105 protein-coding genes, 1 tRNA gene, 3 pseudogenes and 1 riboswitch (2 of these 110 only partly in view) are annotated in these 115343 nt (G+C 57.2%); of the genes and pseudogenes, 46 read left to right on the forward strand and 63 right to left on the reverse strand.

The genetic code is table 11. The features are described from left to right. Both N8E88_RS30465 and N8E88_RS30470 read left to right on the forward strand, forming a co-directional pair. Positions 1–271 carry the final stretch of a uracil-DNA glycosylase gene (locus tag N8E88_RS30465; RefSeq protein ID WP_262293788.1) on the forward strand. It extends 557 nt beyond the left edge of the window, so the window shows 271 of its 828 coding nt (coding positions 558–828); its start codon lies off the left edge, out of view; the stop codon is at positions 269–271. A 93-nt stretch (positions 272–364) separates the two neighbouring features. Beyond that, entirely contained in the window at positions 365–1612 is a 1248-nt protein-coding gene (locus tag N8E88_RS30470) for an MFS transporter (RefSeq protein WP_262293789.1), read from the forward strand. Between the two features lie 2 nt (positions 1613–1614). Here N8E88_RS30470 and N8E88_RS30475 read toward each other — a convergent pair whose 3' ends face one another. Next, the gene (locus N8E88_RS30475) at positions 1615–2529 is read right to left on the reverse strand and encodes a DMT family transporter (RefSeq protein ID WP_262295688.1); all 915 of its coding nucleotides are present in this window, start codon (positions 2527–2529) and stop codon (positions 1615–1617) included. Between the two features lie 265 nt (positions 2530–2794). Between N8E88_RS30475 and pepN the strand changes: the two genes are divergently transcribed. The 3 genes from pepN to N8E88_RS30490 all read left to right on the forward strand — a co-directional run bounded on the left by pepN (position 2795) and on the right by N8E88_RS30490 (position 8854). Continuing rightward, on the forward strand, positions 2795–5440 hold the full coding sequence (gene pepN / locus N8E88_RS30480) for an aminopeptidase N (protein ID WP_262293790.1): 2646 nt from the start codon (positions 2795–2797) through the stop codon (positions 5438–5440). A gap of 252 nt (positions 5441–5692) precedes the next feature. After that, on the forward strand, positions 5693–8011 hold the full coding sequence (locus tag N8E88_RS30485; protein WP_262293791.1) for a PAS domain-containing sensor histidine kinase: 2319 nt from the start codon (positions 5693–5695) through the stop codon (positions 8009–8011). Between the two features lie 312 nt (positions 8012–8323). Then, positions 8324–8854: a cupin domain-containing protein gene (locus N8E88_RS30490; protein ID WP_262293792.1), complete on the forward strand. Its 531-nt coding sequence runs from the start codon at positions 8324–8326 to the stop codon at positions 8852–8854. 40 nt (positions 8855–8894) lie between these two features. Here the strand turns inward: N8E88_RS30490 and N8E88_RS30495 are convergent, their stop codons facing one another. From N8E88_RS30495 to N8E88_RS30520, 6 genes are all read right to left on the reverse strand, one after another. Further along, positions 8895–11855 carry a bifunctional [glutamine synthetase] adenylyltransferase/[glutamine synthetase]-adenylyl-L-tyrosine phosphorylase gene (locus N8E88_RS30495; protein ID WP_262293793.1) on the reverse strand — a complete coding sequence of 987 codons (2961 nt, stop codon included), beginning with the start codon at positions 11853–11855 and terminating at the stop codon, positions 8895–8897. Next, positions 11852–13252, reverse strand: coding sequence for a sensor histidine kinase (locus N8E88_RS30500; protein ID WP_262293794.1), 1401 nt, complete (start codon positions 13250–13252; stop codon positions 11852–11854). Before N8E88_RS30500 ends, N8E88_RS30495 begins: the two co-directional genes overlap by 4 nt. After that, the gene (locus N8E88_RS30505) at positions 13249–13938 is read right to left on the reverse strand and encodes a response regulator transcription factor (RefSeq protein ID WP_262293795.1); all 690 of its coding nucleotides are present in this window, start codon (positions 13936–13938) and stop codon (positions 13249–13251) included. The genes N8E88_RS30500 and N8E88_RS30505 overlap by 4 nt, the downstream gene beginning before the upstream one ends. A 159-nt stretch (positions 13939–14097) precedes the next feature. After that, complete coding sequence (locus N8E88_RS30510) at positions 14098–15639, reverse strand: Do family serine endopeptidase (protein ID WP_262293796.1); 1542 nt, start codon at positions 15637–15639, stop codon at positions 14098–14100. A gap of 136 nt (positions 15640–15775) precedes the next feature. After that, positions 15776–16234: an invasion associated locus B family protein gene (locus N8E88_RS30515; protein WP_262293797.1), complete on the reverse strand. Its 459-nt coding sequence runs from the start codon at positions 16232–16234 to the stop codon at positions 15776–15778. After that, entirely contained in the window at positions 16231–17712 is a 1482-nt protein-coding gene (locus N8E88_RS30520) for a hypothetical protein (RefSeq protein ID WP_262293798.1), read from the reverse strand. The genes N8E88_RS30515 and N8E88_RS30520 overlap by 4 nt, the downstream gene beginning before the upstream one ends. A gap of 479 nt (positions 17713–18191) precedes the next feature. On the opposite strand from N8E88_RS30520, the gene N8E88_RS30525 reads away from it, so the two are divergent. Continuing rightward, positions 18192–19079, forward strand: a complete 888-nt coding sequence (locus N8E88_RS30525) for an MBL fold metallo-hydrolase (RefSeq protein WP_262293799.1) — start codon at positions 18192–18194, stop codon at positions 19077–19079. 84 nt (positions 19080–19163) lie between these two features. Here N8E88_RS30525 and N8E88_RS30530 read toward each other — a convergent pair whose 3' ends face one another. The 14 genes and pseudogenes from N8E88_RS30530 to N8E88_RS30595 all read right to left on the reverse strand — a co-directional run bounded on the left by N8E88_RS30530 (position 19164) and on the right by N8E88_RS30595 (position 31316). Continuing rightward, positions 19164–19640, reverse strand: coding sequence for a cytochrome c-type biogenesis protein (locus tag N8E88_RS30530; RefSeq protein ID WP_315975280.1), 477 nt, complete (start codon positions 19638–19640; stop codon positions 19164–19166). Further along, positions 19637–21632 (reverse strand): annotated as a pseudogene (locus tag N8E88_RS30535) (heme lyase CcmF/NrfE family subunit). Before N8E88_RS30535 ends, N8E88_RS30530 begins: the two are co-directional and overlap by 4 nt. Beyond that, positions 21629–22072 (reverse strand): cytochrome c maturation protein CcmE, encoded by a 444-nt coding sequence (ccmE, locus tag N8E88_RS30540; protein ID WP_262293800.1) that lies wholly within the window; start codon positions 22070–22072, stop codon positions 21629–21631. Before ccmE ends, N8E88_RS30535 begins: the two are co-directional and overlap by 4 nt. Then, complete coding sequence (gene ccmI / locus N8E88_RS30545) at positions 22072–23241, reverse strand: c-type cytochrome biogenesis protein CcmI (RefSeq protein WP_262293801.1); 1170 nt, start codon at positions 23239–23241, stop codon at positions 22072–22074. Before ccmI ends, ccmE begins: the two co-directional genes overlap by 1 nt. 83 nt (positions 23242–23324) lie before the next feature. Next, the gene (locus tag N8E88_RS30550; protein WP_262293802.1) at positions 23325–23975 is read right to left on the reverse strand and encodes a hypothetical protein; all 651 of its coding nucleotides are present in this window, start codon (positions 23973–23975) and stop codon (positions 23325–23327) included. A 3-nt stretch (positions 23976–23978) separates the two neighbouring features. Then, positions 23979–24986, reverse strand: coding sequence for a hypothetical protein (locus N8E88_RS30555; protein WP_262293803.1), 1008 nt, complete (start codon positions 24984–24986; stop codon positions 23979–23981). A 185-nt stretch (positions 24987–25171) separates the two neighbouring features. Then, complete coding sequence (locus tag N8E88_RS30560; RefSeq protein ID WP_262295690.1) at positions 25172–25606, reverse strand: RT0821/Lpp0805 family surface protein; 435 nt, start codon at positions 25604–25606, stop codon at positions 25172–25174. A gap of 74 nt (positions 25607–25680) precedes the next feature. Then, on the reverse strand, positions 25681–26982 hold the full coding sequence (locus tag N8E88_RS30565; protein WP_262295691.1) for an ATP-binding protein: 1302 nt from the start codon (positions 26980–26982) through the stop codon (positions 25681–25683). Positions 26983–27244: 262 nt separating this feature from the next. Then, complete coding sequence (locus N8E88_RS30570) at positions 27245–27913, reverse strand: response regulator transcription factor (protein WP_262293804.1); 669 nt, start codon at positions 27911–27913, stop codon at positions 27245–27247. A gap of 34 nt (positions 27914–27947) precedes the next feature. Next, positions 27948–28199, reverse strand: a complete 252-nt coding sequence (locus tag N8E88_RS30575; RefSeq protein WP_262295692.1) for a hypothetical protein — start codon at positions 28197–28199, stop codon at positions 27948–27950. A gap of 93 nt (positions 28200–28292) precedes the next feature. After that, positions 28293–28511 carry a hypothetical protein gene (locus tag N8E88_RS30580; RefSeq protein WP_262293805.1) on the reverse strand — a complete coding sequence of 73 codons (219 nt, stop codon included), beginning with the start codon at positions 28509–28511 and terminating at the stop codon, positions 28293–28295. A gap of 178 nt (positions 28512–28689) precedes the next feature. Next, positions 28690–29955 (reverse strand): DNA-packaging protein, encoded by a 1266-nt coding sequence (locus tag N8E88_RS30585; protein ID WP_262295693.1) that lies wholly within the window; start codon positions 29953–29955, stop codon positions 28690–28692. Beyond that, positions 29915–30451: a hypothetical protein gene (locus N8E88_RS30590; RefSeq protein ID WP_262293806.1), complete on the reverse strand. Its 537-nt coding sequence runs from the start codon at positions 30449–30451 to the stop codon at positions 29915–29917. The genes N8E88_RS30585 and N8E88_RS30590 overlap by 41 nt, the downstream gene beginning before the upstream one ends. 232 nt (positions 30452–30683) lie before the next feature. Then, positions 30684–31316: a LysE family translocator gene (locus N8E88_RS30595; protein ID WP_262293807.1), complete on the reverse strand. Its 633-nt coding sequence runs from the start codon at positions 31314–31316 to the stop codon at positions 30684–30686. A gap of 267 nt (positions 31317–31583) precedes the next feature. Between N8E88_RS30595 and N8E88_RS30600 the strand changes: the two genes are divergently transcribed. From N8E88_RS30600 to N8E88_RS30620, 5 genes are all read left to right on the forward strand, one after another. Beyond that, positions 31584–33731, forward strand: a complete 2148-nt coding sequence (locus tag N8E88_RS30600) for a transglycosylase domain-containing protein (protein ID WP_262293808.1) — start codon at positions 31584–31586, stop codon at positions 33729–33731. A 45-nt stretch (positions 33732–33776) separates the two neighbouring features. Further along, positions 33777–34061 (forward strand): type II toxin-antitoxin system RelE/ParE family toxin, encoded by a 285-nt coding sequence (locus tag N8E88_RS30605; protein WP_262293809.1) that lies wholly within the window; start codon positions 33777–33779, stop codon positions 34059–34061. Positions 34062–34073: 12 nt separating this feature from the next. Next, the gene (locus N8E88_RS30610) at positions 34074–34358 is read left to right on the forward strand and encodes a HigA family addiction module antitoxin (protein WP_262293810.1); all 285 of its coding nucleotides are present in this window, start codon (positions 34074–34076) and stop codon (positions 34356–34358) included. Positions 34359–34463: 105 nt separating this feature from the next. Then, on the forward strand, positions 34464–35048 hold the full coding sequence (locus N8E88_RS30615; RefSeq protein ID WP_262293811.1) for a DUF1214 domain-containing protein: 585 nt from the start codon (positions 34464–34466) through the stop codon (positions 35046–35048). Further along, positions 35041–35586, forward strand: a complete 546-nt coding sequence (locus N8E88_RS30620) for a DUF1254 domain-containing protein (RefSeq protein WP_262293812.1) — start codon at positions 35041–35043, stop codon at positions 35584–35586. The genes N8E88_RS30615 and N8E88_RS30620 overlap by 8 nt, the downstream gene beginning before the upstream one ends. Positions 35587–35623: 37 nt before the next feature. Here the strand turns inward: N8E88_RS30620 and N8E88_RS30625 are convergent, their stop codons facing one another. Next, positions 35624–35815: a hypothetical protein gene (locus N8E88_RS30625; protein WP_262293813.1), complete on the reverse strand. Its 192-nt coding sequence runs from the start codon at positions 35813–35815 to the stop codon at positions 35624–35626. A 330-nt stretch (positions 35816–36145) separates the two neighbouring features. Between N8E88_RS30625 and N8E88_RS30630 the strand changes: the two genes are divergently transcribed. After that, positions 36146–37105, forward strand: coding sequence for a DUF2336 domain-containing protein (locus N8E88_RS30630; RefSeq protein ID WP_262293814.1), 960 nt, complete (start codon positions 36146–36148; stop codon positions 37103–37105). Positions 37106–37280: 175 nt separating this feature from the next. Here N8E88_RS30630 and N8E88_RS30635 read toward each other — a convergent pair whose 3' ends face one another. From N8E88_RS30635 to N8E88_RS30655, 5 genes are all read right to left on the reverse strand, one after another. Next, the gene (locus N8E88_RS30635; RefSeq protein ID WP_262293815.1) at positions 37281–37628 is read right to left on the reverse strand and encodes a DUF1491 family protein; all 348 of its coding nucleotides are present in this window, start codon (positions 37626–37628) and stop codon (positions 37281–37283) included. A gap of 141 nt (positions 37629–37769) precedes the next feature. After that, a complete protein-coding gene (locus tag N8E88_RS30640) occupies positions 37770–38642 on the reverse strand; it encodes a peptidoglycan-binding domain-containing protein (RefSeq protein WP_262293816.1) in 873 nt (290 codons plus the stop codon). Further along, positions 38617–40428, reverse strand: a complete 1812-nt coding sequence (locus N8E88_RS30645) for a sensor histidine kinase (protein ID WP_262293817.1) — start codon at positions 40426–40428, stop codon at positions 38617–38619. The genes N8E88_RS30640 and N8E88_RS30645 overlap by 26 nt, the downstream gene beginning before the upstream one ends. Positions 40429–40763: 335 nt before the next feature. Further along, a complete protein-coding gene (locus tag N8E88_RS30650; protein ID WP_262293818.1) occupies positions 40764–41090 on the reverse strand; it encodes a MocE family 2Fe-2S type ferredoxin in 327 nt (108 codons plus the stop codon). A 20-nt stretch (positions 41091–41110) separates the two neighbouring features. Further along, complete coding sequence (locus tag N8E88_RS30655; protein WP_262293819.1) at positions 41111–42169, reverse strand: fatty acid desaturase; 1059 nt, start codon at positions 42167–42169, stop codon at positions 41111–41113. Positions 42170–42298: 129 nt separating this feature from the next. Between N8E88_RS30655 and N8E88_RS30660 the strand changes: the two genes are divergently transcribed. After that, positions 42299–43330 carry a LacI family DNA-binding transcriptional regulator gene (locus N8E88_RS30660; RefSeq protein WP_262293820.1) on the forward strand — a complete coding sequence of 344 codons (1032 nt, stop codon included), beginning with the start codon at positions 42299–42301 and terminating at the stop codon, positions 43328–43330. A 94-nt stretch (positions 43331–43424) separates the two neighbouring features. Here N8E88_RS30660 and N8E88_RS30665 read toward each other — a convergent pair whose 3' ends face one another. Then, positions 43425–44435: a methyltransferase gene (locus N8E88_RS30665; protein ID WP_262293821.1), complete on the reverse strand. Its 1011-nt coding sequence runs from the start codon at positions 44433–44435 to the stop codon at positions 43425–43427. Positions 44436–44941: 506 nt separating this feature from the next. Here N8E88_RS30665 and N8E88_RS30670 point away from each other — a divergent pair. Further along, on the forward strand, positions 44942–45400 hold the full coding sequence (locus tag N8E88_RS30670) for a DUF5330 domain-containing protein (RefSeq protein ID WP_262293822.1): 459 nt from the start codon (positions 44942–44944) through the stop codon (positions 45398–45400). Between the two features lie 72 nt (positions 45401–45472). Further along, complete coding sequence (locus N8E88_RS30675) at positions 45473–45913, forward strand: SufE family protein (RefSeq protein ID WP_224505514.1); 441 nt, start codon at positions 45473–45475, stop codon at positions 45911–45913. A 44-nt stretch (positions 45914–45957) separates the two neighbouring features. Here N8E88_RS30675 and N8E88_RS30680 read toward each other — a convergent pair whose 3' ends face one another. The 3 genes from N8E88_RS30680 to N8E88_RS30690 are packed head-to-tail and all read right to left on the reverse strand — an operon-like array spanning position 45958 to position 47452. Then, positions 45958–46149 (reverse strand): type II toxin-antitoxin system VapB family antitoxin, encoded by a 192-nt coding sequence (locus N8E88_RS30680; protein WP_262293823.1) that lies wholly within the window; start codon positions 46147–46149, stop codon positions 45958–45960. A gap of 59 nt (positions 46150–46208) precedes the next feature. Then, positions 46209–47000, reverse strand: a complete 792-nt coding sequence (locus tag N8E88_RS30685; protein WP_262293824.1) for a DUF6456 domain-containing protein — start codon at positions 46998–47000, stop codon at positions 46209–46211. Next, positions 46997–47452: a helix-turn-helix domain-containing protein gene (locus N8E88_RS30690; protein WP_262293825.1), complete on the reverse strand. Its 456-nt coding sequence runs from the start codon at positions 47450–47452 to the stop codon at positions 46997–46999. The genes N8E88_RS30685 and N8E88_RS30690 overlap by 4 nt, the downstream gene beginning before the upstream one ends. A 195-nt stretch (positions 47453–47647) precedes the next feature. Here N8E88_RS30690 and N8E88_RS30695 point away from each other — a divergent pair, with 195 nt between their 5' ends. Further along, a complete protein-coding gene (locus tag N8E88_RS30695; RefSeq protein WP_262293826.1) occupies positions 47648–47950 on the forward strand; it encodes a cytoplasmic protein in 303 nt (100 codons plus the stop codon). Between the two features lie 155 nt (positions 47951–48105). Here N8E88_RS30695 and N8E88_RS30700 read toward each other — a convergent pair whose 3' ends face one another. Then, positions 48106–48543: a Ros/MucR family transcriptional regulator gene (locus N8E88_RS30700; protein ID WP_112527519.1), complete on the reverse strand. Its 438-nt coding sequence runs from the start codon at positions 48541–48543 to the stop codon at positions 48106–48108. A gap of 396 nt (positions 48544–48939) precedes the next feature. Between N8E88_RS30700 and msrB the strand changes: the two genes are divergently transcribed. Together msrB and N8E88_RS30710 are read left to right on the forward strand one after the other, a co-directional pair. After that, the gene (msrB, locus tag N8E88_RS30705; RefSeq protein WP_262293827.1) at positions 48940–49344 is read left to right on the forward strand and encodes a peptide-methionine (R)-S-oxide reductase MsrB; all 405 of its coding nucleotides are present in this window, start codon (positions 48940–48942) and stop codon (positions 49342–49344) included. Between the two features lie 91 nt (positions 49345–49435). After that, entirely contained in the window at positions 49436–51553 is a 2118-nt protein-coding gene (locus N8E88_RS30710; protein ID WP_262293828.1) for a S9 family peptidase, read from the forward strand. 6 nt (positions 51554–51559) lie between these two features. Here N8E88_RS30710 and N8E88_RS30715 read toward each other — a convergent pair whose 3' ends face one another. Next, complete coding sequence (locus tag N8E88_RS30715) at positions 51560–52978, reverse strand: amidase (protein ID WP_262293829.1); 1419 nt, start codon at positions 52976–52978, stop codon at positions 51560–51562. A gap of 331 nt (positions 52979–53309) precedes the next feature. Further along, the gene (locus tag N8E88_RS30720; RefSeq protein WP_262295729.1) at positions 53310–53525 is read right to left on the reverse strand and encodes a hypothetical protein; all 216 of its coding nucleotides are present in this window, start codon (positions 53523–53525) and stop codon (positions 53310–53312) included. A gap of 280 nt (positions 53526–53805) precedes the next feature. Here N8E88_RS30720 and N8E88_RS30730 point away from each other — a divergent pair, with 280 nt between their 5' ends. Then, the gene (locus N8E88_RS30730) at positions 53806–54144 is read left to right on the forward strand and encodes a metallophosphoesterase (RefSeq protein ID WP_262293830.1); all 339 of its coding nucleotides are present in this window, start codon (positions 53806–53808) and stop codon (positions 54142–54144) included. 172 nt (positions 54145–54316) lie between these two features. Here N8E88_RS30730 and N8E88_RS30735 read toward each other — a convergent pair whose 3' ends face one another. After that, positions 54317–55030: a L,D-transpeptidase gene (locus tag N8E88_RS30735; RefSeq protein WP_262295695.1), complete on the reverse strand. Its 714-nt coding sequence runs from the start codon at positions 55028–55030 to the stop codon at positions 54317–54319. Positions 55031–55585: 555 nt separating this feature from the next. Here N8E88_RS30735 and N8E88_RS30740 point away from each other — a divergent pair. Both N8E88_RS30740 and N8E88_RS30745 read left to right on the forward strand, forming a co-directional pair. Then, positions 55586–56464: a branched-chain amino acid aminotransferase gene (locus N8E88_RS30740; RefSeq protein ID WP_114433095.1), complete on the forward strand. Its 879-nt coding sequence runs from the start codon at positions 55586–55588 to the stop codon at positions 56462–56464. A 166-nt stretch (positions 56465–56630) separates the two neighbouring features. Beyond that, complete coding sequence (locus N8E88_RS30745; protein WP_262293831.1) at positions 56631–57230, forward strand: superoxide dismutase; 600 nt, start codon at positions 56631–56633, stop codon at positions 57228–57230. 76 nt (positions 57231–57306) lie between these two features. Here the strand turns inward: N8E88_RS30745 and N8E88_RS30750 are convergent, their stop codons facing one another. After that, positions 57307–57576 (reverse strand): BrnA antitoxin family protein, encoded by a 270-nt coding sequence (locus tag N8E88_RS30750; protein WP_262293832.1) that lies wholly within the window; start codon positions 57574–57576, stop codon positions 57307–57309. After that, positions 57527–57784, reverse strand: coding sequence for a BrnT family toxin (locus N8E88_RS30755; protein ID WP_262295696.1), 258 nt, complete (start codon positions 57782–57784; stop codon positions 57527–57529). Before N8E88_RS30755 ends, N8E88_RS30750 begins: the two co-directional genes overlap by 50 nt. 266 nt (positions 57785–58050) lie before the next feature. Between N8E88_RS30755 and N8E88_RS30760 the strand changes: the two genes are divergently transcribed. Beyond that, a complete protein-coding gene (locus tag N8E88_RS30760) occupies positions 58051–58893 on the forward strand; it encodes a hypothetical protein (protein ID WP_262293833.1) in 843 nt (280 codons plus the stop codon). 109 nt (positions 58894–59002) lie between these two features. Here the strand turns inward: N8E88_RS30760 and N8E88_RS30765 are convergent, their stop codons facing one another. From N8E88_RS30765 to N8E88_RS30775, 3 genes are all read right to left on the reverse strand, one after another. Continuing rightward, complete coding sequence (locus N8E88_RS30765; RefSeq protein WP_262293834.1) at positions 59003–60037, reverse strand: ATP-binding protein; 1035 nt, start codon at positions 60035–60037, stop codon at positions 59003–59005. Between the two features lie 203 nt (positions 60038–60240). Continuing rightward, complete coding sequence (locus tag N8E88_RS30770) at positions 60241–60783, reverse strand: hypothetical protein (RefSeq protein WP_262293835.1); 543 nt, start codon at positions 60781–60783, stop codon at positions 60241–60243. Positions 60784–60895: 112 nt separating this feature from the next. Continuing rightward, a complete protein-coding gene (locus tag N8E88_RS30775) occupies positions 60896–61540 on the reverse strand; it encodes a response regulator (RefSeq protein ID WP_262293836.1) in 645 nt (214 codons plus the stop codon). Between the two features lie 560 nt (positions 61541–62100). On the opposite strand from N8E88_RS30775, the gene N8E88_RS30780 reads away from it, so the two are divergent. The 7 genes from N8E88_RS30780 (at position 62101) to xth (ending at position 67035) form a co-directional block, all read left to right on the forward strand. Continuing rightward, complete coding sequence (locus N8E88_RS30780) at positions 62101–62379, forward strand: hypothetical protein (RefSeq protein ID WP_262293837.1); 279 nt, start codon at positions 62101–62103, stop codon at positions 62377–62379. A 307-nt stretch (positions 62380–62686) separates the two neighbouring features. Continuing rightward, positions 62687–62890 carry a hypothetical protein gene (locus tag N8E88_RS30785; RefSeq protein ID WP_262293838.1) on the forward strand — a complete coding sequence of 68 codons (204 nt, stop codon included), beginning with the start codon at positions 62687–62689 and terminating at the stop codon, positions 62888–62890. Between the two features lie 259 nt (positions 62891–63149). Continuing rightward, entirely contained in the window at positions 63150–63503 is a 354-nt protein-coding gene (locus tag N8E88_RS30790) for a hypothetical protein (protein WP_262293839.1), read from the forward strand. Positions 63504–63673: 170 nt separating this feature from the next. Beyond that, the gene (locus N8E88_RS30795; protein ID WP_262293840.1) at positions 63674–64120 is read left to right on the forward strand and encodes a c-type cytochrome; all 447 of its coding nucleotides are present in this window, start codon (positions 63674–63676) and stop codon (positions 64118–64120) included. A 7-nt stretch (positions 64121–64127) separates the two neighbouring features. Then, positions 64128–65054 (forward strand): cytochrome c, encoded by a 927-nt coding sequence (locus N8E88_RS30800; protein WP_262293841.1) that lies wholly within the window; start codon positions 64128–64130, stop codon positions 65052–65054. Positions 65055–65186: 132 nt separating this feature from the next. Continuing rightward, positions 65187–66155: an aliphatic sulfonate ABC transporter substrate-binding protein gene (locus N8E88_RS30805; RefSeq protein ID WP_262293842.1), complete on the forward strand. Its 969-nt coding sequence runs from the start codon at positions 65187–65189 to the stop codon at positions 66153–66155. A 109-nt stretch (positions 66156–66264) separates the two neighbouring features. Beyond that, positions 66265–67035: an exodeoxyribonuclease III gene (gene xth / locus N8E88_RS30810; protein ID WP_262293843.1), complete on the forward strand. Its 771-nt coding sequence runs from the start codon at positions 66265–66267 to the stop codon at positions 67033–67035. 7 nt (positions 67036–67042) lie between these two features. On the opposite strand, the gene N8E88_RS30815 is transcribed toward xth, so the two are convergent. Together N8E88_RS30815 and N8E88_RS30820 are read right to left on the reverse strand one after the other, a co-directional pair. After that, positions 67043–70870, reverse strand: coding sequence for an autotransporter domain-containing protein (locus N8E88_RS30815; RefSeq protein ID WP_262293844.1), 3828 nt, complete (start codon positions 70868–70870; stop codon positions 67043–67045). A gap of 186 nt (positions 70871–71056) precedes the next feature. Further along, positions 71057–72586, reverse strand: coding sequence for a helicase HerA-like C-terminal domain-containing protein (locus tag N8E88_RS30820; RefSeq protein WP_262293845.1), 1530 nt, complete (start codon positions 72584–72586; stop codon positions 71057–71059). A 472-nt stretch (positions 72587–73058) separates the two neighbouring features. On the opposite strand from N8E88_RS30820, the gene N8E88_RS30825 reads away from it, so the two are divergent. After that, positions 73059–73424 (forward strand): DUF2267 domain-containing protein, encoded by a 366-nt coding sequence (locus tag N8E88_RS30825; protein ID WP_262293846.1) that lies wholly within the window; start codon positions 73059–73061, stop codon positions 73422–73424. 120 nt (positions 73425–73544) lie between these two features. Continuing rightward, positions 73545–73811: a hypothetical protein gene (locus N8E88_RS30830; RefSeq protein WP_262293847.1), complete on the forward strand. Its 267-nt coding sequence runs from the start codon at positions 73545–73547 to the stop codon at positions 73809–73811. A 9-nt stretch (positions 73812–73820) separates the two neighbouring features. Here N8E88_RS30830 and N8E88_RS30835 read toward each other — a convergent pair whose 3' ends face one another. Further along, complete coding sequence (locus tag N8E88_RS30835; protein WP_262293848.1) at positions 73821–74585, reverse strand: SDR family oxidoreductase; 765 nt, start codon at positions 74583–74585, stop codon at positions 73821–73823. Positions 74586–74772: 187 nt separating this feature from the next. Between N8E88_RS30835 and N8E88_RS30840 the strand changes: the two are divergent. The 5 genes and pseudogenes from N8E88_RS30840 to N8E88_RS30860 all read left to right on the forward strand — a co-directional run bounded on the left by N8E88_RS30840 (position 74773) and on the right by N8E88_RS30860 (position 80140). Further along, a pseudogene (locus tag N8E88_RS30840) lies at positions 74773–76216 on the forward strand (methylmalonyl-CoA mutase family protein). Between the two features lies 1 nt (position 76217). Beyond that, the gene (scpA, locus tag N8E88_RS30845) at positions 76218–78350 is read left to right on the forward strand and encodes a methylmalonyl-CoA mutase (protein ID WP_262293849.1); all 2133 of its coding nucleotides are present in this window, start codon (positions 76218–76220) and stop codon (positions 78348–78350) included. 1 nt (position 78351) lies between these two features. Next, positions 78352–79344, forward strand: coding sequence for a magnesium transporter CorA family protein (locus N8E88_RS30850; protein WP_262293850.1), 993 nt, complete (start codon positions 78352–78354; stop codon positions 79342–79344). Between the two features lie 188 nt (positions 79345–79532). Beyond that, on the forward strand, positions 79533–79763 hold the full coding sequence (locus tag N8E88_RS30855) for an AbrB/MazE/SpoVT family DNA-binding domain-containing protein (protein WP_262295697.1): 231 nt from the start codon (positions 79533–79535) through the stop codon (positions 79761–79763). Next, the gene (locus tag N8E88_RS30860; RefSeq protein WP_262293851.1) at positions 79760–80140 is read left to right on the forward strand and encodes a type II toxin-antitoxin system death-on-curing family toxin; all 381 of its coding nucleotides are present in this window, start codon (positions 79760–79762) and stop codon (positions 80138–80140) included. The genes N8E88_RS30855 and N8E88_RS30860 overlap by 4 nt, the downstream gene beginning before the upstream one ends. 54 nt (positions 80141–80194) lie before the next feature. Here the strand turns inward: N8E88_RS30860 and greA are convergent, their stop codons facing one another. Then, positions 80195–80668, reverse strand: coding sequence for a transcription elongation factor GreA (greA, locus tag N8E88_RS30865; RefSeq protein ID WP_262293852.1), 474 nt, complete (start codon positions 80666–80668; stop codon positions 80195–80197). Positions 80669–80749: 81 nt separating this feature from the next. Between greA and N8E88_RS30870 the strand changes: the two genes are divergently transcribed. Further along, a complete protein-coding gene (locus N8E88_RS30870; protein WP_262293853.1) occupies positions 80750–82093 on the forward strand; it encodes a TIGR03808 family TAT-translocated repetitive protein in 1344 nt (447 codons plus the stop codon). Here N8E88_RS30870 and N8E88_RS30875 read toward each other — a convergent pair. From N8E88_RS30875 to N8E88_RS30890, 4 genes are all read right to left on the reverse strand, one after another. After that, the gene (locus N8E88_RS30875; protein WP_262293854.1) at positions 82086–83105 is read right to left on the reverse strand and encodes an asparaginase; all 1020 of its coding nucleotides are present in this window, start codon (positions 83103–83105) and stop codon (positions 82086–82088) included. The two genes, N8E88_RS30870 and N8E88_RS30875, sit on opposite strands and share 8 nt — an antisense overlap. Next, positions 83102–83461 carry a type II toxin-antitoxin system PemK/MazF family toxin gene (locus N8E88_RS30880; protein WP_262293855.1) on the reverse strand — a complete coding sequence of 120 codons (360 nt, stop codon included), beginning with the start codon at positions 83459–83461 and terminating at the stop codon, positions 83102–83104. Before N8E88_RS30880 ends, N8E88_RS30875 begins: the two co-directional genes overlap by 4 nt. After that, a complete protein-coding gene (locus N8E88_RS30885; RefSeq protein WP_262293856.1) occupies positions 83448–83690 on the reverse strand; it encodes an antitoxin MazE family protein in 243 nt (80 codons plus the stop codon). The genes N8E88_RS30880 and N8E88_RS30885 overlap by 14 nt, the downstream gene beginning before the upstream one ends. A 61-nt stretch (positions 83691–83751) precedes the next feature. Then, a complete protein-coding gene (locus N8E88_RS30890) occupies positions 83752–84918 on the reverse strand; it encodes an acetyl-CoA acetyltransferase (protein ID WP_262293857.1) in 1167 nt (388 codons plus the stop codon). A gap of 195 nt (positions 84919–85113) precedes the next feature. Here N8E88_RS30890 and betC point away from each other — a divergent pair, with 195 nt between their 5' ends. The 3 genes from betC to betB all read left to right on the forward strand — a co-directional run bounded on the left by betC (position 85114) and on the right by betB (position 89966). After that, a complete protein-coding gene (gene betC, locus N8E88_RS30895) occupies positions 85114–86634 on the forward strand; it encodes a choline-sulfatase (protein WP_262293858.1) in 1521 nt (506 codons plus the stop codon). Positions 86635–86648: 14 nt separating this feature from the next. Continuing rightward, positions 86649–88298, forward strand: coding sequence for a choline dehydrogenase (betA, locus tag N8E88_RS30900; protein WP_262295698.1), 1650 nt, complete (start codon positions 86649–86651; stop codon positions 88296–88298). Positions 88299–88502: 204 nt separating this feature from the next. Further along, positions 88503–89966 carry a betaine-aldehyde dehydrogenase gene (betB, locus tag N8E88_RS30905; RefSeq protein ID WP_262293859.1) on the forward strand — a complete coding sequence of 488 codons (1464 nt, stop codon included), beginning with the start codon at positions 88503–88505 and terminating at the stop codon, positions 89964–89966. 150 nt (positions 89967–90116) lie between these two features. Here betB and N8E88_RS30910 read toward each other — a convergent pair whose 3' ends face one another. Continuing rightward, positions 90117–92369 carry an AGE family epimerase/isomerase gene (locus tag N8E88_RS30910; RefSeq protein WP_262293860.1) on the reverse strand — a complete coding sequence of 751 codons (2253 nt, stop codon included), beginning with the start codon at positions 92367–92369 and terminating at the stop codon, positions 90117–90119. Between the two features lie 189 nt (positions 92370–92558). Between N8E88_RS30910 and N8E88_RS30915 the strand changes: the two genes are divergently transcribed. Beyond that, positions 92559–92635, forward strand: a tRNA-Pro gene (locus N8E88_RS30915). A 108-nt stretch (positions 92636–92743) separates the two neighbouring features. Here the strand turns inward: N8E88_RS30915 and N8E88_RS30920 are convergent. Genes N8E88_RS30920 through N8E88_RS30935 form a run of 4 tightly spaced genes read right to left on the reverse strand, consistent with a single transcriptional unit; the run spans position 92744 to position 96112 of the window. Next, complete coding sequence (locus N8E88_RS30920) at positions 92744–93526, reverse strand: ABC transporter ATP-binding protein (protein ID WP_262293861.1); 783 nt, start codon at positions 93524–93526, stop codon at positions 92744–92746. Further along, a complete protein-coding gene (locus tag N8E88_RS30925) occupies positions 93523–94323 on the reverse strand; it encodes an ABC transporter ATP-binding protein (protein ID WP_262293862.1) in 801 nt (266 codons plus the stop codon). The genes N8E88_RS30920 and N8E88_RS30925 overlap by 4 nt, the downstream gene beginning before the upstream one ends. Then, a complete protein-coding gene (locus N8E88_RS30930) occupies positions 94320–95120 on the reverse strand; it encodes an ABC transporter permease (RefSeq protein WP_262293863.1) in 801 nt (266 codons plus the stop codon). Before N8E88_RS30930 ends, N8E88_RS30925 begins: the two co-directional genes overlap by 4 nt. A gap of 14 nt (positions 95121–95134) precedes the next feature. After that, a complete protein-coding gene (locus tag N8E88_RS30935) occupies positions 95135–96112 on the reverse strand; it encodes an ABC transporter permease (RefSeq protein ID WP_262293864.1) in 978 nt (325 codons plus the stop codon). Positions 96113–96215: 103 nt separating this feature from the next. Between N8E88_RS30935 and N8E88_RS30940 the strand changes: the two genes are divergently transcribed. Further along, entirely contained in the window at positions 96216–96458 is a 243-nt protein-coding gene (locus N8E88_RS30940) for a type II toxin-antitoxin system Phd/YefM family antitoxin (RefSeq protein WP_262295699.1), read from the forward strand. Continuing rightward, a complete protein-coding gene (locus N8E88_RS30945; protein WP_262293865.1) occupies positions 96458–96892 on the forward strand; it encodes a PIN domain-containing protein in 435 nt (144 codons plus the stop codon). The genes N8E88_RS30940 and N8E88_RS30945 overlap by 1 nt, the downstream gene beginning before the upstream one ends. 7 nt (positions 96893–96899) lie before the next feature. Here N8E88_RS30945 and N8E88_RS30950 read toward each other — a convergent pair whose 3' ends face one another. The 6 genes and pseudogenes from N8E88_RS30950 to N8E88_RS30970 all read right to left on the reverse strand — a co-directional run bounded on the left by N8E88_RS30950 (position 96900) and on the right by N8E88_RS30970 (position 106868). Further along, positions 96900–98516, reverse strand: a complete 1617-nt coding sequence (locus N8E88_RS30950) for an ABC transporter substrate-binding protein (protein ID WP_262293866.1) — start codon at positions 98514–98516, stop codon at positions 96900–96902. 13 nt (positions 98517–98529) lie between these two features. Continuing rightward, positions 98530–99657 (reverse strand): pyridoxamine--pyruvate transaminase, encoded by a 1128-nt coding sequence (gene ppaT, locus N8E88_RS30955; RefSeq protein WP_262293867.1) that lies wholly within the window; start codon positions 99655–99657, stop codon positions 98530–98532. A 210-nt stretch (positions 99658–99867) separates the two neighbouring features. After that, positions 99868–100746 carry a transglutaminase family protein gene (locus N8E88_RS30960; protein WP_262293868.1) on the reverse strand — a complete coding sequence of 293 codons (879 nt, stop codon included), beginning with the start codon at positions 100744–100746 and terminating at the stop codon, positions 99868–99870. Between the two features lie 14 nt (positions 100747–100760). Further along, positions 100761–103157 carry a circularly permuted type 2 ATP-grasp protein gene (locus N8E88_RS30965; protein WP_262293869.1) on the reverse strand — a complete coding sequence of 799 codons (2397 nt, stop codon included), beginning with the start codon at positions 103155–103157 and terminating at the stop codon, positions 100761–100763. Between the two features lie 210 nt (positions 103158–103367). Continuing rightward, positions 103368–103523 (reverse strand): addiction module protein, encoded by a 156-nt coding sequence (locus N8E88_RS31930; RefSeq protein ID WP_410010710.1) that lies wholly within the window; start codon positions 103521–103523, stop codon positions 103368–103370. 5 nt (positions 103524–103528) lie between these two features. Continuing rightward, a pseudogene (locus N8E88_RS30970) lies at positions 103529–106868 on the reverse strand (DUF2126 domain-containing protein). Positions 106869–107407: 539 nt separating this feature from the next. Next, a riboswitch (cobalamin riboswitch) is annotated at positions 107408–107622 on the forward strand. Between the two features lie 273 nt (positions 107623–107895). Here N8E88_RS30970 and N8E88_RS30975 point away from each other — a divergent pair. The 3 genes from N8E88_RS30975 to N8E88_RS30985 are packed head-to-tail and all read left to right on the forward strand — an operon-like array spanning position 107896 to position 110657. Next, entirely contained in the window at positions 107896–108696 is an 801-nt protein-coding gene (locus tag N8E88_RS30975) for an ABC transporter ATP-binding protein (RefSeq protein ID WP_262293870.1), read from the forward strand. After that, positions 108696–109643 (forward strand): ABC transporter substrate-binding protein, encoded by a 948-nt coding sequence (locus N8E88_RS30980; protein ID WP_262293871.1) that lies wholly within the window; start codon positions 108696–108698, stop codon positions 109641–109643. Before N8E88_RS30975 ends, N8E88_RS30980 begins: the two co-directional genes overlap by 1 nt. Positions 109644–109682: 39 nt before the next feature. Further along, on the forward strand, positions 109683–110657 hold the full coding sequence (locus N8E88_RS30985) for a FecCD family ABC transporter permease (RefSeq protein WP_262295700.1): 975 nt from the start codon (positions 109683–109685) through the stop codon (positions 110655–110657). Here the strand turns inward: N8E88_RS30985 and cysQ are convergent. The 4 genes from cysQ to N8E88_RS31005 all read right to left on the reverse strand — a co-directional run. Then, complete coding sequence (gene cysQ, locus N8E88_RS30990; protein ID WP_262293872.1) at positions 110654–111457, reverse strand: 3'(2'),5'-bisphosphate nucleotidase CysQ; 804 nt, start codon at positions 111455–111457, stop codon at positions 110654–110656. The genes N8E88_RS30985 and cysQ overlap by 4 nt on opposite strands. A gap of 216 nt (positions 111458–111673) precedes the next feature. Further along, the gene (cysN, locus tag N8E88_RS30995; RefSeq protein WP_262293873.1) at positions 111674–113623 is read right to left on the reverse strand and encodes a bifunctional sulfate adenylyltransferase/adenylyl-sulfate kinase NodQ; all 1950 of its coding nucleotides are present in this window, start codon (positions 113621–113623) and stop codon (positions 111674–111676) included. Continuing rightward, entirely contained in the window at positions 113623–114528 is a 906-nt protein-coding gene (cysD, locus tag N8E88_RS31000) for a sulfate adenylyltransferase subunit CysD (RefSeq protein WP_262293874.1), read from the reverse strand. The genes cysN and cysD overlap by 1 nt, the downstream gene beginning before the upstream one ends. Before the next feature lie 581 nt (positions 114529–115109). After that, a protein-coding gene (locus N8E88_RS31005) for an RbsD/FucU family protein (RefSeq protein ID WP_262293875.1) crosses the window boundary here: on the reverse strand, positions 115110–115343 show its 3' portion. 225 nt of this gene lie beyond the right edge of the window; 234 of the gene's 459 nt are visible here — the last part of the coding sequence; the start codon falls outside the window, past its right edge; it ends in the stop codon at positions 115110–115112.

Consider the following 115343-nt stretch of genomic DNA (forward strand, 5'->3'; position numbering starts at 1 on the left):
CCGGCCATTCTTCGAGCGCCAGATTGAACTCACCAATCCAAGGCTCCTCGTCGCGCTTGGTGGCCCGGCCGCCAAAGCGCTTACCAATGCGACGGAAGGTATTTTGCGCCTGCGCGGAAACTGGAAAGCGCATCTGACCGCGTCCGGCGTCCAGATACCGGTAATGCCGACACTGCATCCTGCTTATCTTTTGCGAAATCCTGCCCAAAAGCGCTTCGCCTGGCGCGATTTCGTCAGCGTTAAAATGCGGTTGCGCGCGTTGACCGACTAGATTGGCGCAAAACTGGAACGGCCGTGTCGTTATTTCAGGCTCGCGGGCCCGTCCAAGCCTGTAGTTTCGGAAACTGAAACGCAGGATACATATATGTTTCGCCAGCTCTTGCCGATCGCGGCATTATTGACCAGCACGTTTCTGATGCTGACAGCAGGGGGCCTGGCGGGAATCCTGCTCCCCTTGCGCGCGGGCATGGAAGGCTGGTCGCCAACCACCGTGGGCTGGCTTGGAACCGGCTACGCACTGGCATTCACCGGCGGCTGCATCATCGTTCCGCGTCTCGTGCGGCGCGTCGGTCATGTGCGTGTTTTTGCCGTGCTCTTGACGCTCCTCAGCATGTCGATGCTGATGCACGGTCTGATCATCGATCCCTGGGCCTGGACGCTGTTTCGGGCGCTGGCAGGTTTCTCGCTGGCGGGAAGTTACATGGTGATCGAAAGCTGGCTGAACGAGCGCGTCACCAATTCGACACGCGGCATGGTGTTTTCGATCTACATGATCGTTTCCATGCTCGGACTTCTCGTTGGCCAGTATATTTTGCCGTTCGGCGATCCCGCAACACAGGCTTTGTTCATGATCGGGGCGTTGATTTATGCTGGCGCTCTGGTGCCCACAGGTCTTTCAAATGCACAATCTCCACGTCCGCTGACGCAGGTATCGCTGGACCTTCCCGGACTTTACCGGAAGTCACCTGCTGCGTTGATTGGCTCGCTGCTTGCGGGGATCATCGCCGGCGCATGGAACTTTCTCGCGGCGATTTATGGCCGCGAGATCGGGCTGTCTACTTTCGGCATTGCGACGATGATCGCGAGTTCGATGATCGGTGGAGCAATTTTCCAATATCCCATTGGCCGCATGTCGGATTTCGTCGACAGGCGCTATGTGATGGTCGTGGCCGGGATCGGAGGTGTCGCGATATCGCTGACGATGATCATGGTCCAGCCCACCACGCCGTGGGTGGTCTACACTTTGATGTTTGTTTTCGGGACAGTGCTGTTTCCGATCTATTCGCTCAATGTGGCGCATGCCAACGACTTCGCCGAGCCCAGTGAGTTCGTCAAGATTTCCAGTGGCCTGCTCATAGTTTATGGCGTCGGCAGCATGATCGGCCCGCAGATCGCCGGGCGGTTGATGGACCTGAATGGCCCCTCGGGTTTCTTTGTCACGATGGCAATCAGCTATGCGGCCTATGGCTCCTATGCGTTCTGGCGCAGCCTTCGACGTGCGTCGCAAGCTCCTTCAGAGCGTCCCGATTTCGCCATTCGCCCGCATGACCGGCCGCAGACGCCGGAGACTTTCCAGTTGCACCCGCTGAGCGAGGCGGCCCAGGAAGAGTAGGGTCATCCCTGCGGCGTCGAGACCTTGCGAGCGCGAGCCCGGGCGAGGCCGAGCCGATGCTCGCGATATATGATGAAGATGCCAGCGCTGATGACTATTGCTGCCCCGGTAATCATCTCCGCTGTAGGGATGTCACCGAAGAGCAGATAGCCGAGGGCGAGGCCCAGCAACATGGACGTATATTCGAATGGAGCGATCGCCGACATGTCGGCGTGGCGGTAGCTTTCGGTCAGCAGAATTTGCGCGACGCCGCCTGCAATTCCAGCGAGAATCAGACATGTCGCTTGAAAGGCAGTCGGCCAGACCCAGCCGAACGGAAGGCTGACCAGCGCAATAACGCTCGAGGCGATGGAAAAGTAAACAACGATGGTAGGCGTGCGCTCCGTCTGCACCAGCTTGCGCACGAGCAGCATGGCGATAGCAGCAAGTCCTGCACCGCCCAATGTCGCCAACGCGCCGACAGCCTGATCCGCACCAAACTCTGTTTCCCCGGTAAAGAACGACATGCGCGGCCAAAGGATGATGACGACGCCGACGAGACCGAAGCACACTGCCGACCAGCGATAGAGCCGCACGGTTTCGCGCAGGAAAATTGCACTGCAGACGACGGTCAGCAGCGGCGTTGCATAACTGATTGCGATAGACTCGGGCAAAGGAAGCTTGGTCAGACCATAAAAGCTGAGACTCATGGCGCTGACGCCGACGAAGCCGCGCCAGAAATGGCCGAAGGGCTCGCTGGTTTTGAACGCCACAGCCATCTGCCCCTGCCATGCAATGAAGGCAATGACCGGAAAAATCGCGAAGAAGGAGCGGAAGAATACCAGCTGACCAGCAGGAATACCGTCCGATGCTTTCAAGAGGCTCGACATGCAGACGAACACGCAGACTGAAGCGACCTTGAGACCAATTCCCAGCATGACATTGGTGCTGCGCGCACGATCTGCGACAAGTGGTTCACCATCTCGCGGGTGAACGATAGTGGACACGACTGGAATTCCTCGAGGAGAGAGTTGTTGAAGCAGCGGTATGGAATTGTAAACTGATATATCTTTAGGATGGTTTAAGCGGCCACACCAGTGGGCAATCATTCACGTTGCGTTTGTGAACCAAACAAATCGGCATTTGTTGTGCCCCACAAGAAAGATCGATAGGGTCCCCGCCATCAATAAGGACAGTTAGACGATGCGTACCGATACCGGCCAGGTTTTTCATCTGGAAGATTACAAGCCCACCGATTTTCTCATTCCCGAAACCCACCTCGATTTCAGCCTCCATCCCGAGCGCACAATCGTCAAATCCACACTGCAGATCGAGCGCAGGGAGGGTGTGGCCGCCGACGCTCCTCTCATTCTGGACGGCGATGACCTGAAGCTGGTCGATATCCGCCTCGACGGCGCCGTTCTTGGCGACAACGCCTACATAGCGACGCCAGATCGTCTCGAAATTCGCGGCTTGCCGGAAAATGGCGTTTTCACGCTCGAAATAACCACGGAGATCGATCCGACCACCAATCGGCAATTGACCGGTCTGTATCGCTCGAGCGACGTTTATTGCACCCAGTGCGAGGCGGAAGGTTTTCGCCGCATCACCTATTTCCTCGACCGGCCCGACATGCTCTCTGTCTACACGGTGCGTATCGAAGCCGAACGCAACGAAGCACCATTGCTACTGTCGAATGGTAACCCCAAAGATAAGGGCAAACTTACCAACGGCCGGCATTTTGCCGTCTGGCACGACCCGCATCCGAAGCCAGCCTATCTGTTCGCGCTCGTCGCCGGCGATCTTGGTGTGATCACTGATACCTTCACAACCGCTTCGGGACGTCATGTCGATCTCGGCATCTATGTCGAGCACGGCAAGGAGCCCCGCGCGCTTTATGCCATGGATGCGCTGAAGCGTTCAATGAAATGGGACGAGGATGTCTTCGGCCGTGAATATGATCTCGACGTGTTCAATGTTGTCGCGGTCTCGGATTTCAACATGGGCGCTATGGAAAACAAGGGGCTCAACGTCTTTAACGACAAGTACGTGCTGGCCGATCCAGACACCGCGACCGATACGGACTACGCAGGGATCGAAGCGGTGATCGCTCACGAATATTTCCACAATTGGACAGGAAACAGAATCACTTGTCGCGACTGGTTCCAGCTTTGCCTGAAGGAAGGGCTGACCGTTTACCGCGACCATGAGTTTTCCGCCGACATGCGTTCGCGCGCCGTCAAACGCATCGCCGAAGTCAAAGGCCTCAAGGCGCATCAGTTCCCGGAGGATGCAGGGCCCCTCGCCCATCCGGTGCGTCCGCGCCAGTTTCGCGAGATCAACAATTTCTACACCTCGACCGTCTACGAGAAAGGTTCGGAGGTGGTGCGCATGATCCGTACCATTCTCGGGCCGGAACTCTTCCGCAAGGGCATGGACCTCTATTTCGAGCGCCATGATGGCGACGCCGCGACCATCGAGGATTTCATCAAGGTCTTCGAGGATGCGTCGGGCGAAGATCTCAGCCAGTTTGCGCTCTGGTACGACCAGGCCGGGACGCCCAATCTCGCCATCACCTACGACTATGATCAGGCAACCAAGACCTTCGAGATCGAGATCGAGCAGTCGCTGAAGCCGACACCGGGCCAAACTTCGAAAAAGCCGATGCACATCCCCGTGCAGTTTGCGCTGCTCGGTGCAAAAGGTCGTGAGCTTAAGCCGCGCTCGGCGAAGGGCGGTCTGGTCAAGGACGACGTCATTCATTTGCGCAAGCGCAAGGAGCGCTTCAGCTTTTCCGGTATCCCGGAACGGCCGGTCCCTTCACTGCTACGCGGCTTTTCGGCACCGGTGACGCTTACGAGCGAATTGACGCGGACAGATCTCGCTTTCCTCGCCCGCAACGACGGCGACGAGGTAACGCGCTGGCAAGCCCTTACCCAACTGCTCAATGCCAAGCTGACGAGCAATGCCAAACGCGTCCGCGGCGGCAAGCCAGCCACGATCGAGAACTCGTCGATCAAACTCCTCGGCGAGATCGCCTTTAACGTAACGCTGGACGAGGCATTTCGGGCGTTATGCCTCAGTATACCGTCCGAAAGCGACATTGCGCGTGAACTTGGTGCGAATATTGACCCGGATGCTATTCTTGGCAGCCGTGATGCATTGATCAGCGCCGTAGCCGAAGCACATGCCGGGAAGTTCGCGCAAGCTTATGCCGAGCTCGCGCAGGTGGGCTCGTTCAAGCCGGACGCGGCCGGAGCAGGCCGCAGAGCGCTGCGCAACGTGCTGCTCGATTATCTGAGCGTCGCCGAGGGTAGTTCGAAGCGGGCTGCGGCGCAGTTCAAGAATGCCGACAATATGACAGATCGGGCGGCTGCGCTTGGTGTGCTCGTCCAGCGCTTTGGCGACAGCGATGCGACAAACCATGCGCTGCAGGCCTTCGAGGCACGTTTCGGCAATGATCCGCTGGTCATGGACAAATGGTTCGTGGTGCAGGCGATGCAGCCGGGAGATGGAGCGCTGGACAAGGTGCGCGAGTTGATGACCCACCAACTGTTCTCGCTCGACAATCCCAATCGCACCCGGGCCTTGATCGGCGCGTTTTCCAGCGGCAATCAGACGGGCTTCAATCGCGCCGACGGTGCGGGCTACAAGTTTTTTGCCGAGACAATCCTGACCATCGACAAAAAGAACCCGCAGCTTGCCGCGCGGCTTCTGACGGCGATGCGCTCGTGGCGATCGTTCGAACCAGTGCGGCGCGAACATGCGCGTGAATCGCTGGCGACCATCGCTAGAGAGACGGGACTTTCGGCCGATGTGCGGGATATCGTCGAGCGAACGCTGGCCTGAGACGCCCGTCCGGAGGTTATCCACTGCCCTGTTTATTCATCATCCTCGGGCATCGCCCGAGGGTATCTTGAGTCATTTCAAGGAGTTATGACTCGTCGTTTGATTGTAGTTTTGGCCCGCCATAAGTATTGATAAATATTTAACAAAGGGACTAGACACGCAGAATCAGTTTTGATTCACTACAGGTGCTTCGGATGTGCGGCGTGCCGAAGCAAATCACTGATTACAAAGGTAAAATGAGGGGGCCAGTCGATGGCAAATGCGGACGCGTATCGCGCGCCGACGGGGAAGAATTATGCCAAAAGCCGGAACGATGCGCGGGGGCGCAACCGGCTTTCGGGTCACATAAAACTTCTCGCCGATCCCGCCTATGGCAAGCTGCTTGCCGCCGAGCCCTATCTGCGCCGCGCGATTCCACCGCTCATCATCGTCTTCCTGCTCGCACTTGCTCTCGCGCGCTCCATGTCACTTCTCGGCTGGCGTGACGACACGGAGCGCACAGCCCGCGCAGCCTTGTCCATGGCAGCAACCCATGTGGCGAGCGTCATCGACAATCGCATGAATGGCGGCCAAAAACTGAGCGCGGGCGACCTGCAGAACATCATCGGGGAAATCCGCGCAAACGATCTGATCCCATCGGGCATGTGGTTCGCAATCGCGAATGATGAAGCGAACATCGTCGTCTCATCTGATGGTGGTGATTATTGGCGCAACAAGAATCTCGAGCGCTTCGTCACCGAAGGGCAACCGCTTTTCCTCTTTGGAGACCGGGCCGGTGCAATGCCGGTAAAAGTTGAAGGCACACCTGCCCTCGCCGCTTTCAGCCGTTCGGGCAACGGCGCCTATTCAGTCTTTGTCATGCACCCTGTAGAGGCCGTCTTCGCCGACTGGCGTCGTGTCGTCTCGATCAACGTCACGATGTTCGCCGGCACGGCAACGATCATGCTTATCGTTCTCTATGCCTATTTCAGCCAGGCGGCTCGCGCGCAGGATGCCGATGAGCTTTACCAGCACACGCAAGCACGAGTGGACACGGCACTGGCGCGCGGCCGCTGCGGGCTGTGGGACTGGGACATGGCGCGCGGTCGCGTGTACTGGTCGCGCTCCATGTATGAGATGCTCGGCTACGAGGCCTACGACGCCATTCTTTCCCTCGGCGATATATCGTCGATTATCCATCCGGACGATGACAAGCTCTACAGTCTTGCGGCGCAGGTGGCAGCCGGCGAAACAAGCCAATTAGACCGCGTTTTCCGCATGCGCCATGCCGAAGGTCATTGGGTATGGATGCGGGTGCGTGCGCAGGTTGCAGATGCAAATGTCGGCGATCTGCATCTCGTCGGCGTCGCCGTCGATGTCAGCGAACAGCACCGTTTCGTTCAGGCGACAGCACAGGCCGATCAGCGCATCCGTGAGGCGATCGAAAGCATCTCGGAGACCTTCGTTCTATGGGATGCCGACAACCGCCTGGTCATGTCGAACAGCAAATTCAACGAATACTCAGGGCTCGCCAATGAGTGCCTGCTGCCAGGTATCGGTCGCGAGGAACTCGAGCCACGTATCCGCGCTGTCGCCCTGGAAAAGCGCATGGCCAATGAACACGGTCGCAACGGCGCGCTGACGTTCGAGCGGCAGCTGGCCGATGGCCGTTGGCTACAGGTCAATGAGCGGCGCACGCAGGATGGAGGCCTCGTGTCGGTGGGTACCGATATCACCCAGTTGAAAGTGCACGAAGAACGATTGGTCGACAGTGAGCGCCGCTTGATGGCGACAATTCATGACCTGAGCCTTGCGCGCAAATCCGAGATCGAACGTACGCTGGAGCTTACCGAACTCAACAGCAAATATGCGGTAGAGAAGGAACGCGCCGAGGCGGCCAACCGGGCGAAATCAGAATTTCTCGCCAACATGTCACATGAATTGCGCACGCCGCTCAATGCCATCATCGGCTTTTCGGAAATCATGCATTCTGGAACGTTTGGCGCGCTCGGCTCCGACCGCTACGTGGAATATGTCCACGACATCCATACCAGCGGCAACTACCTTTTGAACGTCATCAACGACATACTTGACATGTCGAAGATCGAGGCCGGGCATTTCTCGCTGGATCGCGAGGAGATCGATCTTTGCCCGCTGATCCGCGAGACCGTGCGCGTCGTGTCGCTGCAGGCACAGGAAAAGGACGTGAAGGTCGATACCAGGATCGCGGAAAGCGTTACACTCAATGCCGACCGCCGTGCGATAAAACAGATATTGATCAATCTGTTGTCGAATGCAGTGAAGTTCACCGATACGGGCGGGCGTATCTCTGTTCGCGCGCGGAAAGTATCGGGTGCGCTTGTCTTCACTATCGAGGATACTGGCTGCGGTATTCCCAAAGAAGCGCTGAAGAAAATCGGGCAGCCCTTCGAACAGGTTGAAAATCAATTTACAAAATCCCATGCAGGTTCTGGATTGGGCCTCGCCATTTCTCGTTCGTTGACCCAGCTACATGGTGGAGCATTGAAGATACGCTCGACAGAAGGAGTTGGTACTATTGTCTCCGTACGGATACCGACAAAAACACTGTAATTTTAATACGAGCCTAAAATATTATTGAATTTTAACTATGAAATGACTAGTAAATACTGTATAGTTTTCCTTTATGTCTCGGGGAGAACTGTCATGTTGAAGAAATTCTCATGCCTTCTGCTGTTGACTTGTGCTGCTGCCATACCACCGCCAGCCTCTTTGAAAGCACAGCAGGTTGCGCCAACGAATGTTACCGAAGGAACTTGTGACGTAGAGGTGCCCATCTCGGGCGATTGGGACGTGTGGTAGGAGATCACCGCTGTAAAAGGGAACGGTCTGTTTCCGACCCATGTTCATGATGGTATCGAGTGCGTGACCACGATCAAGGGCACCGGATTCTGGTGGATAGCGGAAAAAGGCGGTACCACCACGAAAGTTCCGACAAACCAAACTCTGTTGGTGCCCGATCTTACCGTCCATACAGGTGGAAACACGGATGGCGGCGAGATGCACTATCTCTCGACCCATGTCATGCGAGCCGGCGCGCCTTTCCGCGATATCTGCACCGCCTTGGGCGCTCCAACAAGTATGATCGTCAACGTCGCTGCATCAAATCCGTTCAAGGTGATATTTCGAAATCAGAAGGTGACCGAACGCCCCTTCAAGGTGAAGCAGGACATCAAGACCCTGCCCTCGGGAGCCAGCGACACAGTTTTGAACGAAAACGGCCCATCCTACATTGCGGCGATTGAAGGTCCGTTGACGCTGAAGTCTAGCGGAGACACGCGGACGCTGCAGCCCGGCGAAGGCTTTCTGCTTGCCGCAGGTGTGACTGAAATGGTCGGCAACGCCGGCGAGGCTCCGGCGAGAATGGCTGTTCTGCAGATCACCGAGTTGGAGTAGTAGCGTCGGCCACCATATGCCCGTCCGAATCTGCACTGAACTATGATTTTTGCACGCTCCTTAGCAGGCCATCGAACGTCTTTCGCACCGTTTGTGCGGTCTCCGCCAGCTGGCTTTCGACACGTGCCATATCGGGCAGGTCGCAGGCGCGGCATAACAATTCGGATAGACCGGGCGGAAAATCCTCGCGCTTCACGTCGCCGTTGAGGCACAGGCGAATGATCTGGGTGATGCCGGTATAGAGATGAGCCGCTTCGACGAGGTTGTCGGTCACGGCCGGATCTGCGAAGTTCGGTTTCAACTTCTCCAGGACCTCTGCCGTGGGTTGCGCATTCGCTGGCCCGTCAACATTTCCCGTCAGCACGGCAAACTGGGCAATGAACTCGATATCGATGATACCGCCGGAAACGAGCTTCAAATCCCACGCATCGCTCGGCGGCTTCTCCGCCTCGATCATCGCGCGCATTTCCACGACATCCTTGGCGATCTTTGCCGGATCGCGTGGCATGACCAGTATCTCGCTGACATCCTCTTCAATTTCGGCAAACAACGTCTCATCGCCGGCAACCGGCCGCGCGCGGGTCAACGCCATATGCTCCCAGGTCCAAGCGTCGTTTAGCTGGTACTTGCGAAAGGCGTCGATGTGTGTCGCAACCGGCCCCTTGTTGCCGGATGGGCGCAGGCGGAAGTCGACCTCGTAGAGCACGCCTTCCGACGTCGGCGCAGACAGTGCCGCAATCAGTCGCTGGGTCAGTCGCATGTAATATTGCGAGGGCGCGAGCCGCTTCTCCCCATCCGACTCCTCGGCGTTCTCATCATGGTCATAGAGCAGGATGAGATCGACATCGGACCCTGCCGTCAGTTCCCGGCTGCCGAGCTTCCCCATGCCGAGAATGGCAATGCGCCCGCCGCTGATCCTGCCATGTTTGCTGGCAAATTCGTCGATGACGGCCTTAAGGGCCCGATCGATGACGAGATCGGCCAGATGCGAGAAGGCCTTGCCGGCCCGTCCGCCGCTGATCGCGCCGGTCAACAGCCGGATACCGATGAGAAAGCGATGTTCGGCCGCAAAAATGCGCAGGCGATCAAGTATGTCTTCGTAAACTTTGCAGGGACCGAGAAAGCTCTCCAGCCGTTCGGCCAAGTAGGCGCGTGTCGGCACATCGGCGAAGATCGCGGGATCGAGCATGCCGTCGAAAATATGTGGCTTGCGGGTTATGATGTCGGCGAGCCGCGGCGCAGCGCCCATTATCAGCACCAACAGGTCAAGCAGGCGCGGATTGGATTGCAACAGGCTGAACAACTGGATGCCCGCCGGCAGGCCCTTGATCATACCGTCGAAACGCATCAGGGCCTCGTCGGCGCGGCTGGTCGCGCCGAAGGCCTTCAGCAGCACCGGCGTCAACTCGGTCAGGCGCTCGCGTGCCTCCGCCGATTGCGTCGCGCGATAGCGGCCAAAATGCCATGTGCGGATGACGCGGCAGATATCGCTTGGCCGCTCGAAGCCAAATTTCTCCAGCGTTTTCAACGTATCGGGATCATCGACGTCACCGGTGAAAACGAGGTTGCCCGCCTCGGCCGTCAGGTCCTGTGCCTGTTCGAACAGGGCGGCGTAATGGGTTTCGACTGTCTTCAGGGCTGTTCGAAAATCTTCTGCAAAGGTCACGCCATCCTTGTAACCCATCATGAGGGCCACCCGTAGAAAGTTCTCGTCGTCCTCCGGCAGCATGTGTGTTTGTTCATCCGTAATCATCTGGATACGGTGCTCGACATCACGGAGGAAGCTATATTTCTGTGCCAGCGTGTCGCGTGCCTCCTCGCTGATCCAGCCAAGACCATGCAGCGCACCCAACATATCGACAGTGCGCGAACCGCGCAGTTGCGGAAAGCGGCCTCCGGCGATCAATTGCTGGGTCTGAACGAAGAACTCGATCTCGCGGATGCCGCCGCGCCCGAGCTTCACATTGTGACCGCGCACGGCGATCTCGCCGTGACCCTTGTGCGCATGGATCTGCCGCTTGATCGAATGGACGTCGGCAATCGCTGCATAGTCGAGATATTTGCGCCAGACGTACGGCGCAAGCTCTGCCACGAATCGCTTTCCCGCCTCAATGTCTCCGGCTACCGGCCGGGCCTTTATCATGGCAGCGCGTTCCCAGTTCTGCCCGCGGCCTTCATAATAGTTGAGCGCGGCAACAACCGGGATGGCGAGCGGTGTTGAACCCGGATCGGGCCGCAGCCGCAGATCGGTGCGAAAGACATAGCCGTCGGCGGTGCGGTCCTGCATGATGCGCACCAGACGGCGCGCCAGGCGGGAAAACGTCTCGACGCATTCGTAGGGATCGGTAATCGCCGGGCTCTGTTCATCGATGAAGACGATCAAGTCGATATCCGAGGAATAATTCAGCTCGAAAGCGCCAAATTTCCCCATCGCCAGAATGATCCAGCCGGAGTCGTTGTCCGGATGCTTTAGATCAGGAAGTTTGAGCTTGCCCGCATCATGCGCATCGCGCAGCAGAAACCGCACGGCGGCGTCAAGACATTCTTCGGCCAGCCGCGATAACCAGAATGTCGACTCGGACGTCGTAAACTGACCGGACAGGTCGCCCAATGCGATGAGCAAATGGCCCTTGAGCTTTGCTTGTCGAAGCGCGGTCATCAGGCCGGCTTCAGTGACATCGTCGCCCTCGCTCGTTGCCGCAATTTCCAGCATCAGCGCTTCAAGGCGTTTGGTCAGAGACATTTCGAAAAGTGGTTCGATAATTTGCGGGCGACGCAACAGAATGGCGCGCAGATAGGGGGAGAGGTCGAGGATTGCTGCAACAAAGGCAGCAGCAGGCTTGTTGGATGTCAATGTACCGACGCCGGCACATTCCTTTTCGGCCGCGCGCGCGAGAAGGTCATGGAGCAAAGCTTCGGCATTCTGCTTGTCTAATGGTTCCAGTTCACGCAAGACCTGCGCAAAGAAAGGTGCGTCAGCGCCTCGCGCTCCGGAAGTCATGCATTCTCCTCTCCCACCGGAAAAACGAGGACGGCCCGCAGCCCCGGCGCATTGTCAGTCAACTCCAATGAACCACCGTGCAATTTCATGACGGCCTTGGCAAGACTGAGACCCAGCCCGGATCCCGGTTGCGAGCGGCTTTCCTCCAGACGCACAAAGCGTTCTGTGGCCCGAGCCACCTGATCAACAGGGATTCCTGGACCATTGTCGGCAACGATGACCTTGAGCTTGTCGTCGTGCTTTTCCACCGACAGCGTTACTTCAACCGGATTATCGCTGACGCTCGCATATTTTATGGCGTTGTCGACGAGATTGGAAATGGTCTGGCCGATCAGCTCGCGGTTCGCATTGACAGGCGTTTCGTCGATTGGTCCGAGTGCAAACTTGACGCCCGCCTCCTCGGCCGACGGCTCGTATAACTCGAAAACGTCTTCGACAATTGTCGATAGCGCAATCGGCTCCATCGTCTCGGTCGAATAGCCAGATTCGAGGCGCGAGATCATCAGAATTGCATTGAAGGTACGGATCAGCTGATCGGAATCGCTGATCATGCCTTCCATAGCGGCACGATAAGCCTTCGTCGTCTTGGCGCCTGAAAGCGCCGATTCAGCGCGATTGTGCATACGCGTCAGCGGCGTCTTCAGATCGTGAGCGATGTTGTCGGAAACGTGCCTGACGCCTTCGTTCAATTCCTGAATGCGCGCTAGCATCCCGTTGAGATTTTCCGACAAGCGGTCGAACTCATCTCCGGATCCGCTCACGGGAAGCCGTCCCGCCAGATCGCCGCCCATGATGCGCTGCGAAGCGACCGATACCTCGTCAATACGCTGTAGCGCCCGCCGCCCGACGAAGAACCATATCAGAAATGCACCGACACCCATGATGCCGAGAGCGGCCATGAGCGCGCGGCGCACGACGAGCCGGACCTGTTCCGGTTCGCCCAGATCGCGGCCCACCATGACCCTGATGCCATTCGGCATGACGATCACCCGGGCAATGGCGGTGTGGACCTGCGGATCGCTACTCTCATTGTAGCGTTCATAGGTAATGGGGCGCTCTATCCAGCCCTCTGTCTGCAGAACGCCGACCTCGATGCTCTGGACATTGCCGGCGACTATGCGCCCTGCGGGGTCCGTTACGAGATAGAGGTAAGCGCCCGGCTGACGTCCGCGGCGATCGATTGTTCGCACGAGGCCGACAATACCGCCCCGTTGGTAGACCTGACCGATACTCTCGATTTCTTCGTTGATGGCCGTCTCGGTCTGCGTCGTCAAAAGCTTGACGGAAGAACTGGTGATATAGAACACCAGCACCAGCGCACAGATCGTGAATAGTATGAGATACAGCGCTGACAGCCGCACGGCTGTCATTTTCATCATGGCACGAAAACGGCTCATGCATTGGTTCCGGCAGTCGCCTTCAGCATATAGCCGGCTCCACGTACCGTGTGCAGAAGGGGCGTCTCGAAGCCCTTTTCGATCTTGCCGCGCAAGCGCGAGACATGCACATCGATGACGTTGGTCTGTGGATCGAAATGATAATCCCAAACATGCTCCAGCAGCATAGTTCGCGTGACGACCTGTCCGGAATGGCGCATCAGATATTCGAGCAGACGGAATTCCCGCGGCTGGAGGATGATGACCTGACCTGCCCGTTTGGCGGTATGCGACAGGCGGTCGAGTTCGAGATCGCCGACGCGATAGACAGTTTCCGCCTCTTTCGGGCTCGATCGCCTTTGCAGGACTTCGATGCGGGCCAACAGCTCCGAAAAGGCGTAAGGCTTGGTAAGGTAATCGTCGCCGCCCGCCCTGAGGCCGGTGACACGATCATCGACCTGACCGAGAGCAGAGAGGATCAGCGCCGGCGTATCATTGCCTTGGGCACGCAGAGCCGCGACCACGGATAGGCCGTCGCGGCGCGGCAGCATGCGGTCGACGACCAGGGCATCGTAAGTTCCCTGCTCCGCCAGTGTATAGCCGGTTTCGCCATCGCCAGCGATATCCGCCGAATGCCCCGCCTCGGCGAAGGCCTTCTCCAGATAACGGGCCGCTTCGCGGTCATCTTCGATCACAAGAATCTTCATGGCAGTACATTAAGCCGGTTTTGGTGAATGAGTGAAGTATCGCACATCGCTGAAAGAAAAAGCGGGCGGCAGAGTTATCGAAGGATCTGCCGCCCTGTTGTGCTTTGGCGCTGACGGGGTGGGGGATGCAGCGCCGCCGCAACCCTTATCTCGTGTGGATCAACCCTGGTTGATAGGCAGAGCCACAAACCGCGACTGGTCGTTGGTCTGCACCTGGAGAAGAACGGCCTTACGCCCGGTCTTCGATGCATCTGCAATCGCAGTTTCAATTTCCGCACCGGTCTTCACCGGCTTGTTGTTGACCGAGACAATGATATCACCCGTCGTGATACCCTTGTCGGCAGCATCGCCCTGGCGGTCGATATCCGTCACCACAACGCCCTTGCCATCATCGGATGGCATGACAGTCAGGCCATAATCGTCGAGAGCCGAAGGCTTCGGCTGTTCTTCCTGCTGCGGCGCAGCGTTGGCCTGCTGATCGTCCTGCGGGTATGGCTTGATCGCGACGTTGATCGACTTGGCCTCGCCCTTGCGCCAGATAGTGAGCTCGGCATCCTTGCCGGCGGCGATTGCCGCGATCTTCTTTGCGAGATCACGCGGATCGGCGACCTTGTCACCATTGACTGCGGTGATCACGTCGCCAGCGGTGACACCGGCTTTGGCTGCAGGACCATCGGCCTGCGGCTCGGCAACAAGGGCACCTTTTTCTTCAGAAAGGCCAAGAGATTCAGCGATTTCCTTGCTGACGGGCTGTATCTGGACACCGATCCAACCACGCGAAACCGAGCCGGTCTTGATCAGCTGATCGACAACATTCTTGGCGGTCGTCGCCGGGATGGCAAACGCAATACCAACACTGCCCCCCGAAGGCGAGAAGATCGCCGTATTGATGCCGACAACTTCACCATTCAAATTGAAAGCCGGGCCGCCGGAATTGCCGCGGTTGACGGCAGCGTCGATCTGCAGGAAGTCGTCATAAGGACCTGCGCCGATATCGCGGCCGCGGGCCGAGACGATACCAGCCGTCACAGTGCCGCCAAGGCCGAATGGATTACCAACAGCAACGACCCACTGTCCGACGCGGATCTGGTTGTCGTCACCGAAGGTTACATAGGTGAATTTGCGCTTGTCATCGACTTTGAGAACGGCAAGATCGGTACGCTTGTCCTTGCCAATCAGCTTGGCATCGAGCTCGGTGCCGTCATTGAGGACGACAGTATATGCCGAGCCATCTTCAACCACGTGATTGTTGGTGACGAGATAGCCGTCTTCAGAGATGAAGAAACCAGAACCCTGTGCGGTCGGGCGAATGCGGTCCGGGCGGTTTTGCTCGCGCTGCGACTTACGCTGTTCCATGCCGCGTTTGCCCTGCTGGCCCTGTTGGCCCTGGCCAAACTCAAAGAAGAAACGCTTCATGGGATTGTCGTCGGGAAGCTGGTCCATCCCGGGAAAGCCCGTGCCGTCATCAGCTGTGTCATGGATGGCGCTCTTGACACGAACGCTGACGACGGCGGGGCTGACCTTTTCGACAACATCAGCGAAGCCGGGCTGCTGGGGAGCATCTACACGTACAGCCTCAGCCTGCGCAGGGACAATGGCGCTAAGCGGTCCGGTCGCCAAAAGGCCCCCGACGAGAGCTGAGGACAACAGGGCCGCGGCAATGCCGGTGCGGTAAACAGAGGACTTACGAATGTTCGGCATGAATGTATCTCCTTGGACATCTGATCGACTTTGATCGTCTTGTAATTCCAGTGATACAGATAGGAAGGTTACGTCGCTATTTCCGCATTATGACAAATTTGTAAGGTTCTGCGGAAGCTGGGACAGCGTCGCTCGATCATTTTATGGCGGCAAGCGCTGCGGATAGGCCTTTCAAAGGCGCCTCGAAGACAAGCGTCGTTTCTCCGGTGTCGCTGTAGGATACCTGCACGTTTGCCTCTTTAGCGATTTGCTCGCGCAAGACGGGACCGACCGGTAAATACGCCACGCAAACATTGGCGTCGCAAGCATTCGTAGCGATGATGACCGGTTCTTTTCGTGTAGAGAAGCTCAGGTTTATGGGCTTCTCAGCGCCAAGCCCTGGCCGCGCGCGCAAAATCATCATTGGTTTGCCGCCCCGGGTGGCCGCCAGCGACCAGGAGAAGGCGACCTGCCCTTCGCCGTCCAGAATTGTCTGGGTGATATTGCAAATCTTTTTCTTGGCCTTGAGGTTTTCATCGCACCGCAGTTCCCAGTTTTCGAAGGGCTGGATCGTGCGGCGATAGCGACCGAGTTCTGCTCCCTGTGGAACGCTCACCTCGGACGGCTTGATGCTGTAACCGGAATTGGAAAGCTCCTGTCCGGCCGCGGGTGCAGGTCTGTAATCCGATTATTGCCACTCACCGCCTTGGACGTTGCATCCGCATGGCTGGCGGTGAACGCTTTTTTGCTTTCGTCCCAGATCAGCGCATCACTACCCAATGCATTGAGCCGATCGGTGACATTGTCGGTTTTCGCGTTGACGATCCTGACACTGTTGTCGAGCCCGCCGAGCGCGTCACCGACATTGTCGTGATCCTTGCTGCCCAATGTTCGGTCCGGATTGATGACGGTGATTTTGTAGGTTGGGCCAGTAAATATGCCGTCTGCATTCCAACCCGCTCCGCCACCGAAAGCAGCTGCTATACCGAATATCTGCGAGCCGTTGATTGCTTCCCTGGAGGTGGCATTGACTGCACCATTGCCCAAATTGCTGATCACCGTGCCGTTTGCCCCGGCACCGGCGAGCTTGACCTTGCCGTAATCGACAACTTCGCCTGCATCGAGCTCACCATTGCCGTTCTTGTCATCCCAGACATATTTCACGGCCACATCGCCAAGGTTTTTCACCGCCTCCGTTCCGGCATCCGCCAGACCTTTCAACTGACCGACATTGACCGCATCGGTATCCTCCGTACCCGCCTTGCCGATGCTGACCTGGCTATAGGCCTGATCGCCTGCAAAATTGTATTGGGCCCCATTGATCGTCACGTTTGCCGTCGAAACAGCGGTGGCGCCGGTGACCGACTTGAAGCCGAGCGCCACACCGCCAAGCATATGTACTTCCGCATTGGCACCGATGGCCGCCGCTCCGAACATATTGTCTTCTGCAAGCGCCCTGTACCCAATGGCAATCGTGTCCTGTTCGAGAGCCTTTGTCCCCGCGCCAATGGCTATCGCGCGCAGATCCGCATCTGGTATGTCCGTCTCCATACTGGACCCCGCTGCCGCTATGTAACCTGCCTGTGAATCACGGCCGATCGCGATATTGTCGCCCGATGTGCTTTGTGCGCCATTGCCCACTGCAATCGCGTCCTTGCCTGCAGCCTTGGTTTTCTGATTGCCAATAGCCATGGAATTCAAGATCTGACCCCTGAACATGGCTGGATTGTTCAGCCCGATAAAACCGCCATTGACATAGAGCTCGCCACCAAGCGAGAGCGAGTTGGAGGAGTTTGAGACAGGATTATAGAATAATACATGGTCTGTTTGCGAACTCTTCGTTGCCGGTGAGCAATCAGCACTATTCGATCTCAGCAAGGTAGAAGGCACCACTGCAACCATGCTGATTATTATGCAACTCGAGGTAGAGCCTGGATTGATGAATATCCCATCGCCTGAACCAGCTGCATTGGCTTGCTGCGTCGGCCCAATGCTCAATGCCAGTGCGGCAGCCGCGGCAAAACCGGGCATTCCAAGAGCGTTTCTGCGCTTCAGACCAAGCACACGGCATGCCGCGCGCAGGATCGCTATCATGCGCCGCCGCTCCGAACGGTTGCGTCTTTCCCTATCAACATTTGCTGATGGCTCCCATCTTGACTTGGGAGACGAATTGATTTCCAGTATAAATTGTCTCATTATCAATCTCTCTAAAATATATTATACGCGTAAGTTGTGCGCGCGAATGGTGTATTTTGATAATATACCGCAACCTTAAGGCGTAAATATCGCTTATTATGCTTTTATGCATACTATGATCTGCATGTAACCTGAACAGCTGTATCGATTCCCAATATAATACTTATATTTATGTTTCGATCAGATATAGCAAGCTGATATATGATGCAATGGAAATAATTAGTTTACACGCGTAATTTTTGTGTTTTCCAATGGCATTGATCCGTTGTTGCACCTATCTATATATTTTAAGTTGAATTCTTCATATTGGAGGTTGAATTCTTTGCCTGTCACCGGGACGTTTGATTCGTTGTTTTTACCATTTGGAGTTCATCATCATGCCGCCTCTCGGATCGACTCTACGTGTCCACCGGCCCCTGCCGGGGATCCTCGCCTTCTATGACGGCCGAATGGACGGGGTGCGAGCATACTCGGACGAACCAAACTGGCTTGACGACGGTGCCTATTCGCTGGGAGTTTGTACCTACGCGATCGTGTCCGGCGGAGAAGCGTTGGTCTACGACACCAGCATTTCGCTTCCCCACGCGAGGATTGTCCGCAAGACGCTAGAAGATGCCGGGGCCAGGAATATCCGGGTCGTGCTCAGCCACTGGCACGTCGATCACGTAGCCGGGAACGAAGTCTTTGCTGACTGCGAGATCATCGCCAATGGATTGACCGCGCAGGCAATGCACAGCAACCGCGACAGGCTAGAAAATGACAACCCACCAATCAAACCGCTCATCATGCCGAATAGCACCTTTGAGACAGAACTGAGCTTGAAGGTCGGCGATATGGATGTGGAACTGCGTCACGTCGACATTCACAGTCATGACGGGACGATGCTGATCCTGCCCCAGCGCAAGCTGATGCTGGCCGGCGATGCGCTGGAAGAGCCTATCACCTATGTCGCCGAGCCGAAACGGCTGGAACATCATTTGCGTGATCTGGAACGCATGGCGACGTGGGATATCGAGAAGATCCTGCCCAATCATGGTGCGGAAAACATGATCGTCGCGGGCGGTTACGGGGCGGAATTGATTACGGCCACACGCAATTATGTAACCAAGCTATTACGCTTACCCCACGAACCGGAACTGGCGGAACAAGACCTCAGAACCTTTGCCGCGGAAGATTTCGCCGCGGGCGCGATCAGCTACTACGCGGCCTACGAATCGGTTCACGCGCGCAATGTCAGTGTGGTCTTGAGCCGTCAGGACGACTGACCTCACGCCCTCGCGGCACTACTGCATCATTATGTGCTGAAGGACCGCGTGCTAATGCGCATGTTGCCCGCGAAAGGCTGACGATCAATCGCCTGGTGCAACGAATAGCTTCTTCAGCTGCTTCTTCTCGCTGTCGGAAAGCGGCGCCGTTTCCACAGAACTCGTGCGCCGCCGGCGGATCGACAGGATGATCGCAACGCCGCCAGCAAGCAGAACTACGATCGGGAAACCCCAAAGCAACAGCGTGCTTATCTGCAAGCGCGGCCTGAGCAGGACAAACTCGCCGTAGCGCGCGACGAGGAACTCCAGTACCTGCTCGTCCGTATCGCCGGCCACCAGCCTTTCGCGAACCAGGACACGTAGATCGCGAGCGAGATCGGCATTGGAATCATCGATGGATTCGTTCTGGCACACCATGCAGCGCAATTCAGCGGAGATGGTACGTGCGCGCTTTTCGAGCACAGGATTGGACAGCATTTCGTCCGGCGACAGAGCTTGCGCGCCGGTAGCAGCAAAGCAGAGTGCCAAGCCAAGTGCCAGAGTTGCAAACAGCGGCCTCATGAGATGGCTCGTGCCGGTCGCGGCTTGGCCTTGCCCATAGACTTGGCAGGTGCGCCGATTCTGCAGACGCCGGTCGAGCAGGGACATACCGCCGCCAATCATCATCACCACGCCGCCAAGCCAGATCAGCGTCACCAGCGGTTTCCACCAGATCCTGACCACGATGCCGCCATCCTTGGCTGCATCGCCGAGCGAAACATAAAGTTGGCTGAACGTGAATGTCTTGATGCCCGCCTCGGTCGTCTGCATCTTGCGAACGGGGAAGAAACGCTTGGCCGAAACAAGATCGGTCACCGGCTGTCCCTCGTCGTTCAGGATCGTGAACTTGCCCTGGTCCTCGGTGTAGTTCGAACCTTTGACAGCATCGACGCGATCGAAACGCAGCGTGTATCCACCAGCCCGAATGCCATCGCCCGGCTTCATCACCAATACGCTTTCGGTTGCAAAGGTCGTCGTGGCAACGATGCCAAGAAGCGTGATGCCAAGTCCGAAATGCGCAAAGGCGGTGCCAAATACCGAGCGCGGCAGGCCCGTGATACGCTGTGCCATCCCACGAAGTGAGGTCTTGCCGATGCCGGCCTTGAGCGACAGATCAGTCACTGCGCCGAGCATCAGCCAAACAGCGAGGCCGATGCCGAAGGCGGCGAGCACGCCGGAAGCCGAGGTCTTGTAGAGCACGACCGCGACAACGAGCAGCGCCACGAAAAATGCCGTCATCAACCGCTGCGCTACGGCGAGGATATCGCCGCGTTTCCACGCCAGCAGCGGCCCGAACGGGACGGCTGCAAGCAACGGGATCATCAATGGGCCAAATGTCAGATTAAAGAACGGTGCGCCGACGGAGATCTTCTCGCCGGTCAGCGATTCCAGCAGTAGAGGATAGAGCGTGCCGATCAGTACGGTAGCGGCGGCGGTGGTCAGAAACAGGTTGTTAAAGACCAGCGCGCCCTCGCGCGAAATAGGTTGAAACAGCCCACCAGGCGCCAGCGTCTGCGCCCGCCAGGCGAAGAGCGCCAGCGATCCGCCAATGAACAGCACGAGAATCGCCAGGATGAACAGGCCACGGCCCGGATCGGTGGCGAATGTATGCACTGAAGTCAGCACGCCCGAGCGAACGAGAAATGTACCAAGCAGCGACAGCGAAAAAGTCAGGATGGCAAGGAGAACGGTCCAGATTTTCAGCGCCGATCGCTTTTCCATGACCAACGCCGAATGCAGCAATGCCGTACCGGCGAGCCATGGCATGAACGACGCATTTTCGACGGGATCCCAGAACCACCAGCCGCCCCAGCCGAGTTCGTAATAAGCCCAGTAGGAGCCCATGGCGATGCCGCCGGTCAGGAATATCCAGGCAGTCAGTGTCCAGGGACGCACCCAGCGTGCCCAGGCCGCATCGATGCGACCGTCTATCAGAGCTGCAACTGCAAAGGAGAAGCAGACCGAGAACCCTACATAACCGAGATAGAGCATGGGCGGGTGTATCGCGAGGCCGATATCCTGGAGGATCGGGTTCAAATCCTGGCCTTCGACGGGCGCCGGATTGAGCCGCGCGAACGGATTGGACGTGCCAACGATGAACAGCAGGAAAGCGCTGCCGATCCAGGCTTGCACGCCGAGGACGTTGGCTTTTAGCGTTGGCGGCAGATTATTGCCAAAGAAGGCGACGAGCGCCGTGAAGAAACTAAGGATCAAAACCCAAAGCAGCATCGAGCCTTCGTGATTGCCCCACACGCCCGTGAACTTGTAGAGCAGCGGCTTTTGCGAGTGTGAGTTTTCAAAGACGTTCTGCACGGAAAAATCGGAGAGAACGTGCGCGGAGGTCAGTGCCACAAAAGACAGTGCAATCAGGGCAAACACAGTGAACGAAGCCGGCACCGCAACAGCCATCATGCGGTCGTCGTTGCGGCGTGCGCCAAGCACCGGCAGGACAGCCTGGATAATCGAAAGCGCCAGTGCCAGCACCAAAGCGAAATGTCCGAGTTCGACGGTCACTGCTGGCTCCCTCCCTGCCAGACGCCCTTGGCTTTCAGGCTGTCGGCAACTTCCTTCGGCATATAATTCTCATCGTGTTTGGCGAGCACGCTGTCGGCAACAAACGCGCCACCGGGCATAAACTTGCCTTCGATCACGACGCCCTGATCTTCACGGAAAAGATCCGGCAGAATACCATCATAGGTTACGGGAACGCTTTTGACATGGTCAGTGACGGAAAAACTGATCCTCGTGCCATCGCCGCGCACGACGCTGCCCTTTTCAACCAGCCCGCCGAGGCGGAAGCGCGACTCCGATTCGACATCGGATGCCTGAATGTCGGACGGCATGCGAAAGAATGCGATCTTCTGCTGCAGCGCGAACAGCACCAGTGCCGCTGCAACCGCCAGGACGAACAATCCTCCCCCGATCACCGAAAGCCGCTTCTGTTTGCGCGTCATCAATTGTTCTCCGGTTGGTCCGGTTCGTCGGCAAGGCCAAGCTCGTTGGCCACCGCATCGAGCCGCGCAAGCTTGTCTGCACTCAGCACCTTTCTCGCCCGGCCCAGCGCTTCCAATGCGTCATTGGGCCGGTTGAGAACCACATAGGATCGGACAAGCCGCTCCCAGCCTTCGACATCATCAGGCGATTGTTTCAATTTTTCGGCAAGGTTCGCAACCATGCCCTCGATCATCGCGGCGCGGTCCTGGTTGTTCATGCCTGCAGCGGCCTCAACCTGCGAGGCATCCGGACCGGTTTTCTCGACATCGCTGACATCCGGCGCATCACCGGCGATCTCATGATCGAGCCTAGTCAAGGCAGCCTGCGCCTGATCGCGCCATGGAACATCCGCAGGAGCCTCCGCCAGCAGCTTGCGGATCAGGTCTCGCGCCTCAGGCAGGCGGCCCTGCTGCATCCAGCCATCAATGATATAAAACTGCGGCCGCATGTCTTTTGGATCAAGCGTCATTGCGCGCTTGAAGGCTTCTTCCGCGCGGGCGGTGACCTTGCCACCAGTCTCCGCAGTCAAGGCTTGACCCAGACCGAGTTGCCGGCCCGCACTGTCACCATTCAACCTTATGGAGTTCTGATACGCGGCAACAGCGTCTCCGGGCCGTCCCATTCGCAAATAGATGGGCGCGAGCACTTCCCAGCCCTGCCCGTCATCGGGATTGAGCGCGAGATGCGCTTCTGCACGTGCAATCAATTCGGCTGGGGTACTCTGATCCGCCGGCTTTGCAAGCCGTTCCGCCAGTGGCTGGGCTGGCAAATCCGGAGAACCGAGCTTGGTGTAAATACCCCACGAAATCAATGGAATGGCAAGAACAGTTGCGAGCGTGAGCCATTCGCGAGTTGCGCTTTTCGTTGGCCGGACAATTGCCTTGTCGTCTTCCACGGCCTTGGCCGATTTGAGAAGACGGCGGCCGATTTCGGCGCGTGCCTGTTCGCTGCTGGCAGGGTCGATCAGACCGCGCTTTTCATCGGCATCAAGTTCGCGCAGCTGATCGCGATAGACCTCGACATCGTATTGATTGTCCGACACGGGCGATTGAACGCGTCGCGTCAATGGCAAAAGCACAAGCAGCGTCGCAACTACAGTCAGAACAGCAGCGGAAATCCAGAAAACCATGGCTGAGACATACCCCCACCCCCGCGTAAAATCCAAATGGATTTAAATTGATAGGGCAATTCGCCGCAAAAGGTTGCAGGCTTTCATAGCTCCAGCGGGAACGGCGTAGACTCCCAGATATGTTCCATTCCGAGAGCTCTGGCCGCCGCGGCTTCCAACCGGTGTAGAGTTTTCGCGATATACACACGATCCCCAGCCCCTAGAGCAGTATGAAATTCAGGAAAAAATTTGACAAGGCGTTGATCAAACCAATATTCCACTGGCCACATTTGCAAGGCTGCATCAAAATCACCATGGGCTGCTGCCAGCATCATGTTGGGAAATTTGAGGCGCTCGAAGGCACCGAAAAAGACCTTCGATTTCCCATTCTCATAGGTCTTGTAATCATCGAGGGAAGCAATCGAACGCAACCGATGTAAAACATTTGCTTCGATATGCGCTCTCATGGCCTCTACGGTGTCGGGCTTGGTCACATCCCAAGTGCCAACGGATTGGTCATAGAGCCGTTCTGAGTTCCATCCCCAAAATCCGTACTGGCGCACGGGTTCGAGCGCCAGCATATCTGTGACGACCTCTGGTACGAAGGCCACTTTGTCGATACTCCGGTCGACGAATACGCCGCGTGTTACATGGTAAATTGGTTTAACAAGAAGAAAGCGCCCAATTAGGGCCAAATCGGAATGCCGATCTAATAGTGGCTTTAACGCCTGCCTGACCTGAACAATCGTAGTCATATTTCAACGTTCATCCGGATTAACTTCCACAACAACAATATCTTCAATATGCGGATAATGCTTATGTGCCGTGTTTCGCAATTCTTGAGCCCGCGGAACGCTGATGCCTGCTTTTCCCGTCTTGAAATCATAAATGCAAACGCGACTATTCGTTTCGGGACCCAAAAGGTCAATACGAATAGTGTTTTTCAAGGCGTACTTGCCGAAGTTATCAATGCTCTCTTCCGCTGCAACCTCCTCCGCAAATTTCAAATATGATCGTTCGGTGCGCAGAATGCTTGGATATTTTGCGTTGGCGAGATTCTTCAAATTGGTATGTGCAGCTGTGCCAAACAACCACGGCGTCTCGTAGTTAGACCTTGGCTCCGCCAGGTTGACTGCCTCGTTCGCAAGCGACTGGACGATGCCAATTTCCGGGCAATACTTTTTAACCTCATTCTTCGTCAACAGTTCGACAGTCGCCTTGGCCTTCGTACCTGGCTGAAGTTGATCGTCCTTATCCCAATCTTTTGGACGACAGAGCAGGACCGGCTTGAGGCTCGGATCCCGCTGATTGGAGAGCCGGTTATATTCGGCAATGGCATCTTCTGCGGGTAACAGCCCGGTGGAACGTCCTCCCTCACGCAAACGGTGAGGTGCAAGCAGGATGCCAGAACCCATTCCTCCGCCGGCTATGCCGCCGCTTCCACCGCCACCCAAGGCCATGGGGGATGAAAGCGGGTCTTCACGACGCATGTATACCGGCTGCACCAAGCCTGAGGATCCACCACTCTCACCGGTCCACTGCCCGCCGTCTGGATTTCCCGCTGAAACACGGGGCTGGTCGGGATGGAAATTCGCCTTGCGTCCGAGAAAATAGGAATCGACGATATCCAGGAAATCCTCGTTCATCCTGATCTCGGCCTTGATCAGGGCCAGCATTGCGGCATCCGGTTGATGGGTGTGAAGTCTCATTTTCGCAGCAAGGATCCGCTGTTTGGCTGATATTCTCAGCAACATTTCTTGTGACATGAAATACCCTCGTTCTGTGAAAAAATTCCTATTGAAAATTAATTTTGTGGTTCACGGGACATGCCGCGGGATGATCACAAGCTGAAATGAAATAGCCTATCCAGAGCAGGTAACTGTTATCCTCGAGGGTTGCTCGCGGCTGACTCCGTCCGATTAAAAAGAGATTGCCTTGGGGCGCCGAGATTTTACGTCAAAGGCGTCCAGCTGCCGTCCTCGTTCCTGCAAGCAGTACCGCGCGCTGATTGCGGTGTACCATCAATGCGCACCGTATGCGTGTATTGGCGGCAATTTTGCGAGCCGACCTGATAAGGCTGCGCTGCAACGACTTCGCCGGTGCGGCTGCCGCTGCTGTTTTTCCATTCGACCGTCTTGCCGGCAGGCGAATATTCCAGCGCCTGATATTCGGCTTGCAGGGCCCGCTTGCGATCCGATGCGTCCAGAGATGGGTTGTTTCCGATCAAACCATTGCCGAGCGCTGCGAGAACCCCCGTTGTAGCCGATTTCGAGCCACCCGTCAGCTTGCTCAGCGTACTTCCGCTATTGCTCTTGGGCGCCGACGTCGTGGAACATCCGGCTAGAACAACGACGGCAAGCAGGGAAATGACTATATGGAATTTCATCATCAGTCCGTTTTAAGGGTATCCTGTATACTGGTCTTTTATGGCCTGATTAGTCGCTCGCTTGCAAGCTCGATTCAGGCAGCCGCAACCGGAAGTGTCAGACGTGCCGCCAAACCACCAAGATCAGGGCTCCGCTCAAGCCGCAGCGTACCGCCATATTCGCGAACTGTGTCGTGTACGATCGACAGACCGAGACCTGTCCCCGGCTTGCTTTCATCCAGGCGCTTGCCGCGTGTCAGCGCGTCCTTGATCTGCCTTGGCGCAAGACCATCCCCATCATCTTCGACGCTGATTTCAAGTCCGCTATCCACCTTCGCGAGTGTAAGCCTGATAACACTGCGACCCCATTTTCCCGCATTTTCCAGAAGGTTGCCGACAACTTCTTCGAGATCTTCCTGCTCACCGGCAAAAATCGCATCGTCCATGTAGTTGTTGAACTGAACATCCATCGATGGATTGAGCTTCATGGTGACGCGCACCAGGCGGGTGAGGATCGGGGTGACCGGCGCGCGAAACACCACGCTGTCGCGCTGCGCGGCGATGCGCGCGCGCTGGAGATAGTGCTGCACCTGAACCTGCATTGCCTCGCTCTGTTCGGCGATAATTCGCCCTTCACTCCCGCCGATCGTCCGGCTCTCATTTACCAGGACGGAGAGCGGTGTTTTGAGCGAGTGCGCCAGGTTGCCGACCTGCGTGCGCGATCGTTCCATGATGCGACGATTATTGTCGATCAGCGCGTTCATCTCGCGCGCGAGCGGCGCGATCTCGTCGGGCAGACGTTCATCCAGCCGCGAAACCTTGCCTTCCCGGATATCGGCGAGGGAACGGCGAACACGATCGAGCGGTCGCAGACCGAACAGGATCACGGCCGCGTTGATCAGCGTGCCGCCAAGAGCAAATATACCAAGGTAAAAATAAAGCGTGTTACGGAAATGAGCAATTTCGCCCTCGACCTCGCTCAGATTTCCCATAACCCTGAATCGGGCAACGCGATTTTCCGCGTCGAGAACAACTTCGGTTTCGACAACGGAAAGCTGCTGGCCGTTGGGACCCGGTTCTATATAAGAGCGTTGAAACGACGTATCGAAGGGAACATTGAGTGTCGAGGGCGAGTCTATCTCCCTGTCACCCAGCGAGACCGATTTGAGCGAACCCTTCAGATTGTCTGCGACCGGTTCGACCGACCAGTACCAGCCGGAAAGCGGGCTCGAATAGCGCACCTCCCCCGGATCTGGACGTCCAGCAAGCGTGCCGTCATTGACGCTGACCGAAGCGATCACGCTGAAGAGATGGGCGGAAAGCAGCTGTTTGAAGCTCTGGAGGCGCGATTCGCCGTAAATCGTCGAAATGATGGTGGCGATGGCAACGAAGGAGATGATGGTCCATAGCGTCGAGAGCATGATGACGCGCAGCGACAGGGAACGCAGGCTCGGAAGATAGCTGGTCAGCGGGATTATCAAACGTTGTCCTGCCCCGTTGTTGAGGTATTTGGCGGCCTTGGAGCCGTTCGGAAAATCGCTGCAGCGAGGCAGATGACGAGGTTTTCGAGAACCGGAGCGCAGCGTACTTGAAGTACGTGAGCACCGGAAGCACAGAAAAGCACGTCAGATGACCGCCGCAGTAGAGTTTCAAACGGCTCTACGATTTGCCCTGCGACTTGATTCTGTATCCCATCCCGCGGATCGTCTCGATAAGATCCATACCCATTTTCTTGCGCAAGCGGCCAACAAACACTTCGATCGTGTTGGAATCCCGATCAAAATCCTGATCGTACAAGTGCTCGACCAGCTCCGTTCGGGAAACCACCTCGTCCATGTGATGCATGAGATAGGATAATAGCCGGAACTCGTGCGAAGTGAGCTTCAGTGCAGTACCGTTGACTGTCGCCTTCGATGTCTTGGTGTCGAGCCGCAGTGGGCCGCAGGTGATTTCCGACGAAGCATGACCCGCAGCGCGCCGGATGAGGGCTCGCAGACGCGCCAGAACTTCCTCGATATGAAATGGCTTGGCGACATAGTCGTCGGCACCCGCATCGATACCGGCGACCTTGTCGCTCCAGCGGTCACGAGCGGTGAGCAGCAACACGGGCATCACGCGCCCGTCCCGGCGCCATTTTTCAAGGATGGTCAGTCCATCCATTTGCGGCAGGCCTATATCGAGGACCACGGCGTCATAGGGTTCCGTGTCACCAAGAAAGTGGCCCTCCTCGCCATCGGAAGCCTTGTCGACCACATAACCGGCATCGGTCAAAGCTTCGACAAGCTGGCGATTAAGATCACGATCATCTTCGACGACGAGTATTCTCATGCAGTATTTCCCTTGCCGGCGTGGATCAGGCGAATCAGCTTGCTGGTACGGCGACTTCCACACGGCGCGGACGTTCGCCATCCTTGCCGGGGATCAGCACCACCACGACGCAGACTTCCTTGCCGTTCTGCACAACCGAGGTGGCCCGCGCAAGTGTCCCGCCTTGCGAATCGGCCACCCGTTGCCCCACAGAGGAGCAATCTGCAGCAAAGGCGGTGCCGGCGTTGAGGACGCCAGCGACCGAGATCAGGCCCGCAAGGGGCAGGGAGATAAAGAGGTGTTTCATCATGGCGTCATTATTATCGGTTGCTGTCTGAACGATGCATGAACGTTTGGTAATGTGACTATCAGGATTGCCACAAGTTCACGCCTTTTAACACTATATTTCTTTACGTGTTATGAGCGTCTTAGCGCTGACTCGGCCAAAAAGTGCAACAATCCCACTCAAGGCGGTCACAAATTGCACGATTGTATCGGTAAATGCCTCTTGGTCGATGCCCTCGGTGGAGAGGTGAAAGAAGCTTGAACAGGATAGCAGGATCGTCACGATGGACGCCCAGACGGTCTTCGACAGATACCACGCTTTTTCAGTGCTCATCGTAAATTCCTTTTTTCAAATGGGGTGAACAGGAGTCTGTCAGGATTCATGTCAGGGCGAGGCGAAAGTGATGGTTTCGAGCACCGGAGGGTAGCGTACATTTGGTACGTGAGCACCGGAGCGCAGAAAACGCCATTTGCAGACCGCCATGGCGTGAATCTCGACAGACCGCAGAAAATCAATTGACCTGTAATTTAATGCGGGCAGCCCGCCCTGGCCCGACTACGGTCGAAATCATCGCAACACTGAAGTCGATTTCGGCCATCAGGATGCCAAGATCGCTGAGAGCCCAGACCAGCGCGTCCACCCGATCCGGCGAGCGGCCGTTCGACAAGCCATTATGCGCGAAGTCGCACATTTCATCCTCCAGCAGGGGAAAGCGCGCCGCATGGCGCACCCTGCCCTGTTCGTAGAGTGCCGCGATCGGCTCGGCCCGCAGCGCCTTGCCGCGATTGGCCCGCACCGAACGCACGGGAACGCTATCGTCCTCCGCTGCGATCACCGCGGCCACCATATCGCCGCCCTGATTGACCTCGGCAATGATCAAATCGGCCTCCAGCCTGTGAAACAGCGCAATCGCCCGTCTCGCCCATTCATGCGGCTTGGCCGGTGCGAAACTCTCGTCAGCGAGCACCCAGGCCATGCCATTCTCGTCGAGGCCCGCCGCCACGATACCGCAAGCATCGGATTTCTTCGTCGCGCTGGCCGGAGGATCGATCGCAACGACGATCCGCTTCAGCTCCGGCACGTCTGACGAGAACACGTTCTCCATCGTCAGCCGGGACCACAGCGCGTCCGGGCTCTCCTCGATCAGCTCGCCATCGAGTTCCTGCCGCCCGAGCCGCGTACCGCCATAGAGGCCATTCACGTGCTTGACGAAACCCGGCGCGAGATTGGCGGCGTTCTCCTGCATTCTCATGCGGCGTACACGAATTGCCGGATCGGCGAGCATATTCTTCAGCAATGGCAAGGGCCTTGGCGTTGTCGTCACCACCTGCCGCGGGTTGGGCCCAAGGCGCAGGCCGAATTGCAGCATATCCCAGGTCTCCTGCACATGTTTCCATTTTGCAATCTCGTCGCACCAGGCGGCATCAAATTGCGGGCCGCGCAGGCTGTCCGGGTCCTCCGATGAAAACATCGACGCCGTGGCGCCGTTGTGCCAAAGCAGGCGCCGTCTTGTCATCTCGTAGCGGGGACGCTCGGCGCGCGAGACCGACATGATCCCCGATGGGCCATCGATCATGACTTCGCGCACATCCGCCAATGTTTCACCGACGAGCGCAATGTTGCACGATCCTTCGGATGCGAACGGAGGGAGATGCAGAGCCACCCCGTTGACCCATTCCGCACCCATCCGTGTCTTGCCGGAACCTCTCCCCCCGAGTATCAGCCATGTCTGCCAGTCAGAGCGTGGCGGCTGCTGGGCCGTCCTGCCCCGGAACATCCACTCCGCCTGAACCGCCTGCGCTTCCCTGTTGTTCAAGTTCCTTTCGGACCAACTGTCTCGCTCGGATGTCGGCAAGTTCATCGATCCTTTCATCAATCTTTTTGAGCACTGCGCGAAGCTCATCGGCACTCAGGCTGCCCACGGTTTGCGCTCTTGTGGTTGCAAAGCGCTCTTGCAGATCGCTCACGCGTTCAATGGTGCGGGCAAGAAGCGCCAGCGCGTCCAGCCTCACTTTGCCTGACGCTCCTTCATCCAGCGAGGAAAGCGTATCCAGTTCCTTGCGCAGAAGATCCATGATCCGCTGGACAAGACGCAATTGCCGGTTTCCCTGTTGCATATCGCTATACGACAGACCGTCACGATTGAGCGCTCGCAGGAACTGGCCTTCTGTCAGTCCGAGCAGCGGCACGATTTCGGCTGCGGATATTCCATACTCGCGGCATAGCGCAAATGCGCTCCGCCGGCGCATGGCGGCGGCAAAATTGACTATCATGGATTGTCCTTGAGATAGCGTCGGGCACTTACTCCTCCACCCATATGGCCGAGAAGTCACAATTCCGACGATGACTAAAACCTACAGGACAACCGTACGCAGTCAAGGATTATTTTCCTAGTTATGATATTTTTCTTATTGGGTTTAGGCGAACCGGAGCGCAGCGTAGTTTAAGGTACGTGAGCACCGGATCGCAGAAAATCGCCATTTGCAGGCCGTCCTGGCGTGAATATCATGCTGCTGCTTTTTTCCAACTTAAAGCCAGCATCCCTGCCCCGATCATCAGCGATCCGCCTGTTTGGTTCACGATGCGCTGGACCTTGGGCTTGCGGATGGTCTGGCGCGCCATCGATGCCATCACGGCGTAGGTTCCGGCATTCAGCGTTGCAAGTATGAGGAAGGTCGTTTCGAAGATCACCATCTGTGTGAAGATCGGGCGGGTCGTATCGAGGAATTGCGGCAGGAAAGCCACGAAGAAAATAATGCTTTTGGGATTGAGAGCAGTCACCACGTAAGCGTGGAGGAAGATACGGTAGGCCTTCTCGTTCTTTTCCGGCATTTCGCCGGTTTCAGGATTGGCGATCGGCGCACGCCAGAGTTTGATGCCAAGGTAGATAAGGTAGGCGGCACCTATCCATTTCAGGACGGTGAAGATCGCTGCCGATGTCGCAAGCAAGGCGCCCAGGCCGAGCATCGACGCGGTCATGGCGGTGAAATCACCGAGTGCAACGCCCGCAACAGTCGCCGCCGCAAAACGCCGGCCATGGCCAAGTGCATAGGAGATGACGAGAAGGATCGTCGGTCCTGGAATAGCGAGAAGAATTGCCGATGCAGCAACGAATGCCAGCCAATGCTCAATGGACATGCCTGTGCTCCCAATTGGAAAAAAGACACCAATCCATCGGAATTATGCAATTGCAAGTGGAAACTTTTCGGCAACAGTCCCGGTGAAATCTTGATATCGGAAGCGCTGACCCTTGTGGCACTAAGTATAAAGGCGGTATTCTTTTTGCGGGATGAAATGACCATATTAGAGCTTAAACAGCCGCTTCAAGAAGCTGTTAAGTGATATCCGCTAAACCATGTGCCTTCAGTGAAGGTATGGCTGAGCACAGGGCAGGCAAGAAAACCGATGGAAGAGCCCAGGCAAGGCAAGGAACGCAAGCGATTCAAGGTCTCGCCACTGCTCGGGCTTGACGCCTGGATCGATTCGACCCTTTACGACTTGCGCTTTCGCCTCGCAGAATTCTGGGAAGACACCACCATCTTCTTCCGGCGCTTCCATGTCACGGGCTGGCGTCGCGCTATATTCGAAGTTCTGGGCGAAGCATTCACCTGGGGTACGGTCGGTTCCGTGCTCATGCTGACGCTGGCCATACCGGCCTTTCATGAAACCGAAAAGAACTGGCGTACGCGCGATGATTTCGCCGTGACGTTCCTCGACCGCTACGGCAACGAGATCGGCCAGCGTGGTATTCTGCACCGTAGCGCCGTACCCATCGACGAATTGCCGGACCACGTCATCAAGGCCGTCCTTGCAACGGAAGACCGCCGCTTCTTCGACCATTTCGGCATTGATTTCCTCGGACTGTCGCGTGCCATGACGGAAAACCTGCGCGCCAATTCCGTTGTCCAGGGCGGCTCGACCATTACCCAGCAGCTGGCAAAAAACCTGTTCCTCAACAATGAGCGAAGCCTTGACCGCAAGATCAAGGAAGCTTTCCTTGCACTATGGCTGGAGTCGAACCTCAGCAAGAAGGAAATCCTGCAGACATATCTTGACCGCGCCTATATGGGCGGCGGAACGTTCGGCATCGCGGCCGCTTCCGAGTTTTATTTCGGCAAGAGTGTCAAGGACGTCAATCTGGCGGAGGCGGCAATGCTGGCCGGGCTGTTCAAGGCGCCGGCGAAATACGCGCCGCATGTCAACCTGCCGGCAGCCCGTGCCCGCGCCAACGTGGTGCTCACCAATCTCGTCCAGGGCGGATTGATGACCGAAGGCCAGGTTGTTGGCGCACGACGCAACCCGGCAACGGTGGTTGATCGCGGCCGTTCGGAAAGCCCGGATTATTTCCTTGACTGGGCATTCGACGAGGTCAAGAAGGTCGCGCAGAAAATGCCGACCCATACGCTCGTCGTCCGCACCACCCTCGATACGGGGATCCAGAAGGCAGCGGAAGAATCCGCGGAATATCATCTTCGTCAGTTCGGCAAGGAATATCACGTCACCCAGGCCGCCATCGTCGTCCTCGAAAACAACGGCGCGGTCAGGGCGATCGTCGGCGGCCGCGACTATGGCGAAAGCCAGTTCAACCGCGCCACGGCCGCGCTGCGGCAGGCGGGCTCGTCGTTCAAGCCCTATGTCTATGCTGCTGCCATGGAAAAGGGCATGACCCCGAAGACGCTGGTCTCCGGTGGCGCGGTTTCCTGGGGCAACTGGTCGCCGCAGAATTACTCGCGCCAGTATCTGGGCAAGATCGATTTGACTACCGCACTGGTCAAATCCATCAATACAGTTCCCGTGCGGCTCGCCAAGGATTACCTGACGACCGCGCCCATTGTTGCCCTGACCAAGGCCTTTGGCGTTGAATCGCCGATCAGCTCGCACAAGACCATGGTGCTGGGCACCTCCGGTATGACCGTCATGGATCAAGCGACCGGTTATAATGTCTTCGCGACCGGCGGCATCGCCGGCATGCGTCATCCCTTCACGCAGATTTTGAGCCAGAATGGCGATGTCCTGTGGGACTGGAAGAAGGATGGTGTGAAACCGCATCGGGTGCTTTCGCAAACGGCGGCAGACAACATGAACATCATGCTGTCGCAGGTGCCGGAATGGGGCACTGGCCGGCGTGCCGCTTTGCCGATGACGCGGGCGGCGGGGAAGACCGGCACCACGCAAAGCTATCGCGATGCATGGTTCGTTGGCTTCACGGGCAACTACACGGCCGCAGTCTGGTTCGGCAATGATAATTTCACGCCGACCAAGGAATTGACGGGCGGCATCCTTCCGGCAATGACCTGGCAGCGCTTCATGAACTACGCGCATCAGAACATCGATCTCAAAGCGATTCCGGGCATCGATCCAACAATGCCGAAGCAGGAAAAAGTAGCGGCGGCAGAGGCGGAGGCCGTTGACGATGACGCGCTGAAAGCGGAAGAGCGGCCACGGGTTCTTTCAGGCGCCACCGCAACGGCCATCCGTGAAATCGGCCAGGCTCTGAAAGCGGCGCCGCAGCTCAAACTACCGATCCTGCCCTCGAAAGTCTCGGCACTGTGATTTTTTTACGATTGACGTACAGCGTAAAAAACTTTATCCAGCTGTATGATCCTGACTTATCGTGACAAGCGGACAGAAGCATTTGCCCGTGGAGAGTTTGTCCGCGAGTTTCAAGGATTTGAGCGCCAGGCGTATAAACGGTTGGAAATCCTTGAAGCGGCAACAAGCCTGGCAGAACTTCGCATGCTGCCGAGTAACCGCCTCGAAGCGTTGAAAGGCGATAAGAGCGGACAATTCAGTATCAGGATCAACATGCAATGGCGAATTTGTTTCGAATGGCCTGCGAGCGCAGCAGGCCCTTCGGATGTCGCAATCATCGACTATCATTGAAAGGAAAGGGCTATGCCTCGTCCAGCTATTCATCCCGGCGAAATTCTGGCCGACGAACTTGGCGAACTGAATATCAAACCAACCGAGTTGTCGAGGCAAATCAATGTTCCTCCCAATCGGATAACACAAATCATTCATGGGAAGCGCGCTATAACCGGTGATACCGCCGTCCGCTTGGGCCACTGGTTCGGAACCAGTGCGCAGTTCTGGCTCAATCTTCAAAGTGCCTATGACATTCGCTTGGCTGAAGAAAAGTCGGGGGCCGAAATCGCCCTTCTTCCAACACGGTTGCAATAGACAACCGTCGAATAGTTTCGTGTCGTCGGTCTATGAGAGGTTGAACGCATCTCGCCACACCGCCTGCCCTTGCTTCCAGCCATTGCTCCCGTGTAGTCATCACACATGCTTCGAAATGTTCTCCTCGCCCTCATTGCGCTTGTGATTGCCGTCGGCGGCGGCACGCTGAGCGCATGGTATGCGGTCAACCGTTTCGATGGCTTTGGCGTGCTCACCGTCGGCCAATGGACCGGGCATCCAGACGCCGGCACCCCCCTCTCCGATCCTTATGCGAAGGCGCGGGCTGCCCGCGAAGGCGCCTTTCCGCTTGGATCCGCCGAAGGCCTCGCCTTCTACGCCTATGATGACAATCGGGGCCAGGCACTCGACCGGCGCTGCTCGTACAGGATCGAAGGCAATAGCCCCAATTCGCGTTTCTGGACCCTCTACGCAGCCGACCGCTCGCTCGTCGCACTTGATCCGGGTAAGGACCGCCTGCCTGCGCTGCATTCGCGGCAAATATTCCGCCAGGAGAATGGCCGGTTCGTCGTGCTCGTTTCGCCCAAGGCGCAACCGGGAAACTGGTTGGCGACGACCGGCGCGGGACGGATGGTGCTGGTGATGACGCTCTATGACACGCCTGTCGGCAGCAATTCGGGCCTCGTCGACATGACGTTCCCGGCGGTCACGAGGATCAGCTGCGATGGGTAAGCTTTTTCGCGCCCTGCTCTTCGGTCTCATCGGCGCCGGCATCGTGCACATCGCGGTCGTGCTGCTCGTGCCCTTCTATTCCGATCGCAACGCCTGGTCGCGTATTTCCGCCTATGGCGACGACTGGCAATTCCATAGCGTGACCCGAAAAGGAGCGCCCGGCACCGTGCCGCTCGCCTTCGATCCACTGTTTCAGGCAGCAGCTTGCCGCTTCGATATAGAGGATCTCCCCGCCCACATCACCGGCGTCGGCACGACCCCTTACTGGTCAATCTCCGTTTATAACCGCCAGGGTGAAAACATCTATTCGATCAACGATCGCACGGCGATTGCCGACCAGCTCGATCTCGTCATCGCGACACCGCTGCAGATGATCGAACTCAACAAGACCAAGCCTGCAGCGGCTGAAAATTCCGTGCTGATCGAGGCCGACATGGATGAAGGCTTTGTTGTCATCCGCAGTTTCGTGCCGGACGAGTCGTGGAAAGAGGAAATCGATTCCTTCCTGAAAAGTGCCAGCTGCACGCCGCTGCTTTGAGCGTCAGAAAGGACAAACCCGAGCAACTGGCAGCAGTTCAGCCCGGCTGCGGCATCGTATCGAAATATCTGCGTGGCGGTTTTACTTTGGTGCGCTTTGGCACTTCCGGTGCATAGCGCTCATAGCGCACGCCGGGAAAAATCGTGATTTCGGCGCTCGTCTGCCGTTCGTTGTCTGCAATGGTGCGGCGCTTGGTTGCGCTGCCTGGAAATGTGATGACCAACCCCATATCGCCCATCCGTTTTAGGATGTGTCGAAATTCGCGATCATGACGAGGCGGAAACGGTGGTTTTCGAGAACCGGAGTGGAGCGTACTTGAAGTACGTAAGCACCGGAAGAACAGAAAAATGCCGTTTGCAGGCCGTCATGGCGTGAATATCAACGCATCCGAGTTCGTTGATCTCCTTGATACGCAGATGCTTACGCGCGCACGATTTGCGCCATAATTTTCAATAGCCCGCCGATGGTTAACGGTTTGCTAAGGCTTCGCAGCTAATTTTAGCCATTGTTTAGGGTTCTGGGCTCGTAACCTCGTACTGCGTCTCGTGGAGTTCTGTTCGTGAAGTATCCTGAGTTTCGGGCGCTTGAAGACCGCAGTAGCGGCAGCAAGGCTGACGATCTCCTGACAGCGTCGATTACCGCCTTCTGCTGTGTCACAAGACCGGCAAAGAGCGATGCGCAGCAACTCGAGGACCTCGCGGTCCCGCTGCTCGCCCTTGCTTCGCAGCGCGTGCGGCGCCATGCGGCGGCGGCTTTGTCGGAATTTTCCCACGCACCGAAACGGCTCATCATCGCGCTTGCGGAGGACGAGGTCGATATATCCGCGCCGCTGCTGTTACGCTCGCCGGTCCTGAATACGTCCGACCTGATCGACATCATCGCGCATAAGGGCCTTGGCCACGCGCGGGCCATCGCGCGGCGCGAGATCACCGATCCCGAACTTCTGCACGTGCTGCATGGGTTCAATGACCCTGCCATCGAACGTGCTTTGACGCCTCAACCGAATACCGTTCATGGCAGGGAGAGCGACATGCCCGACACCACCCTTACGCCGGAATCGCCGCGCCTGCGCGAAACGCGTGAGGCACTGAAGGCGCTGATGCGGGACAGCGATGCCGGCTTCTCCAGCGATCAGGCTTTGGCCGAACATCTGGTCGATGCGGCGCTTCTGGATCAGACGACTTTCTTCGAACAGGAATTTGCCAAGGCGCTTGACCTGGATGCCGTCGGTGCAAAACGCATTATCGGCCATGGCCTGAATGCGGAACTGACGATCGCGCTGGCGTCTCTCGGGCTTTCTGCCGAGGCCGCGCATCTCGTCCTCACAGGGCTGTTCGGCCTCGTACACAAGGATCTGCATTCGCTGCGCCTCTTCGTGCAATCCTATCGCCAGATCGATCAGGAAAAAGCCGAGGCGACTGTCGAACGCTGGAAGACACAGGAAAATTCACAGAAACTGCGGCAGAAATTGCGTGAGATGGCCGCGGACTTCGAGAACGGAGCGCGCAAGGTTTCTTGAGCTAATCAAGGATTTGCGTATCTGCTGTGCGTGGTTCGACAAGCTCACCATGAGGGAAACGGATTGATTGCAGGTAGCCAAGTTCTGCGACGGCAGTGATTATCTTTGCAGCCCACAATCTCCCTCATGGTGAGCTTGTCGAACCACGCAGAATGGTTTTGCATTCTCTCTTACCTTAGGTCGCTGCAACCGGAAACAGCTCTGCGCGATCTCCGCGATAATCCTCGATCTCGACGATCCACAAATCCCGATCCCAGCGCTTCTGCTTTTCCAGATCGTCGTTGATTTCCATTTCGGCCACGCCGGTCTTCAATGGCGTGAACAGCCGCTCGTCTGGCTTGGTTTCATCATAGACCATCTGCGGCGCCGGCCCGAAAAGATCGTAGCTCCCGTCAGCATTGCGAAACTTGATGAAAATAGCGCCCGCTTCCGCCGCGCCCTTGTTGCTCAGCGCAGCGAATGCACCGGAGCCGTTCACGCGCCTGACCAGCGCGGAAACCCAGAATTCAGATGTCAGGCGCATGATCCAAGTCCTTGGCGGTGGAAATTCGGTTCATGATGAGCCGAAAATGGTGGTTTTAGAGCACCGGAGCGGAGCGTACATTTGGTACGTGAGTACCGGAGCGCAGAAAAACGCCATTTGCAGGCCATCATGGGCCGAATTTTAATTGATGAGGCCGATTTCCTGCATCTTTGCAAGCAACTTTTGGTCGGGCTCGCCGGTCACCGGCAGGCGGAACAGCTTCTGGAACTCGCTCACGGCACTTTTGGTGGACGTACCTACTTTGCCGTCGATCTCGACCATGTCATTGCCGAATGCACGAAGGCCTGCCTGAACCCGTACGATCTCTGCCGGCGACAATCCGCCAGCGCTCGCGACGGCTGCACTGTCCTCCGACGGACTGGTCGAAACCTTTTGGATTGTAGCCTTTTCTTGCGTCTGTTCAGGCTTCTTCTCCGGTATGGCAATGCTCGCGGTGGTCTCGCTGGCATTGTCGACGGCCTGCTCGGGTTCGATGCCCATGGCGGCCGTTGCCTTGCGATAGGCGTCGATAGCAGCGCGGGTTCCCTTGCCGGAAATCCCGTCGACAGTGCCGCTGTAAAAACCCAGCGCCAGCAGTTTCTGCTGCAGCTTGGCCACTTCCGGATCGCCGCCCGGCGCCAGAACCGGGTCGCCATTGATCGCGGCGGCAATCGGGTCGGGGCTCTGGGGAACGGGAACAGATTTTACCTTGCGAATGGGCGCATCGGCTGATTGGGCCTGCGACGTGCCACCCGGCAACGAAATATTGCTTTGCTTGACGGGTTTGAAGACGAGTTCCGGCCGCGTGCGGAAGAAAACGCCTTCATGCACATGCGGCTGATACCAAAGCGCATTGGCGGAGATGAAGCCGAGAGTCACAAGGAAGGCCGTCGTGCCGCCGGCAATACCGGGATTGCTGGCGATCAGACTGCCGGTAGCGAACACAGCCACAGCGAACTTGCCCCGCCTCGGAGCGCGTCGCTTGCTGCTAGGCCGACTTACGGGCTTCCTCATGGGAACCTCCCTGGATATCGCTTTCGATCTTGAATTCGACAATGTTCGCCTCGTCCGAGAAATGTTCGATCACGGGACCGTCAAGGGGAATGCGCACATCTACAACCGTGCCCTGCCCCGGAGTACTCTTGATCCTCATCTCGCCGTCATGCAGCCCGACAAGGCCCTTGACCGTGGCAAGGCCAAGGCCCGTGCCTTCGTGGTTGCGCGTGTAGTCGTTCTGCACCTGCCGGAAAGGCTGGCCCAAGGTCTTGAGGTCCGCTTCGGCGATGCCGATGCCCGTATCGCTGACGGAGAAGGCCAGCATGTTGTCTTCGATCAGCGCATCGATGGTGACGACGCCGCCGCTTTCGGTAAACTTGATGGCGTTTGAAACCAGGTTGATCAGCACCTGATTGATAGCGCGGCTGTCGGCAACGACATTGCCGATACGCGGGCTGACACGATCGCACAGCGTCACGCCTTTTTGGGAGGCCTGATGCGCCATCATGTCGTGCACCATGGTCACGGCATTCTTGAAGGCGAAGCTCTCCGTGAATATCGGATAGGTGCCCGCTTCGATCTTCGACACATCCAGAATAGCGTTGACGACGGAAAGCAGATGGTTGCCCGACTGGTTTACAAGTTCCACGTATTCGCGTTGCCGCCCGTCCGGCAGCTTGCCGCAGATCTCCTGCAGCAGCACATCGGAAAAACCGATGATCGAGTTGAGCGGCGTGCGCAGTTCATGGCTGACCGAAGCAAGGAAACGACCCTTGGCAATTTCAGCTGTTTCGACCTCGCGGCGGGCAATTATCAGCGCATTGCGGTCGGCGACGGCTTGGGAAATATCGGTCGCGACAACGACAAAACCTGTCTCCTGGCTGTGCGGCACGGCACGCAGACGGTAGGTGGCGAAGCGCACGCTATGGGCGTGTTTCGACGTGGCGCCCGGCGCAACGCAGCGCAGCTTGACCTCGGCTGTCGCAGTCGAAGCGCCGCTCTTCATATCCGACAGGAAACTCAAAAACTGCACACGATCCGACACATGCACACGATCGAGCAGAGGCGTACCAATCAGGAGATTGCGTGCGATGCCGAACTGGCCCTGCGCATTGGGCGACAGCGAGACAATGAGCCCGTCCGTCCCAAGACTGAACACGACGCCGTCGATAGCGTTCTCGAGATCGGCCACGCGATCATCGCGGCGGGCAGCAGCGCTGAGGGCGGCGATAGTGCCAGCTGTTCTGACAATGAGTGTCGCCAGATAACTCAATGAAGCAAGCAGCACCAACGGCGACAATGTCACGCTGTCACCTGCCCGCATCGCAACGACGAAGAGCATTGCAAGCACCACCCCGGCGGCAATGCCAGCCGGCAGGCGAATGGATTTCTCATTGCGGCAGACAAACCAGCTTTCGAGAGGGATCGCTGCAGCCATGATCCAGAGCAGCAGATTTGTCGACGGCGCGGTGACACCGATGGTGGCGACAGACAAGGAATAGAATATGAGCGCGCTCATGCCGACCGACGCACTCTTCTTCGATACCGAAAGCGCACCGCAAAAGATCATCGGAAGCGCCAGAACGCCGGCAACCAAGCTCAGCACCGCATCGGCTTCACCCGCGATCGAGTGGCTGGTGATCAACGCGACGGCCAGCATCAGCGGCATGCCGAGAAACGCGCCGGCCATACGGGCATCCCGCTCGGCGGTGGCACCACCCGCAGCGGACGGGCTGACCCAGCGCTTGCACAGGCGGTTGTAGCCTGCGGCAATTCTGGATTGTGTGACGGAGTGGATCGGCACCGATTTTTTCCTGCTTTCCGCGAAGTCCGGCCGGAGCCGGATAAGTCGCGGTCATTTCCTGAATGTTCTCTGCAACATTCCTGTCGGCGTTAACTTTTGCAGATGAGGCTTTAAGGAAAGGATAAAGCCGGGCCCCAGGACGCCGCGCGAACCGTGTTTCAAGCGATTGTGACGGTCATGGTAAATGAAGGGTTTCGGCTTTGAGCAGCTTTGCCGTCCGAATCGCAAAGCATCGGTTTCGCGAACCGCTTTTGAAAGCGGAAGGGACCGTAAGGACTGTAGGGTTTCGTCAGGGCCGGCGCGGACGCCAGCCCCAGTGCTTCACAATCTCTCTCTTACAAGGCAATCAGGATTTTGCCGTCTTCGACTTTCACCGGGTACGTCCTCAGATTGACACAGACGGGCGCGCCCTTGGCCTGGCCCGTCCGATAGTCAAAGCGCCCATTGTGCTTTGGACATTCGATGACATGGTCCATCACCAGTCCGTCGGCAAGATGGACCTGTTCATGCGTGCAAAGCCCATCGGTTGCATAGTATCTGTCATCGGGCGAACGATAGATCGCAAAGGTCCTGCCGTTGTAATCGAAACGAACGACATCCTCCTCATCGATATCGTCGGCCTCGCAAGCCATAATCCAGTTTTCGATGTCAACGCTGCTCATAATTTTCCTCCTCGGTTGTTTTATTCTGCGGCCACGGCATGCATCGGCAGCGGACGGCGGACGTACCAGCCCGGATCCTTCACCTGCCGCAGCACGGCGGGAATGATTTCTGCATAGCAGGCCCACAGGCCCTCATAGGCGGGCGGGCACTCGTCCTTGATCATCTCATGCAGTCTGGGAAGATTATAAAACGGCACCATCGGGAACATGTGATGCTCCACGTGGTAGTTCATGTTGATATACAAAAAACGGAAGACCGGATTGGTTTTCCAGGTGCGCGTGCTCAGACGATGATCGCGAATATCCTCCTGCATGCCGGCGTGCTGCGTGAGGTTAAAGAGCTGGGCCATGGAGCCGCCGTAGAAACGGGGCAGCACTACGAACATTGCCGGCAGGATCGATTGCGTCAAAACGCACGCAACGATGACGGCAATGAATACCGCGACAAAGGCTCGCGATGACCAGAAGACCTTGCGCTTCTCCCCTTCCGGAATGAAGTGGCGTCCCTCCTCGTTCAGGCTTCCGAATGCATGACTCACGATAGAGGCGATCTGGGTCAGTCCCGACTTGATGAAGAAGAGATCAAGGAACATGCCCATGATGTCGGGCGGGCGTGGCACGGCGATTTCCGGGTCGCGGCCGACAAAAAGCGTTTCCGTGTGGTGGCGCGAATGGCTCCAGCGCCAGTAATGCCCCTCATGCAAGGTCATGAAGCCATTGAGATGATAGAGAATCTCGTTGATCTGGCGCGTCTTGAACGGGGTGCCATGGGATAGCTCATGCGCATGATGGTCGGCCATCGAATAGACCAGCCCATAGACGATGAAGGCCGGAATGCACCACCACGTACCCCATGTCAGGTATGCTACGATCCCGGAACCGACGAGAAGCGCCAGCCAAATTCCGAAATGTCGTAGACCTGCTGCATCGGACCGCTTGATGAGTTGCTTGAATTCTTTCCGATCCACCTTCGCCGAAAACCATTCGGCCTCGACCTTCTCCTCGAAGGCATCGCCCGTTATGACGGCGGCACCGTCGGCGTTGCCCACCAAGGCATAACTTCGAATTCCATCACGCATTTCGGCCTCCCTGACGAACCCGGAAAATACGTCGACAGGCTCGCTCATACAATTGGAATGAAATATTTCCTTTCAAAAACTGTCCGGTTAAGCAACAATGACGTGAAAGAATTCTTTTATTGAGGTCATATGCGCCGTCCCAACATGACCACGCTCGCAAAGGAAGCCGGAGTCGGCCTTTCTACAGTCGATAGGGTGTTGAACCGCCGTGCGGATGTGCGGGAGGAAACCGCAAGCCGCGTGCTGGAAGCAGCCGAGAGAATCGGGTTCTACGCCACGCCGCTGCTGCGCCAGCGGCTGAAGACCGACGCACCCCAAAAGACTTTCGCCTTTCTTCTCCAGCAGAAGACGACGGCCTTTTATGAACTACTGGGAACTGCACTCCGGGAGGCCGTTGAGAGCAGCCCCTCGATCCGTGGAAAAGCGATCGTCGAGTTCATGGACGATCTTACGCCCGGAGCTGTTGCCGAGACGCTAAGACGCGTCGGTCGTGGTGCTGACGGCGTCGCAATCGTCGCGGCCGACCATCCGGGCGTTACGTCCGCCATCGACGAGCTGACGGCCAGACACATCCCGGTCATCGCGATGATTTCGGATCTGACTGCTCCATCGCGCGCCGGTTATGTCGGTCTCGACAACAGAAAGGTCGGCCGAACCGCAGGCTGGCTTCTTGCCAACATGATCCCTGCCCCGTCTGCGGTGGTAATCTTTGTCGGCAGTCACCGCTATCTCTGCCAGGAAGCCTGTGAGATTGGCTTTCGAGCGTTCCTGCGCGAGAATGCCCCACATCTTCATCTTCTCGAACCAGTCGCTACGTTCGAGAGCGACCAGTACGCGTTCGAGGCAACCCTCGACCTCGTAAAGCGGCATGAAAGCGTCAAGGGCATCTACGTCGCCGGAGGCGGTATCGGAGGAGTGATGGCGGCAATGAAAGAGCTTGAGGCCGACAAGCGCCCTCAGGTTATCGGCCACGATCTGACGCAAGCGACAAGTGTTGGCCTCGTCAGCGGCACGCTCAAGGCGGTCCTTTCTCATCCCATCAAAGAAATTGCCAAGGAAACTGTAGAAATCCTGATCGCCCGCACCTCGGCACCCCCCGAGGCACCAGGCATCACGCACCAAATTCTGCCAATGCAGATATTTACGCCAGAAAGTGTCTAGCAATGCGTCGCGGAGGCGTATTTTCTTTCATTCGACGCCGATTAGAACATGTTCGCGCCAAGTCTAAAGCAACCACTAGCCATATCGCGACAAGCTATCTCAATCCGATCACCATCGAATCCGGGCCGACAAGCGGTTCCACCCACGTTTCTGAAAATCCGGCTTCGCGCATCCAGGCCCGACAGTCTTCTCCAGTGTAGTCGAACCCGCCAGCAGTTTCGATCAGCATATTCAAGCTCATCAAAAGACCGAAAGCATTTTCCCGGCGATCATCATCGATGATGGCATCGTAAACAACGACCGCGCCACCTTTCGGAAGAGCATCAAATGCCTTGCTTAGAAGCATCTTTTTCTGTGCAAGGTCCCAATCATGAAGGATGTGACCCATGACGATGACATCAACTTTCGGCAGAGGGTCCTCAAAGAAATCCCCTCCCTGAAACCGCACTCGGTCCTCCACCCCGCGGTGAGCTATAAATTCTTCGAAGACTGGCTTGACCGAGGGAAGGTCGAAGCCGATGCCGTTGAGGTGGGGATGGGCTTGGGCAAGAGTGGCGGGTACCATGCCCTGAGCTGAACCGAGATCCATGAAGGTCTTATAATCTTTCCATGGGAACTTGGCGGCGATAGCGTGGGCCGCCCCCGCGCTTATTCCACTCATAGCGCTCAGAAATCCACGCAATCGTTCCGGATCGGCATAAATTGCCGCAAAGAAATTTTCCCCTCCACCCTTCGCCTCGTTCTGCAATTCGCCGGTGCGCAGGGCCTCCGTCAGCGATCCCCAGAAGCCATAGAGCCGGGCATTCGCCATCTCCAGGATACCGCCAATATAGGATGGCTTGGCTCGATCGAGAAAGATCTCCGTGTCTGCGGTGTTGCTGTAGATGCCGTTTTCGCGTTCCAGCAACTTGAGAGCCACCAACGCATCGAGAAAGTCTCGGGCTGATCGCTGATGCAGTGCAAGTTTAGTTTGAAGCGTCGGCAGGTCGGCCGGCGCATTCGCCAAGGTGCTAAATACGCCTAGTTCGACAGCACTCAAGAGCGTTTTGGATGCCCAAAAGCCCATACCAACTTGCATTATATGTTCTGGTGTTGCTGTGCTCACGACTTGGTCCTCCAAGTAAATAGGTTCAGCCTTGGTCCGGGCACGGTGCTGCGAGATGGTTGCAGGGGCTCGTTACGGCTTCGTTTCAACAGCTAAATACCATCATAGCATATTGCTCGGCAGTGGCGAAGCCGAGCGATGGGTTCGCAGCCAGTAAGCAAGCGCTGTTACTGAAACGGCCTGGTTCCGTCCCCCACATGGTGGCTGTCACCTCAACACCATCTACCCGTCAGCAGTTATTAATCGTTCGTTTCTATGATCGTTCAAATGCAGAAATGCGTTTCAACGGGTTTTTGCCGGATCTGTGTCAGTGTCTCAGAGCCTGACCGAAAATTCGTCAAGGGGTGGCGAAAATGGTGGTTTTTGAGCACCGAAGCGCAGCGTACGTTTTGGTACGTGAGCATCGGAGCGCAGAAAAAACGCCATTTGCAGTCCGCGTTGGCGAATTTACGTTCGGGCTCTCACCATGAAGGGGTGAAATAGCGACACTATAGAGGACTGCTGAAATGTTCTTTCTGATCAGGTTTGCGATCAAGTTCTGCTTCTGGATGATGCTGATCTCCTTGTTCATTCCGGTGGACTCGAAGGATCAGCCACAGGGCGCGGGCCAGCCCGGCCCGATCGAGGCGTTACTGGCTGCGCAGGAGACGATCAGCGATCTCAGCGATTTCTGCACCCGCAAGCCGCAGACTTGCGAAACCGGCAAGGCTGCACTCGCCAATGCCAGCGTACGCGCGGGCGAGGTCGCGAAGGTCGGCTACGAGTATCTTGATGCACGCATGGGCGAGGATTCGAAGGAACCCGGCACACAAAGCGCCGAAACAGAATCTGGCCAGGGAGACGCCATCAAGGCGAAACTGCGTGAAATGGCCTTGCGCGAAATTCTCGATGCCGCAACCCGTCAACGTGAACAGGCGAACGAGGTCGACGACAAGACCCAGACCGGGACCGTTTCCCCGAAGTGACAACGCTTTTTTGATTAAAACGGTGACGTTGGCCTTTCAAATCACTATATGTGCCTGAAAGGGAAGTGATGCATGGCACAGACAATTGACGATATTTTTGCTGATTTCGACTTTCTCGATGACTGGGAAGATCGCTATCGTTATGTCATTGACCTCGGCCGCGACCTGAAGCCCTATCCCGAAGAGGCGCGGGATGCCGCTCACAAGGTCAGAGGCTGCGTCAGCCAGGTGTGGCTGAAGAGCACGCTCAACAGCGACACCGATCCAGTCATCGAGTTCGTCGGCGATTCCGACGCGCATATCGTGCGCGGTCTCGTCGCCATCATGATGGTGCTCTATTCGGGCAAGCGCGCTTCCGAAATCATGGCGATCAACCCCGAAGCCATATTGAAGAAACTCGGCCTTGACGAACATCTGACGCCGCAACGGTCCAATGGCCTGCGGGCCATGATCGGCCGTATCCGCGGCGAAGCCCAGAATGCCCTCGCTCCCGCCGAGGTCACGCAGCACTAGGTTGTTATTGTAGCGCGAGACCTTCCATCACTACGGCATCTCCTTTACGAGTCTTTGATCGCATCATCCGTCGCCTTCAGTTGCATAGCTTCAGCCCCATGCAGTGAAGCGCGAACTCGAGCAAGTTCGTGTTGCAGCGCTCTGCGCACGACCTCTGTCTTGGTGCGCGCTTTGGTCAAGCTTTGGAGTTCGCTCACTATGGCGTCAATGTGGCTGTTACGGATTTGCAGCGCCATTTTGATATCTCCATGCACCATTTAGTATATTGCCATCGGTGACGCGTGCCAATTCTCCTTTAGCCTGACACCGGCCGGTAATCCTCTGTGCCCCAGTGAATAATCCGCGGATTTCGTCGTGCGAGCGCAGGCGGGTGATAATGCCGGTCGAGTACCGCCAGCGCAGTCTTCAGGATCAGTTTTGCCGAACGCACCGGCCATTGCCGTTCGCGTTCAACGCTCTCCAGCCCTTTCAAAAAGCAACAAACGTCGATCAGCACGCCGGACAGTTCCGGCCCCACCGCCTCCAGCGCCCGCTCGACACGCTGGCGCGCTGCGAGTGCCGCATCGGTGATCTCGAGCACACCATTGTTGCGTGAACCGGACCCGGTGACGTCCCAGTTGACGCCGATCGAGGGCATGAGATTGCCGAGGGTAAAGTCGGATCGCAGCCGCTCACCCGCCTTGAACGCCTCATCGTCGATCAGCGGCAGGCCCTTTGCATCCTTGCGGTTGCGTAGCATCGCCAGCGGCGACTCTGCGTCATTGCTGCGCACCTGGATTGACCCACATTCATCATCAATGGCAATCGTTGCTTCGCTCCGATGCTGCCCCGCGTAAGGATCGTCCGTGCATTCGAAACGGCGAAGCCAGGCGCGTCCCGCATCGCTGATCGAGACTTTGCCTTTGCTCAAGGCCCCGAGACCCTGGCTCAGCATGAACTTGACAACGCTTCGTGTCGCGGAAATCGTGCCATATGCACCGCTTTCCAGAACCAGTCTGTCAGACGTTTGTGTCTCGACAATTTCGGCTGCGCCTTTGGCGATAAAGCGCAACAGCCGTACAATCTCCTTGTTGGCCGGGTCCGTCATGCGCGCAGTCTTCCACTTTCTACGTAGGCTACCCGAATGATATTTTCGATCGTCTGGATGATCCGGTCGAATTCGAGATCCTCGCGCATGTCCTCGACCAGATGGCAGGCGTGATTGACCGTGCTGCGATCGCGACCGAAGGCGCGTCCCACCTCGCTCATGGTCAATGCCAGTGTGACATGCGCCACATACATGCCGACCTGTCGCACCCTTGCCACAGAACGTTCGCAGCGCGAATGCGAACGCAGATCCCGGCCGCTCACATTGAAAAAAGCCGACAGAATATCGAGAACTCCGTCGCATAGCTGAAAAAGGCGCTCATTGACCGGCGCCTCCTCGTCGACGACCGCCAGCACAGGCCGCTTGAAACGGCATCGCCTCGGCTTCAGGGTATCGGTGACGGCCCGGGCTTCGGGTCCAGAGCGGATCAGACGGGGCAAACTCGAAGACATTCTCACTCCACTTTGATGTAGGAATATCTTCTTATATCTGCGTGAACAAGAGCGTGGATAAGTTTTCTTATGCCCTCCCCTTAGCCATCTGTTATCAAAGGCTTTTTTGTTTCGCGGTCGATTATTATAGGACTATTATCCTACATCGCCGGTGTTTAGCCATACTGCGTCTATCCCTCAACAAGGAATGAACGCATGTGGGCAATCGATTGGACCAAACAACGGAGCGCGTTTATCGCGGCAAAGGACAAGCACGCCAACGAAGCGCGGCAGCGCCTGGTTCTGCAGATACTCTGCAACGCCGATCTGGATGGATTGATTGCGCAGGATCACGAGACCAAGTCTCAAACATGCAAGCGGCTGAAGCGCCTGATCGAGCGTGAGCGCCTCAAAGGCGTCAAGGGCCACTGGAGCTACGATCTCAATCGCCACATTGGATTGAAACAGGCGCTCGATACATTGAAGTCATCGATGCGGGAAGACACGGTCAGTCAATAATCGTTACCGGAGATGATTCTCGCAAACGCGAAACGGCGCCTCTCGGCGCCGCTTCGTCATTATTTCATAGACCTGCTTGGCTTGCACCCAAGATGCCGGATCATCGGAAACGCAAAACCCGCGTATCAGATGTGCATCAGGATTGGCAAAGGTCTTTAAGCGGCCTTCTTGCGCTTGCGACCCAGGCCCATATTCTTTGCCAGGCGCGAACGGGCTGCTGCATAATTCGGAGCGACCATCGGATAGGAAGGATCGAGGTCCCACTTCTCACGATACTGTTCAGGGGTCAGGTTGTAGTGCGTCATCAGATGGCGCTTCAACGACTTGAACTTTTTGCCGTCTTCGAGGCAGACAATAAAATCATCCGCGACAGACTTTTTCGGGTTGATAGCTGGCTTGGGTTTTTCCTGGATGGCAGTTACGGCTTCCAGACCACCGCCAACGCGGCCAAGGGCTGCATGAACATCAGAGATGAGACCGGGCAGATCGCCGGCCGGCACTGAGTTGTTGCTCACATAAGCAGCAACCAATTCCGCTGTGAGTTCCAGCAGCACGTCACTACCAGTTGTGTTTGAATTGTCGAACGTGGTCATCTAAGTCCAATTCCTTCGTCTAATTTGAAATCTGGATAGGTAGATTAAAATCACCAATATAAAGTCGAGAACAGGCGAAGTCTCCTACGCCATTGGTAACAATCTATTCCTGATTTCGTTGAAAATGTCAAATCAATACTTTGCCCACGAAAGAAATATTTCAAATAATCCCCAAGACAGAGATTAACCGTTGGCAGTAGGATATAGACCCAAGAAACCGGAACCTGGTTGCCCACGCAGTAACAAGAATGCGTATGCGAAAGGATTTGCGCCATACCACTAAGACAAAAAATGGCAAAAATGAGGAATGCGCCGCAATACTTCAAGCATTCTATAATAACAGATGTTGCGATGTTTAGTGTTCATCCCTACATCTTGGAGAAAAAGGAACCAACGATGAACACAAAGACATTCAAGATCGTTAAAACGGACGCTGAGTGGCGTGAACAGCTCACGCCGGAGCAATATCAGATCACCCGGAATCACGGGACGGAGCGGGCGTTTTCCAGTCCGAACTTCGATAGCAAACTCAAGGGATTATACAAATGCGTCTGCTGTAATCGTCCGCTCTATCGCTCTGAAACCAAATATGAATCCGGGACAGGCTGGCCAAGTTTTACCGCCCCGATCGAGCCTGATGCGGTCAACGCGATCGAGGATCGCTCCTATGGCATGGTGCGAACCGAAATAAAATGTGCCGATTGCGATGCGCATCTCGGCCATGTTTTTCCGGACGGCCCTCCCCCTACCGGCTTGCGCTATTGCATGAATGGCAATGCCTTAGTCTTTGATCAGGATTGACCAGCCGGCAACTTGCTTTACACCTTGTGCTGATCTCACTCTTTCCGGCGGATTTTTCTGTCCGTCGGGTTATCATTTGAAAGTTTTTTCCATGACCGATACGCCACGTTTTGCGAGCATCCCGGCGCCCCAATCTGAAAAAAAACCTGTGTCCGATACGCGCCACGGCATCACCCGTACAGACGATTACGGCTGGATGCGCGCTGACAACTGGCAGGACGTTTTTCGCGACCCTTCCACGCTTGATCCGGCCATCCGTTCGCATCTCCAAGCGGAAAACGCCTACCAGTCATCGCTGATGGCCGACACCACCGATCTTCAGACCAAGCTTTTCGACGAGATGAAGGGCCGGATCAAGGAGGATGATTCGTCGGTTCCGTCCAAAGACGGGCCCTATGCCTATGGAACCTCCTACAAGACCGGCGGCCAGCAGCCGCGCTTTTTCCGCACGCCGCGCGATGGCGGACCTGAGACCATGCTGCTTGACGGCGATCTCGAAGGCGACGGCAAGTCCTATTTCCGGCTTGCCTCGGCCGATCACTCTCCCGATCACAGCAAGATGATCTGGGGCTTCGATGACAAGGGTTCAGAGTTCTTCACGCTGAAGGTGCGTGACCTCGCAACACTGCAGGATACCACGGAGACCGTCAGCGATACATCCGGTGGCGGCGTGTGGAATGCCCAGTCGAATGGCTTTTACTATACGCGCGTCGATGCCAATCATCGGCCGTCCCGCCTGTTCTACCATAAGCTCGGCCAGCCCGAGAGCGAGGACCGCCTGATTCACGAAGAGAAAGACCCCGGTTTCTTCCTCGGCGTCGGTGGCAGCACGCTCAACGATTTCGTCTTCATCGATATCCACGATCACGAAACCTCGGAGATATGGCTGCTGCCCGCCAACGATGCGAGCGCCGAACCGAAAGTCGTCGTCGAACGGCAGACCGGCATCGAATATAGCCTCACCGAAGGCGGCGATGTCTTCTACATCCTCACCAACGCCGATGGCGCCAAGGATTTCAAGATCATGAGCGCGCCGGTGAATGCACCGGACAAGGCCAACTGGACCGAAATCGTTGCCCACAAGGCTGGACGCCTGCTCCTCGGCCACTCCGCCTACAGCAATCATCTCGTCTGGCTCGAGCGTGAGAATGGCTTGCCGCGCATCATGATCCGCGACCGACGTTCGGGCGAGGAGCATTCCATATCGTTTGATGAAGAAGCCTATGCGCTTGGTCTGCAGGGCAGCGCCGAATATGACACGGAGATCATCCGCTTCTCCTATTCGTCCATGACCACGCCGACGCAGCTCTATGATTACAATATGCGCACGCGCGAGCGCACTTTGCTCAAGACGCAGGAAGTACCCTCCGGGCACAATCCGGACGATTACATTACGCGCCGCCTGCTCGCACCGGCATCGGATGGCGAGATTGTTCCCATCTCAATCGTCTATCATCGCGATACGAAGATCGACGGTATGGCGCCTTGCCTGCTTTATGGCTATGGCTCCTATGGCATCACCATTCCGGCGAGCTTCAACACCAATTGCCTGTCCCTCGCCGATCGTGGCTTCATCTATGCCATCGCCCATATTCGCGGCGGCAAGGACAAAGGCTATGACTGGTATGAAAACGGCAAGCGCGGCAAGAAGAAGAACACCTTCACCGATTTCATCGCCGCGTCCGAACACCTCGTCGCGGAAGGGTTCACCAGCCATGACCGCATCGTCGCGCAAGGTGGTTCCGCTGGAGGTCTGCTGATGGGTGCCATCGCCAACATGGCCCCAGGCCATTTTGGCGGCGTCATTGCCGAAGTGCCCTTCGTCGATGTCATAAACACCATGCTCGACGACACGCTGCCGCTCACCCCGCCGGAGTGGACCGAATGGGGCAATCCCATCACCTCGGCCACCGACTACGCCTACATGGCCTCCTATTCGCCCTATGACAACATTGTGGCGCAGGATTATCCGCCGATCCTTGCCGTCGCTGGCCTCACTGACCCGCGTGTGACCTATTGGGAACCGGCGAAATGGGTGGCAAAACTGCGGGACTTCAAGACGGACGACAATCCGGTGCTCTTCCGCATCAACATGGATGCCGGACACGCCGGCGCCTCGGGGCGCTTCTCGCGGCTTGAAGAAGTCGCCTATGTCTATGCCTATGCGCTGAAACTCGTGGGAAAAACCGGCGTTTCGGGATCAAGCTGAATCGGCTCAGCCGGAGCGTGGGTCGATTGGCGTGATCGGACCGAGGTCCAGAACAAGCTCAAGTGCACGCGCAGCAGCCAGGACACGTCCCTCAGCCCGTCCGCGGGCAACGATCTGCAGCCCGACGGGGCGTCCATCAGAGGTGAATCCGCAAGGAAGACTTAGCGCTGGCGAAGTCGTCAGCGTGATCGCATAGGCTATCGCCAGCCACTCGACATAGTTTGAGAAGGTGTGGCCGTCACATTCCTTCACGTACCGCTCGCCCACGGGATAGGCGGCGACGATCGTGGCCGGACAAAGCAGCAGGTCATAGGTGTCGAAAAACGCATTCATCCTGCGGAACATCGCGGCGCGATTGTTTTCCGCCCGGACAAGGTCTGCCATGGAATAGCCGAGACCCTTCTCGATGTTCCAGACGACTTCGGGCTTCATTTTGTCTGCATGGCTTTCCAGAAGGCCCGCATAACTGGCGGCGAAGGCCAGGCCCCGCATGACCTGGAACGTATCATGGGCTTCGGAGAGGTCGGGATGCGCTTCCTCGACAAGGGTACCTATCTCACCAAAACGTGCGGCCGCGGCGCGACAAATCGATGCCACCTCCGGGTCCACCGGCGTAATGCCGAGATCTGCGGAGAAAGCAACACGCGCGGGCCGCCAGCCAGAGCGCACAGCAGCAAGAAAGCTTTCGGTCCTCGGCAAGGAAAGGGGGTCTGCAGGGCTTTCGCCGGTCATCGCGTCAAGGAGAAGCGCCGTGTCCTCGACAGTACGGCCCATCGGCCCTTTGACATTCAGCAGGCGATCTATCTTGGCTCCCGGATTGCTGGCAAAGCGGCCGGGGCTGGGGCGTAGGCCTACCACACCGCAGAAACTTGCGGGATTGCGTAAGCTGCCTCCAAGGTCGGATCCTTGCGCCACCCAAGCCATGCCAGTGGCAAGTGCCACCGCTGCCCCGCCTGACGAACCCGCAGCCGAGAGCTTCGTGTTCCAGGGATTCAGCGTCGCGCCAAAGACATCGTTGAATGTATTGGCTCCCGCACCAAACTCCGGCGTGTTCGACTTTGCGTAAATGACGCCGCCTTCAGCCTCGATCGTCTCGACGAGAATGTCGGATTTCTCTGGAACGTGGTCAGCGAAGACGGTCGAACCATAGGTGGTACGCACCCCAGCCACGTCCGTCAGGTCCTTTATTGGCACCGGCAGACCCGCCAGACGCCCGCGACTGCCGATTGGCCGTTGCATCAGCAGGAGGGCCTGATCGCGGGCGCGATCGAAGCAGAGGGTGGGGAGTGCGTTGACGGCAACATCGACAATCGCCGTGCGAGCTTCAAGCGCATCGAGACAATCGAGCGGCGTCACCTCACCCCGATTGAGCAGATCGACGACGGCGCAGGCGGGCATGTCCGTCAGACCCACATCACCTGCCATGACCTAGTCCTCTGCCGGAGCGCCCCAAAACGGTACTATACTTGTCTTCGGGGCAGTGTCCAACCGGGCGTCGCGTAACTGTAACGTACTTGCTCTGTCGAAATAGCGTGTCAACCTGCTCCGGGATCCGCCCAGGGAGAGGTTCGATGTCCAAAAACACCACAAAATGTGCAGACCGCAGAGGCGGCCTGTTTATAACCATGCTTTGTATGGCCGGGCTTTTCGCCGGTGCCGCCGCCGCCCAGCAGCCAACGGCGGCACAGCAAAGCGCCATAAAGTCGGCATGCCGTTCCGATTTCATGGCGCAATGCTCGGGTGTATCGCCCGGGGGTCAGGCCGCGCTGTCCTGTCTGCAGCAGCACAATTCATCCCTCTCCTCCGCATGCCAGTCCGCAATAGCGGCGCTCGGAGGAGGGAAATCCGCACCGGCAGCATCTTCAACCGGTACGGCAACCGCCCCAGCCGCAACTGCACCCGCCGCGACAGCTCCGGCAGCCACCGCGACACAACCCGCTCCGGCTTTCACGCCGCGTGAGGAGATGGCCATCGTGCGCCAATCCTGCGGACCGGATTTCCGGAGGTTGTGCAGTTCGGTCGCTTTGGGCGGCGGGCGCGCTATCGCATGCCTGAGGAACAATTTGAGCAACTTGTCGCCGACCTGTCAGAAGGTGCTGACAGCAGGACGTTAGTGCCTCACGCGCCTTTCACTTCGCCGTGCTGCTGCGTTCGCGCAGTTACCTGCGCGTTGAAATGAGCTATAAATATATGACGCCCGCTCGGGGGATTCGGACGCTTGGTTTGTTCTTGAATAGCCTCGGAGATTTTAGATGAAGAGAAGCGCATTCGCCCTGTTACTCGGCCTCGGCTTCCTGGCGCAGCCCATTCTTGCTTTGACCGATATGTCGCAAGTACAGGCGGCGGTTCGCAAGAATGTCAGCGAATATGCAGGTCAACGCTGCAACACGCCGCCGCGCGGCTCCGGGATCATCCTCGGGCAATATACCGGCACGACGGACAACCCGATCCTTTCCATGGGCGGTGACAACACGACGGTCTCGTTCTTTCGCTGCTTCACCTCCATGCAGGAGTGCCAGGGCTGGCTCTACACCTTGCGCAGCAAATATACCGATGGAAACTCCGTGCTGATCAGTTGCAAGAAGAGATAGGTTCACCGCGAGGCTCGCAGCGCCAGACATGGCCCCCACGATCCTGCGTATAGCTGGCAAAGGAAAAAGGCCGGTGGAGCGATTCACCGGCCTTTGACGTCCGCATCAAGCGTGAAATGGTACTACAGTTGCAAATTCATCGGGCCGCATCACGAAGAATGCAACTGTAGGATTAAGTGACCAGAACCGGCGTCTTGTTCGGTACGCGGTCATAAAGGTCGATGATGTCCTGGTTGATCAGGCGGACGCAGCCGGATGAGACGGCCTTGCCGATAGACCACCATTCCGGCGAGCCGTGAAGGCGGTAGAGCGTGTCGACGCCATCCTTGAAGAGGTAAAGCGCGCGGGCGCCGAGCGGATTTTTAAGCCCCGGCTGCATGCCGCCATTGCGCGCACTGTACTGCACCAGTTCCGGCTGGCGGGCGACCATTTCATCTGGCGGCGTCCACGTTGGCCAGTGGCGCTTCCACTGGATGACGGCGCGGCCCGACCAGGCGAAACCTTCCTTGCCGATACCGACGCCGTAGCGGATCGCTTGCCCGCCTTCGCGCACCTGATACAGGAACTTGTCGGTCGTATCGACGACGATCGTCCCCGGCTGTTCGCCGGTCGGATCCTGCACGATCTGGCGCAGATAGCGCTTGTCCATCTTTTCGATCGGGATCGCCGGCAGCATGTAGCCATCGTCCTCGCGCGCCGAATACATGGATTGAAACGAAGCGAAAGCGGGATCGACATCCATTTGCGGCGACGCGAGGGGATTGCCATAGTCATCGACCTGGATGACCGGCCTGTCGTCGCGGATCTGTGCGCAGCCTGCGAGACCGGCTGCGGCGGTTGCAGTCAATGCAGCCAGAAAGCCGCGACGGGAAAGTGTATTTTGCATCATTGAACCAGGTTGGTGGCGGGATGGGAAACGCGGAGTTGCGCCGACGAATACTATAGTTGCAAATTCGTCAGGCCGAGGCGAAAAGGCAGGTTTGCGAGCATCGGAGCGGCGCGTACATTAGTACGTGAGCACCGAAGCGCAGAAAATCTGCCTTTGCAGTCCGGCATCACGAAGAATGCGACTGTAGTATTAAACGCACAATGAATATGGCGGCTAACCGTTGACAATAGGGCACAAACAAGGCGGCTGGCCGACTGTTGCCGCGCCGCAACAAAAAGCCCATACGCAATGGAATTGGCCGTTCAACTTCGGATAAACACTTTGTGAGAACGCCGGTTATCTCTCCCCTTGCGGGAGAGAAAGGATTTTCCAAGGATTTAGCCTCTTCGCTAAATCCTTGGCAAATCCAAGTGAGGGGGTAGTACGATAATTGCAACCCCTCTCTGGCGATTTCTAGCACTTAGCGAAGAGGCTAAGATGCTGAAATCGCTTTCTCCCCCGCAATGGGGGAGATAAGGTGGCAAAAATTACCAGCAGGACGGAATCAGCATCATGGCGGTCAATACTCAAGCCCAAACAGTGACATGGACCTATGTCGATGGCGACTGGTACGAAGGAAATGTTCCCCTGATCGGTCCGCGCAGCCATGCGATGTGGCTGGCCTCGACGGTCTTCGATGGCGGACGCTGGTTCGAAGGCGTTTCGCCCGATCTCGACAAGCACGCAGCCCGGGTCAACACATCGGCCATCGCCTTGGGGTTGATGCCGACCATGAGTACCGAGGAAATCATCGGCCTTGCCAAGGATGGCCTGAAGAAGTTCGACGGCAACACCGCCGTCTATATCCGGCCGATGTACTGGGGCGAGCATGGCGGTTATATGGGTGTCCCCGCCGATCCGGATTCAACCCGGTTTTGCCTTTGCCTCTATGAAGCGCCGATGATCGAGCCGAGCGGTTTTTCGCTCAGCGTCTCGCCATTCCGCCGCCCGACATTCGAGACCATGCCGACCAACGCCAAGGCGGGCTGTCTCTACCCGAACAATGCAAGGGCCATCCTCGAGGCCCGTTCGCGCGGTTTCGATAACGCTTTGGTGCTCGATATGCTCGGCAACGTCGCCGAGACCGGCACGTCCAACATCTTCATGGTCAAGGACGGCCATATTTTCACGCCGGCGCCAAACGGTACGTTCCTCTCAGGCATCACCCGCTCACGCACGATCGATGTGCTCGCCGATTATGGTTTCCGCACCACGCAGACAACATTGAGCGTGCAGGATTTTCTCAATGCCGACGAGATTTTCTCGACCGGGAACCATTCGAAGGTCGTTCCCGTTATCCGTATCGAAGACCGCGATCTTCAGCCGGGTCCGATCGCCAAAAAAGCTCGGGAGCTTTATTGGGAGTACGCGCACTCCACGCCGAAAATTTAACCCTCGAACCGGTCAGATCGGAAATATTGATCCGTTTCGCATTGCTCCTGAAGAAATACGGACCTATGTAACGAACGCAGGTTTTGTCAGGATTGGCGACCATCCCATTCCGGGGCCCCTCCCGGGCAGCCAATCCGGTCACAATTGAATCGAAGAGGAGACTTCCATGGCTTTCGAATTGCCCGCACTGCCGTATGATTACGATGCGCTCGCACCCTATATGTCGCGCGAAACGCTCGAATATCACCACGACAAGCACCACAAGGCTTACGTTGACAACGGCAACAAACTGGCTGCCGAAGCCGGACTCGAGAATCTTTCGCTCGAAGAGATCGTCAAGCAGTCCTATGGCAAGAATGCCGGCCTCTTCAACAATGCCGGCCAGCATTACAACCATCTGCATTTCTGGCATTGGCTGAAGAAGGGCGGCGGCGGCAAGAAGCTTCCGGGCGCGCTCGAAAAGGCCGTTGAATCGGATCTCGGCGGCTACGACAAGTTCCGCACCGATTTCATCGCCGCCGGCACCACGCAGTTCGGCTCGGGCTGGGCCTGGCTCTCCGTCAAGGACGGCAAGCTTGAAATCTCCAAGACGCCGAACGGCGAAAACCCGCTGGTACATGGCGCAAAGCCAATCCTCGGCGTCGACGTATGGGAACATTCCTATTACATCGATTATCGCAACGCCCGCCCGAAATACCTGGAAGCATTCGTCGATAATCTGATCAACTGGGAATATGTCGAAGAGCTTTACGGCAAGGCCAAGTAAGCGGCCCTATGAAAAGAAAATGGCCCCGTCACCGGGGCCATTTTTTATACTCCCCGCCAAGAAGCGTCGGACTGTTTCAGGAATGGTCATGGGCTCTGACGTAGGCCTTCAAGACGTCCTGCATACGCGTAAGATGGCCCTTACCCTGGCTTTTAAAGAACTCGAAAACATCCGGATCAAGTTTAAGGTGAACGGATCTAGGCTCTTTCGGCTCAACAAGACGAGCATTTGCCCAAAAATCCGGCCCCAATTCCTCACCCTTCGATGGCTCGGAATTGCGGGAAAGTTTTCCCTCTCTATTCATTTTCTCCAAGTCGTCGAGCGATGCCCGCTTGATATTGGTCATGTTCAAGTTGACCTCCTTTCCACGCTGTTATGAGGCGGGTAACCTCGTTTCGATTCGTGTGAACAACAACGAAACAAACGTCCTCAACCATACCCAATGAAATGGACCGCTCTTCTCCATAATCAGCCCTGTCGTCTCGCTTCGTAAGGACGACACCTCTAAAAATCAAAGCCGCATATAAAAGATCAACCCCATGCTTCTGCTTCACTTGTCGGCGCTTGTTTTCATCCCATTCGAACTCCAATGAGACCGCTCCTTAAAATATTTGGTGATCAAATCTTTTCTAAAAACAGTGCGCGAAAAATATAAGTGAGTGTACAAAAATAATGTACACTTTTCAAGCCTTGTCAGTATGGCTTTTGTTCTCGCGTTCATAGCCCTACCGGTCGTGCTACTGCTACCTCGCGCATGAGACCATTTGTTAGGAAGACAGATGCGGAGGCATGGATTAGGTTGTTGTGGATTCTCCCTGGAATGAGACCGTCAACAGAACCAATGCGCCCCGCATCAGCTCCCAAAATAGTGTTCATTCTTGGCAGCGCACCGGATGCCGTGCGATCGCGTGAGTGGCAGCGTGCGCCTTTCGATGCGATCGTCGCCATCAACAACGCCTGGCGGGTGCGCGACGATTGGAATTACCTTCTCCACGCCGGTGACTTTCCGCAGAGCGCAATGCCCGGGCCGGAGCTGGCGGTCGGCCGCAAGATCCACACGGCGTCCGAATATGTTCCTGCACAAAACGCCTATGGCGGCTTTGTCTATGCGGGGGCCACAATGTCCCTGACGTCGGCCTACTGGGCCCTGCACGCTCTCAAGCCGGATGTGCTCGCATTCCTCGGCTGTGACATGAACTACGATCAGGCCGGTCCAACGCATTTTTATGGCTACGGCAATGCGGATCCGCTGCGCCCGGATGTGACGCTGCAAAGCCTTGAAGCAAAAACCGGGCGGCTGATGATTTCGGCAGCACGGCAGGGATGTATTTGCGTCAATCTTTCCCATCTGGACGCAAGCCGGCTGGTTTTCCCGCGTGTCGATATCGAAGAGCTTGCAGAGTGGTCATCGAGCGATGCGCAGCTTCGCGCCGGCCGCGTCTTGCAGCAGGTCGACGAGACAGAATTGCAGCGTGCCGAAATCCGCGAAAGAACGCTCGGTTATTATTTCCCGAGCGGCGAGTATTGGCTGTTTTTGGACCAGATCGACGGCCGCGAACTCCGGTGCCTCGACAATTTGTGGCTGGCCGCGCTGGGCCGCAAAGAAACTACCCCTGCACTTGAATGCTCAGAGACCGTTTGGAAAATCGCTGCGGCGAGGTAGATGGCGTGGTTTTCGAGACCCGGAGCGCAGCGTACATTAAGTACGTGAGCACCGGAAGCGCAGAAAATCGCATCAGATGACCGCCGCAGTAGAGTTTCCAAACGGTCTCTCAGATTGAATAGCGGATTCTGACAGAAGTTCCCTTGCCGGGCGTGGAACTTATATCCAGCCTCCCTGCCATGGTCTTCATGAGCTCGACGCAGTTGGTGAGTCCAAGGCCAACATGTCCGCCAGCTTTGGTGGAGAAGAATGGCTGTTTTGCCTTGGCCAGCAGGTCCCGGCTCATTCCTCCTCCATTGTCGCTGACGATCAGGATCAGTTGCGAACGGCGCAGGAATCGCCGACGCACGGTTCCCGTAATGGCTATGATGGGATCGGTGCGTCCGGCGACCGCATTGATGGCATTCAGAACGAGTTCGTCCAGCAGCAGGTGAAACTGCGATGCAGGGACATTGACAGCGCGCACCTCGTCATCGGCATTTACGTTCAGCGTTTTTTTGCTGTTCGTGACGATGTTGTCGATGATCAGGCCGAGTGGAGCGGGCGGCACCTTGGAGCGGGCATGCCCTATCATCATCAAACCTTCATTGATTGAATCGAGCTCCACTATCGTGCGCACGGCAGCATGCGTCATTTCGGGTGGCGGCATCGAATGTCCGTTCAGATAGCCCAGAAAGAGACGCAACGCTGCGACCCGTGTTCGTGTCATATGGGCAAAAAGGAGCGAAAAAGACCTGATGTGCTGATCTTTCTCCCAACTCATTTTATTGTGTTGCCAGATGGCGATTAAGCTCAGAATAAGCGCTGCAATAGCGCCAAAGAGGATGAGCATGTTATGTGCGGCATCGGTGGCGATTTGCGCCGTTGCACTCAGACCCTGGCTATAATCGACTGTCACGCTGGCCAAGCGAACAAGATAGCCATCCACAGTCGTGATGGATCCGAGGGCCTGTTCATAGTTCCCGCCATGGATGGCTACGGGCATGACAGTAAGGTCGACCGCTTCGATTGCACGGTGCAGGATGGCCATGTTTGGCTGCTTGATGAACGCGGCTGCGTAGTCGAGGCTTGCAATCAATTTCAGATTGAACCGCAACAATCGGAGGTCCTGCAACAATCGGGGGTCATTTTTGCCGGTGCTCATGGACAGTTCCAGATAGCCGCTTATCCGGGCGGCCTTTTCTCTCGATTGAGCCAGTCGCCATCGGATTTCAGAGGCTTGGCTAAGTGTGAGTTCTGTTTGTTGTCTGTAAGTATCTGTACGCAAAAGCGACCAAACGCTGAGACATAACGAGACGAGGAGACCTGCATAGAGAAAAAAGGGCAGGATCTGGCCTATCGCGCGCCTCATCGGGTCGGGCGCACGTTCACGACAAACCACACCCAAATGGACTTGCGGCTGAGAATATAGGAGGACGGAAGGTCGTTGAGCGGCCAGACCAGATAAAAGGGTCCGCCATCGTCAATCGATAGCGGCCTGTACAATTGGCCATCCTTGCAAAGACCGCTTGTCCTGTCCTCTTCAACGCACTGCTGTTCGATGGCCACCATGGGTGAAAAAGCATCGATCTCTTTGCTCGTCACCCTCGCGATGAAGTCGTTATAGGCGACAATCTCAAAATCCTTGACATCGGCAAGATGGCTCCGGGCGAGGATGTCTTTAAGCCAGGGGCCGCGAAAGCTCGTTTTCTGGCCTTTTCTGCTCCAGGGCGTCGCCGTAGTTCTTTCGTGCAGATCAAACCCGCTGCGCAACTGTTTTTCCGTATATGTCGCGGTTTCTCCAGGCGCCCGTTCGATCGTCAGAATGTCCGGATCAGGAGATTGCGATCTCGCAATGGTGGGAGTCCCCAGCAGTGCCAGCCACAGAATGACCTTCAGAAAATTTTTCATAAACGATGCACCTGAACCGGTCCGCATTTGGGCTATGACGGCGACTGCAGGCCGGTGCTGAAATAAACTGATAAAATTCAAGTATCGAAATAACAGACGAGAATAAGCCACACTACAACGAGTTCGGCAACTGCCCGAACTTCAAAAGTTTAGCCCGGGCGCGCTTATAGTAACGTTCGGCAGAGGCTGCGTCGATATTGAGATGCTCGCCAAGCTGGTCGTAGATCGCCTTGCGGCTGATATCTGGCGGCCTCTGCATCATCCACTGCACCAGTTCCTGTTCTCTCGGAGAGAGCACTGTATGGTAGACTTCCGGTGAAATGCTTGTTTCGTGCATCAAGCCAACGCAGCATCCGTGATCTGCTATCGTCTGCAAAATCGCCGTCATGGTGCCAGGTTTAAGGCTGTTTTTGGCAATGTAGCCCGCCACGCCGAGATTGCGGACCTCTTCCCACTCCTGTGCACTCTCGGCACCGGTGATAACAATATGAATAGCTGCAGGCGTTCGTTCCACGATGGTGCTTATGGTCTTCAGGCGGTCCACCCAGGATCGCGGGTCGTAACCTGGCAGCCCCGGATCGATGAGAATAAGCGCAAACTGATTGGCCTCGATCAGCGCCAGCGCTGCATCTACCGTCGCAGCGGCATGGACGACGCTGGCCGGTATCGCTGCTTGCAATTCGTGTACAAGCGCGAGGCGCATCAAATGCTGGTCTTCGACGATCAATACGTCCTGTAACGAATGCTTGGTTGTCAAAAAAAAACTTTCAAAATAAGTGCTTTAAATCAAAGTACTTTTTATAGCTCGATTCGGCTTCGTGCAGATAGGGACAGCACCGTCACTTTCGCCTGATCGTCACGAGGCTGTCAGTCGCGTGTGAAGACAACGCGCTTCGATCTGCGGACACAACGACGCGGCTCGCAAGAAAGACATTGAGTGTGGTTGACATATCGTTAACCATCACGTAGCAGGGCGTTCATTCTGACGAGTCAAATCTGTTACTTAAGACTTAGCTGACGTAATATCAAAGTGCGATGGCCGGACTAACCGGATATTGATCTATATTTTGATGCTAAAGCATCACAAAGATTATTGGTTTAAATTTATTGGAACGATTTATATGGAACGCAATCTTTTATTTAACGGCGTGAAATCAATTCCCGGTTCTGGCTTGTGCCCCGTATATGGGGACAGCGTTGTCACTTTTGCGCGGCCGCAATTTGCGTCAATACGCCAGGATGAAAGCAGACTCTATTTTTCCAGCGCCGCCAGCATCGACGCCCCCCGCCACTAACGACAACTCGACGGAGGCCAGGATGGAAACCATTCTGTTGATGATCGCCATTGGTTTTCATGAACAAGCGAGGGCTGAAGTCGCCCGGCTTGTTCTTTCATGCACCAAACTCAAGGCAGCAGGCGTCGATTGCGAGCTGATCGAGAAACGGCTCGATACCGCCAGGGAAGTCGAACGACGCATCAGGGATGAAATGCTGCGCTGCCCCACAGAATATATTCAGAATGCTGCCGCCAAGGTCGTGCATCTACGCCAGACCTTTACGCAGGACCATGCGACAAGCGAGGCGGGTGGGCGCTAGTTCTCCCATAACTATCCAGGCGGCAATTGTCGCTTGTTGCAGCAAGTGGCCCCGTCATTGGCGGGGCCGCTTTGCATTCATCGCTTCGAAAAACGTGTGACCAATCCATGTCGGCGTCGGAGACAATGACCGACATTGGAGCCGTTTTTCTACCCCTGCCCCATTTGAGAAACATTTCAGAAACGAAACACCACAGGCGGGAAATAGCGCCGAAACATCCGCATTGGATAAAGAGGCAGGTGGACGATTCTACACCTGCACGTTGCAGTCCCCTCTTCTGTTACCCCACCAAAGGAAACCCAAGGATATGAAAACGTCTCTTTATACAGCTCTTGGCCTTGCCATAGCGCTCGCCGTTTCCGCGCCGGTACTTGCCACGAGTGCAAGCGCTGCTGAACCGGTTCATCACAGGCACCACCGCGTCCACCACCATCATCATCATGTCGTGCATCACCCGAAGCATCATGTATGGCACAAGCACCACGGAAAGCGTGTCTACAAGCACGTATAGGACAGAACATACAAACACATGTGCCGGTTATCACTTAATGATGACCGGCATCCTTCATATGCAATCCTGCCCCTCGATCTGCGCGCTTTTTCACGCATTGGAACAACAAGTTCTCAAAAGTGATCGCCCCTTTTTGATCCCTGCCCCATTGCCGACCGTTATTCATCCAAGGTTCAGAGAATTGGACTTATGTCTAATATCTCAGGGACGTTTAAGCGTTGAAAGCCTTTGGCAAAAGCGGGCTTTCACTGGAGGAACAATGAGAAAGTTGATTTCAGCTCTAAGCGCGGTTCTGGTGTCGATCGGGACACTTGTTCCAGTTGAAACGGCCAGCGCCGCGCCTATGACTATCCAGCAGCCAGTCGAGATCTCGAAGGCTGCTCAGAACCCAAATGTCGAAACCGTCCGCCATCGCGACCGGTGGGACCGCCGGCATCACCGCCGCTGGGACCGCAGGCACTACGGTTGGGAACGCAGGTATCATCGCCGCTGGGATCGCAGGTACTATGGTGACCGGTATTACCGCCGCCCCTACTACCGGGATCGACCATACTATCGTACCTGGGATGACCCTTACCGGTATCGCAGAAGCGGTATCTATCTACAGTTCTGACATCATGACCAGCCCCGGCGTCAAACGCCGGGGCTTTTTGCTTCCCCAACTTGCCGACAAACGAAAATGTGATCGAAACGGCCGCGTGCTTTTCGCAATGTTTAATCTAGAGTGCCCACCGGAAGCCCTTGAAGCCACACTACTTTAGCCACAAGAGTCGGAGACACCCCATGAACAGACTGATTTCGCTTGCTGCGGCGCCTTTGCTTGCCATCGCACTTGTCGCACCGGCAAGCGCCGATGCGCTCGCTGACCGCCAGGCGCTCATGAAGGATCAGGGCAAGACCGTCGGCAGCATCACACCGATCATCAAAGGCGAAAAGCCGTTCGACGCCGATGCGGTAAAGGCCGCACTGGTACACCTGAACGAGGATGCGCAGAAGATCGATGTGGCGACGCTGTTCCCGGCAGGTTCGGATCAGGGCAAGACCACCGTTTCGCCGAAGATCTGGGAAGACAATGCCGGCTTTGTCGCGGCCGTAGAAAAATACAAGAAAGACGCAGCTGCGGCAGCCGAAGCCAACCCGAATGACCTCGAAAGTTTCAAAGTCGTCTTCAACCAGGTAGCCGAGAATTGCGCTTCCTGCCACAAGGCCTTCCGCATCAAGAAAGACTAGATGTCAGATGATGCGCAAGCTCGCATTGCTCATCATCATTCTGGCGTTGATTGGCGGGGCCGGGTTCTGGTTGCTCTCGGCGCCCACCCATGTCGATCCGGCAAAGCTCGCCGCGGCAGCTCCGGGTGATCCGCAACGCGGCATGAGCATCTTCTGGCAAGGGGGCTGCGCCTCCTGCCACGCTGCCCCGGGCGCCAAGGGGGATGCACGGCTGGTGCTGGCGGGCGGTCTCAACCTCGTCACGCCGTTCGGCACCTTCGTAACGCCAAACATTTCCCCATCGAAGCAAGGCATCGGCGACTGGTCCTTCGCCGATCTCGCCAATGCGATGATGGAAGGCGTCTCGCCTGATGGCAGGCATTTCTATCCGGCCTTTCCCTATACATCCTATGCGCGCATGCAGGTGCAGGATATTGCCGATCTCTACGCTTTCCTGAAGACCCTGCCCCCGTCCGACAATGTCGCGGGGCCGCACAAGCTCGGTTTTCCTTTCAACGTCAGGCGCGGCATTGGTCTGTGGAAGCGGCTCTTTCTTTCGCCGCAGCCGGTCCTCACGCTGGCCAATGCCACTGATGTGATCAAGCGCGGTCAATATCTGGTGGAAGGCCCCGGCCATTGCGGCGAATGCCATACCCCCCGCGATGTCATTGGTGGGCCGGACAACACGCAATGGCTGGCGGGCGCCAAGGCGCCGGAGGGCAAGGGCGTCATACCGAACATCACTAGCGGCGAAGGCGGAATCGATTCCTGGACCGAAAAGGATATTTCCTATGCGCTGGAGAGCGGTTTCACCCCGGATTTCGACTCGCTCGGCGGCTCGATGACGGATGTCGTCCTCAATATGGCGCATCTCGAGCCTGCGGATCGTGACGCGATCGCCGCCTATCTGAAGGCTGTGCCCGCGCATCCGAACGGGTTTCCGGCGGCGAAGTGATTTCGCCGCCTGCGCCAAAACAGGCATGATTTTCCCCATCCCCGCAATTGTTCGCACGTTCTGACGTCGCCGACGCTGATCCATTGCGCCATCCTTTGTCGAAGCCAACGTTATCGGAAAGGGATGCCTCGCATGATCAATCGCAGACAGACTCTCGCTTTGCTCGGTGCTGCCGCAGCAACTACCGCTCTGCCCTTCGCAGCGCATGCAGCTGCGGAATCGCCAAAGACACTCCGCATCGGCTGGCAGAAAAATGGTGTCCTGGCACTGGCCAAAGGCAATGGCGCGCTGGAAAAACGTTTCGAACAGCGCGGCATCGATGTCAGCTGGTCAGAATTCTCTTCCGGGCCACCGCTTCTCGAGGCACTCGGCGCCGGTGCTATCGATTTCGGTCCGACAGGTGATGTGCCGCCGCTTTTCGCGCAGGCAGCGGGCGGAAATCTTGTCTATGCCGGAACCTATAGGGGCCCACCGGCGGGTTCGGCGATTCTCGTCCACAAGGATTCGCCATTGCAGTCGATAGCCGATCTCAAGGGCAAGCGCGTCGCTTTCAAACGTGGTTCGAGCGCTCACAATTTCACGGTCAAGGCCTTGCGGACGGCCGGGCTGGCCGTGACTGACATTGTTGCATCCGACCTATCGCCTCCCGATGCGGCCGCTGCCTTCACCGCAGGTCAGATCGACGCCTGGACAATCTGGGATCCCTATTTTGCCGTGGCCGAGAAGCGCCCGGAAGCCCGGGTGCTGGCAACCGGGAAAGGCGTCGTCGAGTCCTGGTCGTTCTTTCTCAGCAATGGCGACTTTGCCGCCGCGCACGGCGATGTTCTGACGGATGTCCTTGATGAGCTGGCGCTTGTCGGCCGGTCAGCGCAAGACAATCTCGACGAAACAGTGCGCATCCTCGCGAAGATAACCGGCGTGCCGGAGGATATCCAGAAGGTTGTCCTGACGCGCGAGGGAGCGGACCTTGGCAGGGTGGCGGGCGTTACGCCGGAAGCCATTGCCTATCAGCAGGCGTTGGCCGATGAGTTCTTTGACCTCAAGATCGTGCCGAAGAAGCTCAATGTCAGCGATATCGTATGGCGGGCCAAGCAGGCATGAGCAGGTTCCCTCATCTGAAATAACCAGTCGGGCGCAGCTTCCATTGCGCCCGGCTTTATCTCATGATGCCGACGACTCGACGCCCATCAGAAAACGTCTTCGGCTCTAAATGAAGATTGCCACATTCAACGTAAATGGTATCAACGGCCGGCTCGCCTTGCTCTTGCGATGGCTTGCGGAAGCCCAGCCGGACGTCGTGTGCCTGCAGGAGCTCAAGGCGCCTCAGGAAAAATTTCCGGAGCGGGCGATAAACGCCGCCGGATATGGCGCGATCTGGCACGGACAGAAGAGCTGGAATGGCGTTGCCATTCTTGCCAGGGACGCCGAACCCATCGAGACCACGCGCGGCCTGTCCGGAGAGCCGGACGATACCCATAGCCGCTACATCGAAGCGGCCGTGAATGGCGTCCTGATCGGATGCATGTATGTTCCGAACGGAAATCCGGCGCCGGGCCCGAAATTCGATTACAAGCTGCGCTGGTACGACCGCCTTTCGCAACGCGCTGCGGAACTGCTTGCGACAGGCGCGCCCATTGTGCTTGCCGGTGATTATAATGTCATGCCGACGGATCTGGATGTCTACAAGCCTGAGCGCTGGGTCGACGACGCGCTTTTCCGCCCCGAAGTCAGGCAGGCCTTCGCGACGCTTGTTGCGCAAGGGTGGACCGATGCCATTCGCCACCTGCATCCCGACGAGAAGATCTACACGTTCTGGGACTATTTCAGAAACGCCTGGGGCCGCAATGCCGGCCTGCGTCTCGACCACCTCCTGCTCAGTCCTTCGATCGCCGATCGATTGAGCAGCGCTGATGTCGATCGTCACGTCAGAGGCTGGGACCATGCAAGCGACCATGCTCCCGCCTGGATCGTTTTGGATTGACCGCCTATCAAAACCTGACCGTCAGATCGGCTTTCACGGCATTGTCGTGGGCCTGGCTCGAGAATTGGCCCTTATAGGTAAGACCAAGCGTCGTGCTGTTGCCAAATTCCCCCTTCGACGGGCTCAGGGTGAAGTCGAACCCCGCCTCGACAATGCCGGTATCCCGCGCGACCGGCAGGCCTTCGACGGCAAACGGCTGGCCGCCGGCAAAGGCCAGTTTTGCTTCCGGCGTCACATCGCCAAAGGCATGGCTCCACCCGAGAAGCCCCCGCGCCGTCAGGCTGATCGTGTCGCCATAAGCAAAGTCATGCGATACGCGAAGGCCGAGCGTCGTCGTGGTTAGATCGCTCGTGCCGGCAAGCCCGGTCAGATTGCTGATCTCGCCGTTCTCCTGAAAGCCACCGGACCTCAGATGCACATAGCTTGCCGCGGCGAAGGGCTCGAAATCGGCATAAGCCGTTTTGACCGCATAGCCGAGCTCACCGAAGACCTGCACGGTCTTCGCACCGTACGAAGCGCTGTGACGATTGACGAGATCGCCGAAAGCCGCCGTGCGATGCGTGCCGATCTCGTTTTGGGTAAGAGCCGTGCCGAGGCTCAAACGCAAATTGTCCCACGCGGTGCCGCCATAAAGCCCGACCGAATAGCTGTCGACCGAAGCATGCGAAGCGCCGCTGTCGAGCGACGTGTTGCCATAAGCGGCGAGCACACCCATGCGCCACGTGTCCGCCACCATACCATCGAGCCCGGTGACGAAGCCGCCGATATTGCGGCTGTAGCCCGCGGCATTGCCGTCACCATCCGCATGCGCCCAGGAGCCATAGGCCTCGCCCCACAGGGCAGTTGTGGCTGGTGCCGGCGTTATTGACGCGAAAGCATCGCTGGTATTAGCCCGTTGCGCCGGGGCAAAAGACAGCGGCGCAGCGGTTACCTGCGGCTTGGCGGCGACGCCATCAAAGGCGGCGCGCAGACGGTTCTGTGCGGCATCGCTGACGTAACCCGCATCTTTGGAAAGCATGCCCGCGAGCGTCGCATGGACTTCGCCCGACAGGCCGTCATAATTCAAGGAGTCGCTGCCGATCTCTGAAAACAGCACTGTCGTGAGCAGCCTGTTGTCGAGTTCCAGGCTCTTGATTGCGCCACCGACGGCGATCTGGTTCTTCGTCGTCGCATCGATGAGAACGAGGTTCTTGACGCGCTCTTTCAGCAAGCGCAACGCTTCTTCGCGCGCCAGCCGATCCTGCTCGTCTCGCCCCGCATTCGTCAGTCCAAAACCGAGGGTGACTTTGTTGGCGTCACTGTAGTCAAGCTCCGCCGTGACATAATTATATTGCGGCAATACGCTCTCGAACCTGCCCTCAACGCCCTTCCCCGCGTTCAGGATCTCATAGTCATTATCGAGGAAGAAACTCTCGATCGCCTTCTGGCTCAAGATCGCCATATTGTTTTCCAGGCGCACCGAAACAACGCCGCCAAGCAGGGTTGCGGTTCCACCGACTTTGAGCAGGTCAGCGCCGCTCGCATCCCACATGATCCCGATATTCAAGAGGCTCCCCGGATGAAAGGTTGCATCGCCCGTAACGGTCAGAACGCCGATTTCCGTACCATGGGGCGGCCAGGATTTGACCAGGCCATCATCCTGTTCCTGCGTATGGAACTGACCCGCAGGAGAAACCAACCCGTCCCGGTTGACGACAAGGCTGGCGACCGAGCCGCCCTTGCCACCAAGCTCGCCGTCAGCATTGACCGTCGCATTGCCGGCCATGCCATAGACAGCGGACATGCCGCCATTCAGCACAAGATCGCCAGCAGTCCCGCCGTCGCCGATGGTCAGGCTGCCGCCGTTGACGCTGGCATTGCCGCCCTTGCCGTTGATGATGCCCCAACCGCCATTGAAGGTCATGTCGCCAACAGTACCGGTCTCGCCGACCTTGAATTGTCCGCCCTTGTTGATCGTCGCATTGGCAGCGGTGCCGTCCACTGTAAACTCGCCCGTGTCATTGACGAATGTATTGGAAATAATCGAGCCGCCTTCCGCGATCGCAAGCTGTCCGCCATCGACGATCGTATCGCCGCGCCAGGTGTTCTTGCCGGCAAGCGTCAGCGAACCCTCGCCGGATTTCGTGATGCCGGCATCGTAGGTTTTGGTGGCGAGATAGGCGGTGCGGGTTTCAGTGGATGCGAATTCGGATTTGACCCCTTCCGCCGCCGGCTGAGCAATCACACCTGCTATTGCCCGATCATCTGTGTAGCTGGCGATGAAGTTGGTATAGTCTGTTTCAGTGCTCCAACCGCTTGCCCATCCGGGATGGGACTTTTCATAGAGCGCGAGCAGTGCCGATCCTGCCGGGTTTGCCCTGGCAGCAGCCAACGCAGTTTGCAATTTCTCGGCTGTGTACTTTTCCTGTATATTGGCTGCGATCGCTGCCTTGAGCAGTTTCTTGCCTTCCGGAACATCATTGACGAGAGTGCCGGCAAGTGTTTCGACAAGATTCGCGGGGATTCCATCGTTCAGACCCAGAGCCGCCTTGCGAGTGGCCCAATCGGTGATTTCTTGCTGTTCCTCTTGTCGCCGCTGGTCGAGCGCCACTTGGGTTATGTCGTTGGACCAGGTATCACTCACACCTTCTCCCAGATTGGCGTTGAACCGCGACAAGAACTGGGCGGGGCCGTTCATGGCCTTGGCAATATCGATGCGACCCCAGCCAAACTTGGCGTCGACGCCCGCATCGCCTATGTCCGTTGCTGTGGTAAGCATGATCTGACGTATTTCATCGTTGCCGAGGCCAGGAAAGCGCTGCATCAGCAAAGCCAGTGTCGCGGAAGCATGAGGTGTTGCGGACGATGTCCCGCCGGCACTCGTATATCCATCGTCAAGGGATGTACTTTTCGAGCCGTCGCCGGGAGCGGAAATACACCAGTATTTGGCTGCTCCGCATTTGTTGCTGGAGCCCAACTCTTCGGGAGCGTTCAGATTGGCAACGGCGATCCAGTTCTTTTCGAGTTCTGGCCGGTAATGGGGCAATATTGGCGTGATTGCAGGATTGGCCGTTCGCTCATTATAGCCAGCGACAACCTGGATCAAACCGGCATTCGCGGCATCGGCCATCGCATCCAAATAGGAAGGCTTGGGCGCGCGGGAATAAAACCCGTTGAGATAGTCCAAACCACCTGTAACTCCCGGTGCTTGGCCCCAGCTGTTACTGATGATGCGCACACCGGATTTGACCAGCCCCTCCTGCACAAGCTTGAAATATTCGTATGGCCTCGTCGCATATTCCAGATCGTGGCTATCGTCGAGCCCTGTGCTCCCGATGACGAGACCCGCGCCGTAGGCCAGGCCCATCATGCCAGTATGGTCTCGCGCTGCGCCAAGAAGGCCGGCCATTTTTGTGCCGTGCCCATCTTTTGGATCGTCGCCGCGAATATCAAATGGCGTTCCGTCGGCATAGGTGCCAGTAAAGCTCAAGACCTTGATGTTCTTGTCCTTGAATTCAGGGTGGCTCACCTTCGTGCCACTATCAAGGAGACCGATGGTAACGCCCTTCCCGGTGATGCCTCGTGCAAATGCCGCTTCAGCATTGATGGCTGCAAAACCCCATGTTCCCTTGAATTCCGGATCGTCGCGCCAACTCTGCATAGCCGTATCGAGATCATCGGTCTTCGTACCATCGGCCATGAAATATTTCCCGGCCTCCTGCGCCAAGGAGGGAACTGCCGGCAGAGCGATCGCGATCGCAGCTGCTGATACAAACGAAAGCAACTTGCGGCGGGCACGCTGGAATGAGGGCGATAGCGGAGAACGGGCGGAATCCGCCCCTGAAAATGCATACATGAAAAGCGTCCTTTAAAAAAATCAGGCAATATGAGTGCAATATAGTTGGGGGAACTTTGCGGTTGTATACCGTTGTGTCAACTGCCTGAATTCGAGGCACGGTTAATTAATATGCATGTTGCAGAAAAACACACAATTTCCGATTGTTAGATTGACAGTTTAATCGCGCAAATTGCAAACCGGCATTCAACGCCGGCTCAAACTACCCAATATTCCGCGCACCAGCGCGCGGCCGAGCGAGCCCCCGACGGAGCGGACGACGGATTTCATCGCGGCTTCGGCCACGGTCTGGCGGCCTCTTACTTGGCCCCCACGCGGGCCGGTCTTCGGTTCGCCACCGAGGAAATCGGGCAGCCTCCAGCCGCCAGTGCTATCGGCGCTGGCCTCCTGCGCCGCCTCCGCCTCGGTCTTCGTCTGCGCCGCCTTCTTCTGCAAAAGCTCATAGGCGGATTCGCGGTCGACCATCTCGTCATAGAGACCAGCTACCGGGCTCGCATTGATCAGTGTCTGGCGCTCGTCGCTGGTCAGCGGCCCGATGCGTCCTGCCGGAGGGCGGATCAATGTCCGCTGCACCATGGAGGGAACGCCCTTGTCGGCCAGCGTCGAAACCAGCGCCTCGCCGGTGGCGAGATTGGTGATCGCTTCAAATGTGTTGAAGGCAGGGTTGGCGCGGAAGGTGTCGGCTGCGGTCTTCACCGCATTCTGCTCGCGCGGCGTATAGGCCCGAAGCGCATGCTGCACGCGGTTGCCGAGCTGCGCCAGCACCGTCTCCGGTACGTCCAGCGGGTTTTGCGAGATGAAGAACACGCCGACGCCCTTGGAGCGGATCAGGCGCACCACCTGCTCGACGCGGGTTAGCAACGCTTTCGGCGCTTCGTTGAAGAGCAGGTGCGCCTCGTCGAAGAAGAACACCAGGCGCGGCTTTTCCGGATCGCCGATTTCCGGCAGTTCCTCGAAGAGTTCCGACAACAGCCAGAGCAGGAATGTCGAATAGAGCCGAGGGTTCATCATCAGCTTGTCGGCGGCAAGGACGCTGACCAGACCGCGGCCGTTTGTGTCAGTGCGCATGATGTCGGCGATCTTCAGCGCCGGCTCGCCGAAGAATTTCGTCCCGCCCTGCTGTTCCAGTACCAGCAGCGAGCGCTGGATCGCACCGACCGACGGCTTCGTGACATTCCCATAGCGGGCGGAGATTTCTTCGGCACGTTCCGCGATATTGACGAGCAGCGATTGCAGATCCTTCATGTCCAGGAGCAGCAGCCCCTCCTCGTCAGCGATCTTGAAGGCAATGTTGAGCACGCCTTCCTGCGCTTCTGTCAGGTTCATCAGGCGAGAGAGCAGCAAGGGACCCATTTCCGAAATCGTGGCGCGGATCGGATGTCCCTGCTCGCCGAAAATATCCCAAAAGATCACCGGCGAGGCAGAATGCTCGTAAGGATCGAGTTTGACGTCAGCGGCGCGCTTGACGAGAAAATCCTTGTCTTCGCCCTTGGCGCCGATGCCCGAAAGATCGCCCTTGATGTCGGCGCAGAAAACCGGAACGCCGGCTTTCGAAAAGCCTTCAGCCAGTACTTGTAGCGAGACCGTCTTACCCGTACCGGTTGCGCCGGTGACCAGGCCATGCCGGTTGCCGAATTTCAGCAGCAATGATTCTGCCTGTTGGTAGGTATCGTCGGGCTTGCGGCTTGCACCAAGGAAAATACTGTCATCGGCCATGTCGTTCGTCCTCGTCGCGACGGTCACTTTATCCACGGTATAAACAGCCAAACTCCACGCGACAATGGTCAAGGCTTTATCATGTCCGGAAAATTGCAGACACACGGCAAATTCCGGAATGCAAATGCAACAGAACAATACGATTCCGCACAAGACTTAGGTGTTCCCCCGCAAGAAAGTTCGAATCTGGTGCAGGATTTTCATCGTCCGATTGCAATTTGGTTGTACGAAGGTGTGTCGAGATCCGCGATCATGACGCGGCGAAAACGGTGCTTTTCGAGAACCGGAGCGGAGCGTACTTGAAGTATGTGAGCCGGATCACAGAAAAGAACCGTTTGCAGGCCGTCATGGCGCGAATATCAATTCACACCTCGGGTTGATAGAATGATCCAGATTGACTTAAGCGCTTGTGCGGAGGAATATTCCCGCATATTACGTAAACGTAATTCATAGCAGACGGGAGATTGGACTAATGGATGAACTTATCGCGCGCATTTCCGCCAATGTCGGCACCGATCCGGATACGGCTCGCAAGGCTGTCGGCCTCATTCTGGCATTCCTGCAGAAAGAAGCGCCGGCCGACAAGGTTGAGCAGTTGATTGCCGGCGTTCCCGGTGCTGAAGCGGCCATTGCCGAAGCCAACAACAGCGGCGGCGGACTTTCCGGCCTGATGCCGGGCGTCATGGGCCTCGGTTCCAAGCTGATGGGCATCGGCCTTGGCATGGGCGAAATCACCGGAATTTCCAAGGAAACCATTGCTTTTGCTCGTGAAAAGGCCGGCAGCGGGCCGGTCGACGAAGTTGTGAATTCCATTCCGGGTTTGAGCCAGTTCGTTTAAAACGGCCCATCGCCAATCCTGAAAGCGCGCGCTTTTTAGCGCGCGTTTTTGTTTTGTGGGTATCTAGAAAAACGTGGTATCAAGCTGAATATTTTGAATAATTTGATCACCAGAGATATTATGAGCAGAGCAAAACTTCCCCGGACAACTCACCTTGAGCCCTTGAAAACCAATGACGGAGATGGCACCTTTACCGATATGGAAGCACAAGTCGCAAAACTCTCGTCTGACATGGAGAATATCAAGATTGCTGTCTCTGACATCAAGACTGATATCAGAGAGTTGCGCAGTGATGCGCGAACCGATTTTCGTCTTCTATTTGGTGCGCTGATTTTTGTTGCTCTTGGTTTGGCAACCCTGATGGCCAAAGGATTTAATTGGCTCTAGCCACGTCTTTCAGGTCCGGTTGATCGAGACACCGCCGTCGACCAACATGGCCGAGCCTGTGGTAAAACTCGACGCATCGGACGCGAGATATAGCACTGACCTGGCGATTTCTTCAGGCATTGCTCGCCGCTTAAGTGCATGCAATCCCTCAACAAAAGCAAGTTTTTCCGGCGTATCGACCCAGGCCTCCGCCATGCTGGTTGCGGTTCCGCCGGGCAGAATCGCATTGACTCTGATCCCTTGCGGACCAAGCTCTGCGGCGAGTGTTTTCATCAGACCGATGACCCCTGCCTTGCTAGCGGCATAGGCCGCCGTGCCCGGCATTCCCACCGTGTGGCCGACAAAGGTCGAAGTGAAGATCAGGGAGCCACCGCCACGCCTTTGCAGCGCGGGAATCTGGTATTTCGCTCCGAGGAAAGCGCCCGTCAGATTGACGTTCAGCGCCTCGTTCCAGCCTTCGAGCGAGACGTCCGGCGTCGGTCCCATTTCTCCATTTGTGCCGGCATTGTTGAAGGCAATGTCAAGTCCGCCAAAGGTACTTTCCGCCAATTCAACCAATGACTTGGCATAGGCTTCATCACGGACGTCACCTGCGAGCGTGATGGCTTTTCCACCATCCCATTCGATGAGCGCCGCCAATTTGTCGAGTTCCTGCTGGCGTCGTGCGGCCAAAACCACATTGGCGCCTTCGCCAGCAAAGAGTCTTGCGGTTTCATAACCGATGCCAGAACTCGCTCCCGTCACAATGGCTGTCTTTCCCATTAGCATGTTCATTCTTTGACCTTTCGCGTTTAACGTTTGCACCAGCCTTTCACGCCTTCTCGCCTCAAGCCACCCGAAACCAGATCCAACGAAAAACTGGGTGTTTTCAACAAGTTGAACCAGCGGCACTTTGCTTTGTTGCGAAGCAGCATGACTCCTCCTAAAGTCGCAAAAACAATGCGCGCAATAGGGAGAAAGCATGGACGCGTCACTGCTCAAGGAAACTGAATTTGCGCCGATTGACCGGGATGGCTGGGTTAAACTTGCGCAAAAAGCCCTAAAAGGCGCGGATTTCGATGAATCCCTGATCTCGAAGATCGATGATGCTATCGCCATCGAACCTCTCTATGAACGACGCCGCACGGCGCAACTGACCCCGCGAAAAAATCCCTCGAAGCCCTGGCATATCGTCCAGCGTATAGATGATCCGGATCCTGTTCGCGCCAACAAGCAGCTTTTGGAAGAACTGGAAAATGGCGCTACCGGCATTGCTCTGGTGTTCGAGGGCGCACCGAATGCTTTCGGTTATGGCCTCCCCTCGACGCGTGAGGCGGTCGACAAGGTCCTCTATGGCATTCATCTCGACATGATCCATCTGCGCATGGACGTGCATCCGAAAAGCCGTGCCTGTGCCGACTGGTTCGTGGATTACATGCGTCCCCGCGATGTCAATCCGAAGACGCTGAGCTTCTCGCTTGGCATTGATCCCGCCGCCACTCTGGCGGGAACGGGCCGTCTGCGCATGAGCCTTGCAGCGCTGAAAGCCTCGCTGCCGCAATCGCTTTCCGGCTTTTTCTCATCCGATCTGCCAGGAATCGTGCTTGAGGCGGACGGCCGCGTCTACCATAATGCGGGTGCCACCGAGGCGCAGGAACTCGGTGCGATGTTATCCATCACTACGGGCCATTTCCGGCTGTTCGAAGAGGCGCGTCAGCCCATTGTCTACGCTGCTCCACATATCGGTTTTGCACTCTCGGTTGACCAGGATCAGTTCGTTTCAATCGCCAAGGTCCGTGCTTTGCGGCGTCTATGGGCGCGTTTGCAGGAGGCTTGCGGCAGCATGCGTCCCTCGCAGGCAACGATCCATGCCGAAACATCGTACCGGATGATCACGAAGCTCGATCCCGAAACCAATATATTGCGTAACACGATCGCAGGTTTCGCTGCGGCTGTCGGCGGTGCAGATCTCGATTGCGGTTTTGCCCCATACGATTGCCCACGGCTTGCCCGATGCCTTTGCACGGCGCCTCGCCCGCAACACACAGCTCGTCCTTGCCGACGAAAGCAATCTGGCCTTCGTCGCCGATCCGGCTTGCGGTTCAGGTGCGGTGGAAAGTCTGACGGAGAATCTCTGCGAGGCGGCATGGAAGGAATTTCAGGCGCTTGAACAAGACGGCGGCATTCTGCAAAGCCTTGTGGATGGCAAGTTCCAGGCTCGTATCATTGCGGCCCGAAATGCCCGAACAGAGAAATACCGTTCGGGCAAACGTGCCATCGTTGGCACGACGCTCTTCCCTGCCCGGCAAGAACGGCCGGTCACCGTGCTCGATGCACCCCGCATGCCTTTGCCGACGGATGGCGTCGTCCATTGCGAACCGCTAACCTTCCCGCGCATCGATGAAACCCTGCAGGTCTCTGAATAAAATGAGAATTCCGGACTTCACCAAGATCGATTGGCAAGAGCCGAAGCCCCTCGCCCCAACGCCGGAGGCCGCAGCCTGGATCACGCCTGAGGGTATCCAGGTCAAGCGTTCCTATGGCGATGCAGCGCTTCGCGGGCTGCCGCATCTCGACAGCTTTCCCGGTGCTGCACCATTCATCCGTGGTCCCTATCCGACGATGTACGTCCAGCAGCCCTGGACGATCCGGCAATATGCCGGCTTCTCGACAGCCGAGGAATCCAATGCCTTTTACCGGCGCAACCTTGGCGCCGGCCAGAAAGGCCTTTCCGTTGCCTTCGATCTCGCCACCCATCGCGGCTATGATAGTGACCACCCTCGTGTCGCAGGCGATGTCGGCATGGCAGGCGTCGCCATCGATTCAATTCTCGATATGCAACAGCTGTTCGATGGTATTCCGCTTGGCGAAATGACCGTTTCCATGACCATGAACGGCGCAGTGCTGCCAATTCTAGCGCTCTACATCGTTGCGGCCGAAGAACAGGGCGTCAGCCAAAAGCAGCTCGCCGGAACCATTCAGAACGACATTCTGAAGGAGTTCATGGTACGCAACACGTATATCTACCCGCCGCAGCCTTCGATGCGGATTGTCTCGGACATCTTTTCCTACACGTCGGAAAACATGCCAAAGTTCAATTCGATCTCGATTTCCGGCTATCACATGCAGGAAGCGGGGGCGACGGCCGACCTTGAGCTCGCGTATACGATCGCCGACGGAATAGAATATGCGCGAGCCGGCGTTGCGGCTGGTCAGGACATCGATAGTTTTGCACCGCGCCTCTCCTTCTTCTGGGCGATCGGCATGAATTTCTACATGGAAGTTGCGAAGCTGCGCGCCGCGCGTCTGCTTTGGGCCGTGTTGATGAAGAAGAACTTCAATCCGAAGGACGAGCGTTCGCTTTCGCTGCGCGCCCATTCGCAAACCTCGGGCTGGTCGCTGACGGCACAGGACCCTTACAACAACATCGTGCGCACCATGATCGAGGCCATGGCTTCGACACAAGGGCATACGCAATCGCTGCATACCAATTCTTTTGACGAAGCGCTGGCTCTTCCAACCGATCACTCGGCTCACATAGCCCGCAGCACACAGCTGGTCGTGCAAAAGGAGTCCGGCACGACGCGTACCATCGATCCGTGGGGTGGCTCATTCTACGTCGAGCGGCTCACGCATGACCTTGCCACCCGTGCCCTCGCCCATATCGATGAGATCGAAGCGCTGGGCGGCATGGCCAAGGCCATCGAACAGGGCATTCCGAAGATGCGCATCGAAGCCGCCGCAGCCCGCACGCAAGCACGTATCGATAGCGGTCAGCAACCGGTCATCGGTGTCAACTCCTATCGCCCGACCGAGGACATGGAAGTCGACGTGTTGAAAGTCGACAACGCAGAGGTGCGCGCGCGCCAGCTTTCCAAACTTCAGCAGTTGAAGGGAACACGCAACGTTGCCGCGGTCGATGCAGCCTTGTCTGCGCTGACGGCCGCTGCGAAGTCGGGCAAAGGCAATCTGCTCGACCTGGCTATTCAGGCAGCGCGAGCACGTGCAACAGTTGGCGAGATCTCGTTGGCGCTGGAGAAAGCCTATGGGCGGCATGTCGCCAATATCCACACGATTTCCGGCGTTTACCGCAAGGAGGCCGGGAAGAGCGAAGTCATCGACCGGGTTGAAGCCAAGGCGATTGCCTACGAAAAACGCACGGGACGGAAGCCCCGTATTCTTGTCGCAAAGATGGGCCAGGACGGCCATGATCGCGGTCAGAAGGTCATTGCAACGGCCTTCGGCGATCTCGGATTCGAGGTCATCGTTGGCGCCATGTTCCAGACACCTGAAGAAGTTGCGGACCTCGCCGTCGAGAGCAGCGTCGATATCGTTGGCGTCTCATCACTGGCAGCTGGACATCTGACGCTTGTACCGGAGCTCAAGCAGGCGCTGATACGCCGCGAGCGTGAAGATACTCTTATTATCGTTGGCGGTGTCATACCCCCGCAGGACTTCGATGCGATCCTCAAAGCAGGTGCAACGGCTATTTTTCCTCCCGGCACTGTAATCGGCGAGGCTGCCGAGAAATTGATCGATACCTTGCTGGATTCATTGTGAAATGATTTATGTCTACGCGCTGCAAGACGATTATCTGATGCCCAGTGCTGCGCTCGCGGGGGCAGAGCTGCCACCCAACGCAGTCTGGATCGACCTTATCAACCCGACGCATGACGAGGACGTCCAGGTTGAGAACTGGACCAAGGCTACCATACCGACGCACGAGGATATGATCGAGATCGAGGAATCCAGTCGCTTCTACGCAGAGAACGGCGCGCAATATCTGACCGCTTCCATCCTGCATTCCACCGAATTGAAGCATCACGGTATCGCTCCGGTATCGTTCATCCTCACAGGAAAGCGGCTTGTCACTGTCCGCTATACCGAGCCGAAGGCGTTCACTCTGTTTATTGGCCGCGCGACCAAGCCGGGAAACGGTCTTATTACACCCAGATGCAGCGGCATCAGCATTCTGCTGGGATTGGTCGAAGCTGTAACGGACCGGATTGCCGACATTCTCGAAGGTGTTGCTGGCGATATCGATGTGAATTCTCACGCCATCTTCCGGCGGTCGGAAAATGACAAGCCGATGACAACGAAGAACTTCAGGGACAGTCTCAACAATATCGGTATTCAAGGCGCGTTTCTTTCCAAAATTCGGGAAAGCATCGCCGGCGTCAGCCGCCTCCTCGTTTATACGGCGGCCATGCCGGAAGAGGCTTTGGGCAAGAAGGACATCCGGGCTACGATCAAGTCGCTGGAGCGCGACACGCAATCGCTAAGCACCTATGTCGATTTCCTTTCCAACAAGGTGACCTTTCTGCTGGATACGGTCGTTGGGCTCATCTCGATCGAGCAGAACGCCATCATCAAGATTTTCTCCGTCGCGGCTGTGGCCTTCATGCCGCCAACGCTGGTCGCATCGATTTACGGTATGAACTTCCATTTCATGCCCGAACTCGACAAGGTGTGGGGCTATCCCATGGCCATCGGGTTGATGATTGCCTCGGCCGTGATCCCGCTCCTGATCTTCCGCAAAAAGGGCTGGCTGTAAGACGAAGGTCGATATTGGTCGTATGGTTCCTCAATGTTATATCTTATGTTATAACAGAGGACCAAGTGATGACGAAGCCTGCAAACTCAGTGAGCGAAACATTCGAACGGCAAATGTCGGCTGCATACTACGTCATGGGCAAATACAAAAATGTGCTGCAAAAACTTGGTTCTGGCAGGAGCGAAACCATGAATATCACTGTGCGCAAAATCGGCAACTCAGAGGGCGTCATCCTGCCCAAAGACGTGCTTGAGCGGCACCATCTGAAAGCGGGTGATCAGCTCGTCCTTATTGAAGAGGGCGATGGCTTGAAGTTACGCCGCCTGCAAGATGATCCCGAAGAGTTCGAAAACAAGATGAAGATCGCCCGAGAGAGAATGAAGAAGTACGAGACCGCATATCGCGTTCTCGCTAAATGACGGATTTTCACTCGCGCGAATTTGTCGAAGCTCTGCATGGGGAACAGATACGATTGCATGGTGGTGCGCCGGGCATACGTGATCTTGGCATGCTCGAATCCGCGCTTAACAGGCCCCTGCAGAAAGAAGCGTACGGCGAGCCAGATCTATTTGATCTGGCCGGCGCGTATCTTTTCGGAATCGTAAAAAACCATCCCTTCGTGGATGGAAACAAACGGACAGGCTTCGCAGCGGCCGACCTGTTTCTGTACTTCAACGGGTTCAGTCTGGAAGCAACTCAGGAAGAAGTCATACAGCTGGTTTTGATGATTGCCGCTGGCGAAATCGACGAGACCGGCGCGGCGGCCTTCTTCCGCGATCACATCGAACCGGTATGAAAAGCGCTTTGAATTGAATCTCTTGGGGCCCACTGCTCAAAGCAGGATTCAACTTCAAGGTGCAGTATCGATCGCCGTTATTTCCCACTCGTGATCATTCAGCACAAAACTATCACCAATGGATTTACCGAACATCGCCTTCGCCATGGGTGACACATGTGAGATCTTGCCATGGCTGGCGTCCGCTTCGTCCTCGCCGACAATTGCCCAGGTTTGTGACTTATCGTCTTCATTGGCGATTGTGACTGTCATGCCGAACCGGACCACTTCACTATGCGGATCGGGGCGTGAGACTTCGGCCGATTCCCTGCGGGCGTTCCAGTACCGCAGATCGCGTGAGGCTCGCGCGATCAGATCGCGGTCAGCCTCGGCGTTGCCTTTGGCCAGCGCTTCATGCGCTGCTGCGAGTTCGGCATCAATATGAGCGAGGCCCTTTTCCGTCACCAGATTCCGGTGCGGGCTTATCGGGCGCTCGCCGACATCGATCGAGGAGTTGCTATCGTCTTCCTTTGTGAAGGCCCTGCTCATCGAACGAAGGTATGCCTTGCTCGGCACTACAGCAAGTGCAATCCTCTATCACCCGTCTCATTCTCTTCCGCGGATAACAATATGATCAACCGACGCTTCGTCCTGACTGGTCTGGCCGCGCTTGCCGGCGCTGGGATTCTACCGCGTAGCTCGCAAGCACAGACCGCATCAGGAATAATCAACGCCGTTGAATTCGGGTTGATTCCTGGAGGGCCAGACGATCAGACGATCAAGCTGAATGCCTTGCTCGCCAAAGCAAGTTCCTCCGGCCAGCAGATATTCCTCCCACCTGGAGCCTATATTGCCTCGGGTGTCCAGTTTCCCGCCTATGTCAATCTGCTCGGTGTTTCCGGCAAGTCGCGTCTTCTGTTCGGCGGCAAATCCAGTCTGTTAAGCGCTCATGGTTCCAATCATGTCCAGCTCAATGGCCTTGTAATCGACGGCGACGGCAGGCCTCTAGGTGATAGCGTTCGAGGGCTGCTCGAAGCCAGTAACGTCGCTCGTCTCGTATTGGATGATTGCCAGATTGTCGGTGCGCGCAAGAATGCCGTGGACCTCTTCAAATGCGGTGGGCGTATTGAGGCTACGCGTATATCCGGCGCCAGCGACGCGGCCATATTTGCTGCGGACTCCACCGGACTGGAGATCACCGGCAACGAGATCAACGATTGCGGTAATGGCGGCATTCTCGTTCAGCGTTACGAGCAAGGCCGGGACGGTACGATCATCACAGGCAACCGCATTGGCAAGACCAGGGCGGATGCAGGCGGCACCGGTCAGAACGGCAACGCCATCAATATCTTTCGCGCGAACAATGTCGTCGTTTCCAACAATGTCATCAACGACAGCGCTTTTTCCGCGATCCGCGGCAATAGCGCCAGCAATCTGCAGATCACCGGCAATAACTGCAGTGTCAGCGGCGAAACCGCGATTTATTCAGAGTTCGCTTTCGAAGGCGCCATCATAGCCAACAATCTCGTCGATGGTGCTGCAAACGGCATATCGATGGTCAATTTCGACAGCGGCGGCCGGCTCGGAACCTGCAGCGGCAATTTGGTCCGCAACCTCTCGACCAAGGGCCCATATCCCGGCACCTTCGGCATCGGTATCAGCGTCGAAGCCGACATCTCGGTTACCGGCAATGTGGTTGAAAACGCCCCGCTCTACGGCATACAGCTCGGCTGGGGGGCTTATATGCGCAATGTAATTGCGACTGGAAACATCATCCGCACATCGGGCGAAGGCGTCTATGTCAGCGTGGTCGAGGGCGTCGGTTCAGCCATCATCTCCGATAACATTATCCAGGGCTCCCGGAATGGCGGTATCGTCGGTCATAGCTGGAGTGATGTCACGGTCAAGGATTTGACCCAGAAGAGTGCCCGGATCTATCCAAACCTTACCGTCGAGCGGAATGTCATCAATTGATATCGGCGTCCGTTAGCGCTTCTGTCGGGCTGATGACACCATAGGTAATGCCGTTCCAATTGCGCATTTCGCGGTCGGCAAACCGGTCGAGCTTCGACTCCAGCTCGTCCTCGTTGCGATAAATCCGGGCGAGAATCGTAGCGATGATTGCCTCCGATGCCCGCGCGCTCCCGTCATCACACTTGATAGCGATACCGAGCCCGAGTTCGGGCAACGCACCGGTGTAGACACCTTCAGCACCGCCTTTTACGAAGATGCGGTTTGGAGCCATCTCCATCAACACTGTACAGGCGCGATTGGTGCCCGCGACATAGTATGATGCTGCCATGGCCGCATCGACAAGGCGCCGCGCTGCAGCGGCACGGACCGGCTCGAATCCGACTCCCGTCGCCATGCGGGCAAAGCCATGCGCCAAGTTTTTCAGGGGAATGGCATAGGTCGGGATAGAACAACCGTCAGTGCCGCAGCGATCCAGCGCATGCGGCGCGCCGGTAACGCTTTCCATCGCATCGCGCACCATATCCTGTTCGGGCGAGCCCAAGGCGGAATAGCCATGCGTTTCGATGCCAAGATGCCGGCACGTGCACAGGAACCCCGCATGTTTGCCGGAACAATTATTATGCAGCGGCGTCGGCTCCTGGCCACTTTTCGCCAGCGCAATCAGCACAGGCTGCTGCGCCGGCCAATGCGAGCCGCACTCTAGCGCCGAAACATCGAGCCCGGCGCGGCCGAGCATATCAGCGGCCTTTGCCACATGTTGCGGCTCGCCCGAATGCGATGCACAGGCCATGGCGAGTTCCTCATTGCCGAAGCCATAGGCATCCGCAGCGCCGCTCTCGACCAGCGGCAGCGCCTGAATTGCCTTGATCGCAGAGCGCGGAAAGGTCGGTCTCTCGATGTCGCCAAGCGAGAAGACGATTTTGCCATCGCCATCAGTCACGATCACCGCGCCACGATGGCGGCTCTCGACCGTTTCGCCGCGAAAAACTTCAACCAGAACCGGATTGCTCATCTCGATGGTCCCATATGTGTTCGTGGTGATGACGCCAAGCCGAGAAACACCAGCATTGCTAGATTCAGACGAACAAGATCGTCATCACTCAATCGTCCGATAAACAACCCGATTTTGGATTTCGGCACGGATGAAATTTTATCCACCATGACCCAAGATTGATGGCGCAAGCCATTATCAGGGTTTGGATCGATCATTGGTCGGGCAAATGGCACCTGAAGGTCGATGCTAGTCAAAGTGCATATAACGATCGAATTCGTCTCGTCAAAACTATCATTCTGAACAATGACCACAGGTCGAGGCTTACCTGCATAGTCTTTGCCTCCAGCAACCGTCCAAACGTCACCGCGTTTCATCGACACTGTCATCAAAGTCAGAAATTGAATCAATAAATGCCTGATCGTCTGCCTCAGTCGGACTGTTGGCAATCGCCAGTGACTCCCTGTGAGCTTCTTCTTTAAATTCCTTCGAATTTACATCCGGCAGCCAAAATTGCACGGGACGCAGGCCCTGTGCCCGCAAGCGCTCACGATGCTCCTTGACCTTCTGCTGAGAGGTCTTTTTCGGTTGTGTTGATGAACGCATATCATGCTCCTGATAAGGTTACATGTAACCTATCACGGTTTTGCTCGTGATGCTACCAGCCTTATTTTATCCGCTCCAGCACCGAAACATAATTGGCGACCGCTGCGCCGCCCATGTTGAAAATTCCCGCGAGCTTGGCGCCCGGCACCTGTATGCCACCGGCTTCCTCGGTCAATTGCATTGATGACAGCACATGCATCGAGACGCCGCTGGCGCCGATCGGATGCCCCTTGGCCTTGAGACCGCCGGAAGGATTGACCGGCAGGCGGCCATCCATCGCTGTCTGGCCTTCGAGCGCTATCCTGGCGCCCTCGCCGGGCTTTGCCAGTCCCATTGCCTCGTACTCGATCAGTTCGGCGATGGTGAAGCAATCATGTGTCTCGACGAAGGACAGGTCGTCGATGGTCACGCCGGCCTGTTCCAGCGCACGCTTCCAGCCTTCCGAACAGCCTTCGAAAAGCAGGATATCGCGCTTGGAGATCGGCAGAAAATCCTGAACGTGGGCCGCTGCACGAAACGCCACAGCACGCTTCATCTTCAAGGCAGTCTGCGTATCGGTCAGGACCAGCGCCGCCGCGCCGTCAGAGACGAGCGAACAATCGGTACGCTTCAATGGGCCCGCAACGAATGGGTTCTTCTCGCTCTCCTGCCGACAGAACTCATAGCCGAGATCCTTGCGCATCTGCGCATAGGGATTATTGACGCCGTTCTTGTGGTTTTTGGCAGCGATCATCGCCAAAGCGTCGGATTGATCACCGTATTTCTGGAAATACGCGGCTGCGATCTGGCCGAAGACTCCGGCGAAACCAGCAGGAATCTCGCCCTCTTCCGGCAGATAGGACGCTTTGAGCAAATTCTTGCCGATTTCCGGACCGGGCGTCGATGTCATCTTCTCGACACCCACGACCAGTACGACCTTGGCGCTGCCTGCACGAATGGTCTTGATGCCCTGATGCACGGCTGCCGAGCCGGTCGCGCAAGCGTTTTCAACACGCGTCGCGGGCTTGAAGCGAAAGGCATCACTCGCCTGCAGCACCAGACTGGCGGTGAAATCCTGCGGAGAGAAACCAGCATTGAAATGACCAAGCAGGATCTCGTCGACGTCTTCAGGACCAATGCCGGCGTGATCGAGCGCCCCTACCGCAGCTTTGACGATCAGGCTTTCGACAGTTTCGCCTTCCAGCTTTCCAAATGGCAGATGCGACCATCCAACGATACAGGCAGTCATTTCCATTCCTCCAAAATCTCTTTCTCTTGAGCTAACCATGAAACCCGCGCGATTCAAGGTGAACCGGCGTGTACAGATGGTTTCAACCAGAAATATCGGTCGTCATGCGGTGCGCAATGGCGTAACTGAAACAGCGACCATCATTACCATATGGAAAATGCTATAGAGACGAATTTTGCGCCTGCCGGAGCCAGCATGAAACCGAACATACTTATTCTGATGGTTGACCAGCTGAATGGAACTCTTTTTCCAGACGGCCCGGCGGAGTTCATCCACGCACCACACCTGAAGGCATTGGCGAAGCGTTCGGCCCGCTTCGCCAATACCTACACTGCCTCGCCGCTCTGTGCCCCAGCCCGTGCTTCGCTTATGTCGGGTCAACTGCCGTCGCGCACCCGGGTCTATGACAATGCGGCAGAGTTTGTCTCGGATATCCCGACCTACGCGCATCATCTGCGCCGTGCCGGTTACTATACCGGCCTCTCCGGCAAGATGCATTTCGTCGGCCCGGATCAATTGCATGGCCTTGAAGAGCGCCTGACAACAGATATCTACCCCGCGGATTTCGGCTGGACACCGGACTATCGCAAACCTGGAGAACGCATCGACTGGTGGTATCACAATCTTGGCTCGGTCACCGGCGCGGGCGTTGCCGAGATCACCAACCAGATGGAATATGACGACGAGGTCGCTTTCCACGCACGACAAAAGCTCTACCAGCTATCGCGTGAATCGGATGATGCATCGCGCCGGCCATGGTGCCTGACAGTTTCCTTCACGCATCCGCACGATCCTTATGTGGCGCGGCGCAAATATTGGGACCTTTACGAAGGTTCGCCTGCGCTCGATCCGAAGGTCAGTGCCATTCCGTTTGAAAAACAGGACCCGCATTCAAAGCGGCTACTCGAAGCATGCGAACATCATTGCTTCGACATAACGCCCGAACAGGTTCGGCGGGCGCGGCAGGGCTATCTCGCCAATATTTCCTATATCGACGACAAGGTTGGCGAAATTATCGAAGTCCTGCAGTCCACACGGATGCTGGACGACACGATCATCGTGTTCACGTCAGACCACGGCGACATGCTCGGTGAGCGCGGCCTCTGGTTCAAGATGAACTTTTTCGAGGGCTCGGTACGCGTTCCGCTGATGATCGCGGGCAAAGGTATCGCTCCGCAATTGATCTCGGAGCCGGTGTCGACACTTGATATCAATCCGACGCTCGGCGCGCTTGCAGGTATCGATATCGCTGAAGTCCTGCCGTGGACCGACGGTGAAGATTTGACGCCTGTCATGCGAGGCATGGCGCGCGTCGGTCCCGTCCTGATGGAATATGCGGCGGAAGGCTCGAACGCGCCGCTCGTCTGCATCCGCGAAGGCGCCTACAAGTTCGTGCATTGCGAGATGGACGCGCCGCAACTCTTTGATCTTGAATCGGATCCGGATGAACTGACCAACCTCGCGACCAATCCGGCGCATGCCAAGCTGGTTGCAGATTTCACGGCGAAGGCTCGGGACCGCTGGGATATGGCTCTGTTTGATGCCGCAGTGCGCGAAAGCCAGGCGCGGCGCTGGGTGGTCTATGAAGCGCTGCGCAACGGCTCATACTATCCATGGGATTATCAGCCCCTGCAAAAAGCTTCCGAGCGTTACATGCGCAATCATATGGACCTGAACGTTCTGGAAGAGAACGCCCGCTACCCGCGCGGCGAGTGAGCATGACAAGCATTATGGAAGCAGATTTCGTCATCATCGGCTCTGGTTCTGCGGGTTCCGCGATGGCCTACCGCCTGTCGGAGGATGGCAAGTATTCGGTGATTGTCATCGAATTCGGCGGAACCGATATCGGCCCATTCATCCAGATGCCGGCGGCACTGTCCTTTCCGATGAATATGAGCACCTATGACTGGGGCTTTACGTCCGAACCTGAGCCGCACCTTGGCGGGCGCCGTCTGGTCACGCCGCGCGGCAAGGTCCTCGGCGGCTCCTCCTCGATCAACGGCATGGTTTATGTACGGGGCCACGCACATGATTTCGACCATTGGGCGGAAAGCGGTGCAACCGGCTGGTCATATGCAGATGTGCTGCCCTATTTCAAACGCATGGAACATTCGCACGGCGGCGAGCCTGGATGGCGCGGCACGGATGGCCCCATGCATATACAACGCGGGCTCCGGGACAATCCATTGTTCCACGCCTTTGTCGATGCCGGCCAACAGGCGGGTTTCGAAGTCACCGAAGACTACAATGGCTCGAAGCAGGAAGGCTTCGGGGCCATGGAGCAAACCATCTACAATGGCCGCCGCTGGTCCGCGGCCAATGCCTATCTTCGCCCAGCGCTAAAACGTAAAAACGTGAAGCTGGTCAATGGATTCGCCCGGCGTGTGATCATCGAGAGTGGGCGGGCGGTTGGCGTTGAAATCACCAGGCGTCGCAGGACGGAAGTGATCCGCGCCCGGCGCGAAGTGATCGTCGCCGCCTCGTCCATCAACTCGCCCAAGCTCCTGATGCTGTCGGGTATCGGCCCCGCCGCTCATCTGAAAGAGCATGGAATCGAAGTCGTTGCCGACCGCGCGGGCGTCGGCCAGAACCTGCAGGACCATATGGAGGTCTATATCCAACAGGAAAGCCTGAAACCGATCACTCTGAATTCCAAGCTCGGGCTCTTCTCAAAGGCCATCATCGGCGCGGAGTGGCTGTTTTTCAAGACCGGCCATGGCGCGACCAACCATTTCGAATCCGCAGCTTTCGTAAGGTCGAAACCCGGCGTGGACTATCCGGACATCCAGTATCATTTCCTGCCAGCAGCTATCCGCTATGATGGCCGGGCCGCCGTGAAGGGTCATGGTTTCCAGGCGCATGTCGGTCCGATGCGGTCAAAGTCGCGCGGGAGCGTGACGCTTCGCTCATCTGATCCGTTCGAGAAACCCAAGATCGTTTTCAATTATATGTCGCATCCCGACGACTGGGTGGATTTCCGCCACGCCATACGATTGACGCGCGAGATTTTCGGACAGGCGGCACTCGATCCCTATCGCGGCAAGGAGATTTCGCCGGGTGCGCATGTGCAGTCGGATGAAGAGATCGACGATTTCCTGCGCGAACATGCGGAGAGCGCTTTCCACCCCTGCGGCACCTGCAAAATGGGTTCGGCAAACGATCCAATGGCGGTTGTCGATCCGCAGTGCCGGGTGATCGGCATCGAGGGCCTGCGCGTTGCCGACAGTTCGATCTTCCCGCGCGTTACCAATGGCAACCTCAATGGCCCTTCGATCATGGCCGGCGAAAAGGCTTCCGATCATATTCTTGGCCGGGATCCCCTGCCCCGATCCAATCAGGAACCGTGGATCAATCCGCGCTGGCAGGTGAGCGATAGATGAATGGCCATGCTTCGACTTTTTCTGCTTGCATCGCTGCTGTGCGTGGTTCGACAAGCTCACCATGAGGGATGTGGTTGATGGCAGGGAGCCAAGAACAAAGCCGTTGGTAATTATTTCTGCAATCAACTCACCACCCTCATGGTGAGCTTGTCGAACCACGCACAGCGCCTATGCTGATAAATATTTGACCCAGGAGAACACACCATGCGCGCACAGCCGTTAGCATCGCATTTCATCAATGGTCGCTTCGTTGAAGACAAGGAAGGCAAGCCGCTTGATGTGATCTATCCTGCAACGGGCGAGATCATCGCCAGGCTCTTTGGGGCAACACCCGCGCTGATCGAGCAGGCCGTGCAGGCTGCCGCCGCCGCGCAACCGGCCTGGGCTGCACTAAAGCCGGTGGAACGCGGCCGGGTCTTGCGCCGCGCCGCCGATATTCTGCGCGCCCGCAATGCCGAAATCGCTGAACTCGAAACACTCGATACCGGCAAGGCAATTCAGGAAACGCTGGTTGCCGATCCGGCATCCGCTGCCGACGCACTGGAATTCTACGGCGGTATCATTGCCGGGTTCAATGGCGAGATGATCGAGCTTGGCGGATCCTATGCCTATACGCGGCGCGAGGCTTTGGGCGTTTGCGTCGGCATCGGCGCGTGGAACTACCCGATCCAGGGTGCAGGCTGGAAGTCCGCACCAGCACTTGCTGCCGGCAACGCCATGATCTTCAAGCCGTCCGAAAATACGCCGCTGTCGGCGCTCGCTTTGGCTGAAATCTACAAGGAAGCGGGTCTGCCCGATGGGCTTTTCAACGTGTTGCAGGGTTTCGGCGATGTCGGCTCGCAGCTGGTCGATCATCCGCTCGTCGCCAAGGTCTCGCTGACAGGCTCGGTCCCGACAGGCAAGCGCGTGCTGGCGCAGGCGGGCTCCCATATGAAGCACGCGACCATGGAACTCGGCGGCAAATCTCCGTTGATCATTTTCGACGATGCCGACGTGGAAAATGCCGTGGGCGGCGCTCTCCTTGGCAACTTCTATTCGACAGGCCAGGTCTGCTCCAATGGCACGCGCGTTTTCGTACAGGGTGGCATCAAGGAGCGGTTCCTCGACCGCCTGACCACGCGCACCAAGGCCATCCGCCTCGGGGATCCGCTCGATCCGGAAATTCACCTAGGACCACTGGTCAACGCGTCCCAGCGCGACAAGGTCGTGGCCTATATAGAAAAGGGCAAGGCCGAAGGTGCGACGCTGCTTTTTGGTGGCGGTGTTCCAAAGATGCAGGGCTTCGAGGGCGGATGCTTCGTGGAACCGACCATCTTCACCAATGTCACCGATAATATGGTGATCGCGCGCGAGGAAATCTTCGGTCCGGTGATGGCAGTACTTGATTTTCAGGAAGAGGATGAAGTCATCGCCCGCGCCAACGACACGGAGTTTGGCTTGTCGGCCGGGGTATTTACCAAGGACTTGTCGCGCGCGCACCGCGTGATCAGCCAGCTCAAGGCCGGCACCTGCTGGATCAACACCTATAATCTCGCTCCGGTCGAAATGCCGTTCGGTGGCTTCAAACAATCCGGAGTCGGCCGCGAGAACGGCCTTGCCGCGCTTTATCACTACAGCCAGATCAAGTCGGTCTATGTCGAGACGGGCAACGTCGAGAGTCCCTATTGAGACGGCCAGTTGATTTTGCGTTTCTTGGGGCGTGGTTCGACAAGCTCACCATGAGGGAGGTTGGTGGTGCAGAATTCTAGTTCCCTTGCAATAGCTCACCCTCCCTCATGGTGAGCTTGTCGAACCACGCACATAAGCAAATGCAACCTCTTAGGCTGCCTTCTTCCCGACGTAGTCCACATACTGCGTCAGCGCGCTGACAAGGTGATAAAAGATCGAAGCCGGAACCTCTTCGGCCTTGGCTCGGCCGGTTTCGTCGATGAGGTCGATCCACAAGCCTTTTGGCGCAGGCTCGATGTGCCAGCGGAAGAGACGTCCGACCCGCGCCTCCACTTCCGGTTTCAGATCCGGACCGCCATTGCCGTCAAGCGCCATCGCTGCTTTGACTGCTTCTGTCTGCGGCCAACTGCGCGAATTCGTGTCGAGCGGCAGGCCGTGGCGCGAAACGGCGCCGTAAGCAAGACCCGTTGCCCGATTCAGGCCGTTGGCGATGGCCGACGAATACAGCTTGCGGGCAAAGCGAATGATATCTTTCTGACCCGATGCCGCCGCAAAACTGACGAGAAGCGACGCCCATTCGAAATGGTGGCCAGGCTCCGTCCATTCGCCCTGCTCTCCCGGCGCACGCTCCCAGTCATTGTTGAAATACTCACCCAGCGTCCAGGTTTCCGCATCGAACATGTGATGCCGGAAGAGATCGACGATGCGCGCCGCCCGCTGCAGGTAATCGCGATTGCCCGTAACGGCATACCAGGCTAAAAATGCTTCCAGCAGATGCATATGCGGATTGGACCTTCGCAATCCCTTGTCATCCGGAGTTTCCAGAAATCCTGTCAGACGTGCGTCCGCAAGGTACTCATCGATGAACACAAACGTCTCCGTGCCAAGCGCCAAGGCTTTGCTGTGCCCGGCCTTGTGCGCATGAGCGAGCGCCAGAAGTACGAAAGACTGGTCGTAAGCATCTTCGGTAGCATCAAGAACGCTGCCGTCCGGATTGAATGTCCTGATCCAGCCGCCGTGATCCGTGCGCCCATTGGCTGTGAGGAATTCTATGCCATGATCTATCAGCGCATCGGCTGGTCCGTCCCAGCCCATTTCGTGTGCTACGGCAAACGCGTAGATCTGCCGCGCCATCGTGCGCATGCGTTTTGGTTTCGTGATGGGTGTCGCTTCAAATGACATTGCTTCGTGGAAGCCGCCATGGCGGTCATCTACCCCTACCGTCGACCAGAGAGGAAGGGTCTCGCTGAACAGCCAATGCCGCACCCTGTTGCCATAAGCGCCGACCTGGGGCAGGCGATCCTGCGCGGGCGTAAATTTTGTTTCGAGACGCCCTGTCTTCTCCAGTTGCTCGACGATCTTGCGGACGTTCTGGCTCTCCTTGACCGGCGCGACGAATGTCGCGTCCGCTGTCGCAACCACGGCTGTATCGCGCAAGCCCACTGCAGAAAGCAAGCGGCCATCGCTGCGCAGATAGCTGTGCTCGCAATCGATAGCCACAACATCGCCGACAATCACATTGCCGTTGCCATCGACCGAACCAACCTCCAGCAGCGATTGCCAGGAACCAAGATCATTCCAGCGGAATTTCGCTGGAACGAGTGCGATATCCGAAGCCCTTTCCATGATGGCATAGTCGACCGAAATGGACGGAACGGCCGCATAGAGATCGTGCGGCAGATATGTGCCGGATATGTTCGTGTCCGCCTGGTCTAGCGCAGCAATGGCGCTGTCCCAGATATCGGCGGCATATGTTGTGAAGGCATCGCGCATCGTACTGGCGCGGAAGAGGAAAATACCCGCATTCCAGAGGAAATTTCCGGATTCAAGATATTGCTTGGCGGTCTGCTCATTGGGTTTCTCGACGAAGCGTACGACATCGCGGGTGCCCTCCGTCAGCGGGCCGACTTCGATATAGCCAAAGCCGGTTTCCGGCCGGTCCGGCTGGATACCGAAAACGACGATCCGCCCGGCTTTCGCCGCTTCGACACCTGCCTCGACTGTATTCCAGAAGTCACGATCCGTGGTGATCTCATGATCCGAAGGCACGACCAGGACCAGTTCATCGCCATGTTCGCGCAGTGTCACTTCCGTTGCCAGCACGACTGCAGACGCCGTGTTGCGGCCCATCGGTTCGAGAATGGGCCGGCCGCCGGCAAGATCGATTCCGGCAAGGTCTTGGCTGATACGGTTTGCATGCCGTTCCGAAGCCAGCAGATAGACCGGAACTCTGCCCGCTTCGACCCGTGCGCCCATCCGCTTGACCGTTCGCAACAGCATCGAGCCTTGCCCGGAGAGATTGTGGAATTGCTTGGGAAAATCTTCGCGCGACAGCGGCCAGAGTCTTGAACCGACACCGCCGCTCATGACAAAGCTGATGATCTTTTGCTTTTCTGCCGCCATCGATTGCATTCGCTGTTCGAGCGCCCCAAACTTTGCTTTTCCAATCGATACATGACTTTCCGCTTCGATCACAGTAGGCAAATTGGCTGTATTGCGGGTGCAAATGAATTACCACTGGCGTAGCTGATATGAGCAGGAAACAACTTGCAGGCGCTGAAACTGGACGTTATATACCGCGCGTACTGGTCACGGAGTGTAGCGCAGCCTGGTAGCGCACGTCGTTCGGGACGACGGGGTCGGAGGTTCGAATCCTCTCACTCCGACCAGTCTGAACCTGTGCTTTCTCTATTTCCCAGATGCATTCACCCCACGGCTTCAGCCGACCCGCTGGGCAGCGCAGTTTTCAGATCGCCTTCAGGTGGAGCAGTACGGTCTTATCTGATCAATAGGGGCACGGCGTCGATCAAAACCCGCGTCGCTTCTGCTTGTGGCGCGGCAAGCACCCCTTCCGTGGTGCCGTCCTCGACGATACGCCCTTCATCCATCACGATCATACGGTCGGCGAACGCCCGCACGACGGCAAGATCGTGCGAAATGAAGAGATAGGCGACACCAGTCTCGTCCTGCAGATCAAGCAGAAGGTTGAGGATTTGCGCCCGCACTGAAACGTCGAGCGCCGATACAGGTTCGTCGAGTACGATGAGAGCAGGCTTGGTCAGGATAGCCCGGGCGATAGCGACCCGCTGACGCTGGCCACCGGAAAGTTCGAGCGGCAAGCGTTGTTTGAACCCGGTGCCAAGCCCAACGCGTTCGAGAACCGCATCAATGGATGTATCAAAATCCTTTGGTTCGGCAAGTCCATGGATTCGCAAAGGATATTCCAGAATGCGGCGGAGACTGGCGCGCGGATTGAACGCAGCCAGCGCATCCTGAAACACCATCTGGAATTGAGGACGCATGCGCCGCAGGGCCTCGCCATGCAACCGTGTGATATCCCGGCCATGCAGCTGGATCGAACCCGTATCCGGGTCTGCAAGCCGCATGATCAGCCGCGCCAGCGTCGTCTTGCCAGACCCGGAAGCGCCGACAATGGCCAGCGTTTCACCACGCGCGATCGCGAAAGTGACGTTCTTCAGTCCAGCCGCGCCGCGATCGCCAAAGCGCTTGGCAAGATTTTTGACCTCCAACACCGGCAATACACGCGCGCTTTCCGTCATTGCAACTCACTCGTATCGATCTCGGCAAGCCGCTTGCGCCGTGGTGTATCCAGCGCAATATGCGTGCCGATCAATGCTCTTGTATAAGGATGCTCCGGTTTGCCGAGCACCTCGGCGGCCGAACCCGCCTCCACCAGCCTGCCCTTGTAAAGCACCGCAATCTGGTCGGCGCGTTCGGAAGCCAGCGCGATATCGTGCGTCACGAACAGCAGCGTCAGGCCGCTATCGCGCACCAGTTCATCGAGCAGATTGACGATGTGTCTCTGGACGACCGTGTCGAGTGCGCTGGTTGGCTCGTCGGCGACAAGCAGCGAGGGATTGCCTGCCAAGGCAGCGGCAAGCGCTATTCGCTGCTTTTGTCCGCCGGAAAACTCGTGCGGATAGCTGTTGAGCCGCGACAGGGCTTTCGGGATACGCACGCGGTCAAGCAGTTCCACCGCCCGGACCCGCGCAGTTATCCAGCCCGTCCCCTCATGCGTCATGATCACTTCGGCGATCTGGTCGCCCACCTTCATCACCGGATCGAGACTGCCGCTGGGGTCTTGAAACAGCACGCCAATGTCCTTGCCGAGTTTTGGCAAATGCGAGAACCCCGGAAATTCTATTGCGCCCTGAGTTCTCGCCGATTTGGGCAAGAGGCCAGCAATGGCCATGGCCAGCGTGGACTTTCCCGAGCCGCTTTCACCGATGACCGCCAGCCTGCCGCCTTTGGCAAGGTCTAGGGACACCTCTTGCAAGGCGGCGGTCTCGCCATAGTTCACAGAAAGATTCCGGACACGTAGATAAGTCTCTGTCATGGCTGCAATCTTTCGGTCCGTGACAGCCCTCGCCCAAGCAAATGTACGCCCAGAACAGTGACCACCAGAGCGATACCCGGAACAATTGAAAGATATGGCGCGGCACGCAAGACTGTGCGGCCCTCGGCAATCATGCTGCCCCAGGTCACCCGGTTCGGGTCGCCGAAACCGAGGAACGACAGTGCAGCTTCGATCAGGATCGCGGCAGCGACGGAAATGGCCGCAAGCGATGCCGTTGGTCCGAAGGCATTGGGAAGCACTTCACGAAAGGCGATTTCGAGCGGGCGCATGCCGAGTGTGCGCGCGGCGGCAACAAAATCGCGCTCGCGCAATGACAGCACCTCGGCCCGCGTTACCCGGGCCGCTTGCGTCCACGTTCCAAGGCTGATGGCGAAGATCAGCGTCGGAACGCTCGGGCCAGTGACGCTGATTGCTGCGAGGGCCAATAGGAATGCCGGCACAGTCTGGAAAGCTTCGGTGACGCGCATCAACACTGTGTCGGCCAGACCACCCAAATATCCGGCAAGCGTGCCAACGATGCTGCCGACGACCAATGCGACAGCCGCAGAGAAGCAGGCGACGAGCAGCGTCGTGCGCGTGCCATGCAACAGCCCGGCAAACACGTCGCGGCCAAGACGATCGGTACCAAGTATGTGTGCACCGGATACGAAGGGGCGCAGCATTGGCTCACCGGTAATCGCCAGAGCGTCACCCGGCGCAATCCATGGCGCAAGCAACGCCATGAGGAGGAGGACCGCGAGCACGATCGCGCCTGCGCGTCCTTCCCGGTTCAGCATCCGCCAAAACCTCATCACCCAACCCTTACGCGCGGATCAAGCTTGCCATAGGCGAGATCGACGAGGAGATTGACGATGATCACCATGATGGCGCTGCACAGGATGACCCCGAGCAACAAGGGTGTATCGCGGCGCGCCACCGCCTCTGCCGCCAATCGGCCGAAGCCCGGAATGGCAAAGACACTCTCCACGACGACGCTGCCGCCAAGCATCGCCGCCGCTTGCAAACCAAGCATGGTAACGACCGGAAGCACTGCGTTGCGCGCTACATGCCGCCAGATGATCCGCCCCCGGCTCAACCCGCGCGCTTTCAGCGCGTTGACGAATGGATCGCGCCAGATCTCGCTCATGCGGTCGCGCATCAACCGCAGGTAGAGCGCGAGATAGACCATGGCGAGTGAGGCAACCGGCAGGATCAGATGCGCGCCGATATCAGCCATGCGCGCAAAACCCGTCTTACCGGACGCGACTGATTCAATACCTCCGATTGGCAGCCAGCGCAGATCGACGGCGAAGATCACGATGAGGACGAGCCCCAGCCAGAAACCTGGAACCGCATAGAGCGCGAGCGAGCTGGTGGACAAAAAGCGGTCGCGAAACGATCCAGGATTTGCTCCGGCGACCACGCCGAGCAGCGACCCGATGAAGAAGGCCAGCGCCGTGGCCACGCCCATGAGCATCAAGGTGACCGGCAGTCGCTCCAAAATGACCGAGGCAACAGGCCGTTCGAAGGCTGTGGACCAGCCAAGATCGCCTCGGGCGAGCGCCGACGCGTAGGCCTTGAAGCGGTAAGCTGGACCTTGGTCGAGGCCCCATTCGTGGCGCAGTTGTGCAAGCTGTTCCGCGTCCATGCTGCCGAATCGCGCCACATAGGAATCCACCGCATCGCCGGACGCCGCCTCAAGCAACAGGAAGCTCCCAGCCAGCACCAGCGCGAGAACCGGAAGCGCCGTTGCGAGACGTCTCAAGAAAAAGGAAACAAGAGGCGGCAAGGAGAACTCCGGCGTCAGATGAAGCTTTTGATGTTCCCGCAACTTGTCCCTGTCAACAAAAATATATATAATGACTACCTATAGTTATATGAAGGGTATTGCCATGAAAGAAATCCAGCTGAAAGATGCAAAGGCGACCTTGTCAGCCGTCGTCGATCAGGCAGTTGCCGGAGAGCCATCGGTGATCACGCGCCACGGACGAAAGGAAGCTGTTGTGGTTGCGTTCGATGAGTGGCAAAGAATTTCCCAGGTGCCCAGTTTCGCAGACCTACTGTTGGCCTTTCCGGGCGAACCGAGTGACATTCCCGAACGCAACAAGGTACCCGGGCGGAACGTCGATCTGTGATGTTTCTCGTCGACACGAACATCATTTCTGCCGACGCCCTGACTAAACGCATGGCCGAGCCGAGGTTCATTGCGTGGATGCAGCATATGGATGCGCGGCTTTACACATCGGCCGTGACTATCGCCGAAATCGAACGTGGTATTGCCCGCCTCGATCGAATCGAGGCCACAGCCAAAGCAGACAGGCTGCGCATATGGCTATTCGCAGTCGAGCGGCTCTATGCCGGTCGGATTTTGTCATTTGATGTTGACGCTGCGCGACACGCCGGGAAGATAATGGACCGCTCCAGAGGTCATGCGGTGGGCTTTGCCGACATCGCGATCGCATCCATCGCTGCGGCCAACAACATGACGGTACTGACAGCGAATACAAAAGATTTCGGCCCACTCGGTGTCCGATTTCTCAATCCGTTTATGGATGATCTACCCGTCTGAGAACGGACTACCCCTTCAACCACACATCCGACCAGTTCGAAACAGCCCAACGCGGATTGTTCGATACGTTCTGCACGCTGTCACGCGCCACGGTGATGAAGGAAAACTCGGCGACATTGATCAGCGGCAGATCGTCCATGACCTTCTTCTGCAACTCTTTGTACAGCCCGACGCGCTTTTCGGCATCGATCTCGGAGGCGGCATCCTTGACGAGCTTGTCGACCTCCGCGTTTGCATAACCATACTGGTTGGAGAAAGGCACACCCGCTGGCAGGCCGCTTTCGAACAGGATCGTCGTCGAGATCGCCGGATCGGAGCGATAGACCGGCGTCGCGACGGTGATGTCGAAATCATGATCCGTGTAGACCGCCTTCAGATGCGCAGGGGTGTCGTTGCTGACGATCTGCGCATCGATGCCGATCTTGGCCAACGCTTGGCGAAGATAATCGCCGAACTGCTTGGTTTCATTGAAGAAAGGTGCCGGCAATAGCTTCAGCTTGAAGCGATTGCCGTCCGCACCCCGCTTGTACCCCGCCTCATCCAGCAATGCCCCGGCTTTCGCATGGTCAAAAGCATACTTCGTCACATCGGGTTCGAAAAATGTCCTGTCATAGGCAGGCACCGGCCCCGTCGAGGACTTCGCATAGCCCAGGAAGATCGTCTTGACGACAAAATCATGATCGATCGCATGCGCCAGTGCCTGACGCACCTTGACGTCGGCGAGTTCCTTGCGGCGATGGTTGATCTCGACAATCAACTGATAGGTAAGTCCTTCGTAACCGTTGGAATAGACCTTCAGCCCCGGCACCTTGGAGATGCGCTCAAGATCGGCGAGCGGTACGGCGGAAAATGCAGCAAGTTGGAGCTCCTCGGCTTCGAGCGCATTGCCTGCCGCCGCGCGATCTGGCAGGAACTGATAGACAATCTCGTCGAGCAGTGGCTCGTCTTGTCCCCAATAGGCGTCGTTGCGCTTGAGCAGGTAATATTCGCCAGGCTTGTATTCGCCGAACTTGAATGGCCCGGTACCGACCAGTTTTTGATTGGCCGGGTTCTTGGCAATATCCGTGCCCTCATAAAGGTGCTTCGGCACGACTGAGGTGACCACTGGCAGGGCGTTGCGGATGAGCTGGAATGGCGTTGGCTGGGAAAACTTGAAGACAGCGGTGTGATCGTCGGGCGTTTCGACGCTTTCAAGGTTCTTGAACACCACGCGCCCCAGATTCTGCAGCTTCTTCCAGACCTCCAGCGCCGAAAACGCCACATCCGCTGAGGTAAATGGCTTGCCGTCGTGCCAGGTAACCCCCTCGCGCAGCTTGAAGGTCGCGGTCCGTCCGTCGGCCGATCCCTCCCACGACATTGCCAATCGTGGATCGAGGCCATCCTTTCCATCATACGATTGTTCGGCCAGCGGTTCGATGACCTTGCTGGCGACAAAGAACACACCATTTGACGCGACGATGGCGGGATTGAGGTTTGCCGGTTCGCTATCCCCGGCAACAACGAGACGCCCGCCTTTGACAGGTGTAGCAGTCTGCGCGCGCACCCATTCGGGCAAAATCGCCATTGCTCCGGTGCTCGCGGTCGTTACGAGAAAACTGCGCCTGTTCAACAGGATACGGGACATTGTTGCAATCCTCTCAATGAGCAAAAAATGGTTCGGATAGAATCCCGCTCAACGCGGCAATGAATTGTCGGGCGAAGTCCGGCTGTGCCGAAGCGCCCATATGGCCAACACGGAGCACCTTGCCCGCTGTTTCCCCGCGCCCGAGCGAGACAAGAATGCCATGGTCGTGCAACAAGCGATCGCGCAGCGCCACATCGCTGATGTTTTCCGGCACCTTGAAAACGGTCGCCGTCGGCGAACAGAAAGCTTCTTCCTTTGGCCACAAGGACAGCTCGAGTTCGAACAGGCCCTTTCGCGTGATCGCCGCGGTCAGCGCATGGCGGGCCCACACGTTTGCCGGGCCCTCCTCCACATGACGGTCGAGCGCGGCGTTCAGCGCATAAATCTCGCCAATGGAAGGCGTAACCGGAAAAGGCTTTCCGGGTTCCGATGCATCCTTCCAGGCAAGGAGGCTCAGAAATGATCCTACCGGCGCATCCGGATTGGTTTCGATCTTCGGCCAGGCGCGTTCGCTCAACGCAATCAGGCTCAAGCCTGGCGTACTGCCAAGACACTTCGATGGAGACGTGATGAAGATATCAGCATGCACTTCCTGCGAGTGCACGTTCATGCCGCCGAAGGACGACACGGCATCGACAATGAGGTAGGCGCCATGTTCGGCGACCACCGCCCCGATTTCGTGCAAAGGATTGAGCGTGCCGGACGGCGTATCGTGGTGGCATAGCGCCACAACCGAAATATCGGGGCGCTTTTTCAATGCCTCGCGAATCGCCTGCGGATCGATGACATCATCATAGGGTACAGCAAGCTCGATGACTTCTTTGCCATAGCGTGATGCCCAGATGGCAAAGCCTTTGCCATAGACACCGGAAACAAGATTGAGGACGACATCGTTTTTTGAAATCAATGCGCCTGCCGCCGCCTCGATACCAAGAATAGCCTCACCCTGCATGATCACCGGAGCAATATCGCAGCGAAACGCCTGACGCAGCTTTTCGGTGACGTCCGCATAGAAGATTTGAAATGCCGGGTGATAGTCATAGAGCACCGGCGATCCCAGCGCCGCAAGCACTTCAGGATAGGCAGGAACGGGACCAGTGGTGAGCATCAGGGGCGGAATGGGAAGCATGGTGCAGACCATATTCTCGGGATTTCCAGAAACCAAGAAAAACCGTTTCAATCATCCCATCTGGCCAGCAAATTCATTGTGCGTGGTTCGACAAGCTCACCATGAGGGATGCTGCGTATGGCAGGGAGATCTACACTGCAACGTCACCGATTGGCTTGCAAACTAGCCGACCTCCCTCATGGTGAGCTTGTCGAACCACGCACAGCAGCATTGCGCCCAATTTCACTCCAGCGGGATTACATCGACAGACTGCTTGCCTTTTTGCGAACCGCTTGTCTTGAGCACGCCCACAATGGGTGACACATCGGAGTAGTCGCGGCCATAGCCAATGGTGATGTGATCGTTCCCGGCAACCATATTGTTGGTCGGATCCAACTCCTGCCATCCGGCTTCCCGTCCGCACCATGCGCGCACCCAGGCGTGCATTGCGTCAGCGCCCTCCAGCCGCTCCTTGCCCGGCCGCGGGATGGTGCGCAGAAAACCGCTGACGTAACCGGCCGGAATGCCAAGTCCGCGCAGCCCTGCAATCATCACGTGGCTGAAATCCTGGCACACACCCGCCTTCAGATCGAATGCTTGGCGCGCGGTCGTGCGCACGTCCGTCGCATCACCGTCATAGGCGAAGTCCGCATGGATGCGCTTGTTGAGATCATTGACCACTTCCATCACCGTCCGCGCATCGACAAGGCTCTGCGCGGCATAGGCCGTGATATCCGGGTCGATCGCTGCATGAACGCTCGTGGCCAGGAAATGGTGCGGCGCATCGGCGGCAATCGACCAGACGCTGCGTATCTCCTTCCGTAGCCGGGCAAGATCAGGCGAAACGTCGAGCATGTTCTGTGGCCGGGTAACATTGACTCGGGCAGCCATGGTCACATCCAGCGTCTCGTGCGGATTGCGATAGACGATCGAGGTCACACTGTTGGAGAAAAAGTCCGTGAATTCAGATCGTTCCGCCGAAACCGGATCGAACGAAAGGCTGGAGGCGACAATGCGTTGAACGCCGGGCATCGCCTGCGGCATGACCCGGATGTGATGCCGCCCACCTGCGGCAGACCGTTCGTAATCATAGTGAAGATGAAGACGGATATTGTAGAGCATACTGGGCCGGGCCTTCAGGCGAAATAGGTGTCGGAAATCATATTGGAGAGATTGCCCAGTTCGAATGCTATCGTCTCGAGCTTCTCGGGCGTGAGTTCGCTTGCCTCCATAATTGCGAGCTCGGTATGCAGACGCAGCACTTCCTTGGAAAATAGAGGCATGTGGGTGTCCGCATCACGCGCCGGCAGCAGACCAAACTCCGTCTTCAGCGCGTCAAGCTGGAAGATGATCGAGCGCGGATTGAGCGGGTCGAGCGCCAGAAGGTCGAGCACACTGAGACGGCCAGAATAGACGCTGTACTGGCGCCGATGGGTCATGACGCTGTCGCCGATCTCGAGCAGCATTTCCAGCGCCCCCTCGGCCGCATCATGGTGCGACAAGGTTGCGAGAAGGCGGGCCATCTGGATGCCACGCTCCACCCGGCGGCCGATTTCGAGGAAGCGCCAGCCGGTGAAACGATACATGTTTTCATGCACAAGGCCGGAGAACCCTGCAAGCTTGCGCAGGATGATGGTCATGGCACGCGTGGCGTCATCGCCTGGCGAAACCGCATCGGAGAAGCGGTGGATCGTCTTCGAAAGATCGCGCAGTGCCAGCCAGCCGTCGGGTGAGAACCGGTCGCGGACGCGGCCTGCACTCAGCATGGCGCCGTCAATGGAACGCTGCAGTCCCTTTGGAATTGCCGTATCGAGATTGACGCCCAGCGGCTTCAGATAGGCGCGCATTTCGACTAGCAGTGGAATTTCCATGTTCGCCGCTTCGGCATAGCGGGCATGGCAGGCGCGGAGAATTCGGGCTGTTCCTTCAGCGCGTTCGATGTAGCGCCCCATCCACATCAAATTTTCGGCGGCGCGGCTTGGCAACGTGCCCGGTACGTTACGCCGGAAGGTGTCATCCTCTCGTGGCAGCAATGCATCCTTGGGTACGGGACCACTGCTGGTAATCCAGACATCGGCGGCCTGCCCACCCCGTTGCATGGCAATTGCCGCGGTGTCCATCGTGCGTCCAACCCGGGCAAAGCCGCCGGGCATGAAGCTCCAGCCGTCCTTGTGGCGTGCCGCAAAAACACGCAGCACGAATGGCCGCGGTTCCAGCTTGCCATTGACATAGACCGGCGTGGTCGAAAGCGTGACTTTTTCCTGGCCGACCAGTCCGCGCCCGTCTTTCTCCAGCCGGGCGAGAAGCGCTGCCCTCGCATCGGTATCGAGCGAGGAGCCAAGCACGGTCGTGTCCACGTCCTCGAAGGGCAGCCGCGTCGACAGCGCCGGACCGATCATCATCTGGTCGATCCGGTCCATGACATGCTTGCGCTCCTTTTCCTGCCCGCACCACCAGGTGGCGATGCTTGGCAGCGCGAGATCGCGATTATGCAGCGCCTTGGAAATTGCCGGCAGAAACGCCAGAAGAGCACGCGTTTCGAGTATCCCGGAGCCGAGCGCGTTGACCAGCGAGACCGATTGCTGACGGAGTGCGCCGACAATGCCGGGCGTGCCGATCCACGAGTCGGTTTTAAGCTCGAGCGGGTCCATATATGCGGCATCCATCCGCCGCCATAGAACGTCGATAGGCTTGAGACCGGAGACAGTGCGCACCATCACCCTGCCCTTGCTGACCGTCAGGTCATCGCCTTCCAGAAGCATGAAGCCGAGATACCGGGCAATATAGGCATGTTCGAAATAGGTCTCGTTGTTGGGACCAGGTGTCAGGATAGCGGCACGTCCCTGTGGATCGGTAACGAGGCTCTGCAGCGAATCTCGGAAATCCTTGAAGAACCCCGCCAGACGATGCACGTTCATCGCACCGGAAATATCCGAAAGAGCGCGTGTCGTCGCCACCCTGTTTTCCAGCGCGAAACCGGCACCGGAAGCCGCCTGCGTGCGATCACCTAGCACCCACCACCGGCCATCAGGCGCACGCCCAAGTTCGAATGCGCAGAAATGCAGGAAATGGCCGCTCGCCGGCTTTACGCCTGCCAGTGGATGCAGGAATTCCGGATTGGAGGCAATCAGATCAGGCGGCAATATTCCATCGCGGATCAGTTTTGTCTCGCCATAAATATCTGAGACGATCTCCTCCAGGAGGTCTGCGCGCTGCGTGAGACCGGCAGTGATCGACTGCCAGTCGGCCTCGTTGATCAGGATCGGAATATGCGCCAGCGGCCACTCGCGTTCCTGCGTACCATTCTCGTCATAGACGCGGTAAAATACACCGGCATCGAGCAAGTACTGGTTGGCGCGGGCAAAACGTGTCGCGAGTTTTTCAGAACCGATCTGGTCGAGGGTATGGAGCAGCGTTTCCCAGCCCGGGCGCACCGCGCCCGATGGATCGATCATCTCGTCTGCTACATCAGGCAGGGGCTTATAGCTTGCAAGCAGGCCGGGAAGCGACTTGGCTTTATTCACTTGTGACATTGTCGCTCTATATTGTGTCTCATGCAGGCTGCATACCTATTGTGCGTGGTTCGACAAGCTCACCATGAGGGAGGTTGGTAGATTGCAGAGAGCCAAAATCTGCAACGTTAACGATTATCGTTGCAGCCCATCCACCTCCCTCATGGTGAGCTTGTCGAACCACGCACAATGATAATGCAGATCGAATTAAGTGCATCCGCTATTCGGCTTTCATGTCGCTGTGGCGCACCTTACTCCGCACAAAACCTCTTCGACCGGAATTCCCACTGCCGGATTCTTTTCGATTTCCGCCAACCTTCTGGAGATTTCCCGGAGCCAATTCTCCTCGATCGTCTCAAAACTCTGGCTATCGTCGCACACCTGCATTCCTCTCAATTTTGCCTCGGCCTTCGCAGATCAAGCGTCATTGGAAACTCCGCTGCGGGCTGTTCCCTTCTGAGCTCATATGCTCCGGCCGTGTGCCCGCGCGGCTCAAACCGGGTAAGCCTGCGTGCTTCCGCCTCGTTTGAATTCACCGGAAACGTATCATAGCTGCGCCCGCCCGGATGTGCGACATGATAGACGCAACCGCCGATGGCACGTCCCGACCATTGATCGTAGAGGTCGAACACCAGCGGCGTATTGACCGGGATCATCGGGTGGAGACCGGATCGCGGCTGCCACGCCTTATAGCGGACACCGGCGACGGCCGTGCCTTGCACGTCGGTCATTTTCAGCGGCACTTCGCGCCCATTGCAGGCGACGCTGTGGCGGGCAGGATTGAAGCCTTCGACTTTGACTTGAAGCCGCTCGACCGAGCTATCGACGAAACGCACCGTACCGCCAATCGCACCCTGCTCCCCCATCACATGCCACGGTTCCAGCGCCTGGCGCAGTTCAAGCTTGACGCCCTCATTCTCGATTTCGCCGCAGAACGGAAAGCGGAACTCGAGTTGCGCCTCGAACCATTCCGGGCGGAAATCAAAGCCGTTCTGCCGCAGATCGGCCAAAACATCCAGAAAGTCCTGCCAGACGAAGGCCGGCAGCATGAAACGGTCATGCAGCGTGGTGCCCCAGCGCACAAAACTCCCCTCGATCGGCGTGTTCCAAGAACCGCGCGATCAATGCTCGCACCAGCAATTGCTGCGCGAGGCTCATACGGGCATTGGGCGGCATCTCAAATCCGCGAAACTCGACCAAACCCAGCCTTCCGGTCGGACCATCCGGAGAAAACAGCTTGTCTATGCATATTTCCGAGCGATGTGTATTACCCGTCACATCGACCAGCAGATTGCGGAACAGGCGGTCGACGAGCCAAGGCAGCGGCGGCGTCCCCTTGCCGGGTAACGGTACCTGCGCCATGGCAATCTCGAGTTCGTAAAGACTGTCATGGCGCGCTTCATCGAATCGCGGCGCCTGGCTGGTCGGCCCGATGAACATCCCCGAGAACAGATAGGACAGTGAAGGATGACGCTGCCAGTGCAAGACCAGGCTCTTCAACAGATCAGGCCGGCGCAGGAAGGGACTGTTGTTCGGCGTTTCGCCGCCGACCACGACGTGATTGCCGCCGCCGGTACCGGTATGGCGACCGTCGATCATGAATTTGTCGGCGCCAAGCCGCGTCTGCCGCGCCTCTTCATAAATCGCGGTCGTTATGTCGACGCATTCGGGCCAGTTCGACGCCGGATGAATATTCACCTCGATCACACCGGGATCGGGCGCAACGCGAATGACATTGATGCGAGGATCCTGCGGCGGCCCGTAACCTTCGATGTGGACCGGCACCCCCAACCTTGCCGCCGCAGCTTCCGCCGCGCCAACAAGTTCGAGATAGTCTTCCAGCGCCTCAACCGGCGGCATGAAAACGCTCAATCGGCCATTGCGCGGTTCAACCGAAATGGCCGTGCGAACGGCGCCGCCGATTTCACCGAGTTCCTGTTCGACACGCTCCTGTTGGGTGCCCTCGGCCGCAGTGAACGAGGCCACGGTCTGCGGCGCATCTCGGGGAACGGCTCCAGGCTGAGCAACCGAATCCGGCAGAGGGCCGCGCTCGACGGATGGGTCTACGGGCACGATAAACGGATATTCAGATGGGGGAACATGCGGCAACGAACCGAGCGGCAGGCGATAGCCAACAGGCGAATCTCCTGGCACCAGAAAAAGCTTGCCACGGCGCGTTGTCCACTTCTCACTACGCCAGCGCGGGCCAGCAGCGGCCTGGCTGTTCCAGCGCTGCACGGGAAGCACAAAGCCTGTCGGTTCCGTCAAACCGCGCTCGAAGACGCGGGCCATGCGACTGCGCTCTTCGGGGTCCTTGAGCTTCGAATTCGAAGGATCGACATTGGCAGGCAGATTGCCTTCCTTGACGATCCATTCGGCCGGATCCTCATAGGCAGGCGTGACCATCTCGTTCTCGACGCCGAGCGCCTCGGCCATGCCGGTCAGAAGCTTGCCCGCATCGTCCGGTTTGATCTTTGCCACGCTGTTCTCGGCCGCAATCAAATCCGGATTAACCCAGATCGGCTTGCCGTCCTTGCGCCAGTAGAGGGAGAACGTCCAGCGTGGAAGGCTTTCGCCGGGATACCACTTTCCCTGCCCGTAATGCAGGAACCCGCCCGGAGCAAAACGCTCGCGCAGGCGGCGGATGAGCTTGTCGGCCTTTTCGCGTTTGGTCGGGCCGACAGCATCGGTATTCCACTCGCCGGATTCGAAATCGTCGATCGATACGAATGTCGGCTCGCCGCCCATGGTCAGGCGCACGTCGCGCTCTTTGAGGAACGCGTCGACCTTTTCACCGAGTGCGTCCAGCGCTGTCCAGGATTCGTCGGAGAATGGCTTGGTGATGCGCGGGTGTTCGGAGACGCGTGTGACACGCATATCGAAGCCGAATTCGACATTCGCCGGTTCCGCCATGCCGGAGATCGGCGCCGCATTGCGGTAGTGCGGTGTGGCAGCGAGCGGCACGTGGCTTTCGCCCGTCAACAGACCGGATGTCGGATCAAGGCCGATCCAGCCTGCGCCCGGCAGATAGACCTCGCACCAGGCATGGAGATCGGTGAAATCCTCGCTCGTGCCGGCGGGCCCATCCAGCGAAACAAGATCGGGCTTCAATTGGATCAGGTAACCGGAAACAAACCGCGCCGCCAGACCAAGATGGCGTAACGCCTGCACCAGAAGCCAGCTCGAATCACGGCAGGAACCGATGCGAACGTCCAGCGTCACTTCCGGCTCCTGCACACCGGTTTCCATACGGATAACGTAGCCAATTTCGCGCTGGATACGCGCATTGAGGTCCACGACGAAATTCACCGTGTTTGTCGGAGTGCGATCGACAGTCGCGAGAAAATTCGAGAGCAGCGGTCCGATCGGGTCGGGCTTCAGATAGATCGACAAATCGTCCTTTATGTCGTCGGGATAAGCGAAGGGCCAGGTCTCGGCGACGGGTTCGACAAAAAAGTCGAATGGATTGTAGACTGTCATGTCGGCGATGAGGTCGACTTCGATCTTGAGTTCCGTCACCGGCTCCGGGAAAACGAAGCGTGCCAGGAAATTACCATAGGGGTCCTGCTGCAGATTGACGAAATGATTGGCCGGGCTGACCTTCAGCGAATGGCTCAGAACTTTCGTCCGGGAATGAGGCGCAGGTTGCAGGCGGATCACTTGCGGCCCGAGCATGATCGGGCGGTCATATTTGTAGTGGGTCAGATGATAGACTGCTGCGTGAATTGCCATGTCGCCTCAAATTTTTTTCTGAAATGCTTGTCCCCGAAGACCGTAGCCTACTCCACACGTTTGTTAAATGTCCCTGCCAATTATTTTAGCACATCGGACCGTTGCCGCATAAACGGGCTTGGCAATACAACTTGGAACGCCGCCATCACCTGACGAATGCAACCCTGCATTCGTTGCCGCCAGGGCCGATCACAGTCACCTTCGTCGCGTTTTGTGAGTGAAGCAGAAAAACACCGAGCCAGCCGGTGTATCGGGGAAGATTGGCCTCTCCGACCTAGGGCAAGGGCCTTGCTCGCAAGACAGGAGGTGACGCTATGTGGTTTCTGCCACTGCGCATCACCCTGGAATTGAAAAAGACCCGGAGCAGCTGGACACTGACTCTCCGGATCCGTTTTTTAACAACCAGGAAAACGGAAGGCGGGCGAAAGCCTGCCCTCCACTCCCTAGCGGAACATAGCATTTCTCTCCATTTTTCCAAGCGGTATCCGCACTTGATTGGTCTGTGGTCTATTAAAGGATTGCTTTGGGTGCTTTTTCCACTAATGATCGTCACCGATGGTTTCTCCGGCAAGACAACGCTGGAGATGAAAAGGGAACACGGTGAGGCGTACCCAAAAGGGACCGAGACCGTGGCTGCCCCCGCAACTGTAAGCGGTGAGCAACGCCTGACTACGCCACTGATCGCAAGATCGGGAAGGCAAGGCGAAGCTGAGACCCGCGAGCCAGGAGACCTGCCATCAGTACTGAAATTCGAACCGGACGGGGTGTGCCGGGAGCGATGCGATGTTTCCCGCCGCAACGGTCCCCTTCGCGGGTCTGTGCCCTGATGGCGGTGCTACATTGTCCGTTCCCTGATCCTGTCCCCTAACAGATGGACGGGAATGAACACCCCAAAGACTCCCTCTCGCGTCAGGCCATTTTTTGCGCTCAACATATCGCAACTCTTTACATACGTTATAACGTTACGTAATGGAGATGCTGCGCGCTGCGACTTTTGCCGCGTTTCAACATCCGGAGAACTCCGCTTATGAGCCATATCGTGCTCAACGCCGACATTGTGACTTATCGCATCGCCGGCGAAACCCTGGTCGACAAGGCATCCTTGACGATCGAATGCGGCGCACGCCTGGCGATCATCGGACCGAACGGTGCCGGCAAGTCGACCCTGTTGCGCATGCTCGCAGGTCTTCTCCAACCGGCTTCCGGCGATATCACACTCAATGACAAAAGCGTTGGCCATTTGACGCCGCTTGAGCGTGCCCGGCAGTTTGCCTTTGTCGGCCAGACCGACACCCCGGAGCTCCAGCTTTCCGTCGAAGACTATGTCTTTCTCGGCCGTATTCCACATATTGGCGCCTTTACCAAGGTACGGGAACGCGAGATCGTCGCCGAAGCATTGCATCGCGCGAAGATTGCGCATTTCTCGCGACGCGCCATCGGATCGCTGTCGGGCGGCGAGCGTCAGCGCGTACAGTTGGCGCGGGCCATTGCCCAACAACCGGCTGTGTTATTTCTTGATGAACCAACCAACCATCTCGACCCCAGGGCGCGCAGCGAGTTGCTGTCACTGGTCGCCGGACTGGACGTTACAACGATCGCAGTCCTGCACGACCTGCCGTTGGTCGCGCCCTTTGCCACGCATGTCGCAGTCATGCACAACGGCCGGGTAATGGCCACCGGCACCCCCGATGAAACGCTGACGCCGCGGATTATCGGTGATGTATTCGACCTCGACGTGCTTCGCTTGCGCCATCCATCGCAGAACCGCGACCTCATGGTGTTCGAGACGCTAAAGCCAACAGTCCATCCCCACGCACGGAGCATTTGATGAAAAAGACAACTCTTGCCTTCGCACTGACCGTACTGTCGACGCCCACGTTCGCATTCCCCGTAACTGTAGACAATTGCGGCAAGCCGCTGACTTTCGATGCCGCGCCAAAACGAGCCGTGATCCAGGATCTCAATATGAGCGAGATGGCCTTCGCACTCGACCTGCAATCGTCGATGGTCGGTGTGACCGGCGTCACTGGCTGGTACAAGGTGGATGACACCTTCAAGAAGCAGCTTGGTCAAATCCCGGAACTCGCCTCCAAGGAACCGACCGTAGAAAACCTCGTCGCCGCCAACCCCGATTTCTTCTTTGCCGGCTGGTACTATGGGATGAAACCCGGCGGTGACGTGACGCCGGATACGCTTGCGCCCTACGGTATCAAGACTCTCGTCTTGACCGAGAGCTGCGTGCACCTTGACAAGAATCGCCCCGCCGCCTCGATGGATCTGCTCTATGGCGACATAACGAAACTCGGCAAGATTTTCGGCAAGGAACAGCAGTCCGAGGCACTGGTTTCCGGCTGGAAGACACAGCTCGCGGAGATCAAAAAGAGAATCAACAGCAGCGGCGAAACCCGTGTTTTTCTTTATGATTCCGGCGAGGACAAGCCCTTCACCGCAGGCAAGTTCGCAATGCCGACGGCACTCATCAGCGAGGCCGGCGGTACCAACATCATGTCCGACATGGAGACGAGTTGGGGCACGACATCATGGGAAACCGTCGCGGCACGCAACCCGCAATTCCTCATCCTGCTCGATTATCAGGATGGTGCAGGCTATCAAAAGCTGCTCGACTTTCTCAAAGCGCATCCGGCCATGAAAGAAACCGATGCGGTGAAAAACGAGCGGTTCGTGGCCCTGCGATATGCGGAACTCACGCCCGGTCCGGCCAATATCGAGGCGATCGGCAAGATCGCCAAAGCCATGCATCCGGAAGCTTTTTGAGTGTTAGCCCGACAACGCATTGCGTTCGTGGCGGGGGTGATGCTGGTCATTGCCCTCGCCCTGCTATCCATCGCCTATGGCTCGACTGTCATACCCTTGGGTGATGTGCTGAATGCCTTCACCCATGCGGCTGGTCTCAGCGATCTGAAGACAACGATACCAATCGAACGCATTGTCGTTGATCTGCGCTTGCCACGCGTCATACTGGCCATCTGCGTCGGCGCCGGGCTCGGCATTGTCGGCGCGATGTTGCAGACGGTAACGCGCAACGATCTCGCCGATCCATTCCTGTTCGGGCTATCATCCGGTGCCGCAGCCGGTGCGGTTTCGGTAATCAGCATTTTCGGCGACCGTTTCGGTATCTGGACACTGCCGATCGCTGCCTTCAGCGGCGGTATGCTCGCTGCGATCATCGTGCTGCTGCTGGTGCGCCGCGTACAGGGTCAGGGACCGGAACGCATGATCCTTGCGGGCCTTGCCGTCTCGTTTCTGTTTGCCGCGCTCACCAATTACATGGTCTTTTCCGGTGATCAGCGCGCCGCCCATTCCGTCCTGTTCTGGACGCTTGGAGGGCTCGGCCTCGCCCGCTGGGAAAACCTGCCGCTGGCGTTGCTAGGTCTCGCCGCAATCCTCATCCACGCGCTCTATAACCACCGCAACCTCGATGCGTTTCTCGCCGGCGAGAATACGGCGGAAAGCTTGGGCGTCCGGGTCAACCGCACACGCAACACAGTCTTCATCGTCTGCGCATTTTCAACAGCGATCTTCGTTTCCGTCGCAGGCGTCATCGGTTTTGTCGGCCTGATGATTCCACATATCGCCCGGCGTTTTGCCGGACAGCTTCATGCGGGCCTGATCCTCACCTGCGCACTGCTCGGTGCAATGCTGATTCTCCTCAGCGACCTTGCCGCACGCCTTCTGCTCGCGCCGCAGGAACTGCCGATCGGCATCGTGACGAGTTCCGTCGGGGCGTTTTTCGTGGTGACGCTGCTGTTACGCAAGCGGTCGGGCTAAAGCCTTCCGCGTGCCACGAAGCTGGGATTGGCGAAGTCCGCATCATTGGCCTGGTTGCGGCGGCCATAGGTCAGCGGCTTGCCGTCAAGGGTCAGCGTGATGCCGCCCGCGGCGCGTAGAACCGCGTCACCTGCCGCCGTGTCCCATTCCATCGTCCGGCTGAGCCGCGGATAGATGTCCGCTTCGCCGCGTGCCAACAGCCCGAACTTGATCGATGAGCCAACCGAGACGCAATCGGCGATAGCGAAATCCTTCAGGTATTCGTCGGTTTCCGGCGTACGATGCGAGCGGCTGGCGACGGCAATCATTTCCGCAGGCGGAGTCCGGCACGAGATGCTGTTGCGCGTGGTCACGCTTCCCGTGGAATCGACGGTCACTTCCTGCGCACCGTTCGGGCCGCCGGTAAATAGCCACCCGCGTACCGGAGCATAGACGATGCCCAGCACCGGAGCGCCGTTTTCGATCAGGGCGATGTTCACGGTGAAATCACCGTTGCGATTGACGAACTCGCGTGTGCCATCAAGCGGATCAACCAGATAAAAACGGTCGCCGAGATGACCGGGCACATGCCCGCCGGAGATTTCTTCCTCCGCCACAATCGGAATATCGGGCGTTGCCTGGCGCAGCGCCTCCAGGATGATCGCTTCCGCCGCGCGGTCTGCCGCCGTTACCGGCGACTTGTCGTCTTTCAACGCAACTTCGCAGCCTTCTATGTAGATGCGCAGAATCTCGCGTCCGGCAGCAATCGCTGTGGATTCGAAGGTCGTGAGGAGATCGGAGTGGTTGAATTGCGAAAGCATTATCAGGGGATTTCCAGTTATAGCGCTGTTTATCTCCCCCCTTGTGGGGGAGAAAGTGATTTCAGCACCTTGAGCCCTTCGCTCAAGTGCTAGAAATCGCAAGAGAGGGGATTTGCCTCACGACCTACCCCCTCACTTGGATTTTCCAAGGATTTAGCAAAGAGGCTAAATCCAGGAAAATCCTTTCTCTCCCGCAAGGGGCGAGATAGCCAGAGCTTAAATCGACCACGAACTCTGATCGTAGTTAAAAATGATACCATGGTCGACGAGAAGCTTTTCAACCTCTGATGCCAGTTCTTCCGTCGTCCGGCCAACTGTCTTCAAATGCAGTTCCGGATTCTCCGGCGCTTCATAGGGCGAGTCCACGCCAGTGAAATTCTTGATCTCGCCGCGCAGTGCCTTGGCATACAATCCCTTCGGATCGCGCTTCGCACACTCCTCGAAGGGCGTATCGACAAAGACCTCGAGAAATTCACCATTATCCAGCAGTTCGCGCACCATGCGGCGCTCGGAAGCGAACGGCGAAATGAAAGATACCAGCACAATCAATCCGGCGTCAGCCATCAGCTTGGCCACCTCGCCGACACGGCGGATGTTCTCGACGCGGTCTTCTTCGGTAAAGCCAAGATCGCGATTGAGACCATGACGGACATTGTCGCCGTCGAGAATATAGGTGTGCTTGCCGAGTGACGACAGGCGCTTCTCGACCAGATTGGCAATCGTCGATTTGCCGGAGCCCGATAGACCGGTGAACCACACGACTGCGGGTTTCTGGTCCTTCTGCGCAGCGCGCGATGCCTTGTCGACGTCGAGCGCCTGCCAATGCACATTGGAAGCACGGCGTAGCGCAAAGTCGATCATGCCCGCGCCGACGGTCGCATTGGTCAGGCGGTCGATCAGGATGAACGACCCTGTTGAGCGGTTCGACTTGTAGGCATCGAAGGCGATTGGCTCCTGCGTCGAGATATTGACGACGCCAACTTCATTCAGATCAAGCGATTTGGCCGCTTCCTGCGCGAAACTGTTGATATCGATTCGATATTTGAGATCGGTGATCGTCGCAGTGACCTGATCGGTTTCCGTCCGCAGGATATAGGATCGCCCCGGGATCAGCGCATGTTCCGCGAACCACACGACGTTGGCGGCGAACTGGTCCGCGACGTCGGGCCGCGCGTCAGGCGCGACCAGCATATTGCCGCGCGAAACCTCGATCTCGTCATCGAGAACGATCGTGACCGCTTCGCCCTCGCCGGCAGACTTGAGGTCGCCGTCCCAAGTGACGATCCGCTTGACCCGCGAAGACTTGCCGGATTTGGCCACGACGACTTCGTCGCCTGGCGCAACGCTGCCCGAGGCAATGGTGCCGGAAAAACCACGGAAGTCGAGGTTGGGCCGGTTGACGAACTGAACCGGAAAGCGGAACGGGCGTGCTTCGTCCGCGCTTTCCAACGGCACGTTTTCCAGATGCTGCAAGAGCGCCGGTCCCTTGTACCAGGGCAGGTTGGCCGATGGGCCGATGACATTGTCGCCAAAGCGCGCCGAAAGCGGGATGGCCTGTATTGTATTGAATCCGAGTTTGCTCGCAAACTCCTGATAATCCGCAACAATCTTGTCGAAAATATCCTGCGAATAGTCCACGAGATCGATCTTGTTGACAGCAAGAATAATGTTGCGAATGCCAAGCAGAGACGCGATGAAACTGTGACGCCGCGTCTGGCGAAGGATGCCCTGCCGCGCATCGACCAGCACGATTGCAAGGTCCGCAGTCGAAGCGCCGGTCGCCATGTTGCGCGTATATTGTTCATGGCCAGGCGTATCGGCGACGATGAACTTGCGCTTCGGCGTCGAGAAGAAGCGATAGGCGACGTCGATGGTGATGCCCTGCTCGCGCTCGGCTTCCAGCCCGTCGACCAAGAGAGCGAAGTCGATATCTTCGCCGTTGGTGCCGTGCTTGCGGCTATCTTTGGTCAGCGCTGCCAGCTGGTCCTCGAAGATGAGCTTGGTGTCGTAAAGCAGACGTCCGATGAGCGTGGATTTACCGTCATCGACGGAGCCGCAAGTGAGGAACCGCAGCAGCGATTTCTTCTCCTGTTCGGCCATATAGGCGTTGATTTCCTCGGCGGCTGAAGCTGCAGGCGAAACTTCTATCTGAGCGAGCTTGGTCATCAGAAATAGCCCTCGCGCTTCTTCTTCTCCATCGAGCCCGCCTCGTCCTTGTCAATCATACGTCCCTGCCGCTCGGAGGTGCGCGAGACGAGCATTTCGCTGACGATTTCCGGCAGCGTTGCCGCATCGGACTCAACAGCCCCCGTCAAAGGATAGCAGCCAAGCGTGCGGAACCGCACCATTTTCTGCTGCAGCACTTCGCCGGGAAGTAGTTGCATCCGTTCATCATCGCGCATGATCAGCATGCCGTCACGCTCGACGACCGGACGCCTCGCGGCAAAGTACAGCGGAACGATCGGAATTTCCTCCTGCATGATATACTGCCAGATATCGAGTTCGGTCCAGTTGGAGATCGGAAACACGCGGATGGATTCACCCTTGGCGACGCGGGTATTGTAGATCTTCCACATTTCCGGCCGCTGGTTCTTCGGGTCCCAGGAATGCTGCGCGTTGCGGAACGAGAAAATCCGCTCCTTGGCACGGGACTTTTCCTCGTCACGGCGGGCACCACCAAAGGCCGCATCGAACCCGTATTTGTCGAGTGCCTGTCGTAGTGCGACGGTTTTCATGATGTGGGTATGCGTGTTGGAGCCATGCGTGAAGGGACCAATGCCCTGCTCGATGCCTTCCTGATTGCTGTGAACGAGAAGATCGAAGCCAAGTCGCTGAGCTTCTGAATCACGAAATGCGATCATCTCCTTGAATTTCCACGTGCTATCGACGTGGAGGAATGGAAATGGCGGCTTGGCCGGATAGAAGGCTTTCATCGCCAGATGCAGCATGACGGACGAATCCTTGCCGATCGAATAAAGCATCACGGGATTGGAGAACGTCGCCGCGACCTCACGAAAAATATGGATTGCTTCGGCTTCAAGACGCTGGAGATGCGTCAGGTTCTTGGTCATGAAAATTACTATCCACTCTCGCTGCCAGCATCAGGCGCAACGAATATCAACTGAATCACGCGGCGTATCAATATCGCCATTGCTCGCGGCAACATAGTGGAACGGCGGTATTTAAGGAAAGGATGGTTTCACAAGGGATACGAAATCCACGCCAATTTATTGCCGTGAACCACATTTTATCAGAATGCGATTCCATAGCGGGACAACGCCAGAGTCCAGCTTTTTTAAAACATGCAATCCGTGGAAAATTGATCCGGGGTTCGTGCCACCTTGAACAGTTCCCTCGCCGTCGTGCTTGAGCGCCTCCCTCTCCGTCATCCTGGGGCTTGACCCGAGGACCGACGGCAAAGGAGCGGGGACCGATCCATTGACCCGACGAGTTCCACCTGCCGCCAGCGGAGCATGTCTCTCCCATTCATCAGGTACCTAGCTGGAATGCGCTGAGTGATCTGCAACACCAATGCTTCCTTGCCATGGGTCCTCGGGTCAAGCCCGAGGATGACGGAGAGGAAAGCGCTTCCTGCGCCTAGGTGGATCAACCGGACGCACAGGAAACCTCATCGTATGGCCGTCAGGGTGGATTATCGAAGGTCTTCCGGTGGGATCACGCCCTTCGTCAGTATAAAGCACCCATAGAACCGCCGCTCGCCGGTGGCGATGACGCAATAGGCATTCTTGGCATGTTCATAGAAATCCATCCGGCCGATAGAGACCATCGGCCAGTGCTTGCCCTCGGCGGCGTCGATCTCCGCCTGCATTTCTACCTGCACATCAGGGATTTCGTCGGGACTGCCAACGATTTCCATGCGCGCGGC

Source organism: Phyllobacterium zundukense, assembly GCF_025452195.1.
Lineage (GTDB): Bacteria > Pseudomonadota > Alphaproteobacteria > Rhizobiales > Rhizobiaceae > Phyllobacterium > Phyllobacterium zundukense_A.

Coding starts and splice junctions, on each gene's coding strand:
- N8E88_RS30470 (WP_262293789.1), top strand. CDS start 365: ATGTTTCGCCAGCTCTTGCCGATCGCGGCATTATTGACCAGCACGTTT.
- N8E88_RS30475 (WP_262295688.1), bottom strand. CDS start 2,529: ATGCTGGGAATTGGTCTCAAGGTCGCTTCAGTCTGCGTGTTCGTCTGC.
- pepN (WP_262293790.1), top strand. CDS start 2,795: ATGCGTACCGATACCGGCCAGGTTTTTCATCTGGAAGATTACAAGCCC.
- N8E88_RS30485 (WP_262293791.1), top strand. CDS start 5,693: ATGGCAAATGCGGACGCGTATCGCGCGCCGACGGGGAAGAATTATGCC.
- N8E88_RS30495 (WP_262293793.1), bottom strand. CDS start 11,855: ATGACTTCCGGAGCGCGAGGCGCTGACGCACCTTTCTTTGCGCAGGTC.
- N8E88_RS30500 (WP_262293794.1), bottom strand. CDS start 13,252: ATGAGCCGTTTTCGTGCCATGATGAAAATGACAGCCGTGCGGCTGTCA.
- N8E88_RS30505 (WP_262293795.1), bottom strand. CDS start 13,938: ATGAAGATTCTTGTGATCGAAGATGACCGCGAAGCGGCCCGTTATCTG.
- N8E88_RS30510 (WP_262293796.1), bottom strand. CDS start 15,639: ATGCCGAACATTCGTAAGTCCTCTGTTTACCGCACCGGCATTGCCGCG.
- N8E88_RS30520 (WP_262293798.1), bottom strand. CDS start 17,712: ATGATAGCGATCCTGCGCGCGGCATGCCGTGTGCTTGGTCTGAAGCGC.
- N8E88_RS30525 (WP_262293799.1), top strand. CDS start 18,192: ATGCCGCCTCTCGGATCGACTCTACGTGTCCACCGGCCCCTGCCGGGG.
- N8E88_RS30530 (WP_315975280.1), bottom strand. CDS start 19,640: ATGAGGCCGCTGTTTGCAACTCTGGCACTTGGCTTGGCACTCTGCTTT.
- ccmE (WP_262293800.1), bottom strand. CDS start 22,072: ATGACGCGCAAACAGAAGCGGCTTTCGGTGATCGGGGGAGGATTGTTC.
- ccmI (WP_262293801.1), bottom strand. CDS start 23,241: ATGGTTTTCTGGATTTCCGCTGCTGTTCTGACTGTAGTTGCGACGCTG.
- N8E88_RS30550 (WP_262293802.1), bottom strand. CDS start 23,975: ATGACTACGATTGTTCAGGTCAGGCAGGCGTTAAAGCCACTATTAGAT.
- N8E88_RS30555 (WP_262293803.1), bottom strand. CDS start 24,986: ATGTCACAAGAAATGTTGCTGAGAATATCAGCCAAACAGCGGATCCTT.
- N8E88_RS30560 (WP_262295690.1), bottom strand. CDS start 25,606: ATGAAATTCCATATAGTCATTTCCCTGCTTGCCGTCGTTGTTCTAGCC.
- N8E88_RS30570 (WP_262293804.1), bottom strand. CDS start 27,913: ATGAGAATACTCGTCGTCGAAGATGATCGTGATCTTAATCGCCAGCTT.
- N8E88_RS30575 (WP_262295692.1), bottom strand. CDS start 28,199: ATGAAACACCTCTTTATCTCCCTGCCCCTTGCGGGCCTGATCTCGGTC.
- N8E88_RS30580 (WP_262293805.1), bottom strand. CDS start 28,511: ATGAGCACTGAAAAAGCGTGGTATCTGTCGAAGACCGTCTGGGCGTCC.
- N8E88_RS30585 (WP_262295693.1), bottom strand. CDS start 29,955: ATGTTCCGGGGCAGGACGGCCCAGCAGCCGCCACGCTCTGACTGGCAG.
- N8E88_RS30590 (WP_262293806.1), bottom strand. CDS start 30,451: ATGATAGTCAATTTTGCCGCCGCCATGCGCCGGCGGAGCGCATTTGCG.
- N8E88_RS30595 (WP_262293807.1), bottom strand. CDS start 31,316: ATGTCCATTGAGCATTGGCTGGCATTCGTTGCTGCATCGGCAATTCTT.
- N8E88_RS30600 (WP_262293808.1), top strand. CDS start 31,584: ATGGAAGAGCCCAGGCAAGGCAAGGAACGCAAGCGATTCAAGGTCTCG.
- N8E88_RS30605 (WP_262293809.1), top strand. CDS start 33,777: ATGATCCTGACTTATCGTGACAAGCGGACAGAAGCATTTGCCCGTGGA.
- N8E88_RS30610 (WP_262293810.1), top strand. CDS start 34,074: ATGCCTCGTCCAGCTATTCATCCCGGCGAAATTCTGGCCGACGAACTT.
- N8E88_RS30615 (WP_262293811.1), top strand. CDS start 34,464: ATGCTTCGAAATGTTCTCCTCGCCCTCATTGCGCTTGTGATTGCCGTC.
- N8E88_RS30620 (WP_262293812.1), top strand. CDS start 35,041: ATGGGTAAGCTTTTTCGCGCCCTGCTCTTCGGTCTCATCGGCGCCGGC.
- N8E88_RS30625 (WP_262293813.1), bottom strand. CDS start 35,815: ATGGGGTTGGTCATCACATTTCCAGGCAGCGCAACCAAGCGCCGCACC.
- N8E88_RS30635 (WP_262293815.1), bottom strand. CDS start 37,628: ATGCGCCTGACATCTGAATTCTGGGTTTCCGCGCTGGTCAGGCGCGTG.
- N8E88_RS30640 (WP_262293816.1), bottom strand. CDS start 38,642: ATGAGGAAGCCCGTAAGTCGGCCTAGCAGCAAGCGACGCGCTCCGAGG.
- N8E88_RS30650 (WP_262293818.1), bottom strand. CDS start 41,090: ATGAGCAGCGTTGACATCGAAAACTGGATTATGGCTTGCGAGGCCGAC.
- N8E88_RS30655 (WP_262293819.1), bottom strand. CDS start 42,169: ATGCGTGATGGAATTCGAAGTTATGCCTTGGTGGGCAACGCCGACGGT.
- N8E88_RS30660 (WP_262293820.1), top strand. CDS start 42,299: ATGCGCCGTCCCAACATGACCACGCTCGCAAAGGAAGCCGGAGTCGGC.
- N8E88_RS30670 (WP_262293822.1), top strand. CDS start 44,942: ATGTTCTTTCTGATCAGGTTTGCGATCAAGTTCTGCTTCTGGATGATG.
- N8E88_RS30675 (WP_224505514.1), top strand. CDS start 45,473: ATGGCACAGACAATTGACGATATTTTTGCTGATTTCGACTTTCTCGAT.
- N8E88_RS30680 (WP_262293823.1), bottom strand. CDS start 46,149: ATGGCGCTGCAAATCCGTAACAGCCACATTGACGCCATAGTGAGCGAA.
- N8E88_RS30685 (WP_262293824.1), bottom strand. CDS start 47,000: ATGACGGACCCGGCCAACAAGGAGATTGTACGGCTGTTGCGCTTTATC.
- N8E88_RS30690 (WP_262293825.1), bottom strand. CDS start 47,452: ATGTCTTCGAGTTTGCCCCGTCTGATCCGCTCTGGACCCGAAGCCCGG.
- N8E88_RS30695 (WP_262293826.1), top strand. CDS start 47,648: ATGTGGGCAATCGATTGGACCAAACAACGGAGCGCGTTTATCGCGGCA.
- N8E88_RS30700 (WP_112527519.1), bottom strand. CDS start 48,543: ATGACCACGTTCGACAATTCAAACACAACTGGTAGTGACGTGCTGCTG.
- msrB (WP_262293827.1), top strand. CDS start 48,940: ATGAACACAAAGACATTCAAGATCGTTAAAACGGACGCTGAGTGGCGT.
- N8E88_RS30710 (WP_262293828.1), top strand. CDS start 49,436: ATGACCGATACGCCACGTTTTGCGAGCATCCCGGCGCCCCAATCTGAA.
- N8E88_RS30715 (WP_262293829.1), bottom strand. CDS start 52,978: ATGGCAGGTGATGTGGGTCTGACGGACATGCCCGCCTGCGCCGTCGTC.
- N8E88_RS30720 (WP_262295729.1), bottom strand. CDS start 53,525: ATGGCCATCTCCTCACGCGGCGTGAAAGCCGGAGCGGGTTGTGTCGCG.
- N8E88_RS30730 (WP_262293830.1), top strand. CDS start 53,806: ATGAAGAGAAGCGCATTCGCCCTGTTACTCGGCCTCGGCTTCCTGGCG.
- N8E88_RS30735 (WP_262295695.1), bottom strand. CDS start 55,030: ATGCAAAATACACTTTCCCGTCGCGGCTTTCTGGCTGCATTGACTGCA.
- N8E88_RS30740 (WP_114433095.1), top strand. CDS start 55,586: ATGGCGGTCAATACTCAAGCCCAAACAGTGACATGGACCTATGTCGAT.
- N8E88_RS30745 (WP_262293831.1), top strand. CDS start 56,631: ATGGCTTTCGAATTGCCCGCACTGCCGTATGATTACGATGCGCTCGCA.
- N8E88_RS30750 (WP_262293832.1), bottom strand. CDS start 57,576: ATGACCAATATCAAGCGGGCATCGCTCGACGACTTGGAGAAAATGAAT.
- N8E88_RS30760 (WP_262293833.1), top strand. CDS start 58,051: ATGAGACCGTCAACAGAACCAATGCGCCCCGCATCAGCTCCCAAAATA.
- N8E88_RS30765 (WP_262293834.1), bottom strand. CDS start 60,037: ATGAGCACCGGCAAAAATGACCCCCGATTGTTGCAGGACCTCCGATTG.
- N8E88_RS30770 (WP_262293835.1), bottom strand. CDS start 60,783: ATGAAAAATTTTCTGAAGGTCATTCTGTGGCTGGCACTGCTGGGGACT.
- N8E88_RS30780 (WP_262293837.1), top strand. CDS start 62,101: ATGGAAACCATTCTGTTGATGATCGCCATTGGTTTTCATGAACAAGCG.
- N8E88_RS30785 (WP_262293838.1), top strand. CDS start 62,687: ATGAAAACGTCTCTTTATACAGCTCTTGGCCTTGCCATAGCGCTCGCC.
- N8E88_RS30790 (WP_262293839.1), top strand. CDS start 63,150: ATGAGAAAGTTGATTTCAGCTCTAAGCGCGGTTCTGGTGTCGATCGGG.
- N8E88_RS30795 (WP_262293840.1), top strand. CDS start 63,674: ATGAACAGACTGATTTCGCTTGCTGCGGCGCCTTTGCTTGCCATCGCA.
- N8E88_RS30800 (WP_262293841.1), top strand. CDS start 64,128: ATGATGCGCAAGCTCGCATTGCTCATCATCATTCTGGCGTTGATTGGC.
- N8E88_RS30805 (WP_262293842.1), top strand. CDS start 65,187: ATGATCAATCGCAGACAGACTCTCGCTTTGCTCGGTGCTGCCGCAGCA.
- xth (WP_262293843.1), top strand. CDS start 66,265: ATGAAGATTGCCACATTCAACGTAAATGGTATCAACGGCCGGCTCGCC.
- N8E88_RS30815 (WP_262293844.1), bottom strand. CDS start 70,870: ATGTATGCATTTTCAGGGGCGGATTCCGCCCGTTCTCCGCTATCGCCC.
- N8E88_RS30820 (WP_262293845.1), bottom strand. CDS start 72,586: ATGGCCGATGACAGTATTTTCCTTGGTGCAAGCCGCAAGCCCGACGAT.
- N8E88_RS30825 (WP_262293846.1), top strand. CDS start 73,059: ATGGATGAACTTATCGCGCGCATTTCCGCCAATGTCGGCACCGATCCG.
- N8E88_RS30830 (WP_262293847.1), top strand. CDS start 73,545: ATGAGCAGAGCAAAACTTCCCCGGACAACTCACCTTGAGCCCTTGAAA.
- N8E88_RS30835 (WP_262293848.1), bottom strand. CDS start 74,585: ATGAACATGCTAATGGGAAAGACAGCCATTGTGACGGGAGCGAGTTCT.
- scpA (WP_262293849.1), top strand. CDS start 76,218: ATGAGAATTCCGGACTTCACCAAGATCGATTGGCAAGAGCCGAAGCCC.
- N8E88_RS30850 (WP_262293850.1), top strand. CDS start 78,352: ATGATTTATGTCTACGCGCTGCAAGACGATTATCTGATGCCCAGTGCT.
- N8E88_RS30855 (WP_262295697.1), top strand. CDS start 79,533: ATGAATATCACTGTGCGCAAAATCGGCAACTCAGAGGGCGTCATCCTG.
- N8E88_RS30860 (WP_262293851.1), top strand. CDS start 79,760: ATGACGGATTTTCACTCGCGCGAATTTGTCGAAGCTCTGCATGGGGAA.
- greA (WP_262293852.1), bottom strand. CDS start 80,668: ATGAGCAGGGCCTTCACAAAGGAAGACGATAGCAACTCCTCGATCGAT.
- N8E88_RS30870 (WP_262293853.1), top strand. CDS start 80,750: ATGATCAACCGACGCTTCGTCCTGACTGGTCTGGCCGCGCTTGCCGGC.
- N8E88_RS30875 (WP_262293854.1), bottom strand. CDS start 83,105: ATGAGCAATCCGGTTCTGGTTGAAGTTTTTCGCGGCGAAACGGTCGAG.
- N8E88_RS30880 (WP_262293855.1), bottom strand. CDS start 83,461: ATGAAACGCGGTGACGTTTGGACGGTTGCTGGAGGCAAAGACTATGCA.
- N8E88_RS30885 (WP_262293856.1), bottom strand. CDS start 83,690: ATGCGTTCATCAACACAACCGAAAAAGACCTCTCAGCAGAAGGTCAAG.
- N8E88_RS30890 (WP_262293857.1), bottom strand. CDS start 84,918: ATGACTGCCTGTATCGTTGGATGGTCGCATCTGCCATTTGGAAAGCTG.
- betC (WP_262293858.1), top strand. CDS start 85,114: ATGAAACCGAACATACTTATTCTGATGGTTGACCAGCTGAATGGAACT.
- betA (WP_262295698.1), top strand. CDS start 86,649: ATGGAAGCAGATTTCGTCATCATCGGCTCTGGTTCTGCGGGTTCCGCG.
- betB (WP_262293859.1), top strand. CDS start 88,503: ATGCGCGCACAGCCGTTAGCATCGCATTTCATCAATGGTCGCTTCGTT.
- N8E88_RS30910 (WP_262293860.1), bottom strand. CDS start 92,369: ATGGCGGCAGAAAAGCAAAAGATCATCAGCTTTGTCATGAGCGGCGGT.
- N8E88_RS30920 (WP_262293861.1), bottom strand. CDS start 93,526: ATGACGGAAAGCGCGCGTGTATTGCCGGTGTTGGAGGTCAAAAATCTT.
- N8E88_RS30925 (WP_262293862.1), bottom strand. CDS start 94,323: ATGACAGAGACTTATCTACGTGTCCGGAATCTTTCTGTGAACTATGGC.
- N8E88_RS30930 (WP_262293863.1), bottom strand. CDS start 95,120: ATGCTGAACCGGGAAGGACGCGCAGGCGCGATCGTGCTCGCGGTCCTC.
- N8E88_RS30940 (WP_262295699.1), top strand. CDS start 96,216: ATGAAAGAAATCCAGCTGAAAGATGCAAAGGCGACCTTGTCAGCCGTC.
- N8E88_RS30945 (WP_262293865.1), top strand. CDS start 96,458: ATGTTTCTCGTCGACACGAACATCATTTCTGCCGACGCCCTGACTAAA.
- N8E88_RS30950 (WP_262293866.1), bottom strand. CDS start 98,516: ATGTCCCGTATCCTGTTGAACAGGCGCAGTTTTCTCGTAACGACCGCG.
- ppaT (WP_262293867.1), bottom strand. CDS start 99,657: ATGGTCTGCACCATGCTTCCCATTCCGCCCCTGATGCTCACCACTGGT.
- N8E88_RS30960 (WP_262293868.1), bottom strand. CDS start 100,746: ATGCTCTACAATATCCGTCTTCATCTTCACTATGATTACGAACGGTCT.
- N8E88_RS30965 (WP_262293869.1), bottom strand. CDS start 103,157: ATGTCACAAGTGAATAAAGCCAAGTCGCTTCCCGGCCTGCTTGCAAGC.
- N8E88_RS31930 (WP_410010710.1), bottom strand. CDS start 103,523: ATGCAGGTGTGCGACGATAGCCAGAGTTTTGAGACGATCGAGGAGAAT.
- N8E88_RS30975 (WP_262293870.1), top strand. CDS start 107,896: ATGAGCCATATCGTGCTCAACGCCGACATTGTGACTTATCGCATCGCC.
- N8E88_RS30980 (WP_262293871.1), top strand. CDS start 108,696: ATGAAAAAGACAACTCTTGCCTTCGCACTGACCGTACTGTCGACGCCC.
- N8E88_RS30985 (WP_262295700.1), top strand. CDS start 109,683: ATGCTGGTCATTGCCCTCGCCCTGCTATCCATCGCCTATGGCTCGACT.
- cysQ (WP_262293872.1), bottom strand. CDS start 111,457: ATGCTTTCGCAATTCAACCACTCCGATCTCCTCACGACCTTCGAATCC.
- cysN (WP_262293873.1), bottom strand. CDS start 113,623: ATGACCAAGCTCGCTCAGATAGAAGTTTCGCCTGCAGCTTCAGCCGCC.
- cysD (WP_262293874.1), bottom strand. CDS start 114,528: ATGACCAAGAACCTGACGCATCTCCAGCGTCTTGAAGCCGAAGCAATC.